We start from the raw sequence: 113,133 nt of genomic DNA, 5'->3' as shown, positions 1-113,133 counted from the left end.
AGCGGCTGGTCGGGCCGCGTCGATCCCAGCGGCAACATCCACCAGTACCTGAGCTGCAAGGGCAACCTGAACGACGGCAAGTTCTGCGACCCCGCCGTGGACAAGCTGCTCAACGACGCCCGCGCCGAATCGGATAACGCCAAGCGCCGCGTCATGTATGACCAGGTGTTGGCTGCGATGCAGGACCAGCGTCCCATCGTCTACCTGTTCTACCTGCCGTGGACCTTCGGCGTGCAGAAGAAGATCGAGGGCTTTGTGCCGTATCCCGACGGCTTGATTCGTCTGAAAAATGTGAGGTAGAACCATGGCTATGACATCAAGCGTGCCGAATGCGCAAGCGAGCGACAGTGCCAACGTAGCGCGGTACAGCGGGGACGCCACGGATCCGGCTTTGCCGGTCCGTAGGCGTCGCCCCCTTGAGGGGGCCCGCGCAGCGGGTAGGGGGTAAGCCATGTTTACGACTCGCCCGGAAATTCTTGGCACCTTCGGTGTCGTGACGTCCACACATTGGCTGGCCAGCGCCGCCGGCATGTCGCTGCTGGAGCGCGGCGGCAACGCCTTTGACGCCTGCGTGGCTTCGGCCTTCGTGCTGCAGGTGGTCGAACCCCATCTGGTCGGCCCGGCCGGCGAAGTGCCCGCGGTGTTCTACTCCGCGCGCACCGGCCGCGTCGAGGTGCTGTGCGGACAGGGCACCACGCCCGCGGCCGCCACGCTCGAACGCTATCGCGCCGAAGGCCTGAAGCTCATCCCCGGCAACGGCTTGCTGGCCACCGTCATCCCCGGCGCCTTCGACGCCTGGATGCTGCTGCTGCGCGACCACGGCAGCATGCGCGTGCGCGACGTGCTGGAGCCCGCCATCTATTACGCCGAGCACGGCCATGCGCTGATGCCGCGCATCTCTAATACCATCGCCGGCCTGAAGGATTTCTTCCAGACGCATTGGCCGACGACCGCCGAGGTCTATGTGCCCGGCGGCAAGGTGCCCGAGGCCCGCAAGCTGTTCCGCAATCCGGCGCTGGCCCGCACCTGGACCCGCGTGTTGCAGCAGGCCGAAAGCGCCGGCGCGGACCGTGAGCGCCAGATCGAGGCGGCGCGCGACGCCTTCTACCGCGGCTTCATCGCCGAGGAAATCGACAAATTTGCGCGCAACACCGATGTCATGGACGAGAGCGGTTCCACTCACCGCGGCGTCATCACCGCCGACGACCTGGCGGGCTGGTCGGCCAGCTACGACAAGCCGGTCACGTACGACTACCACGGCTATACGGTGGCCAAGGCCGGCTCCTGGAGCCAGGGCCCGGTGTTCCTGCAAACCCTGGCGCTGCTCAAGGACATGGACCTGGCGGGCGTGAGCCCGACCAGCGCCGAGTTCGTGCACCGCGTGACCGAAGCCATGAAGCTGGCCTTCGCCGACCGCGAAGCCTATTACGGCGATCCGGCTTTCGTCGACGTGCCGCTGGAGCACCTTCTGTCCGACGTCTATAACGCCGAGCGCCGCGCGTTGATCGGCGAATCGGCCTCGCAGGACCTGTTGCCCGGCCAGGTGCCCGGTTTCGAGGCGCAGGTGAAGCGCGTCATGGACACGCTGGAACGCCTGTCCAAGGTGTCCGCGCCTGGCAGCGCCACCAACGAGCCCACGCTGGCCGACATGCGCGCTTCCGCCAAGCGCGGCGACACCACCCACGTGGACGTCATCGACCGCTGGGGCAACATGATTTCGGCCACGCCCTCGGGCGGCTGGTTCCAGTCCTCGCCGGTGATCCCGGAGCTGGGCTTCGGGCTCAACACGCGCGCGCAGATGTTCTGGCTGGAAGAAGGGCTGCCCGGCACGCTGGCGCCCGGCAAGCGTCCGCGCACCACGCTGACGCCTTCGCTGGCGCTGCGCGACGGCAAGCCCTATCTGGCGTTCGGCACGCCGGGCGGCGACCAGCAGGAGCAATGGCAATTGCTGTTCTTCCTGCGCCACGTGCACCACGGCCTGAACCTGCAGGAAGCGATCGACCTGCCCATGTCCCACACCATGCATTTCCCCACGTCCTTCTATCCGCGGGACCGCAAGCCGGGACATCTGGCGCTGGAGGCGAGCTTCGGCCGCGAGGTCATCGAGGCGCTGCGCCAGCGCGGGCACCAGATCGAGGAAGTGCCTGAATGGTCGGTGGGCCGCCTGACCGCGGCGTCGCGCGACGCCGACGGCCTGCTGCACGCGGCGGCCACGCCGCGCCTGATGCAGGCCTACGCCATCGGCCGCTGAACGGTCGCGGCGGGCGCCTGCGCGCGCCCGCCGCCGGCCTTGTTGCGGCGCTTTGCCGCCATGGGGTATGTTTGTCCCATGACGCCACCCCAGCAGAACCCGGCAGCAACGGCCCACACCCTGACGGGCCAGGAACCCCTCTTCATCGTCCTCAACACCGGATCGGGGCGCGGCGACGCGCAGATCCTGCAGGACACCATCCGCCGCATACTTGACGAAGCCGGCCGGCGCCACGAATTGATGCCCGTGCAGGACCCGTTGCGCCTGGCCGAAACCGCCGAGGCCGCGGTCAGGCGCGCGCAGGAGCAGCAGGGCGTCGTCATCGCGGCTGGCGGCGACGGCACGCTCAGTGCGGTCGCCGGCGTCGTGCTGGGCAAGGGCGTGCCGTTCGGCATCCTGCCCCAGGGCACCTTCAATTACTTCGGCCGCAGCTACGGCATTTCGCAGGACACGGAAACGGCCTTGCGCGGCTTTCTGTCAGGCCAGGTCAGGCCGGCGCAGGTCGGCATGCTCAACGGCCGGCTGTTCCTCGTCAATGCCAGCCTGGGGCTGTATCCGCAATTGTTGGAAGACCGCGAAGCCTACAAGCAGAAGTACGGCCGCAGCCGGCTGGTGGCGCTGTGGTCGGGCCTGGTCACGCTGCTGCGCGCGCCGCGCCAGCTGAGCCTGGTGCTCGATCACACAGGCCAGTCCCGCACCCTGCGTTCGCCCACGCTGGTAGTGGGCAACAACAAGCTCCAGCTGGAGCACATCGGCATCGCTTCCGAAGGGCTGGAGCAGAACCAGCTGATCGCGATGGCGACGCGGCCGGTCGGCACCCTGGCGCTCTACGGCTTGCTGCTGCGCGGCCTGTTCAGCCGCCTGGGCGACGCCGATCATGTGCTCAGCTTCGCCTTCGACCGCCTGACGGTGGCCGTGCGCGGGCGCCGCCGGGTCAAGGTGGCGATGGACGGAGAGATATCCTGGATGGACACGCCGCTGGAATTCAAAGTGGCCGATGACAAGCTGCCGCTGGTGGTGCCGGCCGACCCGCAATACCTGGACCGTTCATGACCCGCATCCTGCATTTTTCCGATACCCACTTCGGCACGGAACGCAAACCCGTGGTCGAAGCCGCGCTGGACCTCGCCCGCACGCTCGAACCCGACCTGGTGGTGCTCAGCGGCGACATCACGCAACGCGCGCGCCGCGGCCAGTTCGCCGCCGCGCGCAAATTCATCGAACGCCTTTCGCTGCCGGTGCTGACCGTGCCGGGCAATCACGACATTCCGCTGTTCAACGTCTTCGCCCGCGCGCTCAATCCCTACGGCAACTACAAGCGGGCGCTGGGGCCGGTGCTGGAGCCGGTGTTCGAGAACGCCGGCCTGCTCGCCATCGGCGTCAACACGACGCGCCCCAAGCGGCGCAAGGACGGCGAGATCTCCGCGTCCCAGATCGCCCGGGTCGCGGAACGGCTGCGCCAGGCGCGGCCGGGACAGCTGCGCGTGGTGGTGGCGCACCATCCGGTGCGCGCCAAGGTGGAGTCGGATCGGCACAACCTGCTGATCGGACGCGAGCGAGCCTTGGAGGCCTGGGCGCAGGCGGGTGTTGATTTGGTCTTGGGCGGCCATATCCATCTGCCTTACGTGCTGCCCCTGGATCCGGCGGCAACCGCGGGCGGCTGGATAGTCCAGGCCGGAACCACGTGTTCGCGCCGGGTGCGCGGCAACGTGCCGAACTCCGTCAATGTCATTACCCGGGAGGGGCAGGGCGAGTGCCATGTCGAGCGTTGGGACTACGCCGTCGGGGCGCATGCCTTTGCACCGGTGGACAAGACCCTGGTCGCGCTGTATTGAGTCATCGAGGGAACCACTTCATGACGGGTGCCTATACATGATGGACGCTTATGCGGCGTGGGCCGCGGTCCATGCCTTGCAATTGTTCATAGGCTTGCCGCTGCTGGCAGGCGCGGCGGCGCTGGCCTTCGGGCGCTGCTGGCCGCGCCTGGGCGCGAGCGGGCGCGCCGCCCTGTTCGCCTCCGGCGCCACCGCCGCGCTCGCCTTGTTCCTCGTCCTGGCGTTCGCGATCGAACGGCAGGGCGCCGTGGTCAGGTTCGATCGCGCGCTGGCGGATTCCCTGAGCATGTCATTGTCGACCTCGTTGCTGTGGCTGCTGTCCTGGTTCACCTATCTGGGCGACCGGAATTTCCTGGCTGGGGTAAGCGTGCTGATGACGCTGTTCCTGTTGTGCCGCGCGCAGTGGGTACTGGCTATCGTCTGCGCCGTCGCCACGGGCGTGGGCGGCGCGCTCAACTGGCTGCTCAAGCACGCCTTCGAACGGGTGCGGCCGGAGCATGAGCATGGCTATGCCAGCGTGGCCGGCTGGAGCTTTCCCAGCGGCCACGCCTCGGCGGCGATGGCGGTCTACGGCATGGCCTGCTATCTGCTGTGGCGGCTGGCGCCGCCTGCCTGGCGCCAGCCCGGCCTCGCGGTCCTGGCGGCGCTCATCATGGCAATCGGCCTCAGCCGCATCCTGCTGCAGGTGCATTTCGCCAGCGACGTGCTGGCGGGGTTCGCGATCAGCCTGGCCTGGCTGGCGCTCTGCGTGGCGGGCGCGGAACGCTTGCGGGTCTCAGGCGGCGGGCGCCAGCGCGTTCAGTAGGCGCGCCTCGGCGTCGCCGGCTTCGTGCGACGCCCGCCAGGGGGCGCAGGTGTAGCGTCCGCCCGCCGCGACGATCGCCTGGTCCAGGCTGCGCGCGCGTTCCTCGCATGGCGGCTCCAGATCCACGATCAGCTTGCCCGCGACGGGAGCGGTGACGTGCCCGTCGCTGAAGCGTTCCAAGGTGCGGTCGATCTCGCGCTCGCGCGGCAGCGCCAGCACGATGGTGTCCGATTCTTCCAGGGCCTCGCGGGCCGAGGTGGCCAGCGTGGCGCTGCCGCGGAAGTCCTCGCAGCGCCCGGGTTCGATGTCGTAGAGGGTCAACGCGATGTCCGGCTCGGCAGCCAGGAGGCGCTGCGCGGCCCGGGTGCCGGTCCTGCCCATGCCGACGATGCTGACGCGCATGCTCATGGCTTGGGCACCGACCAGGTGCTCACGATGTGGGCCAGGGGCTCGTCCGAGCCTTCGCCGGTCAGGATGACTTCGCCAGCGGACAGGCGGCCCACTTTCAACAGCCGGGCGTCGGCGTAGATCGCGCCGGCGGGGCTCTTGCGCAGGAAATTGATCGTCAGGCTCGCCGTGACCGCGTGCGCCTGGCCGGTGGCGCCCACCACGGCGGCATACATCGTCAGGTCTGCCAGGCCCATCAACATCGGGCCGGCGACGATGCCGCCCAGCCGCTGGTGGGCATCGCGCGCGGGCAGCACCGCGCGCGCCGTGCCGCGGCCGATGCGCAGCACGTCTATGCCGAGCAGCAGCGAGAAGGGGTGCTGGTCGGCCAGCAGGATATGGAAATCGGCCAGGCTGATCAGCGGGGCGTCGGCCGAGGTGTCCAGGTCGGTGGCGGTCATCGTTGCTCCAGGGCGAGGCAGTAGTTGTCCAGCAGCGCATCTGCCTGCTGGCCCAGGGATTTCAGGCGGCGGGTATGCAGCAGCAGCAACAGCCCCATCAAATAGGTGAAGAGATTCATCTGCTCGACCGCGACCACGGCGGCATCCCAAGACTTGGTCCTGGCCAGCGCCAGGCCCAGCAGGTCGATGCACTTGCGCAGGCGGGCATTCAGGCGCTCATCCATTTCGCGGCCCAGCCCGCGCGGCCCCAATCCCTGGAACAGATACATCCCCAGGGAAAAGTCGGTGCGCCGTTCCGCGTAGTAGCCGAAGAAGGCGTGGATCGCATTGCGCGCGGCCGCTGAAGCGGCGCCGGAGGAGGCCGCCTCGGCCAGGTGCGAGTGCAGGCGCTCCAGCGATTCCTCCAGCAACGCGCCATAAATGGTCTCCTTGCCGGCAAACCAGGGATAGATGGCGCCCGTGGTGCAGCCGGCCTCCTTGGCGATCGCGCGGATCGTGGTCTTCTCCAGGCCGTCGCGTTCGAACACGCGCTGGGCGGCGTCCAGGACCAGCTGGCGGCGCAGGGCGTTCAGGCGTTCGGAGCGGTCGGCGCGGGAGGAGGGCGTAGGCATGTGCTTGGAGGCAGGGATCTTTGGCTCGATCATATCGGTGATTTTTATTAATAACAATGTTATCAAGACGTGGTCGATTGCCTCATTCCGGCTGTAAGGATTCTTACGCTGCGGAACGGCGGGGGAGGAGGCGTTTCAGGGCCAGGCCGGACTCGAGCCGCGTCCGAAACGGTGCGTTATCCGCCGACGGAGATGGTATCCAGATCGTCCGAATAATTAGGGGCAGGGCTGAAAGTCGCATGGATAGGTGCTCAGCCTGAAAACTAAGGGTAAGCCCTAGCGCGATCGGCCAGGGGTCGGCTAGTTGTTGCAATATCCCAACAAGGCTGTCGTAAACCAGCACTTTTCTGACGTCGACCATAGCCAGCCCCCCTGATTTTTGATGCAATAGCGTCAACTTCCCTTCGCGGAGTTAGGGGGGCGGCAGGCTGGTTTGCTGGATTGCTGCTCTTGTCACTCAAATCAACGGAGATTTCTTAAATGAAAAAGACTCTGCTCGCTGCCGCCCTGCTCGCCGGTTTTGCCGGTGTCGCCCAGGCAGAAACGTCTGTCACCCTGTACGGCATCATCGATACGGGTATCGGCTACAACAAGATCAGCGGTGGTCCCGATGCCGTCAACGGCAGCCGTTTCGGCATGATCAACGGCGTCCAGAACGGTTCGCGCTGGGGTCTGCGTGGTTCGGAAGACCTGGGTGACGGCCTGCGCGCTGTTTTCCAACTGGAATCGGGCTTCAACTCCGGTAACGGCACCTCCGCTCAAGGCGGCCGCCTGTTCGGTCGTCAAGCCACCATCGGTCTGGCCAGCGACAGCTGGGGTCAACTGGACTTCGGTCGCCAAACCAACATCGCGTCGAAGTACTTCGGCTCGATCGACCCGTTCGGCGCTGGCTTCGGTCAAGCTAACATCGGCGTTTCGATGAGCGCTGCCAACACGCAACGCTACGACAACATGGTCATGTATCAGACCCCGTCGTTCAGCGGCTTCCAGTTCGGCATCGGCTACTCGTTCAACGCGAACGACACCAACGCCGCTCAAACCGGCTTCCGCACCGCCGACAACACCCGCGCCATCACGACCGGCCTGCGCTACGTCAACGGCCCGCTGAACGTCGCTCTGTCGTACGACCAGCTGAACGCTTCGAACAAGCTGCCCTACGCTGCTACCGAAGCCACCCCGCGTATGTACGCCATCGGCGGTTCGTACGACTTCGAAGTCGTGAAGCTGGCTCTGGCCTACGCTCGCACGACCGACGGCTGGTTCGCTGGCCAAGGCGTTGACCTGGCTGTTGGCTCGGCCAACTTCGGCAACAACACGTTCGCTGATGGCTTCAAGGCCAACTCGTACATGGTTGGTCTGTCGGCTCCGATCGGCGGCGCAAGCAAGCTGTTCGGTTCGTGGCAAATGGTCGACCCCAGCAACGACAAGCTGACTGGCGGCGACAAGACCACCAACGTGTTCTCGCTGGGCTACACCTACGACCTGTCGAAGCGTACCAACCTGTACACGTACGGTTCGTATGCCAAGAACTACGCCTTCGTGGACGGCCTGAAGTCGACCGCTGTCGGCGTCGGCATCCGTCACCGCTTCTAATCCAAAGCAGGGCGCAAGCTCTGCCTGGATTTAAGGTGCACGAACGGGCTTCGGCCCGTTCGTATAAAACCACCCTGCGGGGTGGTTTTTTTTGCTTGTTCTATCTGTATTTTTCGAGTTCGGAAGCGCTTGTTGGCGGCTTGCGGTATGCTTGCGCTCCGGTGCCGAAAACAGCCATTGTTCCATTTGAGGAATGCTGTCTTTCGCCTGCTGTTCAAGCTACAGAGTTCAGCCAGAAGTAACCGCGCGAATGCTACAATCCTAAGGTTTGCGCATTTGACGGACGCCTGAATGAACCTGCAACAGTATTTTCCCGTCCTGCTGTTTATCGTAGTGGCCACCCTTATCGGGTTCGCGCTTCTAACGGCCGGCTCCCTCCTTGGTCCGCGGCGTCCCTACGCCGAGAAGCTCTCGCCGTACGAATGCGGTTTCGAGGCCTTCGAAGACGCCCGCATGAAGTTTGACGTGCGCTACTACCTGGTGGCGATTCTGTTCATTCTTTTCGACCTGGAAATCGCGTTTCTGTTCCCGTGGGCCATCGCCCAGGGCACGGTCGGTCTCGTCGGTTTCTGGACGGTCATGGTTTTCCTGGCCGTGCTGACGGTCGGCTTCATCTACGAATGGAAAAAGGGCGCGCTGGATTGGGAATAACCCGCCGGGTTTTTTCCACAGCACGCTATCAGAGACGAATATGGCTATAGACGGCATTCTCAAGCAAGGGTTCATCACAACCAGCGCGGACAAGTTCCTTAACTGGGCGAAGACCGGCTCCATGTGGCCCATGACCTTCGGTCTGGCCTGTTGCGCGGTTGAGATGATGCACGCGGGCGCGGCCCGCTATGACCTGGACCAATTCGGGATCATCTTCCGGCCCAGCCCCCGTCAGTCCGATCTGATGATCGTGGCCGGCACGCTGTGCAACAAGATGGCGCCGGCGCTGCGCAAGGTCTATGACCAGATGCCCGAGCCGCGCTGGGTGGTCTCCATGGGCTCCTGTGCCAACGGCGGCGGTTACTACCACTACTCGTATTCGGTGGTCCGTGGCTGCGATCGCATCGTACCGGTAGACGTCTACGTGCCGGGCTGCCCGCCCACGGCCGAGGCGCTGGTCTACGGCTTGCTGCAGATGCAGAACAAGATCCGTCTGACCAACACGATTGCGCGCTGATCCTTCGCCCCGCCAGGCAGCAGCCTCTGCAGCCGGCCCAGCGAAACCAGCGTATCGGTTCACCTAAGCGTACAAGATGATGACCAGGCTCGAAACCCTGAAAAACAATTTGCAGACCACCCTCGGCGCGGATATCGCGCTGACCGAGGCGTTGGGCGAGCTGACGCTCGAAGTGCCCGCGCAGCAGTGGTTCTCCGTCTGCAACAAGCTGCGCACCGAAGCCGGCCTGCGCTTTGAAACCTGTATCGACCTCTGCGGCGTCGACTACCTGACCTGGGGCAACGGCACGCGCGAGCTGCCCGAGGAAACCAGCGCCAAGATCCACCGCGCGCGTTTCGCCGTGGTCGTGCATCTGCTCTCGATCGAGAACAACTGGCGCTTGCGCGTGCGCACCTGGGCCGAGGACGACGAGTTCCCGATGGTCGCTTCGCTGATGGAATGCTGGCCGGCCGTGGGCTGGTTCGAGCGCGAAGCCTTCGACCTGTACGGCATCGTCTTCGAAGGCCACCCGGACCTGCGCCGTATCCTCACCGACTATGGCTTCATCGGCCATCCCTTCCGCAAGGACTTCCCGCTGTCCGGTACCGTCGAAATGCGCTACGACCCGGAACAACGGCGCGTCATTTACCAGCCGGTCACGATCGATCCGCGCGAGATCACCCCGCGCGTGGTCCGCGAAGACTCCTACGGCTTGGGGCGTTAAATCATGGCAGAAATCAAGAACTACACGCTCAACTTCGGCCCTCAGCACCCGGCCGCGCATGGCGTGCTGCGCCTGGTGCTCGAGCTCGACGGCGAAGTCATCCAGCGCGCCGATCCGCACATCGGCCTGCTGCATCGCGCCACCGAAAAGCTGGCCGAGCACAAGACCTACATCCAGGCGCTGCCCTACATGGACCGCCTGGACTACGTGTCCATGATGTGCAACGAGCACGCCTACGTCATGGCCATCGAAAAGCTGCTGGGCGTCGAAGCCCCGCTGCGCGCGCAATACATCCGCGTGATGTTCGACGAGATCACCCGTCTGCTGAACCACCTGATGTCGCTGGGTTCGCACGCGCTGGACGTGGGTGCCATGGCGGTGTTCCTGTACGCCTTCCGTGAACGCGAAGACCTGATGGACTGCTACGAAGCGGTCTCGGGCGCGCGCATGCATGCGGCCTACTACCGTCCGGGCGGCGTCTACCGCGACCTGCCGGATTCGATGCCGCAATACGGCGACACCAGCAAGTACCGCGGCGACAAGGAAATGCGCGTCATGAACGACGCGCGTTCGGGCTCGCTGCTGGATTTCATCGAAGACTTCACCAACCGCTTCCCGGGTTGCGTCGACGAGTACGAAACCCTGCTGACCGACAACCGGATCTGGAAACAGCGTCTGGTGGGCATCGGCGTGGTCGATCCGGAGCGCGCCAAGGCGCTGGGCTTCACCGGCCCGATGTTGCGCGGTTCCGGCGTGGCCTGGGACCTGCGCAAGATGCAGCCCTACGAAGTCTACGACCTGCTCGATTTCGACATCCCCGTGGGTGTCAACGGCGACTGCTACGACCGCTATCTGGTCCGTATCGCCGAAATGCGTGAGAGCAACCGCATCATTCGCCAGTGCGTGGAATGGCTGCGCAACAACCCGGGCCCGGTCATGATCGAGAACCACAAGATCGCCCCGCCCAAGCGCACCGCCATGAAGACCAACATGGAAGAGCTGATCCATCACTTCAAGCTCTTCACTGAAGGTTTCCACGTGCCTCCCGGTGAAGCGTACGCCTCGGTGGAACACCCCAAGGGCGAATTCGGCATCTACGCGGTGTCCGACGGCGCCAACAAGCCTTACCGCCTGAAGATTCGGGCCCCCGGCTTCGTCCACCTGCAATCGCTGGATGAAATGTCGCGCGGTCACATGATCGCCGACGCCGTCACCATCATTGGCACGCAGGACATCGTTTTCGGCGAGATCGATCGCTGATCCGCCCAGACAGTCACGAGCACGCCCGCATAACCCGGATTCAAACTATGCTGCTTTCCGAACAGGCCTACCAGAAAATCGACCGAGAACTCGCGAAGTTCCCGGGCGACCAGCGGCAGTCCGCCATCATGGCCTCGCTTGCCATCGCGCAAGAAGAGAAGGGCTGGTTGGCTACCGAAATCATCGAAGATGTGGCCAACTACATTGGCGTTCCGCCCATCGCGGTCCAGGAAGTCGCCACCTTCTACAACATGTTCGACGTCAAGCCCGTCGGCAAGAACAAGATCGCCGTCTGCACCAATTTGCCCTGTGCCTTGCGCGACGGCGAGCGTGCCGGCGATTACCTCAAGCGCAAGCTGGGTGTCGACTACCGCGGCACCACTCCCGACGGCCAGTTCACGCTGGTTGAGGGCGAGTGCATGGGCGCTTGCGGCGATTCGCCCGTGCTGATCGTGAACAACAAGCATATGTGCGTGCGCATGACCGAAGAAAAGCTGGACGCGCTGGTCGCGGCCCTCAAGGCGCAAGGAGAGTCGGCATGAACGCGCCCGACCTGTACAAGCAGTTCGCCCAGGGGCTGGATCCCAACCCCCTGAACGACCTGTCCAATTCGATGTGCCTGCACGGCCGGCACCTCCAGCCGCAGATCCTGGCTGACGTCGACGGCGCCAACTGGCGCCTGGCCGACTACGTCAAGCGCGGCGGCTACGAAGCCCTGAAGAAGATCCTGACCACCGGCATGAAGCCGGAAGACGTGATCGCCGAGGTCAAGGCCTCCGGCCTGCGCGGCCGCGGCGGCGCGGGCTTCCCGACCGGCCTGAAGTGGAGCTTCATGCCGCGCGCCTTCCCCGGCCAGAAGTACCTCGTCTGCAACTCAGACGAAGGCGAACCCGGCACGTTCAAGGACCGCGACATCCTGCGCTTCAATCCGCACATCGTGATTGAAGGCATGGCGATCGCGGCCTACGCCATGGGCATCAGCGTCGGCTACAACTACATCCACGGCGAAATCTTCGAAGTCTACGAGCGCTTCGAGGAAGCCCTGGAAGAGGCGCGCGCGGCGGGCTTCCTGGGCGACAAGCTGCTGGGTTCGGATTTCAGCTTCCAGCTGCACGCGTTCCACGGCTATGGCGCCTACATCTGCGGCGAGGAAACCGCGCTGCTGGAATCGCTAGAAGGCAAGAAGGGCCAGCCGCGCTTCAAGCCGCCGTTCCCGGCCAGCTTCGGCCTGTACGGCAAGCCCACCACCATCAACAACACCGAGACGTTCGCGGCGGTGCCCTGGATCATCCGCAACGGCGGCCAGGCCTACCTCGAAGTCGGCAAGCCGAACAACGGCGGCACCAAGCTGTTCTCGATCACCGGCGACGTCGAGCGTCCCGGCAACTACGAGATCCCGCTGGGAACCCCGTTCTCGAAGCTGCTGGAACTGGCGGGCGGCATGCGCGGCGGCAAGAAGCTCAAGGCCGTGATCCCCGGTGGTTCGAGCGCTCCGGTGCTGCCGGCCGACATCATCATGGAATGCACGATGGACTATGACTCCATCGCCAAGGCCGGCTCGATGCTGGGCTCGGGTGCCGTGATCGTCATGGACGAAACGCGCTGCATGGTGAAGTCGCTCTTGCGCCTGTCGTATTTCTATTTCGAGGAAAGCTGCGGCCAGTGCACGCCGTGCCGCGAAGGCACCGGCTGGCTCTACCGCATGGTGCATCGCATCGAAAACGGTCACGGCCGTCCGGAAGATCTGGACTTGCTGGACAACGTGGCGGGCAACATCATGGGTCGCACCATCTGCGCCCTGGGTGACGCCGCCGCCATGCCCGTCCGTGGCTTCCTCAAGCATTTTCGCGACGAATTCGCGCACCACATCGAGCACAAGTCTTGTGTGGTCCCGCAATATCTGTAGGTCTCAGGAACAGCAATGGTTGAACTAACCGTCGACGGCAACAAGGTCGAAGTGCCCGAAGGCAGCATGGTCATGCATGCCGCCCAGAAAGTCGGGCTTTACGTGCCGCATTTCTGCTACCACAAGAAACTGTCCATCGCGGCCAACTGCCGCATGTGCCTGGTTGAAGTGGAAAAAGCGCCCAAGGCGCTGCCCGCCTGCGCCACGCCCGTGACCAACGGCATGGTCGTCCACACCTGCTCCGAGAAGGCTCGCGCCGCTCAGAAGTCGGTGATGGAATTCTTGCTCATCAATCACCCGCTCGACTGCCCGATCTGCGATCAGGGCGGCGAATGCCAGCTGCAGGACCTGGCGGTGGGCTACGGCGGCTCTTCCTCGCGTTACCAGGAAGAAAAGCGCGTGGTCTTCCACAAGGACCTGGGTCCGCTGGTTTCCGCCGAGGAAATGAGCCGCTGCATCCACTGCACCCGTTGCGTGCGTTTCGGCCAGGAAATCGCCGGCGTCATGGAACTGGGCATGCTGGGCCGCGGTGAGCACTCCGAGATCACGACCTTCGTGGGCCGTTCGATCGAGTCTGAACTGTCGGGCAACATGATCGACATCTGTCCGGTGGGCGCGCTGACCTCCAAGCCTTTCCGCTACAGCGCACGCACCTGGGAACTGGCTCGCCGCCGTTCGGTCAGCCCGCACGACAGCCTGGGCGCCAACCTGGTGATCCAGGTCAAGGGCGACCGCGTCATGCGCGTGGTGCCGTTCGAGGACGAAGCCGTCAACGAATGCTGGATCAGCGACCGCGACCGCTTCTCGTACGAAGGCCTGAACAGCGAAGACCGCCTGTCGGCTCCGATGATCAAGGGCACCGACGGCAAGTGGCAGGAAGCCTCCTGGAGCGATGCGCTTGCAGCCGTCGCCCAGGGCCTGTCGCGCGTGCGTGACAGCTTCGGCGCCGGCCAGATCGGCGCCTTGGCGTCCGAATACGCCACCACCGAGGAATACGCGCTGCTGGGCCGCCTGGTCCGCGCGCTGGGTTCCGAGAACATCGATTTCCGTCTGCGCCAGACCGATCCGGCCTTCGACGCCGCCCTGACCGGCGCGCCGTGGCTGGGCATGCCCATCGCCGAACTCGACAACCTGGACCGCGTCCTGGTGGTGGGTTCGTTCCTGCGCAAGGATCACCCCTTGATGGCGCAGCGCCTGCGCCAGGCTGCCAAGCGCGGCACGCAGATCCTGATGATCGACAGCGCCGCCGACGATCCGCTGATGCCCGTGGCTGCCCGTATCACGGTGGCCCCGTCCGAGCTGGCGCGCGCACTGGCCGAAGTGGCCGTGGCCCTGGCTCAAGCCAAGGAACAGGCCGTGCCGGCCGAATTCGCCTCGGTCACCCCGGGCGAAAACGCCAAGCTCATCGCCGCCAGCCTGACTTCCGGCGCCAACACCGCCGTGCTGATGGGCAACCTGGCCGTGGCCAGCGCCCAGGCCTCGACCCTGGCCGCCAACGGCCGCGCCGTGGCTGAACTGGCTGGCGGCAAGTTCGGTTTCCTGACCTCCGGCGGCAACACCGTCGGCGGTTACCTCGCCGGCGCCGTTCCGGGCAAGGGCGGCAAGAACGCCACCGCCATGCTGGCCGAGCCGCTGAAGGCCTACGTGGTCCTGCACGCCGAACCGCTGCTGGATGCCGACAACGGCCAGCAGGCCATCGCCGCGCTGCGCGGCGCGCAGTTCGCCGTGGCCCTGACGCCTTACCGTTCGGCTGCCGCTGAATGGGCCGACGTCATGTTGCCGGTGTCGCCGTTCACGGAAACCTCGGGCACCTACGTCAACGCGCAAGGCCTGGCCCAGAGCTTCAAGGGCACGGTCTCGCCGTTTGGCCAGACCCGTCCGGGCTGGAAGGTTCTGCGCGTGTTGGGCAACGTCCTGCACCTGGCCGGCTTCGACGACGAGACCTCCGAGTCCGTGCGCGACGCCGTGCTGGCTGGTGGCGTCGAAGGCCGCCTGTCCAACGAGATCAAGGCTCCGCTGGGCCTGGGCCAGGTCGCCAGCGGCCTGGAGCGCGTCGCCGACGTGCCGATCTACCGCACCGACGCCATGGTCCGCCGTTCGGAACCGCTGCAAGCGGCTCCGGCCTCGAAGAAGCCGGCTGCCGCCATGAACGGCCGCACGCTCACCAGCCTGGGCCTGACGGCCGGCGTCAAGGTGCGCGTGACGGGCGGGCAGGGCTCCGTCGAGCTCGAAACCGTGCAGGACGATGCCGTGGCCGACCGCGCCGTGCGCATCTCGGCAGCCTTTGAAAACACCGCAGCCCTGGGTGGCGCATTCGGTCAAATCAGCGTGGAGCGTGCCTGATGGAATGGCTTAATGTTCTTGAGAGCCAGGGTACGGCACTGCTGGGCCCGACGGTCTGGATGGTCCTCTGGACCCTCATCAAGATTGTGATCATCGCCGTGCCCATCATCCTGTGCGTGGCTTACCTGACGTACTGGGAACGCAAGATGATCGGCGCCATGCACGTGCGCATGGGTCCGAACCGCGTCGGTTTCAAGGGGCTGCTGCAGCCGTTTGCCGACGTGTTCAAGCTGCTGACCAAGGAAGTGGTGGTTCCGTCGCAGGCCAACAAGGTCCTGTTCATCGTGGCCCCGGTGGTCACGCTGATGCCGGCCCTGGCCGCCTGGGCGGTGGTGCCTTTCGGTCCCGACGTGGTCCTGGCCAACGTCAACGCCGGCCTGCTGTACATCATGGCCATCACGTCCATCGGCGTGTACGGCGTGATCGTGGCGGGCTGGGCGTCCAACTCCAAGTACGCGTTCCTGGGCGCGCTGCGCGCCTCGGCGCAGATGCTGTCGTACGAACTGGCCATCGGCTTCGTGCTGGTGACGGTGCTGCTGGTGTCCGGCAGCCTGAACATGTCCGAGATCGTGCACGTGCAGAACCGCGGCTGGTTTGCAGAAAAGGGCCTGACGTTCCTGTCCTGGAACTGGCTGCCGCTGCTGCCGCTGTTCGTGATCTACGTGATTTCGGCCGTGGCTGAAACCAACCGCCACCCGTTCGACGTGGTTGAAGGCGAATCGGAAATCGTGGCCGGCCACATGGTCGAATACTCGGGCATGGCGTTCGCGCTGTTCTTCCTGGGCGAATACGCCAACATGATCCTGCTGTCCTGCATGGCCTCGATCATGTTCCTGGGCGGCTGGGCTTCCCCGATCGACATCGCGCCGCTGACCTGGATTCCGGGTTGGATCTGGCTGGGTCTCAAGACGTTCTTCGTGGTCTCGTTGTTCGTGTGGTTCCGCGCGTCGTTCCCGCGTTACCGCTATGACCAGATCATGCGTTTGGGTTGGAAAATCTTCATCCCGCTGACCGGCGTGTGGCTGGTCGTGGTGGCGATCTGGATGCAGACGCCCTGGAACATTTGGCGCTAAGCCGCCAGGCAGAGGCAGGATATGGAAGCGATCAAGGATTTCTTCGGCAGCCTGATGCTGACCGAGTTGCTCAAGGGCATGCGCCTGACGGGCAAGTATTTCTTCAAGCGCAAGGTCACCTTGCGCTACCCCCAGGAAAAGACGCCCGCGTCGGCGCGTTTCCGTGGCCTGCACGCGTTGCGCCGCTACCCCAACGGGGAAGAGCGCTGCATCGCGTGCAAGCTGTGCGAAGCCGTGTGTCCCGCGCTGGCGATCACGATCGAGTCGGACCAGCGCGACGACGGCACCCGCCGCACCACGCGCTACGACATCGACCTGACCAAGTGCATTTTCTGCGGCTTCTGTGAGGAAAGCTGCCCCGTGGACTCCATCGTGGAAACGCATATCCACGAGTACCACGGCGAAAAGCGCGGCGACCTGTATTTCACCAAAGACATGCTGCTCGCCGTGGGCGACCGCTACGAAGCCGAAATCGCCCGCCGCCGGGCCGAAGACGCTCCCTATCGTTGAGCCCAGGACCTGATCCATGACTTTTACCACTGTCCTGTTTTACATACTGGCCGCCGTGCTGGTGATCGCGGCGTTCCGCGTGATCACCGCGCGCAGCCCGGTCACCGCCGTCCTGCACCTGATCCTGGCGTTCTCCAACGCGGCCATGCTGTGGATGCTGCTGGGCGCCGAGTTCCTCGCGCTGCTGCTGGTGCTGGTGTACGTGGGCGCCGTGATGGTGCTTTTCCTCTTCGTCGTGATGATGCTGGACATCCGCATGGATGCCCTGCGCCAGGGCATGAAGACCTATCTGCCCCTGGGCCTGGTCATCGGCCTGGTGATGGTGCTGGAAATGGCCTTCGTGCTGGGTTCGACCTGGTACGGTTCGGGCCCGCAAGCCCCGGTCGCCGGCGACTACAACAACGCCCGCGCGCTGGGCGAGGCCATGTACACGCAGTACATCTACGCCATTGAAGTGGGCGCCGCGCTGCTGCTGGTGGGCATGGTTGCCGCCATCGCGCTGACCCTGCGCCGCCGTCGCGACGTGAAGTACAACGACCCGGTGGCCGCCGTCCGCGTGCGTGCGAAGGACCGTTTCCGTCTGGTGAGCATGCCCGCCCAGAGCGAGCGCGCCCAGGCGCACAACGGCACCCCGTCCGCCGCCGCGCCCCAAGGAGAACAAAAATGACGCTGACGCTGGCCCACTATCTGATCCTCGGGGCGATCCTGTTCGCCATCGGGATCTTCGGCATCTTCCTGAACCGCCGCAACCTGATCATTCTCCTGATGTCCATCGAGCTGGTGCTCCTGGCCGTCAACATGAACTTCGTGGCGTTCTCCAGCTGGTTCGGCGACACCGCCGGCCAGGTGTTCGTGTTCTTCATCCTGACCGTGGCCGCCGCCGAAGCGGCGATCGGCCTGGCCATCCTGGTGCTGCTGTTCCGCAACCTGAACACGATCAACGTTGACGAACTCGATCGCCTGAAGGGCTGACGGGGTATTGGAAGAAAATGTCTAGCTCACCCAATCTCTACTTGCTCATCGCGCTGGCTCCGCTGGCCGGAGCAATTCTCGCGGGCCTTTTTGGCACCGGGTTCCTGGGCCGTCCCATCGGCCGCCGTGCTTCGCACATGATCACGATCCTGGGCGTGCTCATCTCCACCATCGGTTCGGTGGTGGTGCTGAACGACGTGCTCAACGGCCTGCGCTTCGACGGCGCCGTCTACACCTGGAGCCTGATCGGTCAGACCAAGCTGGAAATCGGCTTCCTGATCGATCCCCTGTCGGCCATGATGATGGTCGTGGTGACCTCCGTGTCGCTGATGGTGCACATCTACACCATCGGCTACATGGCGGATGATCCCGGCTACCAGCGCTTCTTCTCGTACATCTCGCTGTTCACGTTCTCCATGCTGATGCTGGTGATGTCGAACAACATGGTGCAGCTGTTCTTCGGCTGGGAAGCGGTGGGCCTGGTGTCGTACCTGCTGATCGGCTTCTGGTACACCCGTCCCACGGCGATCTTCGCCAACATGAAGGCGTTCCTGATCAACCGCGTCGGCGACTTCGGCTTCGTGCTGGGCATTGGCCTGCTGTTCGCCTACGCCGGCACCATGCACTACGGCGAAGTCTTCGCCCAGGCCGACAAGCTGGCCACCCTGACGCTGCCCGGTTCCGACTGGATGCTGCTGACGGTCGCGTGCATCTGCCTGTTCATCGGCGCCATGGGCAAATCGGCCCAGGTTCCGCTGCACGCCTGGCTGCCCGACTCGATGGAAGGCCCGACCCCGATCTCCGCGCTGATCCACGCCGCCACCATGGTGACGGCCGGCATCTTCATGGTCGCGCGCTTCTCGCCGCTGTTCGAACTGTCGAACACCGCGCTGTCCTTCATCATCGTGATCGGCGCCATCGGCGCGCTGTTCCTGGGCATCCTGGGCATCATCCAGAACGACATCAAGCGCGTCGTCGCGTACTCCACGCTGTCGCAGCTGGGCTACATGACTGTCGCCCTCGGCGCGTCGGCCTACTCGGTGGCGATCTTCCACCTGATGACTCACGCGTTCTTCAAGGCGCTGCTGTTCCTGGGCGCGGGCTCCGTCATCATCGGCATGCACCATGACCAGGACATCCGCAACATGGGCGGGCTGCGCAAGTACATGCCCATCACCTGGATCACCTTCCTGCTGGGTACGCTGGCGCTCGTCGGCACGCCGTTCTTCTCGGGTTTCTACTCGAAGGAACACATCATCGAGGCCGCTGGCGCCGCGAACGTCTGGGGCGCGAGCTTCGCGTACTACTCGACCCTGATCGGCGTGTTCGTGACCTCGCTGTACTCGTTCCGCGTGTACTTCCTGGTCTTCCACGGCAAGGAGCGCTTCGATACCACCGGTCACGGCCACGGCCATGACGACCATCACCACGTCGCCGACGTCGACCATGAGCCGGACGGCCATGGCCATCATGGCACGCCGCATGAGTCGCCCTGGGTGGTCACGCTGCCGCTGGTGCTGCTGGCGATCCCGTCGGTCATCATTGGCGCCCTGGTGGTCGATCCGATGCTGTTCGGCAAGTTCTTCGACGGCGTGATCAAGGTCCTGCCGCAGCATCCCGCGATGCACGAGCTGCACGAAGAGTGGCACGGCTGGGTGGCCTTCGGCCTGCACGCCTTCCAGACGGTTCCGTTCTGGCTGGTCGTGGCTGGCGCCGTTACCGCCTGGTACTGCTATCTGATCAATCCCAAGGTTCCGGCCAAGATCAAGTCCAGCCTGTCCGGCATCAACAAGGTGCTCGAGAACAAGTACTACGTGGATTGGGTCAACGAGCAGATCATCGCCCGCGGCCTGCGCTGCCTGGGCCGTGGCCTGTGGCAGACCGGTGACCGCGGCATCATCGACGGCCTGCTGATCAACGGCAGCGCCCGTGTGGTGGGCTGGGTGGCGGCGGTCAGCCGTCACCTGCAGTCCGGCTTCATCTATCACTACGCGTTCGCGATGATCATCGGCATCATGGCGCTGGTGACTTTCTTTGTGCTGATTCCCCAATGATGGCAAGCGAGATGGCATCCAACACTTTCCCCTGGCTCACGCTTGCGATCTTTGTCCCGATCGTATTCGGCCTGCTGGTGCTGGCGGTGGGCCGTGACGACCGTCCCGGCCTGACGCGCGGCCTGTCGCTCGTCGGCGCAATCGCCGGTTTCCTCGTCACGATTCCGCTGTACACCGGTTTTGACTCCACCACCGCCAAGATGCAGTTCGTGGAGAAGACCTCCTGGATCGAGGCCTTCAACGTCAATTACCACCTGGGCATCGACGGCATCTCGATGTGGTTCGTGCTCCTGACGGCCTTCATCACCATCATCGTGGTGCTGGCCGGCTGGGAAGTCATCACCAGCCGCGTGGCCCAGTACATGGCCGCCTTCCTGATCCTGTCGGGTCTGATGGTGGGCGTGTTCTGCGCGCTGGACGGCATGCTGTTCTACGTGTTCTTCGAAGCCACGCTGATCCCGATGTACATCATCATCGGCGTCTGGGGCGGCCCGAACCGCGTCTACGCAGCGTTCAAGTTCTTCCTGTACACGCTGATGGGCTCGCTGTTGACGCTGGTCGCCTTCGTGTACCTGTGGAATGCCTCGGGCGGCTCGTTCGACATCCTGACCTGGCAGCAGACCAAGCTGGGCTACACCCCGCAGATCCTGATCTTCGTGGCGCTGCTGGCGGCCTTCGCCGTCAAGGTGCCGATGTGGCCGGTCCACACGTGGTTGCCCGACGCCCACGTCGAAGCGCCCACCGGCGGCTCCATCGTGCTGGCCGCGATCATGCTGAAGCTGGGCGCCTACGGTTTCCTGCGCTTCTCGCTGCCGATCGCTCCGGACGCCTCGCACAGCCTGGCCGGCATGATGATCACGCTGTCGCTGATCGCCGTGATCTACATCGGCCTGGTCGCGATCGTCCAGGACGACATGAAGAAGCTGGTGGCCTATTCGTCCGTCGCCCACATGGGTTTCGTGACGCTGGGTTTCTTCATCTTCAACACGGCCGGCGTCGAAGGCGCCATCGTGCAGATGATCTCGCACGGCTTCGTGTCGGGTGCCATGTTCATGTGTATCGGCGTGCTCTATGACCGCATGCACTCGCGCCGCATCGCCGACTACGGCGGCGTGGTCAACGTCATGCCGCGTTTCGCCACCTTCTTCATCCTGTTCTCGATGGCCAACAGCGGCCTGCCGGCCACCAGCGGTTTCGTCGGCGAGTTCATGGTGATCATGGGCGCGGTCGAGCACAATTTCTGGATCGGCCTGCTGGCGGCGACTGCCCTGATCCTGGGCGCTTCGTATTCGCTGTGGATGGTCAAGCGCGTGGTCCTGGGCGACGTCGCCAACGACCACGTGCGCGAGCTGACCGATATCAACCGCCGCGAGTTTGTGATTCTTGGCGTGATGGCGATCGCCGTGTTGTACATGGGGATCTATCCCAAGCCCTTTACCGACGTGATGCACGTTTCGGTGGAGGCCCTGCTGCAACACGTTGCCGTCTCGAAACTGTAAGACAAGACAATGATGCAATCCCAAATCGATTTCGCCCTGGCGACACCGGAAATCCTCCTGCTGGTTTTCGGCCTGGCTATCCTGCTCGTCGACGCGGTCAGCAATCACCCCGAGCGCAAGCCGACGTTTCTGCTGACCATGCTTGCATTGGGCGTGCTGACCGTCGTGTCGGCCCTGCAATGGAAGAATGGCGTCACCGGCTCGACCTTCAACGGCCTGTACGTCACCGACGAACTGTCGCACCTGCTCAAGATCGCGTCCTACATCGCCGTGGCCGCGACCCTGGTCTACGGCCGCGTCTATGCGCAAGTGCGCGACATGATGCGGGGCGGTGAACTCTACGTCCTGACGCTGTTCGCTCTGCTGGGCCAGATGGTCATGATCTCCTCCGGGAACCTGATCTCCATCTACCTGGGCCTGGAACTGATGTCGCTGGCCCTGTACGCCCTGATCGCGCTGCGCCGCGACAACGTCGTCGCCACCGAAGCCGCCATGAAGTACTTCGTGCTGGGCGCGCTGGCCTCGGGCTTCCTGCTGTACGGCATGTCCATGGTCTACGGCGCCACCGGCCACCTGGATCTGGCTGAAGTATCGAAGGTCATCGCCGCGGGCAAGGCCGAGAAGCTGGCCCTGGTGTTCGGCATCGTGTTCCTGGTGTCGGGTCTGGCCTTCAAGCTGGGCGCCGTGCCGTTCCACATGTGGGTGCCTGACGTCTACCAAGGTTCGCCCACCGCCGTGACGCTGATCCTGGGCGGCGCGCCCAAGCTGGCTGCCTTTGCCATCACGCTGCGCCTGCTGGTCGACGGCCTGCACGGCCTGGCCGCCGATTGGCAGCCGATGCTGATGATCCTGGCGGTGCTGTCGCTGGCCATCGGTAACCTGACCGCCATCGCGCAGACCAACTTCAAGCGCATGCTGGCCTACTCGACGATCTCGCACATGGGCTTCGTGCTGCTGGGCCTGATGTCGGGTTCGGTCGCGGGCAAGCCGGAACTGTCGTCGGCCGCCTACGGCGCCTCGCTGTTCTACATGCTGACCTACGTCCTGACCACGCTGGCCAGCTTCGGCATTGTGCTGCTGCTGTCGCGCCAAGGTTTTGAGTGCGAGCACATCGACGACCTGAAGGGCCTGAACCGCCGCAGCCCGTGGCATGCCGCCATCGTGCTGCTGCTGATGTTCTCGCTGGCCGGCATTCCGCCGCTGGTCGGCTTCTACGCCAAGCTGGCCGTGCTGCAGGCGCTGATCAGCGCCGGCCACGTGACCCTGGCCGTGATCGCGGTGGTGTTCTCGCTGATCGGCGCGTTCTACTACTTGCGCGTGGTCAAGGTCGTGTACTTCGACGAGCCGGCCGCCGATGCCGCCCCGATGGTCGCCACTTGCGGCCAGCGCGGTGTGCTGTCGGTCAACGGCGCGCTGATCCTGATCCTGGGCATCCTGCCTGGCGGTCTGATGGCCCTGTGCGTGCAGGCCATCCGCAGCTCGCTCAGCCTGTAAGCGGAAAACGGGGCCATGAACCAGACTCTGGCGGTATGGCTGCTGATCGCGCTGGCCCTGGTCAGCGCGAATCTCCCGTTCCTGACGGAGCGGGTGTTCGCCGTCATGCCCTGGAAGCAGGGCGGGGCGGCCGCGGTCAAGCCGTTCTGGATGCGCCTGATCGAAGTGTTGGTGTTCTACGTGATCGTCGGCGCATTGGGTTTCGCCTTCGAATCCACGCTGGGCAACCGCTTTTCCCAGACCTGGGAGTTCTACGCGATCACGCTGAGCCTGTACCTGGTGCTGGCCTATCCCGGCTTCGTGTACCGCTATCTGTTCAAGCGCCATCCCCGACTGCGCGCCTGACTTGGCCTCGCCAAACTGAAAAACGCCCCTCAGGGGCGTTTTTCTTATGCGCGCTCATCAATTCTCCCGGCTCCCTCCTCCTGGACCTCTACGCCGGCTCCATGGCCCTCCAGATGGCTTTCAAGCGCTTGGCCCTGCTGCGTGTATCAGGGACCGGGAGCAGGACGCCGGACCAGGGTGCTGGCGGAGCATAGGTCAGCAATGGTTCTCATTAGTGTTGTTTTTTGATCCTTTAACGGGATTAAAGCCTTTCATTCAGGTTTCATTCAGCATCGCAGTTCAGAATCGCAAACGTTAAAAAAACAAGAATCGTTGCTATTCACATTCGGAGAAGCTGGTTTGAAGCCCCAAGATACGTATTCGCTGAATACGCTCACTACCTCCCTGGCCGCCGCCATCGCGGCTCCCGCGCTGTTCATCAGCCCTTACGCCGCCGCTCAGTCCGCGGACGCCGGCGTGACGCAACTAGCGCCCGTGCGGGTCGAAGGTGAGGGCTCGGCCTACCAGACCTCGACGGCGCAATCGCCGAAGTTCACCGCTCCGCTGTTGGATACTCCGCGCACTGTGCAGGTGGTGCCCAAGCAAGTGATCCAGGATCAGGCTGCCTCTACGCTGCAGGACGTGTTGCGCAACTCGCCCGGCATTACCTTCGGCGCGGGCGAAGGCGGACGTCCGGGCGGCGACCTGCCGATCATCCGTGGCCAGAACTCGGCCGGCAGCATTTTCCTGGACGGCATCCGCGACTCCAGCACGCAAGTGCGCGATACGTTCAACCTGGAACAGGTCGAAGTCATCAAGGGGCCGGACTCGGTCTATTCGGGACGCGGCGGCGCGGGCGGCAGCATCAACATGGTCAGCAAGACGCCCAAGGTCACGGACTTTACCGAAGCCACGGCGCAGATCGGCACGGACAGCAACTACCGGGCCACGATCGATAGCAACTGGCGTCTGGCCGACAAGGCCGCGTTCCGCCTGAACGTCATGGGCAACAAGGGAGACGCTCCCGGACGCGACGACGCCGTCAACTTTGAACGCTGGGGCGTGGCACCCTCGCTGACGCTCGGCGTGGGCACGCCGACGCGCATCACGCTGAGCTACTACCACTACCAAGACGACAGCATGCCGGATTACTCCATGCCGTATGACCCGAAGACGGGTCAACCGGTGACGGAGACCATGGGCGTGAGCCGCAAGAACTTCTACGGGTTGAAGGGCCGCGATTTCATGAACACGCGCGACGACGTCGCGACCGTGGACTTCCAGCACGACTTCTCCGACAGGCTGCAGCTGCGCAACGTGACGCGCTATGGCCGTGGCACGAACGATTTCGCCGCCACCAACCCCGACGACAGCAAGGGCAACATTCCGAATGGACTGGTGTACCGGGCGCTCAAGTCGGGCTACTACGTCACCAAGAGCTTCGCAAACCAGACCAACCTGACTGGCGAGTTCGATACGGGTAGCCTGAAGCACTCGTTCGACCTGGGCTTCGAATACAGCAACATCAAGCAGGACAAGGACAGCTACACCGAGACCGGCGTTCCCGCCGGCACCAGCGGTTGCGTGACCGGCACCGCCAATGGCAAGAACACTTATGCCAACCCGGCGCTGTGCGCTTCGCTGTGGGATCCGGATCCGGGCACCTACTATCCAGGCCATCTGCAGCGCAATGGCAACCCGGCGCGCTACAACACGGATACGGTCGCGCTTTACGGCTTCGACACGATCAAGTTCAACGAGCAGTGGCAGGCCAGCCTGGGCCTGCGCTGGGACAACTACCGCACCAGTGGCAGCAATATCGCCAAGGGCCGCAACGATCCCGCCAGCACCCCGGCGTTCTACAGCACCAGCCGCGAAGACAATCTCTTCAACTACCAAGTCGGCGTGGCGTACAAGCCGGTGCCCAACGGCACCATCTACGCTACCTACGGAACCTCGTCGACGCCGTCGGCCATCGCTTCCAGCGCGATCAGCGATGCGGTCTCGGTCACGAACCAGTCGCTCGAGCCGGAAAAGAGCCGCACGGTGGAACTGGGCACGAAATGGCAGGTGTTCGATGACCGCCTGACGGTTTCTGCAGCGGCCTTCCAGGACATCCGCAAGAACACCAGCGTCGCCGTGTCGGCCACCGAAACCGCACAGGTCGGCGAGGCCAAGGTGCGCGGCATCGAACTCGGCTTCTCGGGCAGCATCACGCCCAAGTGGAACGTGTTCGGCGGCTACACCTTCATGAACAGCGAAATGACCAAGGGCGCTTACAACAGCGGCGCCGTGGGCCAGGACCTGCCCAACACGCCGCGCAACGCCTTCAGCCTGTGGACCACCTACAAGGTGCTGCCCAAGCTGACGGTCGGCGGCGGTGCTTATTACGTGGACAAGGTATACGGCAACTCGGATTCGACCAAGAACGCCGACGGCACGCCCAAGGCGCGCTGGGTGCCTTCCTACTGGCGCTTCGATGCCATGGCGGCATACGAGTTCAACGAGCATATGTCGGCTCAACTGAACGTGTTGAACATTTTCGACGAAACGTACTACACCAAGGCCTATGCGGCGCACTACGCGGCGCTGGGAACCGGGCGTGCTGCGCTGCTCTCGCTGCGCGTGCGGTACTGATCCGCTGCAAGCATGAAAAAAGCCACCGCGAGGTGGCTTTTTTCATGTCCGAGGAAGAGGCATGCGCTCAAGCGTCTGCCGTCACGAGATCAGCTCTCGAACCAGTTCAACACCCCGTCCAGACCCGACACGTTCAGCGCATAGCGCGTTTGCTGGCGCACCAGCGGCTTGGCGTGGTAAGCCACGGGGAAGCCGGCGATGCCCAGCATCTTCAGGTCGTTGGCGCCGTCGCCCATGGCGATGATCTGTTCCCGGGAAGCGCCATGCTGGCGGGCGAACTCACGCAGGTGGGCTTCCTTGGCGTCGGCGTCCAGGATGTCGCCCAAGACCTTGCCGGTCAGCACGCCGTTGGCGATTTCCAGGGTGTTGGCGTGCGCGCTGTCCAGGTTCAGGCGCTGGCGCAGGCGTTCCGTGAAGAAGGTGAAGCCGCCCGAGACCAGCAGTACCTTGATGCCGGCGGCCTGGGCCGTGGTGATCAGGCGTTCGGCGCCGGGGTTCAGGCGCAGCTTGTCCGCATAGACTTGTTCCAGCGCGTCGGCCGGCACGCCTTCGAGCAGGGCCACGCGGCGGCGCAGGCTTTCCGAGAAGTCCTTGATTTCGCCGCGCATGGCGGCCTCGGTGATCTCGGACACCTTGTCCTTCAGGCCGGCCACGCCGGCGATCTCGTCGATGCACTCGATGTTGATCAGCGTGGAGTCCATGTCCATGGCCAGCACCTTGCACTGCGACAGCTTCAGCCCAGCCGGCAGGAACGCGGTGTCGACGCCGTGGCGTTCGGCCCAGCCCACGACTTCGGCGCGGGTCGAGTCGTCGTGCTGCACGTCGAGCAGGCGGGCGGCGGTGGCGCTGATGCGGGCCACGCCCTGGGCCTGGGCCAGGGCCGCCAGCTGTTCCGCGTGTTCCACGGTCAGGCCGGGGGATTGGACGACAAGGTGATGGGTAGTCATAGAAATCAGTGTGGTTTGACGGTTACTTCAAGGCGCGCAGCACGGCGCGGACGGCGTCGGCGCGGGCCGGGATCTGCGCGGCCTTGATCTCGACCCGCAATTTATCCTGTCCCGCCAGCTTGATGTGGCGCTGGCGCTGCACCAGCTCGATGATCTTGCCGGGATCGACCGAGGTCTTGGGACCGAATTGCAGCAGCGCCTGGGTCTCGCTGGCGTCGATCTTGACGATGCCCAGCGGCTGGGCGGCCAGGCGCAGGCGGTGCGTGGCCAGCAGCGTCTGCGCGGCCTCGGGCAGCTTGCCGAAGCGGTCGATCAGTTCTTCCTGGATCTGGATCAGGTCGTCTTCGTCCGCGGCATGCGCCAGACGCTTGTAGATGCCCAGGCGGGCATGGACGTCGGCGCAATAGTCGGACGGCAGCAGCGCCGGCGCGTGCAGATTGACTTCGCAGGCCAGGTTGAAGGGCGCGTCCAGGTCGGGTTCCTCGCCGGCGCGCAAGGCGCGGACGGCCTCGTTGAGCATCTCGTTGTACATCGAGAAGCCCACTTCCTGGATATTGCCGGATTGCGAATCGCCCAGCACCTCGCCCGTGCCGCGGATCTCCAGGTCGTGCATGGCCAGGTAGAAGCCGGAGCCCAGCTCTTCCATGGCCTGGATGGCCTCCAGGCGCTTCTTGGCGTTGTTGGTGATGGCGTCCTCGCCCGGCGTCAGCAGGTAGGCGTAGGCCTGGTGGTGCGAGCGCCCGACGCGGCCGCGCAGCTGGTGCAGCTGGGCCAGCCCGAAGCGGTCGGCGCGGTGGATCACGATGGTGTTTGCGCTGGGTACGTCGATGCCGGTTTCGATGATGGTGGTGCACAACAGCACGTTGTAGCGCTGCTGGTAGAAGCCCTTCATCACCTGTTCCAGCTCGCGTTCGGGCATCTGGCCGTGGGCCACGGCGATGCGGGCCTCGGGCACGAGCTCTTCCAGGCGGGCGCGGCGGTTGTGGATGGTCTCGACTTCGTTGTGCAGGAAGTAGCACTGGCCGCCGCGCTTGAGTTCGCGCAGCAGCGCCTCGCGCAGGGTGCTGCCGTCCTCGCGCCGCACGAAGGTCTTGATGGCCAGGCGCTTCTGCGGCGCGGTGGCGATGACGGAGAAGTCGCGGATGCCTTCCAGCGACATGCCCAGCGTGCGCGGAATGGGCGTGGCGGTCAGCGTCAGCACGTCGACCTCGGCGCGCAGCGCCTTCAGCGCTTCCTTCTGGCGCACGCCGAAGCGGTGCTCTTCGTCGATGATGACCAGGCCCAGGCGCTTGAACTTCACGTCCTTGGACAGGATCTTGTGGGTGCCGATGACGATGTCGACGCGGCCGTCGTTGATGCCTTCGATGGCGGCGGAGACTTCCTTGGCCGAGCGGAAGCGGGACAGCTCCACCACCTTCACGGGCCAGTCGGCGAAGCGGTCGGCGAAGGTCTGCGCGTGCTGTTCGGCCAGCAGCGTGGTGGGGCAGAGCAGGGCGACCTGCTTGCCATTGGCCACGGCCAGGAAGGCGGCGCGCAGCGCGACCTCGGTCTTGCCGAAGCCCACGTCGCCGCAGACCAGGCGGTCCATGGGGCGTCCGGAGGTCATGTCGGCGATGACGGCTTCGATGGCGGCCGCCTGGTCGGCGGTCTCCTCGAAGCCGAAGCCTTCGGCGAAGGCCTGGTAATCGTTGAGCGGCAGATTGAAGGCATAGCCTTCGCGCGCGGCGCGCTGGGCATAGAGCGCGAGCAATTCCGCGGCGGTGTCGCGGACCTGGCGGGCAGCCTTGCGGCGCGCCTTGTCCCACTGGCCGGAGCCCAGCTGATGCAGGGGCGCGGCCTCCGGGTCGGCGCCGCTGTAGCGGGCGATCACGTGCAGCTGCGACACCGGCACGTACAGCGTGCTGCCGTTGGCGTATTCCAGATGGAGGAACTCCATCCCGCCTTCGCCCATGTCCATGTTGACCAGGCCGTGGTAGCGGCCGATGCCGTGCTGCGCATGGACCACCGGGTCGCCTGCCCGCAGTTCGGACAGGTCGCGCACCATGGCTTCGACGTTGCTGGCGCGCTCCTGGTCGCGCTTGCCGCGGCGGCCGGTGGTGGCCAAGCCGGGGTACAGGTCGTTTTCGGTCAGGAAGGCCAGATTGGCCTGGGGCAGGCCGAAGCCGGTGGACAGCGGCGCGGCGACGATGCCGAAATGGGCGTCCGAGGCCAGGAAGGCGCCGATGGTGTCGGGCTGCGCGTCCGGGGTGACACCGAACTCGTTCAGCATCTGCACCAGGGTCTCGCGCCGGCCGGCGGAGTCGGCGCACAGCAGCACGCGTGTCTGGCCGGCCTGCACCAGCGCGCGCAGTTTGGCGATGGGATCCTCGGAACGCCGGGCCACGCTCACGTCGGGCGCGGCGCGGAAATCCGGGTGCGGCTGGCCGGCGGCCAGCGACAGGCGGCGGAATTCCTTCAGACGGGCGTAGAGCGCCTCGTTGTCCAGGAACAGCTCGGACGGCGGCAGCACCGGCCGTTCGCGGTCGCTCTTGAGAAAGCCGTAGCGGCTGGAGGTGTCCTGGTTGAAGCGCTGGATGGCGTCGTCGATGTCGCCCACGGTGACGGTGACCGTGCCTTCCGTCAGGTAGTCGAACAGGGTCGCCGTTTCCTCGAAGAAGAGCGGCAGGTAGTACTCGACGCCGGCGAACGGTATGCCGTTGCCGATGTCCTTGTAGGGCAGCGCGCGCGAGGGATCGCCCTCGAAGACTTCGCGGAAGCGCGCGCGGAAGCGGTTGCGCGCGTCCTCGTCCATCGGGAACTCGCGGCCGGGCAGGAGCTGCACTTCGCGCACCGGGTACAGGCTGCGCTGCGTATCCACATCGAAGCTGCGGATGGTCTCGATCTCGTCGTCGAACAGGTCCAGGCGGTAGGGCACCACCGAGCCCATCGGGAACAGGTCGATCAGCCCGCCGCGCAAACAGAATTCGCCGGGCGCGGTCACCTGGGTGACGTGGTTGTAGTTGGCCAGCGTCAGCTGGGCGCGCAGCGCCGTCTCGTTGAGCTTGTCCTTCTGCTTGAAGGAGAAGGTGTAGGCCGCCAGGAAGGAGGGCGGCGCCAGCCGGTACAGCGCGGTCGTGACCGGCACCGTCAGCACGTCCACGGACTTCGTCATCAGCGAATGCAGCGTGTGCAGGCGCTCCGAAATCAGGTCCTGGTGCGGCGAGAAGGCGTCGTACGGCAGCGTTTCCCAGTCGGGCAACTGGCGCACGCGCAGGTCCGGCGCGAACAGCTGGATTTCCTCGGCCAGGCGCTGGGCCTCGACGGGCTCGGCGGTCAGGATGACCAGCGGCGCCGCGGCCTGGCGCGCCAGGTCGGCCAGCAGCCAGGCGTCGCCGGAACCCGGAGGACGCGGCTGGGCGTAGCGCGCGCCGGCCTTCAGCGCGGACAGGGTGGGAGCCGTGGAGGGGACGGGCGGCGCGGCGGGGGCGGGGGTAGCGGGGGCTGGCATCAGGCTGGGAGCAGGCATCAAGCGGAAGATTATAAAATCACCGCACCATGTCTGCCTCCCTCATTGCAATCGTGCCCGCTGCGGGCGTCGGGGCCCGTGCCAGCCGCCCCGGGCATGAAACCGTGCCCAAGCAATATCGTCCGCTGGCCGGACAGCCCATGCTGCGCCACGCGGTATGCGCGCTGCTGGCCGACGAACGGATCGCGCAGGTGCGCGTGGCCGTGACGCCCGGCGACGGCTGGGTGGACGCGGCGCTGGCCGGCCTGCCCCGTACGGTGTGGCGGGCCTGCGGCGGCGCGACGCGCGCCGACACCGTGGCCGGCGCGCTGGCCGACAGCGGCGTGGCCGACGATACCTGGGTGCTGGTGCACGATGCCGCGCGCCCCGGGCTGCCGGCGGCGGCCCTGGGCCGCCTGATCGATGCTTGCCTGGCGGATCCGGTGGGCGGGCTGCTGGCCTTGCCAGTGGCGGATACGGTCAAGGGCGGCCACGAGCGCGTCGAGCGCACGCTGGACCGCAATGGCCTGTGGCTGGCGCAGACGCCGCAGATGTTCCGGGCCGGCGTGCTGCGCGACGCGCTGACGGCGGCCTCGGTGAGCGGCGCGGTCGTTACTGACGAGGCTTCCGCCATCGAAGCGGCAGGCTACGCGCCGCTGCTGGTGCCCGGCGCCATGCGCAACTTCAAGGTGACATGGCCGGATGATTTCGAACTGATGGAAAAATGGCTATGAGTATTCCTTTCCGCGTCGGCCAGGGCTTCGACGTGCACGCGCTGGTCGAAGGCCGCCCGCTGATCATTGGCGGCGTCACTATCCCACACACGCATGGCCTGCTGGGACATTCGGACGCGGACGTGCTGCTGCACGCCATTACCGACGCGCTGCTGGGCGCGGCCGGCCTGGGCGACATCGGACGGCATTTCCCCGATACCGATCCAGCCTTCAAGGGCGCCGACAGCCGCGTCCTGCTGCGCGAAGCCATGTCACGGGTGCGCGCCGCCGGCTGGGCGCCGGTGAACATCGACGCCACGCTGCACGCGCAGGCGCCCAAGATCGGTCCGCATGCACCGGCCATGGTGAAGAACATCGCCGCGGATACCGGGCTGGCCGAGACCGAGGTCAACATCAAGGCCAAGACCAACGAAGGCCTGGGCTATCTGGGGCGCAAGGAAGGCATTGCTGCGACGGTGGTGACGCTGTTGGCGCGGATTTCGTAGCCCGCTGCGAGGGCTCTGGCAAGGGGCTTTCGCACATTCCCTGCAATTCATTTGGTTTTGATACATCTTTAACAAATGAATAAGCGGGTCGAATTGATCTGGCATATTCTGCGCTACTTCATTTCGACTACAGAGACATTCTGATGCATTTACGTGGCATCGCCTTGCTCGCCGTCTTCGGCGCCTTGAGTTCGCCCGCGCATGCGCAATACGAGCAGCAATTGGGACCGTTGGCTGGCGCGGTCAAGCAGCAAATGCTGGAGGGCTGGACCGCCGGCGTGCAGGACGGATGGTTCACCCTGCACAATCCGACGAAGCCCGATAGCGAACAGACTCTGTACATGAACGTTGGACCGGCGCCGGACTCGGGCCGCGTGACCGACGTCAATGTGGTCGTGAAATCGGCGAACCCGAAGGCGTCGATCGGCGTCGCGCTGAGCAATCGCGCCAACAAGGCCTTGTGCCTGCTGGAACTCACGGCGGACAAGAACACGCTGCTGTTCTGCCTGCAGGGGCAGAACCGCCGCGATATCGCCTCGGTTCCCAATGTGGCCAAGCTGGACGGTTCCGACCGCATCCGCGTGGTCGAGCTGCCGGGCGCGGCCCGCTTCATCGTGAACGGCAAGCAGATCGGCGACGTCAGCAACGAACCCGCGACGGGCGCCGAGCTTGGCATCATGGCCTATGACGTGGGCACCTTCGGCATCGCCGACTTCAAGATCACGATGACCGGCAACGAATCCGGCGCCGCGCCGGCGGCGGCCGGTCTGCCGGCGCGTGGCGGCGCGGGCGGTGGAGGCGGCGGCGCCACGCAGAAGCCTCAGGCCCCGGCGGCAGGGCAGTCTGGCGGCGACAGCAACCCGGGCTTGCCCGGCGAGGGCCCGTATCCGCGCTTTGGCGGCGACACGATGCGCATCGTCTCGGTGTACATCGGCATCATGCGCAGCATCTTCATGCACGAGTTCGGGCATGCCCTGATCGGCGAACTGGAGCTGCCTTCGACCGGCGCGGAAGAGGACGCGGTCGATATCTACTCTGCGCTGCAGATCGTCGAGCCGACCATGTATCCGTCGGACAACAAGGACGTGAACATCATGGCGCAGGATGCGGCGAAGTATGCCGCCCTGCAGTGGTATTACAGCGGCAAGCTGGCCGAGCGCAGGGGCGCCGACGCTTCGTCGGCCTGGCAGGACGAGCACACCGGCGACCTGAAGCGCTTCCGCAACATGCTCTGCATCATGTATGGCGGCAACCCCGCCGTGTTCGAGTCCATTGCCAAGCACGTCGGGCTCGAGGACCGGACCCGGGCGCGTTGTTCGGATGAATTCAACAAGCAGAACCGCGCCTGGAACAAGATCCTGGCGCCGCACACGCGCGTGGGCACCTGGACGCCCGAGGGCCAGCAGGCGGCGAATGCGCCCGGCGCTCCGGTGAATGTGGTCTTCCAGCCGTCCAAGCGCAAGATCGGCAACCTGTTCGCGAACAATCTGTCGGAAGCGATCTCGAACAACATCAAGCTGCTGGGCGAACGCTACGTGCTGCCGCGTCCGGTGAACGTGGTGTTCAAGGACTGTGGCCAGCTCAATGCCTGGTACAGCCCGCGCGAAGGCTCGATCACCATGTGCTACGAGCTGATCGAGAACATCGCGGTGATGATTTCCGACATCGAGATGGGAACCGTGGGCGGCGAGGTCGCTGCGCAGGGCGGCGGAGCAGCCCCGGGTTCGGCCGCGCCGCGGCAGCAGCCGGCGCAGCCGGGCCAGGGCATGCCTCCCAGCGCCATCGACGAGCTGAAGGACTTGGGCGTGCCGGCCACGACCATGCTGTTCACCGCGCCGTACAAGGGGCCGACGCCCAACAAGATCTACCGCGCCCAGGTGATCACGACCGGCGACCTGGTCGGGATGATCCAGAAAGACAAGAATCTCCTGATCGTCGACACCAGCGGGCTGCGCGACACGGTGCCCATCGGCTATCCGTTGCCGGATGCGGGTTCGGACGGCAGCGTCACGGATCGCCTGCAGCAAGACCTGGACGCCTGGCTGTTGAAGAACAACGGTGGCAATCGGAAGGCGCCCGTCGTGATCCTGGGCGCGGGCATGAACGACCGTTCGGCCTACAACGCGGCGCTGCGCGCCGGCACGCTGGGCTGGACCGTGTACTGGTACCGCGGCGGCGTCGAGGCATGGGCCGCCAACGGCCTGCCGACCACCTCGTCCATGCCGAAGAAGTAGGCGGCCAGACGCCGCAGGGCAATAAAAAACCCGCCTGCAATGCGCAGGCGGGTTTTTTTATTGCTGGACTGGCTGCTTACTTGCCTTGGGCGGCCAGCGCCAGGGCGGCGGCGTTGACCACGGCGGCGATGCGGCCGGCATCGCGCAGCTGCTCGGTCGATAAGCCGTCGTTCTTCAGGTTCTCGTAGTGCGAAGCCACGCAGAAATGGCACTTGCCGATAATCGAGGCCACCAGCGCGAACAGCTCGAAGCGCTTCTTTTCCACGCCGCCGTGGGTTGCGTAGGCGTTCATGCGCAACTGGGCCGGCAGGCTCTTCAGTTGGGCGTCGCCGGTCATTTCCACGTACGGATACCAGGTGTTGTTCATGCCCATGAGGGCCGAGGCCGTCAGCGCGGCGTTGGCGTCGCCTTCCGACAGGCCGCTCTTGAAGGCTTCGACCAGCACCGGGCTGCGCGCGGCGTAGGCGGCGGACAGGGCGGCGCCCACGGCATCTTCAGGAGCCAGCGTCGAGCGGGCGATCACGGCGTCCAGATTCAGGCGGATATCCTTGGCCCAATCCGGCAGTTGTTCCTTAATGGTCGTAAGAAATTCCATAGCTTTTACCTATAATCTAGAGCAGTTAAAGCCCAGCGCAGGACCCGCAAGCGGGTCCCGGGCCGGGCTGGAAATTACAGCGTGGCGCCGCCAACCGTACGGTTGCACGGGCACAGCTCGTCGGTTTGCAGGCCGTCGAGCAGACGCAGAACTTCTTCCGGGTTACGGCCGACGTTCAGGTTGTTCACCGAAACGTGCTGGATCGTGTTGTCCGGATCAACGATGAAGGTGGCGCGCAGGGCAACGCCAGCACCCTTTTCACGCACGCCCAGCTGGTCGATCAGGGCGCCGGTGGTGTCGCCGAATTGGTAGTGACCCAGCTTGTTCAGGTCCGGGTGCTCACGGCGCCAGGCCAGCTTGACGAATTCGTTGTCGCTCGAACCGCCCAGCAGGACGGCGTCGCGGTCTTCGAAATCCTTGGCCAGCTTGTTGAAGCCGACGATTTCGGTCGGGCAAACAAACGTGAAGTCTTTCGGGTAGAAGTAGATGACCTTCCACTTGCCGGGGAACGAGCTTTCGGTGATGTCTTCAAACGCCGACACGCCGTTTTCTTCGTGCTGGTTGAAGCCGGGCTTGACGCCGGTGACCTTGAAGGGCTCGAGTTTGTCGCCAACAGTTTTCATGTTTACTCCCAGTTGTTGGTGGAATTAAGGCTGTGCCTCAAACCATAAATTCTACGCTATGGATTTTCGTTGTCTAATTGATAATTCCTAAACTTCGCTTTGGGCAACTCTATCCTTGCGGTCAGGCCGCCACCCTCGCGGGGCAGCATGCGCAACGAGCCGCCCACGTGCTTGAGCAGGCGTTCGACGATGGCCAGGCCCAGCCCCGCGCCGCTGACGCCGGTGCGCGCCGCCTCGCCGCGCGAGAACGGCCGCAGCAGGCGGTCCACGTCTTCAGGCGCGATGCCGGGACCGCGGTCGGACACCTCGATCGCGATCATGGCGCCGTCAGCTTGCAGTGTCATGACGAGATGCGCCATGCCGTCGCTGGAGCGGCCATAGCGGCGGGCGTTCTCGATCAGGTTGCTGACGATGCGCTTGAGGTCCAGCGCCGTGATGCGGGCGCGCAGGCCCGGTTCCAGCGTGGCTTCCAGTTCGCCGCCCACCGAAGCCGTATGGCTGCGTTCGCGTTCGTAAAGTTCGGCCAGCACTGCGGAAATGTCGGTCGCCAGCTGCGGCAGCGTGCCGGCGGGGCGCGCGTACTCCATCAACTGCCCGATACTGTGGTCGATCTGGCCCAGGTCTTCGTCGATGGCCTGGCGGGCATCCTCGGACACCCCGCTCAATTCGATTTCCAGCCGCATGCGCGCAAGCGGCGTGCGCAGGTCGTGCGAAATCCCCGCCAGCATCAGTTCGCGGTCGGCCTCGGCCTGCCTCAGGTCCTTGGCCATGCGGTTGAACGAGGCGTTCAGGTCGCGGATTTCCAGCGGGCCTTGCTCGGGCAGGGCAGCGGGAGTTTCGCCGCGCGACAGCACCTGGGCCGCCCGGGCCAGCCGCGATAGCGGCCGGTTGACGAAGCCCACGCTGACCGCGGCCCCGACCAGGGACAGCAGCAACGCCGTGGCGCCCCACCCCAGCCATTCGATCCCGCCGGTCAGGCCGATCTGCTCTCGCTCGAACACCAGCCAGTAGAGGTCCTTTTCTATCTGGAAACTGACCCAGAAGCCGGGCACCTGGTTCACGCCCCAGGCAATCTGCGTTTCCGGGCCGAAGCGCGTGCGGATGTGCTGGGCAACGCGTTGCCAGTAGTCGTCGTCGGGGAGGGCTTCGGCGAAGTCGGTGACCTCGCGCGGATAGACCTGGATGCCTTCGTTGGTGGCCAGGTCCAGCAGGAGCTTGCTGCGTTCGTCGTTATGCGAATAGATCAGCGCGGTGCGCGTGATATTGACGGCCGTGATCACCCGCTGCGCCATCTGATTGGCGCGCGGTCCCAGCTCCATGCTGAAAAATACTTGTAGCCACGCGCCCAGGCTGACGAGCATCAGCGCGGCGAGCAACAGGAACGTGCGGCCGAACAAGCCGAGCCGCAAACGTGATGTCAAGTTCCTGAAGGTTCTGCGCAAGCGGGGCACGAGGCTGCGCTCCTGCCCGGGGCGGGCGAGTCGGTCAGCTACCACCGTCCGGCACAAACACGTATCCGAGACCCCAGACGGTCTGGATGAATACGGGTTTGGACGGATTGGGTTCGATCAGCTTGCGCAGGCGCGAGATCTGCACATCCAGGCTGCGATCGAAGGCTTCGTATTCGCGGCCGCGGGCCAGTTCCATGAGCTTGTCGCGAGACAGCGGGATCTTGGGGTGGCGGGCAAATACCTTCAGCACCGAGAATTCGCCCGTGGTGATGGGCACCTGTTCGCCGTTGCGCGTGAGCGTGCGGGTGGACAGGTTCAGCGTGTAGGGGCCGAAGGCGATGGATTCGTTTTCCTGGCTGGGCGCACCGGGATGTTCCTCGGTGCCGCGGCGGCGCAGGATCGCGTTGATCCGAGCCAGCAGCTCCCGGGGATTGAACGGCTTGGACAGGTAATCGTCCGCGCCCATCTCCAGGCCGACGATGCGGTCGATTTCTTCCGCCTTGGCCGTCAGCATGATGATGGGGGTGTTGTCGTGACCACCGCGCAGCCGGCGGCAGATGGACAGGCCATCTTCGCCAGGCAGCATCAGATCCAGCACGAGCAGGTCGAAATGCTCGCGTTGCCAGAGTTTGCCCATCTCTTTGGCGTCTTCGGCAACGAAAACGTTGAATCCCTGCTCGGATAAGTACCGACGCAGCAAATCGCGCAAGCGCGGATCATCGTCGACGACGAGGATTTTTCGGGTGGGGGTGGTGTTTTGCGTATTCATGGCCGGAAATGTAACAGTGGCGAGAACCAGCGGCTAGTGGGCGTTCACAAGATATTACACATTGCGAACCATGGTTGAAATCCCCCTAACATCCCCCTAACAACCGGGGGAGGAGTCGCGGTATTTCGTACAATCTGCACCTATGGAACTAAACCTGCTGGCTTTGGAAACTTCTTCGTCCCGTTGCGGCGTGGCCCTGTTGCGGGCGGTCGATGGTCGCCTGGAGGTCAGCGTCAGGGAACACGAGGGTTCCCAGGAGCACGCGGAACGGCTCTTGCCCATGGCCAACGAGCTGCTGGCGGAGTCCGGGCTGGCGCCTGGCGCCCTGCACGCAGTGGCTTTCGGCCAGGGGCCGGGCGGCTTCACCGGCTTGCGGGTGGCTTGCGGGGTGGCCCAAGGCATGGGCCTGGGCCTGGGCATCCCGGTGCTTCCCATTGTCTCTCATCAGGCGGTTGCCGCCCAGGTGCCGGCTACACCGGAGCAGGCGATCGTGGTGGCGCTGGACGCCCGTATGAACGAGGTCTATCTGGCGGTCTACCGCCAGGCGGCCGTTTCGGATGGTGAAATCTCCTGGGAGATCCTGCAGGCGCCACTGCTGATCGCGGCGGCCGAAGTCGTGCCCTGGACCGCCCATCATCTGCCGGGCTGGTCGGCCCGCGCCGGCCGGCCGTTGGAACTGGTATTGGCTGGCGACGCCTGGGACGCCTACGCGTCCGACATGCAGCATCCCGGCCAGTGGCAGCGCGCCCTGGACGCGCGGCGGCCGGAAGCCGCCAGCGTGGCCCGCCTGGGACGGCAGGGCTGGATGCGGGGCGAGGCCGTGGCGCCGGAACTGGCGGCACCGCTCTACGTGCGCGACAAGGTGGCTTTCACCACCGCCGAGCGCATGCGGGGCGAGGGCGGCAATCCCAAGGCTCAACCTTCGCTGGCGCCCTGGGTGCCCCAGCCGATGACCGACGCCGACCTGGAAGAAGTCGTGGCGCTGGAGGCGCACGTGCAGGCCTTCCCCTGGACGCGCGGCAATTTCGCGGACGCCCTGGCGGCGGGCTACGGCGCCTGGGTGTTGCGGCGCGAAGGCAAGCTGGCGGGGTTCTGCGTGCTGATGTTCGCGCCCGACGTGGCGCATCTGCTGGTGATCGCCGTGGCCAAGGCGCTGCACCGCCAGGGGCTGGGCGGCGCGCTGCTCAGCTGGTGCGAGCAGCAGGCGCGCGAACGTGGCCTGGAAGGCGTGCTGCTGGAAGTGCGGCCGTCGAACGCGTCGGCCATCAGTTTCTACAAGCGGCACGGCTACCTGCAGATCGGCGTGCGCCGCGGCTATTACCCTGCCGAGAAAGGCGGCCGCGAGGACGCCCTGGTCATGCAGAAGCGCTTCACGGCGGATGGAGCGGCGGCATGAGCCAGCCCACTGCCGCGCCGCCGTCGGCCGCGCCCCGCGTCAATCCGTTGCAGCGCATCTGGCTGCGCGAGATCGGCATGGAGCGGCTATGGCTGCGTCCTGCACCGGCGCCCAGCCAGCCTGCGGTTGATCCGCAAGTCATTGTTTCCAAGGAGGTTTTGTCGGCGTCGGTGCAAGTGTCCGCTGCCGAGGCGCGGCCTGTGCCGCAGTCTGCGGCACAGGCCGCCGCAGCGCCGGTTGCCGAGTCTCCGGCCGCCGCTGCGCCTGTCGCCGTCGCTCCCGCCGCTGCCGAGCCAACCCCTGGCCGTCCCGGCATACCGGCCTCGATCCTGACCCGCAGCGGTCCGCCGCCGCGTCCGGCGCCCAAGACGGAGGCCGAGGCGCCGCCACCGCCGCCGGTGCCAGTGGCCGAGGCGATCCGCAACGCCAGCCTGGACGAGATGCGCGAGCAGGTCGTGGCCTGTTCCGCCTGCGGCCTGTGCAAAGGGCGCCGCAACGCGGTGTTTGGCCATGGCGGCCAGCCCACGCGCTGGCTGGTGGTGGGCGAGGCGCCGGGCGAGCAAGAGGACCGCCAGGGGCAGCCCTTCGTGGGGCGCTCCGGGCAGTTGCTGGACGCCATGCTGTCGTCGGTGGACATGAGCCGCGAGCGTGACGTCTTCATCACCAACGTCATCAAATGCCGGCCGCCGGGCAACCGCAATCCCAAGCCGGAAGAGATTGCGGCCTGCAGTCCCTACCTGACGCGGCAGATCGCGCTGCTCAAGCCGGAGCGGATCCTGGTGCTGGGCCGCTTCGCGGCGCAGACGCTGCTGGGTACGGACGCCACCATCGGCAGCCTGCGCGGCCGCATCCATCAGCTGAAGACGGACGAAGGCCGGGAGATTCCGGTGGTCGTCAGCTACCACCCCGCCTATCTGCTGCGCAGCCCGAGCGAGAAGGCGCGCGCCTGGCAGGATCTGCGGCTGGCGGTGGCGCAGCTGAACTGAGATTGCGATTCCGAGGCTGCGCTTCCTAGATCGCGGTTCCCGCAGTCGAAAAAAAAACCGGGCCGAAGCCCGGTTTTTTCATTGCCGCAGTCAGCGCATCTAGTGCGACGAGTCCAGGGCGCGGCCATGGCCTTCCTGGCCGATCTGCTCGTGCAGCTCGGGGTTGGCCTGCAGGTTGCGCTTGCTCCAGCGCATGAAGACCACCATCAGTACGGCGACCACGGTGCCGAAGATCACGATGATGATGTTGATGGGCAACTGCAGCCACAGCAGCAGCGTGTACATGGCCACCATCAGCAGAATGTTGAGCTGCTCATTGAAGTTCTGCACGGCGATGGAGTGGCCGGCCGACAGCAGCACGTGGCCGCGGTGCTGCAGCAGCGCGTTCATCGGGACCACGAAGAAGCCGGCCAGGCCGCCTGTGATCAGCAGCAGCAGGTAGACGCTCCAGGGCGAGTAGACCAGCGGCATCAGCAGCACGACCAGGCCCATGGCCGCGCCCACCGGCAGCACGGCCAGCGCGCGGCGCAGGGGAATGCGGCCCGCCAGGATGGAGCCGACCACCGTGCCCAGGGCGGCGACGCCCATCAGCATGGAGGCCTTGTCCAGCTGGTAGCCCAGATGGCTGCGGCCCCATTCGATGACGATCAGCTGCAAGGTGGCGCCGGCGCCCCAGAACAGGGTGGTGACAGCCAGCGAGATCTGGCCCAGCTTGTCCTTCCAGAGCACACAGACATAGCCCCAGAACGTGCGGATGAGACGCACCGGGTTCTTCTGCTGCGGCGGATAGCGCACGTGGGTGTGCGGAATCATCAGGTTGCACAGCGCGGCCAGCAGGTAGACGAAGGCGATGACCAGGATCGCGGCCTCGGCCGGCGTATGGACCAGCTTGCCGATGAACGAGTGGCTGAGCAGGGCGGTGGAAACGGAGGACGAGATCAGCAGGCCGCCCAGCACCGTGCCGAGGATGATGGAGAACACCGTCAGGCCTTCGATCCAGCTGTTGCCCTTGACCAGCATGGACGGGGGCAGCATTTCGGTCACGATGCCGTACTTGGCGGGGGAATAGGCCGCGGCGCCGATGCCGACGATGGCGTAGGCGGCGCAAACCAGGTAGGTCTGGTACTGGGGGGCGACGCCGATGCTGGCATACGAGAACATCAGCATGCAGCCGGCCACTTTCAGGGCGTTGGTGGAGAACATCACGCGGCCCTTGGGGAAGGAGTCCGCCAGCGCCCCGACGAAGGCGGCCAGGACCACATAAGCCAGCGCGAACGACCACTTCATCATGGGTGCCAGCCAGTCCGGCCCATGCAGTTCCTGTATCAAGGCGATGGCTGCGATGAACAGCGCATTGTCCGCCAATGACGAGAAGGCCTGCGCGGCCATGACCAGATAGAAACCACGTTTCAAGAATGTCCCCGTTCTCAGGCCTGGCGCCCGCCAGTCCGCGTGAAAATTTATGTGTCGTGCCAAAAAAATGTCAGGGAGTATAGCCGGAGCCCAGATGGCGGCCATTGAGCGTTTGCCCGCAAGTTGACCGCCCGCAACGCTCAGGGACAACGCGCCTTGACCCTTGCTGACGTTTGGGGACAGACTGCCTGCGGTATCATACGACCCATGTGTATGCCGGCCCCCCAGGGGCCGGTTTGCAATCTGTGCGGCAGGTCCGTTAACGCCTTTCGTTCAACCCACCCCGTCGTCATCGTATTGTGCGTCTTACTCAGCTAAAACTCGCCGGTTTCAAGTCCTTCGTCGATCCCACCGTGATTCCCGTGCCCAGCCAACTGGTGGGCGTGGTGGGTCCCAATGGTTGCGGGAAATCGAACATCATCGACGCCGTGCGCTGGGTGCTGGGCGAGGCCAAGGCCTCGGAACTGCGCGGCGAGTCCATGCAGGACGTCATTTTCAACGGCTCCGGCAACCGCAAGCCCGCGGCGCGGGCTTCGGTGGAAATGGTGTTCGACAACAGCGAAGGGCGCGCGGCCGGCCAGTGGAGCACCTACGCCGAAATCGCCGTGCGCCGCGTGCTGACCCGCGACGGCACCAGCAGTTATTTCGTCAATAACCAGCAGGTCCGGCGCCGCGACATCCACGACATCTTCCTAGGCACCGGCCTGGGCGCCCGCGGCTACGCCATCATCGGCCAGGGCATGATCAACCGCTTGATTGAGGCGCGCCCCGAGGAACTGCGGGTGTTCCTGGAAGAGGCGGCGGGGGTGTCGCGCTACAAGGAACGGCGCCGCGAGACCGAGAACCGCCTGTCCGACACGCGCGAAAACCTGACCCGCGTCGAAGACATCCTGCGCGAACTCAACAATCAGCTGGAAAAGCTGGAAGCGCAGGCCGAAGTCGCCACGCGCTACCGCGAGCTCCAGGCTGACGGCGAAAAGAAGCAGCATGCGCTGTGGTTCCTGAAGGAAACCGGGGCGCGCGAGGAGCGCGCCAAGAAAGCCCAGGAAATGGCCCAGGCCCAGAACGAGCTGGAAGCCGCCATTGCCGGCCTGCGGGCGGGCGAGGCCGCGCTGGAATCCCGGCGCCAGGCCCATTACGCCGCCAGCGATGCCGTTCATACCGCCCAGGGCGCGCTGTACGAGGCCAATGCCCAGGTCAGCCGCCTGGAAGCCGAAATCCGCCACGTCGTGGACTCCCGCAACCGCCTGCAGGCGCGCCGCGACCAGCTGCAGCAGCAGATCGGCGAATGGACCGCGCAGCGCGAGCACTGCACTGAACAGATCGCCCAGGCCGAGGAAGACCTGGCCGCCGGCGCCGCCCGCACCGAAGAGGCGCGCGCCAAGGCCGAGGACGCCCAGGCCTCGCTGCCGGCCGTGGAGCAGCGCGTGCGCGAAGCCGCCTCGGGGCGCGACGAGATGCGCGCCGCGCTGGCCCGGGTCGAACAGAACCTGGCCCTGGTGGCGCAGTCGCAGCGCGACGCGGACCGCCAGATGCAGGCCCTGGAGCAGCGCCGCGAGCGCCTGCAGCAGGAACTGCGCGAACTGCACAGCCCCGATCCCGTGCGCCTGGAGCAACTGGCCGGCGACCGTGTCGCGGGCGAGGACCAGCTCGAGGAAGCCCAGGAAGAACTCGCCACCCTGGAAGGCCGCGTGCCGGAAGCGGATGCCGAGCGCAGCCGCGCCCAGGCCGCTGCCCAGACCGACGTCCAGAACCTGGCGCGCCTGGAGGCCCGCCTGTCGGCCCTGGTGAAGTTGCAGGAAGACGTGCAGAAGCAGGGCGCGCTGGAACCCTGGCTGGCCAAGCATGAACTCGCCGGGCTGTCGCGCCTGTGGCAGAAGCTGCATATCGAACCGGGTTGGGAAACCGCCCTGGAAGCCGCCCTGCGCGAGCGCATGGCCTCCATGGAGGTGCGCAGCCTGGACTGGGCCCGCGCCTTCGCCGAGGACGCGCCGCCGGCCCGCCTGGCGTTCTACCAGCTGCCGGCCGCCGCGCCCGCGCCGGCAGCGCCGGCCGGCCTGACGCCGCTGGCCAGCCTGCTGCGCATCACCGATCCCGACCTGCGCACGCTGCTCAACGAGTGGCTGGGCGGCATCTACACGGCCACCGACGTGACCCAGGCCCTGGCCATGCGCGCCACCCTGCCCGCGGGCGGCGCCTGCGTGGTCAAGGCCGGCCATCTGGTCGACGCGCACAGCGTGCGCTTCTATGCGCCGGATTCCGAACAGGCCGGCCTGCTAGCGCGCCAGCAGGAAATCGAAAACCTGCAGCGCGAGATCAAGGCGCAGCAGCTGATCGCCGACCAGGCGCGCGCCGCGGTCGCCCGCGCCGAAGTCGCCTGGCAGCAGGTGTCCCAGGCCATCGCTCCGGCGCGCCAGCGCGTGGCGGAGGTTACCCGCCGGGTGCACGACATCCAGCTGGAACACTCGCGTCTGCAACAGCAGGCCGAACAATCCGGCGAGCGCGCCTCGCGCCTGCGCCAGGACCTGGAAGAGATCAAGGTCCAGGAAGAAGACCTGCGCGCCGCCCGCGAAGAGGCCGAGGCCCGCTTCGAGGCGCTGGACGAAGAACTGGCCGAGCACCAGTCCCGTTTCGCCGACGCCGAGATCGACGGCGAGACCCTGGCGGCCCAGGCTGAAGCCGCGCGCGCCGGCCTGCGCGAACTGGAGCGCGCCGCCCAGGAAGCCGAGTTCGCCGAGCGCGGCATCCAGGTCCGCATCACCGACCTGCAACGCAATCAGCAATTGGCCGCGGACCAGAGCCAGCGCGGCAGCGTCGAGCTGGAGCAGCTGCTGGTGGATCTGGTCGAGCTGGACGCCTCGGCGTCCCAGGCCGGCCTGCAGGACGCCCTGGAAGTGCGCGCCGAGCGCGAGGAAGCGCTGTCGCGCGCGCGCCAGGAACTGGAAAACCTGGCGGCCCTGCTGCGCGGCGCGGACGAAGACCGCCTGCAGCAGGAGCAGACGCTGGAGCCGCGGCGCGCCCGCATCATGGAATTGCAGCTGCAGGAACAGGCCGCGCGCCTGGCCGAAGAGCAGTTCACCGAACAGCTGAACGCGCGCGAGGTCGATCGCGAGGCGCTGGCCCAGGATCTGGCCAACCAGCCCGACGAATGGCGCCGCGCCAGCTGGCTGCAGTCGGAAGTCAGCCGCATTTCGCGCCAGATCGAAGCCCTGGGCTCGGTCAACCTGGCGGCGCTGGACGAATTGAACACCTCGCGCGAGCGCAAGGGCTTCCTGGATTCGCAGCATCAGGACCTGATGACCGCCATCGAGACCCTCGAAGACGCCATCCGCAAGATCGACCGCGAAACCCGCGAGCTGCTGCAAGAGACCTTCAACGTCGTCAACGGTCACTTCGGCGAGTTGTTCCCCAAGCTGTTTGGCGGCGGCGAGGCCAAGCTGACCATGACGGGCGAGGAAATCCTCGACGCCGGCGTGCAGGTCATGGCCCAGCCCCCGGGCAAGCGCAACAGCACCATCCACCTGCTGTCCGGTGGCGAAAAGGCCCTGACCGCGACCGCGCTGGTGTTCGCGCTGTTCAAGCTCAATCCCGCCCCGTTCTGCCTGCTGGACGAGGTGGACGCGCCGCTGGACGACGCCAACACGGAACGCTACGCGAACCTGGTCGCCAACATGAGCGAGCAGACCCAGTTCCTGTTCATCTCGCACAACAAGATCGCGATGCAGATGGCAAAGCAACTGATCGGTGTAACCATGCAAGAGCAAGGGGTTTCGCGTATCGTTGCGGTAGACATAGATTCGGCCGTCCAGATGATGGCCTCCGAAGCGGCATAAACCCAATATTCAGAAGGGCGTCGGGGTCTCGGCGCGGGATTTATACATGAGTGATTTGCAGATCGGGCTGATAGCCCTGGGCGTATTGCTGATACTGCTGGTGCTGGGATTCAACTGGTGGCAGGACCGGCGCGTCCGGCGCAAGATGCAAACCCATTTCCCCTCCACCGAGCAGGATCCGCTGTTGGGGGCGGGGGCCGCCACAGGCGCAGCCGCGACCGCGGGCGCCGCGGCGGCGCGCCGCGAGCCCGGCATGGGCGGCGAGGCTCCTCGCGCCCAGCCCGGCCAGCCGGCCCCGGTCGATCCGGGCAGCGATGCCGACGACACGGAAGAGCCCGATCCCGCCTGCGAGGTGGTCATCGAGATCAACTTCGCCGAAGCCGTGCGCGGCGCCGATCTGCTGCCCTACATGCAAAGCCTGCGCCACGTGGGCCGTAAGCCCATGCGCGTGTTCGCCGAAACCGACCAGCGCCGCCACCGCGCGCGTATCCATGCAGGCGAGACCTACGCCTCGATGCAGCTGGCCGTGCTGCTGGCCAACCGCAGCGGCCCGCTGACCGCCATCGAATGGTCCCAGGCCTGGGCCCGCGCCCAGGACATGGCCGAGCGCTTCGATGCCACCATCGAAGGCCCGGACCAGCAGGCCGTGCTGGAACAGGGCGCCCGCTTGGACGACACCTGCGCCGCCCTGGATACCCAGGTCGGCCTGACCCTGCTGCTGGGCGCCGCCCAGCCCGCGGCCGAGGTGCTGTCGGTGGCGCGCGACCTCGGCTTCGTCGCCGACGGCAGCCGCCTGGCCTGGCCGGCGGAAAACGGCGTGGCCCGCTTCACGCTGGCGCGCGCCGACGGCGCCGCTTTCGATGCCGGCATGGGCGGCATCGAACGCCTGTACCTGCTGCTGGACGTGCCCTGCAGCCCGGCGGATGCCCGCGCCTTCGGCCGCATGGTCGACGTGGGTCGCGACCTGGCCGCCCGGCTGCGCGCGGATCTGGTCGACGATCAGGGCAAGCCCCTGGCCGACGGCTCGGAAACGGTGATCGACGAACGGCTCCAGGTGCTGTTCGGCCAACTTGAACAAGCGGGCCTGCCCGCCGGCAGCGAGCGCGCCCAAAGGGTGTTTGCTTAAATGAACAGCAAGTCTGGCGGTGAAGACGCGGCGCAGGCCGCGGCGCGCTTGCGCGCCGAAATCGAGCAGCACAACGTCCGCTACTACGTCTACGACGACCCCACCGTTTCGGACGCCGAGTACGACGGACTGATGCGTGAATTGCAGGCCCTGGAGGCCGAGCATCCGGAGCTGGTGACGCCGGAGTCGCCGACGCAGCGCGTGGGCGCGGCGCCTGTGTCCGCCTTCGGCAGCGTGCGCCATGCGGTGCCGATGCTGTCCCTGGGCAACGCCTTCGACGAAGAGGACGTGGTGGCCTTCGACCGCCGCGTGACCGACACGCTGCGCGGCGCGGGCCTGCTGGGTCCGGCGCAGGAAGCCGACTACTTCTGTGAACTCAAGCTGGACGGGCTGGCGATCAGCCTGCGCTACGAGGACGGCCGGCTGGTGCAGGCCGCCACCCGCGGCGACGGCCAGACGGGCGAGGACGTCACTTCCAACATCCGCACCATCAAGGCGATTCCGCTACAGCTCAAGGGCGCGGCGCCGAAGGTGCTGGAGGTCCGCGGCGAAGTGCTGATGAACCGCGCCGACTTCGAAAAACTGAACCAGGCCCAGGCCAAGCGCGACGAAAAGGTCTTCGTCAATCCGCGCAACGCCGCCGCCGGCAGCTTGCGCCAGCTGGATCCGCGCATCACGGCCAAGCGCCCGCTGCGCTTCTTCGCCTATGGCTGGGGCGAGATCCACGGCCTGCCGGGAGCGCAGGGCGGCTTGTTCGCCGAGGCGACGGCGGGCGCGGCCGAGGCCTCGCAACTGCCCGAGAAGTCCCATGGCGCCATGCTGGACTGGCTGGCCTCGCTGGGCCTGCCGGTCAACGTCAAGCACAACCACCGCGCCCGCGGCGCCGAGGGCCTGATGGCCTTCTACGCCAAGGTCGGCCAGCTGCGGCCGGAATTGCCCTACGACATCGACGGCGTAGTCTACAAGGTGGATTCGCTGCCGGCGCAGAAGGTGCTGGGCTTCGTGGCGCGCGCGCCGCGCTTCGCGCTGGCGCACAAGTTCGCCGCCGAGGAAGCCACCACCACCTTGCTCGACATCGAGGTGCAGGTGGGCCGCACCGGCGCCATCACGCCGGTGGCGCGCCTGAAGCCGGTATTCGTTGGCGGCGTCACCGTCACCAACGCCACACTGCACAACGAGGACGAGATCCGCCGCAAGGACGTGCGCATCGGCGACACGGTTATCGTGCGCCGCGCGGGCGACGTGATTCCCGAAGTGCTGGGCCCGGTGCTGGAAAAGCGGCCGGACGACGCGCGCGAGTTCGTCATGCCGATGGCCTGTCCGGTCTGCGGCTCGGCCATCGAACGCCTCGAAGACGAAACCATCGCGCGCTGCACAGGCGGCCTGTTCTGCGGCGCGCAGCGCAAGCAGACGCTGTGGCACGCCGCCAGCCGCAAGGCGCTGGACATCGAAGGCCTGGGCGAGAAACTGGTGGACCAGCTGGTCGACAGCGGCCGGGTCAAGACCCTGGCCGACCTGTACGGCCTGCGCCCGCTGGAGCTGGTGGGCCTGGACCGCATGGGCCAGAAATCCGCCGACAACCTGGTGGCCGCGATCGACAAGGCGCGCGCGCCGGGGTTGAACCGCCTGCTGTACGCGCTGGGCATCCGCCACGTGGGTGAAACCACGGCGCGCGACGTGGCGCGCCATTTCGGCAGCATCGACGCCATCATGGGCGCCGACGAGGACGCCTTGTCCTCCGTGCCCGACGTGGGGCCGGTGGTGGCCGCCTCGATCCGCCGCTTCTTTGCGGAACAGCACAACCGCGACGTGATCGAACAGCTGAAGTCGCAGGGCGTGAACCCCGTGGCCGATGCGGCGCCGCAAGCCACGACGCTGGCCGGCAAGACCTTCGTGCTGACCGGCACGCTGCCCAACTGGACGCGCGAGGAAGCTTCGATGCGCATCCAGGCGGCCGGCGGCAAGGTCAGCGGTTCGGTCTCCAAAAAGACCGCCTACCTGGTGGCGGGCGAAGATTCCGGCAGCAAGCTCACCAAGGCCCAGGAGCTGGGCGTCGCGGTGCTGGACGAGGATGGGCTGAAGGCCCTGCTGGGCGAGCAGGGCGGCTGAGGCCGCCCGGCCGCCAGTTCAGATGCTGCTGCGCGGCATCATGTCGCGGATGGCGGTAGCCGCGCGCTGCAAGGCAGGCAGGTGCTGCCGCTTCAATTCGTCGGGTTGGCGGGAGCCGAGCACCATGCTGACGCTCAGGCCCGCCACCGCGCGGCCTTCGTGGTTGTACAGGGGAACGGCCACCCCCGCGAAGCCGTCCACCAGTTCGCTGACCGAAATGCAGTAGCCGTCCTCGCGCACCTGCCGGATCAGCTTGCGCAGGGCGCTGCGCGACACCGTCGTGTAGGGCGTCAGGCGCTTCAGGTCGGCGCTTTCCAGATAGGCATCGAGCGCCTCGTCATCCAGCGTCGACAGCAGCGTGCGGCCCAGGGAATGGGCGTAGGCGGGCAGGCGGCTGCCCACCGAGAGGTCCAGCTTGAGCAGCTTGGGGCCTTCCTCGCGCGCCAGAAAGACGACGTGCTGCCGGTCCAGCACCCCCAGCGAGCAGGTTTCCCCCACGCTTTGGGCGACTTCGCGCATGGTCGCGCGGGTCAGCTTGGGCAGGCTCAGCGAAGCGAAATAGGCGTAGCCCAGGTCCATGACCTTGGGCGTGGGCGAGAAATCCCTGCCGTCCTGCCGCACATAACCCAGCTTTTCCAGCGTCAGCAGAATGCGCCGCGATGCCGCGCGCGTCACGTCGAGCTGTTCGGCGGCCTCCTGCACGGTCACGCTGGCCACGCCGGTGGCGTAGATTTGCAGCAATTGCAGCCCGTTGGCGAGGCTGTCCAGAAACTCCTCTTTCCTTTCTTTCGGTTCCGGCAATGTCGTGTCCATGTATCGGCGGTCTTGTCGTTGAAGGCTCGATTGTAGTTTGACATCCGCGGCAATCTCCATAAAATGCCAATTAGCGAACAATTGTTCGTTAATTAGATGGGTCGGCCAGGGCACCCGCCCGGTACGTCCCGCATAAACGGAGACATGCCATGTGCAGGAGACTATTGCGCGCCCTGGGCGCGTGCGCCCTGGCGGTAGGGGCGGCGGCCAGTTCCGCCGCCGGCGCGGCCGAAGCCTATCCCAGCAAACCCATCCGCTTCGTGGTGCCCGCCGCGGCCGGCGGCCCGACGGAAATCGTCACCCGGTTGCTGGCCGAGCGCATGACGCAGAGCATGGGCGTGACGGTGATCGTCGAGGCCAAGCCAGGCGCCGGCGGCAACATCGGCGCGGACGCCGTGGCCAAGGCTGCCCCGGACGGCTACACCATCCTGATGGGCACGATAGGCACCAACGCCATCAACCAGACCCTGTACAAGGCCATGCCGTTCCAGCCGCTGAAGGACTTCACGGCGGTGACGCAGGTCGTGTCGTATCCGCTGGTCGTGGTGGTCAATCCCAAGCTGCCCATCCATTCGGTGGCGGACCTGATCGCCTATGCCAAGGCGCATCCCGGCAAGCTCAACCGCGCTTCGGGCGGCAGCGGCACGTCCATGCACATGTCCGGCGAACTGTTCAACGAAATGGCCGGCGTGCAGATGCAGCACATCCCGTACAAGGGCAGCCTGCCGGCGCTCACGGACGTGATCGGCGGACAGGCCGATCTGGCCTTCGATAGCCTGGTCATCGCCCAGCCCCTGATCAAGGCGGGCAAGCTGCGCGCCATCGCAGTCACCGGGCCCGAGCGTTCGCCGGCCGCGCCCGACATCCCGGCCGTGGCCGAAACCCTTCCGGGCTACGCCATGACGTCCTGGATCGGCGTGTTCGCGCCCGCCGGCACGCCGCGCCCCATCGTCGACCGCCTGCAGCAGGAAATCGCCCGGGCGCTGGCCGATCCCCGCGTGCGGGAACAGTTGCAGTCCCAGGCCGCCGACCCGGTAGTCAGCACGCCCGACGACTTTGCCCGCTTCACCGCCGACGAAACCGAGAAATGGGCGCCCGTCGTCAAAGCCTCCGGCGCGTCCGTTTCCTGAAGTCCCCAACAAGGAGCCATCCATGCAGTCCATCGATTTTCAGGCGCGCCGCAAGCGCGTCGCGCAGCACGCGCGAGAACTCGGTTTTAATGCCTACCTGGGCACCCGCCAGGGCGCGCTGCACTACCTGAGCGGAGCCTTCATGCCCTGGCGCGGCGCGGTGCTGGTGACCGCCGACGGCCATTGCGAATTCATCTACTGGGCCATGGACGCTTCGCGCGTGCGAGCCGAGGGCCACCAGATGGAAATGTACGAATTCGAATTCTCGGACTTCCCGCAGCTGATACGCCAACGCCTGGAGCATCACGGGCTGACGCGCGGCAAGGTCGCGCTGGACCTGTCGCACCCGGGGGCCGCGCAGGTGGCGCCGGGCATGCTGACCGCGGCCGAGTACTTCGACCTGTCCAGCCACCTCCCCGACATCCGCTTCGCGAACGGCGTGGACGTGATCGACGACGTCATGCTGATCAAGGATGCCGCGGAGATCGAACGCCTGCGCCATGCGGCGGAGGTCTCGGACTACGGCTTCGAACAAGGCATGAACGCGGTGCGGGCGGGGGCGACCGAAAACGAGATCGCCGGCGAGATCGAGCGCGCGATCCGGCGGCGCGGCAGCACCTGGTCCTGGGCCGTGACGGGCGGCACCGAGGTCGGCGCGGGCGAGCGCACCGGCTTTTTGCGCGGCGTCACGCAGCAGGCGACCGACCGCGCCATCCGGCAGGACGAATTCGTGATCCTGGACCTGCACCCATTGCTGGATCTCTACATGGCGGATACCGCCTTGCCCGTGTTCCTGGGCAAGCCGGACCCGGTCCAGAGCAAGCTGATCGACTGCTGGGAAGAGACCGTGCAGACCATGCTCGCCTCCCTGACGCCCGGCCGGCCGATAGCGGAGTGCGCGAGCCGCGGCATCGCCGTGTTCGAGAAGCACGGCCTGAGCGAATTCGGCCTGCCGCTGTTCGGCCATGGCCTGGGCACCTGCGCGCGCACCCGGCCCTTCATCAACCTGCGCAGCCGCGACGTCGTGACGCCGGGCATGGTGGTGGCGTTGGGTACGCACTTGTACCGGCCCGGCGCGGGCGGCATGCGGCTGGAGTATCCGGTGCTGATCGGAGAGCACGGCGCGGAACCCCTGGTGCGCACCGAGGCCTGCGTGCACCGCCTTCCCTGAATCCCTGCAGGAGCCTGACGATGAAAGCAACACCCCTGAGCCCGCTGATCGGCGCCGCCGTGCGGGACGTGGATCTGGAAACGCTGGACGACTCGGCGTTCGAGGACGTGAACCAGCTGTTCCTGCGCCATCAGTTGCTGGTCTTCAAAAGCCAGCGCCTGTCGCCCGAAGGCCAGCTGCGTTTCAGCCGCCGCCTGGGCGAGCTGGATATCCATGTGCTGGCCCAGTACAACCACCCCGAGTATCCCGAGATATTCGTCTTGTCCAACGAGGTCAAGAACGGCGTGCCGGCGGGCATTGCCGACGGCGGTTCGTACTGGCATTCGGACTTCGCCTTCCGGGAGTGTCCCGCCAAGGCCACCATACTCAATGCCCAACTGATTCCGCCGGAAGGCGGCAACACGTTGTTCATCAACATGTACCACGCCTACGAGGAGCTGGACGAAGCCACCCGGTCCCAGTTGGCGGGGCTGCGGGCGGTGCACCGCTACCGGCGCAAGAACACCAAGGCCGAGGAGGGCACCCGGGTCACCATGGACGCGAGCCAACTGGCCGGCACCCCGGACGTGGAGCACCCCATCGTGCGTATGCATCCCGAGACTGGCCGCAAGGCGCTCTATGTGCACCCGGGCATGACGGCGGAGGTGGCCGGCTGGGGCGAGGCGGACAGCCAGGACCTGCTGGACCGATTGTTCGCGCATTGCACGCAGCAGAAGTACCAGTATGCGTTGCAGTGGGAGCCGGGCGACGTGGTCATGTGGGACAACCGCTGCGTGATGCACAAGGCGACTACCCGCGAACTGCCTGCCAGCATGCGGCGCACGATCTACCGCACGACGGTCATGGGCGAACGTCCGGTCTAGGAGCTTGCCGTGGCGGCATACTTGTCCGCGGATCACGCCGCCGGCGTGACGCAATTCGGCGGCCTGCGCCTGGACGGCGGCGGCACGCTGGCCCCGGCCGCGCTGGCCTGGGCCCGCTACGGCCCGGCGCCCGGGCGTGCACGCGCCGTGGTGCTGTTGTTGCACGGCATCTCGGGCAGCCACCAGGCCTTGCGTCCGGATCAGGGCGACGCCCATCCCGATGCTGGCTGGGCCAGTCCATGGCTGGGGCCGGGGGCCGCGCTGGACACGCGCGATACCTGCGTGCTGTCGCCCAATGCGCTGGGTTCCTGCTTCGGCAGCAGCGGCCCGGACGGCGCCCTGGCTGGTGAATTTCCCGACGTGTCGATTGCCGATGGCGTGCGCCTGCAGGGGGAATGGTTGCGCGCCCTGGGTGTCGAGCGGCTGGATGCCGTGGTCGGCTATTCCTATGGCGGCTACCAGGCGTTCCAGTGGGCGGTGGCTGCGCCGCTGCCGGTGGGGCGGGTCGTGGTGCTGGCCTCGGCGCCGCTTGGTGGCGGCAGCATGGCAGACGCGCAGCGCCTGCGCCGGATCGCCGCCGCGCTTGACGCGGGCGATGAAGCGGCCTGGAACGAATGGGTCGAATTGCGCTGCTCCACCTTGCGCCGCTATGGCTATGCGCAGTGGCTGGCCGACAAGGGTGAGCACAAGAGCGAGTCCGACCTGGAGCAGCGCCTGCGGGCCGATGCCCAGGCCTGGGCGGCGCGGTTTTCGCCCTGGGCCATGGCGGCGCTACGGTCGGCCGCCTGCCGCTACGACGCGCGCGCGGCCTTGTCGGGCAGTTCGACACCGGTGCGATGGCTGCGCTGCGCGTCCGACGAGCTGTTCGCGCCGGACGATCCGGGCGCCCGGGCGCGCGAGCCATACCCGGCCAACATCGTCCAGATTGGCGTGGACGGGCGCTATGGCCATCTGTCGCCGCTGCTGGAAGGCCGCCTCTGGAACGATCATTTGCAGCGGGCGCTGGCCTGAGAGGCCGGTACGCCGCCAGGCTGCGCCAGATTCCGGCGCAAGATCCAGGCATAAAAAATGCCCGCTTGCGCGGGCATTTTTCATCTGTGCGGCAAGGCTTACTGAATCTTGGCCTTTTCGCGCAGTTCCTTCTGGTAGTCGGCCAGGGTTTGCTGGCGCAGCATTTCTTCCAGTTGCGGGCGCACCTGGTCGAGCGGCGGGAATTCCACCGGACGGGTGTCGTCGACCATGATGATGTGCCAGCCATACTGGGTCTGCACCGGCTTGTCGACCAGTTCGCCCTTCTTCAGCTGCGTCACGGCCTGCGCGAACGGCTGGACGTAGTTGGTCGGGGGAGCCCAACCCAGGTCGCCACCCTTTTCGGCGCTGCCGGGGTCCTTGGAGTTCTTCTTGGCCAGGTCGCCGAACTTGCTCTTGTTGCTCTTGATCTGGGCCAGCAGGTCGTTCGCCGTCTTCTCGTCTTCGACGAGGATATGGCGGACCTTGTATTCCATCTTGCCGGCTTGTTCCTTCTTGATCTTCTCGTATTCGGCCGTGACCTTGGCGTCCGACACCGGGTGCTTGGCCAGGTAGTCGGCCATCAGGGCGCGCACCAGGATGCCTTGGCGGGCCAGTTCGATTTCGGTCTGGACGTCGGCTTGCTTGGCGATGCCGCCGGCTTCGGCGGCCTGCACGAAGATCTGGCGGTTGATCATTTCCTGCTTGACCTGTTCGCGCAGTTGCGGCGAATCGGTGGCGCCCTGGCTGACCAGCAGCTTGACGAATTGATCCAGGCTCTTTTGCGGAATGGCCTTGCCGTTGACGGTAGCCACGTTCTGAGCAAAAGCCGGCACGGCGATGACGCAGGCCGCAGCCAGCATGACGATGCGTTTCATGAATATCCTTTTACTTACTATTTGGGAGCCTGGGCATCTAGCGCAAGCGCATGAATCGGATAGGGGATCAAATCTTGCAAATGATGATACACCAGCCTATGCCGCGCAACGGCGGAGAGCCCCGCAAAGCAAGGCGCTACGATGATCACGCGATAGTGGCCGGCGCCGTTTTTACTGCCTTCGTGGCCGGCATGCAAATGCGAGTCGTCCAGGATGTCGAGGCTGACGGGTTCCAGGGCGGCTAGCCGCTCCCGGATAAGGGAAATGCGGTCGGTGGTGTCTGACATGGGGACGGGTATCAAGTTCCGGCGCGCGGGCTGGGGGGCGGGCGCGCCGGCAGGGGAATCGGAGCGCTTCAGGGCTGGCGGGGCGGGGTATCGGAGGAGGGGGCCTGTTCCTCGGTCTGGATGTGCTTGCCCAGCCAGATCGACTGGCCGATCACGAAGACCACCATCAGACCCATCAAGCCGAAGGCCTTGAAGCTGACCCATTGCGACTCGGTGAAGTGGCCGGAAAACGCCACATACAGATTGAGCGCGCCGGCCACCAGGAAGAAGCCGGCCCAGACCAAGTTCAGGCGTTCCCAGGCGGCGTCCGGCAGCTGGATCTGCTTTTCCATCAGGCGGCGGATCAGGTTGCGGCCGAACAGGAGGCGAGCGAACACCAGCGCGCCGCCGAACAGCCAGTACAGCACCGTGGGCTTCCACTTGATGAAGACGTCGCTGTGCAGCCAGATCGTGGCGCCGCCGAACACCAGGATGACCGTGAGGTTGATCCAGTGCATGGCCTCGGTGGCGCGGCCGGTCGCCTTCAGCCAGACGATCTGCAGCACGGCCGCCGCCATGGCGACGCCCGTGGCGATGAAGATGTCCGTGTACCGGTAGGCGATGAAGAAAAGGAACAGCGGAAACAGGTCGAACAGGAACTTCTTCATTCAGTCTTCTATGGGTTCAAACGTCATCGACAGGGAATTGATGCAGTAGCGCAGCCCGGTGGGCTCGGGGCCGTCGGGGAAGACGTGCCCCAGGTGCGAGTCGCAGACATTGCACAGCACTTCGGTGCGGACCATGCCGTGGCTGACGTCGCGTTCCTCGCGCACCAGCTCAGGATCCAGCGGCTGGAAGTAGCTGGGCCAGCCGCAGCCGGCATCGAATTTGGTGTCGGAAGCGAACAGCGCCGTGCCACAGCCCACGCAGCGGTAGATGCCGTGCGAGAACGTATTCCAGTAGCGCCCGGTGAACGCGCGTTCCGTACCCTTTTCACGGGTGACGACGTATTCTTCGGGGGAAAGCTGGGCACGCCATTCGGCGTCGGATTTGCGTACTTTGTCCATATGAGCTCTTGGAGTCCCGATGCCCGAAATGGTTCGGGCATAATCCCGCCCCATGTTAATCGAGTTTGACCAGGCGGTTGTTTCCACGCCCCAGGCGCAGGTGCTGACCGGGGTGAGCCTGACGCTGGCCGAACGCCGCATCGGCATCGTCGGCCCCAACGGCGCCGGCAAGAGCACGCTGGCGCGCCTGATCAACGGTCTGGTGCTGCCCTCCGCGGGCAGCGTGCGGGTCGGCGGACTGGATACCCGGCGCGACCTCAAGGCGGTGCGTCGCCAGGTCGGATTCGTGTTCCAGAATCCCGAAAACCAGATTGTCTTTCCCATCGTGCGCGAAGACCTGGCATTCGGCCTGAAGCAGCTGGCGCCGGACCGCCAGCAGCGCGAAGCCCGCATCGAGGCTCAGTTGGGGCATCTGGGCGTGGGCCACCTGGCGGACCGGACCAGCCACACGCTGTCGGGCGGCGAACGCCAACTGGTCGCGCTGGCCGCGGTGCTGGTCATGGAGCCGGCGCTGATCGTATTCGACGAACCCACCACCCAGCTGGACCTGCGCAACCGCAACCGGGTGCGCGACGCCATCGCGGGCCTGCCCCATGACGCCATCGTGGTCAGCCACGACCTGGAGCTGCTGGAGGATTTCGACCGGGTCGTGGTGGTGCGCGACGGCAATATCGCGGCCGACGACAGTCCGGCCGCCGCGCTGCGCTGGTACCGGGAGCACTGCGCATGATGGAACCGCTATATGTTGCGGGCGATTCGGTTCTGCACCGCCTGCCCGCCTGGTTGAAGCTGCTGGCGCTGATGGCGGCGGGCGCGGGCCTGTTCGTGCTGCGCGACCCGCGCTGGCTGGCGTTGGCCTTCCTGGCCGCCGCTGTGCTGGTCTGGTCCACGGGCGTCGCGGCGGCCTCGGTCTGGCGGCAGGTCCGGGGATTGGCCTGGGTGCTGCTGGCCGTGGGCGCGTTCACCGCCTGGTTCCAGGGCTGGCTGGAGGCGCTGGCCGTACTGCTGCGCGTGGCGGCGATGGTCGGCCTGGCCCTGGCCGTGACGCTGTCCACTCGCACGTCCGACCTGATCGCCGTCTGCGAAAAGGCGCTGATGCCGCTGGAGCGCATGCGTCTGGTCGACGCCGGCAAGGTTGCGTTGGCCCTGGCGCTGACGCTGCGCTTCGTTCCCGAGATCTGGCGTAATTTCCAGGAAATCCGCGAAGCGCAGGCCGCCCGCGGCCTGGGCGCCAATCCGGTGGCGCTGATCGTGCCCTTGATCGTGCTGACCTTGAAGCGGGCCCAGGAAGTATCCGAAGCGATCGACGCGCGCAGCCACTGAGCGCTGCGCGTCCTGTTTCATCTCCCAAAGGGGAATACCGTGAAATCCAGTAATACCGTGCTGATTGCGCTGTTCGCGGCGCTGATCGTCGTCCTGAGCCTGATCCCGCCGATTCCGCTGCCCGCCATACCGGTGCCGGTCACCTTGCAGACCCTGGGCGCCATGCTGGCGGGCGCGATGCTGGGTCCGGTCCGCGGCGCGCTGGCCTGCCTGCTGTACCTGGTGCTGGCGGCGGTCGGCCTGCCCGTTCTACCGGGCGGCCGGGGAGGGCTGGGCGCCTTTTTCGGGCCCACCGGCGGTTTCCTGGTGGGCCTGGTGGTAGGCGCCTTTGTCACCGGTTGGCTGGCGCGGCGTCTTGCCGGCCGCGCCACGGGCGGCTGGGCGCAATTCGCGGGCTACGTGCTGGCCTGCGTGGTCGGCGGCATCGTCGTGGTCTACGCCTGCGGCGTGCCCTGGCTGGCCGCCGTGACGAAGATGGGCCTGGCGAAGGCGGCGATGGCGGTGGCGGTATTCCTGCCGGGCGATCTGGCCAAGGCGGTGGTCGCGGCCTGGGTGGCGTCGCGCGTCGAGCGCGTGTGGCCGATGCTGGGGCGTTGAGGCGCGCGGCGGCGTCCAAGGGAATCCCCCAACTGACGCCCGCCGGGCTTTTCTAGTACAAGTTCGCCATTAACGAATGCATTTGCTGAAACGCGTTTTTCGTAGCACATCAGGGAATTACCGGAGTTGCGCATCGTCATCTGATACTGTTTTAACCCTATAATATTTTTTTCTGTATAACTTTAACTAGGCTCGCCCTGCCTCGCCCGAGGCGCTCCAGAGCCACCACAGGAGACAAAAATATGCGCAAGCACTTCGGCTTGTCCGCGGCGGCTGCCGCCATTGCCCTGGCCCTGCCGCTACTGGCGAACGCCCAGGTCAAGGTCGGCGTGACCGTGTCCAGCACTGGCCCCGCCGCGTCGCTGGGTATCCCCGAGCGCAACACCGTGGCCCTGCTTCCCAAGGAAGTGGCCGGCCAGAAGATCGAATGGATCGTCCTGGACGACGCCACCGATACGACGCAAGCCGTCAAGAACTCGCGCAAACTGGCCTCGGACGACAAGGTCGACGTGCTGATCGGCACCTCCGTCACGCCGGGCTCGCTGGCCATGGTCGACGTGGCCGCCGAAGCCAAGGTCCCGATGATCAGCGTGGCCGCCAGCGCCAAGATCGTCGAACCCGTGGACGACAAGCGCCGCTGGGTCTTCAAGACCCCGCAGAACGATGCCCTGATGGCCGGCGCCCTGGCTGACGCCATGGCCAAGTCCAAGGTCAAGACCCTGGGCTTCATCGGCTTTGCCGACGCCTACGGCGACGGCTGGCTGGACGTGATGCAGAAGGCCGCCAAGGCCAAGGGCATCGAGATCGTCGCCATCGAGAAATACAGCCGCACCGACACCAGCGTGACGGGCCAGGTGCTCAAGCTGGTCGGCGCCAAGCCCGACGCCATCCTGATCGCCGGCGCCGGCACGCCGTCGGCCCTGCCGCAGAAGGAGCTGAAGGCCCGCAACTACGGCGGCACCATCTACCAGACGCACGGCGCCGCCAACAACGACGTGCTGCGCGTTTGCGGCAAGGACTGCGACGGCATGCTGCTGCCGGCCGGCCCGCTGCTGGTCGCGGCCCAGCTGCCGGACAGCAACCCGGTCAAGAAGTCGGCCCTGGCCTACGTCGATGCCTACGAAAAGGCCAACGGCGCCGGTTCCACCAACACGTTCGGCGGCCACATGTGGGATGCCGGCCAGCTGGTCGTGGCCGCGCTGCCCGTCGCGCTGAAGTCGGGCGCCAAGCCCGGCACGCCGGAATTCCGCGCCGCCATGCGCGATGCCCTGGAAGGCGTGAAGGACCTGGCCGCTTCGCAAGGCGTGTTCAACATGTCGCCCACGGACCACGCCGGCTTTGACGAGCGCTCGCGCGTCATGGTCAAGGTGGAAGGCGGCAAGTGGGTCTACCAGCCCGGCCTGTAATCCTCCAGGATCGCCTGATCCACGGGTGCGCAACGCGCGGCGGCGCCCGCCGCGCGGCACCCCAGCAATGCTTCGCACCGGCCTTTCCGGCCGGTGTGTCGTATCAGTGTCCCGGGTGCGGCCGGAACACCAGAATAAATAAGGTTGTTAGATGGATTCCTCAATTGCGCTGATCCTGCTGCAAGACGGTGTCGTCAACGGCGCCATCTATGCCCTCCTGGGCATGGCTCTGGTGCTGGTATTCGCCGTTACGCGCGTCATTTTCATTCCCCAGGGCGAGTTCGTGGCGTTCGGCGCCCTGACCCTGGCCATGCTGGTGGACGGCAAAGTGCCGGGCACCGCCTATCTCCTGCCGCTGCTGGGCGTGGTCTGTCTGGTGCTCGAGCTGCTGCGCGCCGTGCGCACCCGCAGCGCCGCCGCCTTGCCCAAGGCCGTCGCCACCTGCGTGGTCCTGCCGCTGGCGCTGCTCTGGCTCACCGTGACCTACACCGCGCCCGGCAATTCGCTGTGGCTGAACATGCTGCTGACGCTGCTGCTGGTGATTCCGATGGGTCCGATGGTCTACCGCATCGTCTACCAGCCCTTGGCCGAGGCCACCGTGCTGGTGCTGCTGATCGTGTCCGTGGCCGTGCACTTCGCGCTTACCGGCCTGGCGCTGGTGTTCTTCGGCGCCGAAGGCTGGCGCACGCCCGCCTTCGTCAGCGGGCAAGTGGACCTGGGCTTCATGACGTGGTCGGCGCAAAGCCTGTTCGTGGTGGCGACCTGCGCCATCCTGATCATCGGCCTGTGGCTGTTCTTCGGCAAGACGCTGTACGGCCGCGCGCTGCGCGCCACCGCCGTCAACCGCCGCGGCGCGCGCCTGGTCGGCATCAGCACCACCATGTCCGGCAGCCTGACGTTCACGCTGGCCGTCGCCATCGGCGCCATGTCCGGCATGCTGATCGCGCCCATCACCACCGTGTACTACGACACCGGCTTCCTGATCGGCCTGAAGGGCTTCGTGGGCGCCATCATCGGCGGCCTGGCCAGCTACCCCGTGGCGGCCGCCGGCTCGCTGCTGGTGGGCGTGCTGGAATCCTTCTCGTCCTTCTGGGCCAGCGCCTACAAGGAAGTGATCGTCTTCACCCTGATTATCCCGGTTCTGGTCTGGCGTTCGTTCAGCACCCATCACGTGGACGAAGAGGAATAAACGTCATGAACCGCATTCTGCTTGCCGTCTTCATCGTCGTCCTGGCGGGCCTGCCCCTGCTGCCGGTCACGCCCGAATTCTGGGTGACGCAACTCAATTACATCGGGCTGGCCAGCCTGGTCGTGCTGGGCCTGGTGCTGCTGACCGGCGTGGGCGGCCTGACCTCGTTCGGCCAGGCGGCGTTCGTGGGCCTGGGCGCCTACACCACCGCCTACCTGACCACGCAATACGATGTCTCGCCCTGGCTGGCGCTGCCGGCCGGGCTGATCCTGACGGCCGTCGTAGCCTACCTGCTGGGCGCCATCACGCTGCGCCTGTCGGGCCACTACCTGCCGCTGGGCACCATCGCCTGGGGCCTGTCGCTGTATTTCCTGTTCGGCAACATCGACTGGCTGGGCAAGCATGACGGCATCGCCGGCATCGAGCCCATCAGCATCTTCGGCGTGTCGCTGGCCAGCGGCCGCCACATTTATTACCTGATCTGGGTATTCGTGCTGCTGGCGCTGTGGGCGACCCGCAACCTGCTGAACTCGCGTCCGGGCCGCGCCATTCGCGCGCTCAAGAGCGGCGCCGGCATGGCCGAGTCCATGGGCGTGAACACGGCTGCCTACAAGGTCGTGATCTTCGTTTGGGCGGCCTTGCTGGCCTGCGTGTCCGGCTGGCTGTATGCGCACATGCAGCGCGCCGTCAGCCCCAGCCCCTTCGGCATCAACTACGGCATCGAATACCTGTTCATGGCGGTGGTCGGCGGCGCCGGCTACGTCTGGGGCGCCTTGCTGGGCTCCGGCGTGATCCTGGTGCTGAAGGACCAGCTGCAGAACCTGCTGCCCAAGCTGCTGGATACCAACGCCAACTTCGAGATGATCGTCTTCGGCGTGCTGCTGATCCTGATGCTGCAATACGCCCGCAACGGCCTGTGGCCGATCCTGGCGGGCTGGTGGGACAGCATCACCGGCGCGGACAGTTCGCGCCGCAACCTGGCGCCGCCGGCGCCGGCCCCGGCCCTGCCGACGCGCGAGCGTCCGCAAGCCGGCCAGGTGGTGCTCGAAGTCGATGCCATCCGCAAGGAGTTCGGCGGCCTGGTCGCCGTCAACGACATCTCCTTCAAGGTCGCCTCCGGCGAGATCATGGGCCTGATCGGCCCGAACGGCGCGGGCAAGAGCACGACCTTCAACCTGATCAGCGGCGTGCTGCCGGTGACGCGCGGCAAGGTCACCTTCATGGGCCAGCGCATCGACAGCCGTTCGGCGCGCGACATCGCCAAGCTGGGCGTGGGCCGCACCTTCCAGCACGTGCAACTGCTGCCCGGCATGACCGTGCTGGAAAACGTGGCGCTGGGCGCGCACCTGCGCTCGGACGTCGGCGTGCTGGCGGGCGCGCTGCATTCGGACCGCGCCCGCGAGGCGCAGTTGCTGCACGAAGCCGCCGAGCAGATCAAGCGCGTCGGCCTGGGCGAATACCTGTACGAGCAGGCGGGCAACCTGGCGCTGGGCCAGCAACGCATCCTGGAAATCGCGCGCGCCCTGGCCGCCGACCCGGTGCTGCTGCTGCTGGACGAACCCGCCGCCGGCCTGCGCTACAAGGAAAAGCAGGACCTGGCGCGCGTGCTGGAACAGTTGCGCGCAGAGGGCATGAGCATTCTGCTCGTCGAACACGATATGGATTTTGTGATGCGTCTGACCAACCACCTTGTGGTGATGGATTTCGGCACCAAGTTGGCTGAAGGCGTGCCGGCCGACGTGCAAAAGAACCCGGCGGTGCTGGAAGCCTATCTGGGCGGCATCGATGACGACCTGCCCGAAGCGGACCAGGCCAAGCCCGTGTCGGCAGGAGGCGTGTGATGAGCGCGACGCAAACTCCCGTTCTCGAAGTCAGCAACCTGTCGGCCCGCTACGGCAAGGTCGGCGCGCTGGTGGGCGCGTCGCTCACAGTGCCCGCCGGCAGCATCGTCACGGTGATCGGCGCCAACGGCGCCGGCAAGTCCACCATGCTGAACGCCATGATGGGCTCCTTGCCCCAGACCGGCCACGCGGCCGGCACCGTGCAATACGCCGGCGCCGACGTGTCGGGCTGGCAGGTCGAGCGCCGCGTCGCGGCCGGCATGTCGCTGGTGCCCGAGCGCCGCGAACTGTTCGGCACCATGTCGGTGGAAGACAACCTGCTGCTGGGCGGCTTCCGCCGCTACCGCGCCCGTGAAAGCGGCTGGCGCGACACGTTGAACGAAGTGTTCGACCTGTTTCCGCGGCTGCGCGAGCGGCGCGGCCAGCAGGCCGGCACCCTGTCGGGCGGCGAACGGCAGATGCTGGCGGTGGGCCGCGCGCTGATGGCCAAGCCCAACCTGCTGATGCTCGACGAGCCCAGCCTGGGCCTGGCGCCGCGCATCGTGCGCGAGATCTTCCACATCATCGCGCGCCTGCGCGAGACCGGCGTGGCGATCCTGCTGGTCGAACAGAATGCGCGCGCCGCGCTGCAGGTGGCCGATTACGGCTACGTGCTGGAAACCGGCGAAGTCATCCTGCACGGCCCGGCGCGCGAGCTGGCCGGCGATCCCAAGGTCATCGAAAGCTATCTGGGCCTGGGCAAGAGCGGCGAGCAAGGCTGAATCCTGCCCGCTTTCATGCAAAAGCCGGACGCTGAAAGGCGGCCGGCTTTTTTCTTTTGGGGATGATGGGCTGCGCGAGTTGGGGGCTCGCTCACGATCTCGCGCTTTACCCAACCCCCGCGCCGGCAACCTCCCTACCTTTCAAACACATCAACCAGCCGGAACCTTTCGCACACCAGCACCATGTCCGGCTGATAGCCGCCATTGCGGCCGAAGTAGGCGATATGCGCATCGCGCCAGGCCTCGTAAGGCCCTTCGCCTTCCGCCAGCGCGAACGCCTCGTCGACCTGATCAAAGCGCTGGATCAGCACGCTGGTGGTCTCGATCACGCAGGCTGGACGGCCGGAGCCGTCCAGCACCACATCGCGCCGGCCGGCCTCAGGCACTGGCTCCTTGTCGTTGAAGTCGCGCAATGCGCCGCAGGTGGCGGTCTTTTCGCCCGCGAGCACCAGGGCGAGCAGTTCGTCGGCCAGCTCGGGCGTATCGCCGAACTGGAAGGTCACGGCGTTTTCATAGGGGGCGGGCGGCTTCATGTCACGGGAGTCCATTGCAGTATCAGCTCCTGTCCCATGGCGGGATCGGAAGTGGAGGGGGCGCCGGTCTCGATGCGTCCGGCCAGGCGGCGCGTATAGGCAGGATCGCCGATGTCGCGCACGGTGAGGTCGTACCAGCCAGCGCTGCGGTGCATGTCCCAGGTCAGGGTGACGCTTTCGCCGGGAGCGAGCGGTGTGTCGGCCTGCCGGGGGTGGTCATAGGCATTGGCCTCCACCCGGAATGAACGGGCCTGTCCGGCGGGATTGCGCAGCGTCAGCCGCAGCGCCGCGCCGGGGCCCGGACAGGCCGCCGTGACTTCCAACGGCGGCTGGCCGCCGCGTCCTGTGCAATGCCGGTGGAAGCCGTTGGGACCCAGCACCCAGATATCGTAGCGGCCGTCGTCGGCGGAGGCGGTCCAGGCATCTTCCAGCTGCTTGCCGGCTTCCACGGTGTAGCGGCGCGGACCGCGCTCCAGGTTCAGCCGGTCGTACACGTGCAGCACGGCGGCTGCCGTGCCGCTGTTTTCGAATCGCAGTGCGACGCGCTTGCCGTCCGTGCGCGCCTGAACCTGGAGTGCATAGGGCAGCGGACGCGAAGGGCGCGTGCCGGCCTGCTGCCGCGCCAGCCCGGGCTGCAACGGCGCCGGCGGCGTGACCGTGCCCGGCAGGGCGGAGGCAAGGCTGGCGCGTTCCGCCGTTGCCGGCAGGCCGCGGGTCAGGCCGGCATCGTCCGGCGCCGCGAAGTCGAAGATCGAAGTCAGGTCGCCGCAGACGGCGCGGCGCCAGGGCGAGATATTGGGTTCCGCCACGCCAAAGCGCTGCTCGATGAAGCGCAGCACCGAGGTGTGGTCGAACACCTGCGAATTGACCCAGCCGCCCTTGGTCCAGGGCGACAGCACGTACATGGGCACGCGCGGCCCCAGGCCGTACACGCCGTGCAGGTGGGCCGGGGTGTCGTCTTTTTCCGCGCCGGCCACGATCTCATGATATTCGCCGGTGGTATCCACCGTGGAGGCGCCCGCCAGTGCCCCGGCGGCATCGCGAGAGGGCGGGGCGGGTGGCGGCATGTGGTCGAAAAAGCCGTCGTTCTCGTCGAACATCAACAACAGGACGGTCTTGCTCCAGACCTCGGGGTTGGCCGTCAGCGCATCCAGCACCCGGGCCGTGTAGTCCGCGCCCTGGGCCGGGCTGGACGGGCTGGGATGCTCGGAGCCCGCCTTGGTCGCGCAGATCCACGACACTTGCGGCAGCTTGCCGTCCAGCACGTCCTGGCGCAGCAGGTCCAGGTCGCGGGTGCTCAGCGCCTTGTCCTTCAGCGCGGCCAGCGAACCCGGCACGCCATGGTAGGCGTCGCGATAGGCCTTGAAGCCGGCGGTGGGATTCAGCGAATAGTTGTCCGCCATGTTCTGGTAGATGCGCCAGCTGACGCCGGCCTGCTCCAGGCGCTCCGGGTAGGTGGTCCAGGTATAGGCGCGCGCGGGATCTCCGCCCGTGAGCTTGTTGTAGGTGTTGCCCAGCGCCGGGCCGTTGCCGCGGCCCAGGCCGTCGTTGGTGCCGGTCCACACGAATAGCCGGTTGGTGTTGGTACCGCCCGTGAACGAACAGTGATAGGCGTCGCAGACCGTGAAGGCGCGCGCCATGGCGTACTGGAAGGGCATGTCCTCGCCGGTGTAGTACGCCATCGAGTGGTTCTTCTTGGCCGCCGGCCACTTGCCCATGCGGCCTGTGTCCCAGGCGTCCTGGGCGTTGGACCAGGTATGCGGCGTGCTGGCCACGCGCATGGTCTCGAAGGCCTCGCGCGTGTCCAGGCGGTAGGGCAGCACCGTGCGCGGCGCGCCGTCATCGGGCTTGTCGTTGTACTGCGCCCAGACGCTGCGGTGGCGCGCGTCGGGACTGTCCGGCACCGGGATGGGGAAGCGGTCGCCGAAGCCGCGCACGCCGGCCAGCGCGCCGAAGTAGTGGTCGAAGGAACGGTTCTCCTGCATGAAGATCACGATGTGCTCGACATCGCGGATCGTGCCCGTGCGGCGGGCGGCGGGAATCGCAAGCGCGCGCCGGATGGAGGCGGGCAAGAGGGCCAGGGCGCTGCCGGCGCCGGCCAGCGAGGCGCCGCTGCGGAGGAAATCGCGTCGTGTCTGCATGAGGCATTCCCGAGAACGACGCTGCCCGCGCGTAGGCGGGCAGCAGATGGGTAGGAACTGGGCGCGGGCCGCTTACTTCCGGCCGGTGCTTTCGGCGTAATCCATGTACAGCTTGTGTGCGCGGCGCGCCATCGGGCCGTATTCCAGCTTGCGGTCTTCGACGCGGTTCACGTGCACCACCTTGCCGTAGTTGCCGGACGAGAACACTTCATCGGCTTCCTCGATGTCGGCGCGGGTCAAGCTGCGTTCCTGCACGTCGACGCCGTCGGCCTTCAGCAGGGCCAGCACGCGGCGGCGCGTGATGCCGTTGAGGAAGGTGCCGTTGTCGGCCGGCGTGGACACCACGCCGTTCTTGGCGATCCACAGATTGCTGGTGGCGAATTCGGCGATGTTGCCGGCGCCGTCCAGCATGATGGCGTTGTCGAAGCCCTTTTCGGCGGCTTCGCGGATGGCGCGCTGGCCGTTCGGGTACAGGCAGGAGGCCTTGGCGTCGGTGGGCGCCATGTTGGGCCAGGAACGCGCAAAGCTGGAGAAGCAGGCGGAGAAACCCTGGTCGCCCGGCATCGGCACCTTGAACACGTGCAGCACGAACTGGGTCTTGTCGGCGTCCGGCAGCAGGAAGCCGTCGGCGCAATAGAACATGGGCTTGATGTAGAGCTCGGTGCCTTCCGGGAACTTCGCCACCGCCTGCAGGCACAGCTTCTGGATTTCTTCCCAGCCGAGCTGCGGTTTCATCAGCATCTTTTCGGCCGAGCGCACCACGCGCTGGCAGTGCAGGTCCAGGTCCGGCGTCAGGCCGCGGAATGCGCGCGCGCCGTCGAACACCATGCTGGCCATCCAGAAGGCGTGGTCGGCGGGGCCGAGCAATTTGGGGTTTTCAGTGGTCCAGTGACCGTTGTGCCAGAACAGGGCGTCCATGCTTGTCTTCCTTCGCTTGAATTGGGTTGGCGCGGGCGGCGCGCCGAGACGTCAGGATACATGAGCCGGCGACGGCGCTCCGGCGGTCACTCGCGCGCCAGCGCCGCCTGCACGCGCTCGGCGGCTTGCGGCGGTATCCATTGCCGCCATACCGGTCCGTACTGCTTGAGGAAATAGCGCGCGGCGTCCTCGGGTTCCTTGCCTTCGTTTTCCAGCCAGCCCAGGGTGGCGTCGATGGCGTCGCTGGGCACCGTCAGCTTGCCCAGGAATTCGGCGATCTGCGGCGCCTGCTTCGCGAACGCGGCGTTGACGCCGGTGACGACGGGGTTAGGCTTGAATTCGGTGGGCACGGGATCCAGGCACTTGGGATCGGTCATGCAGGTGTACGCGGCCTGATCGAAGGCCGGCAGCTCCAGCTTCACCAGGTCGAGCGCCCCGACCAGCGAGGTGGGCGTCCAGTAGTAGAAGACGATGTCGCGCTTGCGCTTGTACGCGGAGACGATCGCCGCCTTCTGGGCGGCGCCGGAACCGGGGGCGAACATCGCGTAGTCGCGGTCCAGCTTGAGCGCGCGCAGCAGGTTTTCGTTCAGCGTGCCGCAGGCCCAACCCGCCGGGCAGCCATAGATGCGGCCGCGGCCGGGCTCCTCGGGATCGGCGAAGACGTTCTTGAAGCGTGCCAGGTCGGCCGCGGATTTCAGGCCGGGGTGGCGTTCGACGGTGTAGCGCGGCACATACCAGCCTTCGCCCGCGTCATACACGTGGCCCACGCCCAGCACCTTGCCGCTGGCCAGGGCCTTCTTCCAGGCGCCTTCGATCTGGCCGGGCCAGACCTCGGGGGTGACGTCCACGTCGCCGCGTTGCAGCGCCGCCAGCATGGGCAGCGTTTCGCCGATTTCGACCGTGGTCTTGCAGCCGTAGCCATGTTCCAGCACATAGCGTTCGATGCCGGCCAGCACCAGGTTGGATTCCCAGTTCAGGCCGCTGAAGCGGATGGGGCGGTTGACTTCGCAGACGGGATCGGCGGCTTGCGCGGCCGATGGAAGCAGGGCGGCGGCCAGCGCCATGGCGCCAAGGACGGGGGCGAGCGGATGCGGTTTGCGCATGGTCAGCACCTGTTTGGTTGGGTACCGTCCATTTTACGGGTGTGCGCCGGCTCGCCAAATGAAAACGGGGCCGCATATTGCGGCCCCGTGTTTGCAGTGCAGGTATCAGGCGTGGCTATCAGGCGCGGGCAGTGCGCCGGCGATTGATGAAGGCGCCGATCTCGCCCACGATGCCGCGGCGGAACGCCAGCACGCAGATCACGAAGATCAGGCCGATGACGATGGTGACGGATTCGCCCAGTCGCAGGAACCAGTCCACGCCGGTGACGTTGGCCAGCATCTGGCCGAAGTCGCCCACCTTGTTTTCCAGCAACACCACGATGAAGGCGCCCAGTATGGGGCCGGTCATCGTGCCCAGGCCGCCGATCAGGGTCATCAGGATGACCAGCCCGGACATCTGCCAGGTAGCGTCGGACAGGGTGGCCGACACGAACACCAGGGTCTTGGTGGCGCCCGCCAGGCCGGCCAGCGCGGCCGACAGGACGAAGGCCAGCAGCTTGAAGCGGTCGACGTCGTAGCCCAGCGAAATCGCGCGCGGCTCGTTTTCGCGCAGCGCCTGCAGCACCTGGCCGAAGGGCGAGTTCACCGCGCGCCAGATGATGAAGTAGCCGATGATGAAGATGGCCATCACCAGGTAGTACAGGTTCAGGTCCTTGGACAGGTCGACGAATCCCAGCAGCGTGCCGCGCGGCACGCTTTGCAGGCCGTCCTCGCCGCCGGTGAACTTCGCCTGGAGGAAGAAGAAGAACACCATCTGCGCCAGCGCCAGGGTGATCATGGCGAAGTAGATGCCGCTGCGCCGGATGGCGATCGCGCCCATGGCCAAGCCCAGCAGCGCCGCCACGGCCACGCCGAACAGCAGGCCGATCTCGGTGGGAAAGCCCCAGACCTTGAGCGCATGTCCGGTCGCGTAGGCCGCGCTGCCCAGGAAGGCGGCGTGGCCGAACGACAGCAGGCCGGTGAAGCCCAGCAGCAGGTTGAATGCGCAGGCGAAAAGCGCGTAGCACATGATCTTCATGGCGAAGATCGGATACACCCCGACGAAGGGAAGAATGGCCACCACGATGGCCAGTACCGCATAGCCCAGGAATTGACGATTCATTTTTCTTTTCCGAACAGCCCGGCCGGGCGGATCAACAGAACGATGGCCATGATGATGAACACGACCGTGCTGGAGGCCTCGGGCCAGAACACCTTGGTCAGTCCTTCGATCACGCCCAGGCCCAGACCGGTCACGATGGCGCCCATGATGGACCCCATGCCTCCGATCACGACCACGGCGAACACGACGATGATGAGGTTGGAGCCCATCAGCGGGGAAATCTGCAGCACGGGCGCGGCCAGCACGCCGGCAAAGCCCGCCAGCGCCACGCCGAAGCCGTAGGTCAGGGTGATCATGCGGGGCACGTTCACGCCGAAGGCCTCGACCAGTCGCGGGTTTTCGGTGCCGGCGCGCAGCAGGGCGCCCAGGCGGGTGCGCTCGATGACGAACCAGGTCGCCAGGCAGACCACCAGGGACGCTCCCACGACCCAGCCGCGGTAGTTCGGCAAGATCATGAAGCCCAGGTTGGTGGCGCCGCGCAAGGCGTCGGGCGTGGGATAGGGCTGGCCCGACACGCCGTAGAAGCTGCGGAACAGGCCTTCGATCAGCAAGGTCAGGCCGAAGGTCAGCAGCAGCCCGTAGAGGTGATCGAGCTTGTACAGGTGCCGCAGCAATAGCTTTTCTATGATGATGCCGAACAGCCCGACGACCAGCGGCGCCAGGATCAGCATGACCCAGTAGTTCAACCCCAGGTACGACAGGCCCATCCAGGCCACGAAGGCGCCCAGCATGTAGAGCGCGCCGTGCGCGAAGTTGATGACGTTCAGCAGCCCGAAGATGACGGCCAGCCCGAGCGACAGCATGGCGTAGAAGGAGCCGTTGACCAGGCCTAGCAATAGCTGGCCGAACAAGGCCTGTATGGGGATGCCGAAAATGTCAGTCATCTTGTGAAAATCCTGCGCGTACGGAGGGAAGCGAACTAATCAAAACGCGGCCCGAGGCCTGGGGCCGCGGGTCGCGTCTGGGATCACATGGGCTGGATTACTTCTTGACCAGCTTGCAGGTGGACTCGGACAACTTGGTGTAGACCTCGTCGCCGGGCAGCGTCGCCACGACCTTGTAGTAGTCCCACGGAGCCTTGGATTCGGCCGGGGTCTTGACCTGCATCAGGTACATGTCGTGAATCATGCGGCCGTCTTCGCGCACGTAACCGCCTTGCGCGAAGAAGTCGTTGATCTTGTTCGACTTCATCCACTTCATCACGGCATCGCCGTCGTCGGTGCCGGTGGCCTTGATGGCGTTCAGGTAGAAGGCCGTGGCGGAGTAGTCGCCCGCCTGCAGCATGGACGGCTTGCGGCCGACCTTGGCTTCGAACTTCTTGGACCAGGCGCGCGAGGCGTCGGATTGGTCCCAGTACCAGCCGTCGGTCAGGTACATGCCTTGCGTGGCCTGCAGGCCCAGCGCGTGCACGTCGTTGATGAAGACCAGCAGGCCGGCCATCTTCATGGTCTTGGTCACGCCGAATTCGTTGGCGGCCTTGATCGAGTTGATGGTATCGCCGCCGGCATTGGCCAGGCCCAGGATCTGCGCCTTGGAGGCTTGCGCCTGCAGCAGGAAGGACGAGAAGTCCGAGGCGCCCAGCGGCGCGCGCACCTGGCCCTTGACCTCGCCGCCGGCGGCCTTGACCACGGCCGCGGTGTCGCGTTCCAGCGCATGGCCGAAGGCATAGTCAGCGGTCAGGAAGAACCAGCTCTTGCCGCCGTCCTTCACCACGGCGGAGCCGGTGCCGCGCGCCAGGGCCACGGTGTCGTAGGCATAGTGCACGGTGTACGGCGAGCACTGGGCGTTGGTCAGGTCCGAGGCGCCCGCGCCGATCGCCATGAAGGGCTTTTTCTTCTCGGCGGCCACCCCGGCCATGGCCAGGCTGGTCGACGAGTTGGTGCCGGCGATGATGACGTCCACCTTCTGCTCGTCGAACCATTCGCGCACGCGCGCCGAGGCCACGTCCGCCTTGTTCTGGTGGTCGGCCGACACGACTTCGATCTTCTTGCCGTTGATCGAACCGCCGGCATCCTCGATCGCCATGCGCACGGCTTCCAGACCGGCCTTGCCGTCGATGTCGGAATACACGCCCGACATGTCGGTGATGAAGCCGATGCGGATGACATCGTCGGAGATACCTTGCGCGTGGGCGGTTGCCCCAGCAAATCCCAGGCCCGCCATGGCCAGTGCAGCAGTGATGGTGTGCAGCTTCATGGGATGACTCCTCTCTTCCCTACGGTGTAGTGTTGCCGGATGTCCGGCGGATGACACAGGTTCTAGACGCCCAGCAATTCGTTGAGCGTGTCCTGTTTTTCTGAAAGTTCTGCGGCTTCGAAGTGCTCGACGATCTGGCCGTGCTCCATGACGTAGAAGCGGTCGGCCAGGGGCGCTGCGAAGCGGAAGTTCTGCTCCACCATGACGATGGTGTAGCCGCGCTGCTTCAGCGCCGTGATCATGCGAGCCAGCGCCTGCACGATGACGGGGGCGAGGCCCTCCGAAATTTCGTCCAGCAGCAGCAGGTTTGCGCCGGTGCGCAGGATGCGCGCCACGGCCAGCATCTGTTGTTCGCCGCCCGACAGGCGCGTGCCGGGAGAATTCCGGCGCTCCTGCAGGTTGGGGAACATGTCGTAGATCTCGGCCAGCGACATGCCGCCGCCCAGCGAGCCCACGACGGGGGGCAGCAGCAGGTTCTCTTCGCAAGACAGGCTGGCGAAGATGCCGCGTTCCTCGGGGCAATAGCCCACGCCCAGGTGGGCGATCTTGTAGGTGGGTAGATCGATGGCCTCGGTGCCATGGATGCGTACCGAACCCTTGCGCGATCCCGTCAGGCCGAGGATGGCCCGCAGGGTGGTGGTGCGCCCGGCGCCATTGCGTCCGAGCAGGGTGACCACTTCGCCTTGTCCAACGCGCATATCCACGCCGTGCAGGATATGCGATTCCCCGTACCAGGCCTGCAGGCCCGAAATTTCCAGTGCCGGGGTGCTCATGCGTGCGCTCCTTGAAGTTCGCCGTCGGTGGTGCCCATGTAAGCCTGCATCACGGCCGGATGGCGGGAGACTTCGGCGTACGATCCTTCGGCCAGCACGGCGCCGCGCGCCAGCACGGTGATGGTGTTGGCGATGGAGGACACGACATTCATGTTGTGTTCCACCATCAGGATGGTCCGCCCGGCGCTGACGCGCTTGATCAGTTGCGTGACGCGGTCCACGTCTTCGTGGCCCATGCCTTGCGTGGGTTCATCCAGCAGCATCAGCTCCGGCTCCATCGCCAGCGTGGTGGCGATTTCCAGCGCGCGCTTGCGGCCATAGGGCAGGTTTACGGTGGTCTCGTCGGCGAACGCGCCCAGGTCCACCTGTTCGAGCAGGGCGCGCGCGGGTTCGTTCAGCGAGGCCAGCCGCTTGTCGCTCTTCCAGAAATGGAAGGACAGGCCGGTCTTGCGCTGCAGGCCGATGCGCACGTTCTCCAGCACGGTCAGGTGCGGGAACACCGCCGAGATCTGGAACGAGCGGATGACGCCGCGCCGCGCGATCTGCGCGGGCCGTTCGCCGGTGATGTCGATACCGTTGAACTTGATGGTTCCCGACGTGGGAGATAGGAACTTGGTAAGCAGGTTGAAGCAAGTGGTCTTGCCGGCGCCGTTAGGCCCGATCAAGGCATGAATCTCGCCTCGCTTGATACGCAAATCGACCCCATTGACCGCGACGAATCCGCGGAATTCCTTGGTGAGGCCTTTTGTCTCCAGGATCGTGTCGTCCATGTTTGCTGCACCGGCGTTGTATTTATTCGGTCTCGACCTGACGTCGTGCGACAGGCCCCCGCAGGGTCAGGAAAACTGGCGAAGATTCGCAGTTTTCTCATGAGTTGCCGGCGAGTATGCGCACCTCTCTATCAAAATTCCATGAGGGTTTGTCATAGGTTTTGCAGTGCGGAAAGGGCAATTGTCGGCAGGCCGACAATGCTTGCGCCACAAGGGACGAAAGCCGGTACTTAATGGCAATGCATTGCAGCAAATGCGCGTTGATCGTCATCAACGCGTCATGGATTTCGTAGCGAGGGAAAACCCGGTTTGCTGCGCGCCGATGCGATATCGGCGCATGAGCTTATGCGTCTCAGGCGGGTGTTTTCTGCTTGAATTCGCAGAGGTCGGAAATGCCGCATTGGGGGCATTTTGGCTTGCGTGCCACACAGACGTAGCGGCCCAGCAGAATCAGCCAGTGATGCGCATCCTGCATGTATTCGCGCGGCACGAACTTTTCGAGTTTCTGTTCGACTTCCAGCACGTTCTTGCCGGGCGCGATGCCAGTGCGGTTCGACACGCGGAAGATGTGCGTGTCCACCGCCATGGTGGGCTGGCCGAAGGCGGTGTTCAGCACCACGTTGGCGGTCTTGCGGCCCACGCCGGGCAGGGCTTCGAGCGCTTCCCGGGTTTGCGGCACTTCGCCGCCATGCTGTTCGATCAGGATCCTGCAGGTGGCGATGGTGTTCTTCGCCTTGGTGCGGTACAGGCCGATGGTCTTGATGTAATCCGCCAGGCCTTCCTCGCCCAGCGCCAGCAGCGCTTGCGGCGTGCCGTAGGCGGGGAAGAACTTGCGCGTGGCGATGTTGACCGATTTGTCGGTCGCCTGCGCCGACAGCAGCACCGCGATCAGCAGTTGAAACGGCGTTTCGTATTCGAGTTCGGTGGTCGGATGCGGGTTGGCGGCCTGCAGGCGGGCGAAGATCTCTCGGCGTTTGGCGGCGTTCATGTCTGCGAGGGGTTGCGGCGGGCCCGGGCGCGGGCCAGCGCGGATTCAATGGCGGAGCGCTTGCGGTCTTCGTTGCGCGCCTCGTCGGCGGGCGCGGGAGCGATGGCTGCGGCTGGTTCAGGCGCCATCAGGCGCGCGTTGTCGGCTGCCAGGCGTTCAACCCGCGCCTGGTGGTTGCGGTGGCGCAGGCGGCTGACGGCGGCGTCTTGCGCGCTCCAGGCGCGGCCCGCCGGCACCATCTGGATGCAGTCGACCGGACAGGGCGCCACGCACAGGTCGCAGCCGGTGCACCAATCGGGCAGCACCGTGTGCATGTGCTTGTTGGCGCCGACGATGGCGTCCACCGGACAGGCCTGGATGCACAGCGTACAGCCGATGCAGTGGGCTTCGTCGATGCGCGCGACCAGCAGCGGTCCGGGTTCGCCGCGGCTGGCGTCCAGGGGCAGGGCGGGCACGCCGAGCAGATGCGACAAGGCGGCGATGCCTTCATCGCCTCCGGGAGGGCAGCGATTGATCGGGGCGGCGCCGTCGGCGATGGCGTCGGCATAGGGCCGGCAGCCGTCGTATCCGCACTTGGTGCATTGCGTCTGAGGCAGCAAGGCATCAATGCGGTCGGCTAATGAGCGACAGGACATGAGTATGAAAGAGAAGCCGCAGGGCGGGTGTGGCGCGAGAATCCTCGCGCAAGCGCGGACGCCAAGCGCGCGACCCATGCCGCCGCGGGCAGACAGGGCCCGCTTGTTGCAGGAAGACAGTCTATTGCGGCCGCACGGGTTACGCGCGCTGGGCGCGAGGGTTCTGGCTGGAGAACCCTCGCGCTGCACCCATCCTACGCAGATTGCCGGATGAATTCGGCAATTTTAGGACAGATCATTTCGCGCCAGCGGCGGCCCGAGAAAATGCCGTAGTGGCCGCAGTTGGGCGCCGTGTAGTGCGTCTTGCGCTCGGCCGGGATGTTCTTGCACAGCTTGATCGCGGCGCGCGTCTGGCCCTGGCCCGAGATGTCGTCCAGTTCGCCTTCGATGGTGAGCAGGGCGACCTTCTTGATGTCGGCCGGGCGCACCAGCTTGCCATCCACTTCCCAGGTGCCGTTGGGCAGCTGGAACTCCTGGAACACCATGCGGATCGTGTCCAGGTAGAACTCGGCCGGCATGTCCAGCACGGCGTTGTACTCGTCGTAGAAGCGGCGGTGCGCTTCGGCGTCGCTGTCGTCGCCGCGCAGCAGGTCCAGGTAGAAGTCGTAGTGCGACTTCATGTGGCGGTCGGGATTCATGGCCATGAAGCCCGCGTGCTGCAGGAAGCCCGGATAGACCTTGCGGCCGGCGCCCGGATAACGCGGCGGCACCGGGTGGATGACCTGGTTCTCGAACCAGGAATAGGGCTTGGTCGTGGCCAGGCGGTTCACCTGCGTGGGCGACTGGCGCGGATCGATGGGGCCGCCCATCATCACCATGCTGCGCGGCTGGCAGGGATCGTTGGCGGAGGCCATCAGCGAAACGGCCGCCAGCACTGGCACCGTGGGCTGGCAGACGGAAATGACGTGCACGTCCGGCCCCAGGTGGCGGATGAAGTCCTGCACGTAGCGCACGTAGTCGTTCAAATGGAACGGACCGGCCGACAGCGGCACCATGCGGGCGTCGACCCAGTCCGTGACATAGACGTCGTGGGCGGGCAGCAGGGCGCGCACGGTGTCGCGCAGCAGGGTGGCGTGGTGGCCGGACAGGGGCGCGACCAGCAGGACCTTGGGATCGTCGCGGCCAGCGTGGCGGACGTCGCGCTGGAAGTGCAGCAGGCGGCAGAACGGCTTGTCGATGGCCACGCCTTCGATGACGCGGACGGACTTGCCCTTGATTTCCGTGGTGGGCAGGTTCCAGGCGGGTTTCTGGTATTCCTTGCCGATGCGGGTCATCAGCTCATACCCGGCCGCCATCTGGCGGGAAATGGGGGTATAGGCGAGGGGGCTGTAGGGACTGGAAAACAGCTGGGAACCGGCGTCCGTGAATGCTGCAAACGGAGTCAGGAAGGCGCGCTGCATTTCGTGCAATTGATACAGCATTTGGGAAAAGTCCTTCTGGGTCGTGCATGTGCCCCGATTATTGCCCCGGGGACTAACGTTATTTCTATACAGCCTAAAGAAACGCCGACAAAAAACGTAAATCTGTTGCTAAAAAGCGACCCGATACCCATTGAGCACCAGTTTAGGGCGCTTTTTATAACGCGCAGCAGCACCAAAGGGTGGATTTATGCACTAAGTCGGACGGAGCGAACTACCAGTAGTTTTCCACCGCCAGATTGCCGGGAATGCCGCGGCGTCCGGGCTTGAAGCCCCGTTCTCCCAGCAGCTTGCGGGCATCCGCCAGCATGTCGGGATTGCCGCAAAGCATGATCTTGGCCTGCTCGGGATCCAGCGGTTGTCCCGCCAGCTGTTCCAGGCCGCCGTCGGCGATCAGCGTGGTCAGGCGCGCCTGCGGCATGCCGGGCAGGGCCTCGCGGGTGGCGATGGGCAGGTAGACGAGCTTCTGCGGATCCGCGGCGAAGAATTCGGCCAGTTCGGGCTGGTTGCGCCAGGATTCGATCTCTTCGCGATAAGCCAGCTCCGCGGCGGTGCGCACGCCATGCACCAGGATGATGCGGCGGTAGGCGCGCCAGGCGGCGGGGTCGCGCAGGATGGACATATAGGCCGACAGGCCCGTGCCCGAGGCCAGCAGCCAGAGATCGCCGCCGGGGGCGAAGCGCTCCAGGGTCAGGAAGCCGTAGGGGTTCTTTTCCACATAGAGGGCGTCGCCGGGTTGCAGCCGCGCCATGCGCGGGCTGAACAGCCCTTCGGGGACCACGATGGAATAGAACTCCAGCCAGGGCTGATGCGGCGCCGAAACCATGGAATAGGCGCGCCACAGCGTGGGCTCGGCATCGGACGTGCCGGCCTCCGGCAAACCGACCCGGGCAAACTGGCCCGGCAGGAACGCATACGCGTCGTCGCGCGTCACGCGCACGGAGAACAGCTTGTCGGGCACCCACGTGTGGACATGGGTTACGGTCTGGCGCGTGTATTTGGAGTCGTCGGTCATCGGCACATCGCGCGTGGCCGGCCGCCAGGCGGTGGCCGGCGTTCGCGGATTATTTTTCCAGGTATTGCAGCTTGTCCTGCTTGCCGTTCCATTCGTCGGCGTCGGGCAGGGGCTTCTTGGCGCGGCTGATGCTGGCGAACTCGGGCGAGAGTTCGGCGTTCAGCGCGATGAAATTCAGTTGGTCTTGCGGCACGTCTTCTTCGGCGTAGATCGCATTGGCCGGGCATTCCGGGATGCAGACGGCGCAGTCGATGCATTCGTCGGGATCGATCACGAGAAAGTTCGGACCCTCACGAAAACAGTCCACCGGGCACACGTCTACGCAATCGGTGTACTTGCACTTGATACAGTTTTCGGTGACAACGTGGGTCATTCAGGAACTCCGGGAGCGGCGGCTTTTGTGTCTTGTTGGGCGGATTTTACCCAATGACGCGCCAACGTGCCGGCAATACCCGTATTGACACAGGGGCCCTTCGCCCTGAACGGCGCGGGCTCTATGCTATGGTGTCGCGAAACGAAACGCGCCATCATGATAATCACTTCGCTGCTCGACACCGATCTGTATAAATTCAGCATGATGCAGGTGGTTCTGCATCAGTTTCCCGCTGCCCAGGTCGAGTACCGTTACAAATGCCGCACGCCCGGGGTCGACCTGCGTCCCTATCTGGACGAAATCCGCGAGGAAGTGCATCAGCTGTGCCAGCTGCGCTTCACCGAGGAAGAACTTAAATATCTGGGCGGCTTGCGCTTTATCAAAAGCGACTTCGTCGATTTCCTGGAACTGTTCCACCTGCCGGAGCGCTGCATCCATATAGAGGAAGGCGAGGGCCCGGGCGAAATCAGCATCGAGGTCCGCGGCCCCTGGCTGCACACGATCCTGTTCGAGATCCCGGTGCTGGCCATCGTCAACGAGGTCTATTTCCGCAACACGCGCAAGAATCCCGACTGGGAAGAGGGCCGCAAGCGCCTGCAGTCCAAGATGCACCTGGTGCTGGACGATCCCGCGCTGGCCGATTTCCGCGTGGCCGAATACGGCACGCGCCGCCGCTTCTCCAAGGTCTGGCACGAGGAAATCGTGTCCACCATGAAGGCGCAGATGGGCGTGCATTTCGCCGGCACCAGCAACGTGCTGCTGGCCAAGCAGCACGAGGTGCTGCCGCTGGGCACGATGGGCCACGAATACCTGCAGGCCTGCCAGGCGCTGGGCCCGCGCCTGCGCGATTCGCAGGTGTTCGCGCTGGAAGTCTGGGCCAAGGAATACCGCGGCGACCTGGGCATCGCGCTGTCCGATGTCTACGGCATGGATGCCTTCCTGCGCGACTTCGACATGTACTTCTGCAAGCTGTTCGACGGCGCGCGCCATGACTCGGGCGATCCGTTCGTCTGGGGCGAGCGCCTGCTCGAGCACTACCGCAAGAACCGCGTGGATCCGCGCGCCAAGACGCTGGTGTTTTCCGATTCGCTGACCTTCCCTCGCGCCATCGAACTGGCTCGCCAGTTCTCCGGCCGCTGCAAGGTGTCTTTCGGCATCGGCACCAACCTGACCAACGACCTGGGCCACGAACCCTTGCAGATCGTCATGAAAATGGTCCGCTGCAATGGCCAGCCGGTGGCCAAGGTGTCCGACGCGCCGGAAAAGACCATGTGCGACGATCCGGCCTACCTGGCCTATCTGCGCCAGGTCTTCCAATTGCCTCCCGCCTGATGGCGGCTCGGGGTAAATTGCGGGTTCTTCAGCATTGTTCCACCCAACCCACTCGAATCTAGGGGACTATTCATGAGCAGCATCAAGCGCTTCCACGTGGCCAAGCGCCTGTCCGACATGGCCGTCTACAACGGCGTCGCGTACCTGGCAGGCCAGGTGCCGGACGATTCCACGCTGGACATCACCGGCCAGACCGAACAGGTGCTCGCCACGATCGACCGCCTGCTGGCCGAAGCCGGCACCGACAAGACCAAGATCCTGATGGCCCAGATCTACGTGGCCAACATGAAGGAATTCGACGGCATGAACAAGGCGTGGGACGCCTGGGTCGCCGACGGCAACTCGCCTCCGCGCGCCACCGTCGAAGCCCGCCTGGCCAATCCGGATTTCAAGGTCGAGATCGTCGTGACGGCTGCCGTCTGAAGACGTTTTCCGGAATCGGGCGCCTTGGCCGCCTGATTCCGATCCGGGCATTCCCCGGGGCGCCGGACCGCGTTCGGCGCCTGCCAGATTTCCCCCCGCGTTCTGCCGGCTATTGCCCGAGCAGCAGCGTCGCGGCCAGCAGGCCGCCCAGTTCCTCGCATTTTGCAAGGTCCGCGCCGGCCACTGTCTTGGGCGCCAGGATCTGCTGCGCGCTTTGTGCGCCCATGTTGACGATGAGCGGCGGCGCCAGGGGCGCGAGCCGCCAGCCGGTGCAAATGCGCTCCACCTGCCGCGCCGCGCCCGCGCCGTCGCTGCCCGCGCTGATGGCGCAGGCATAGGGCAGCCCCTGTATCCGGTCGAGCACGGCGTAATAGTTGCGGTCGAAGAATTCCTTCATCTCGCCGCTCAGCGAGGCCAGGTTTTCGGGGGCGCAGAACAGGTAGGCCTGGCTGGCGAGCAGGGCTTCGGCCTGGGTGTCGCAGGCCCGCCGCAGCAGCACGCGCAGGTCGGCCGCCTGTTCCAGCTGCGCCGCGGCCGCGCGCGCCCCGCGCTCCGCGGCTTCGGCCATCTGCCGTGCGGCGCCGGTACGAGAATGCCACACGATCAGCAGCTGTTTCATGCCTAGCGTTCCAGGGGATCCTGCCGGTAGTAGGCCCGCAGCAGTCCATACCATTGCGGCAGCGCTTCGTGCATGGGGTAGGGATCGACGAAGAAGTGCTCCGAGCTGACCGCAAAGAATTCCGCTTCGTCGGTGGCGGCATACGGGTCCATGGGCAACTGGCCGTACCAGGCATCCGCGGCCTCGCTCTCCGGATCCACGTCGTGCGGGATGGAAGCCTCGACCGTGTCCACTGCGGCAATGAAGCGGTCCAGGCTGTCGTCCAGGATGCGGCGCCAGGCCTGCGGCTTGAGTTCGGGGTGCGCGGCCAGCGAGGGCATGCCGTCGGCGTAGCCGGAGCGCAGGTCCAGCTTGTGGGCGAATTCATGGATGACCACGTTGAAGCCGCCGTCGGAGAGCTGGGTGTCTTCCCAGGACAGGACCAGCGGCCCGCCTTCCCAGGCTTCGCCGGCCGCATCCTCGACGTATTCATGCACCACGCCGTCGTCGTCCTGGCGTGAGCGCGGAATGCGGAAGCCGGCCGGGTACACGATGATCTCGTCCCAGCCTTCATACAGTTCCGGCGTCAGGTTGAGGATGGGCAGGCTGGCCTGGGCGGCGATGCTCAGGCGCATGAAGTCCGAGACCTCCAGCCCTTGCGCGCCATTGATGTTCTTGCTGGCCAGCAGCCAGGCCGAGCGCGCCTGCAACTGGGCGGTTTCGGCGGCGTTCAGGGCCGCCAGGAACGGGTGGGTGTCCAGCACCAGCCGCCATAGTTCCGGCGAGATGCGGGCCTGCATTTCGGCCACCGCGGAGGGGCGGGCGCCGCGGCCCTTGAGCCAGCGCAACATAAGCTTCGGTTCCTTCCATATGCCGGGGCTAGCGGCGTCTTTTGGTGTCTACAAACCCTAGTGTAGAGTGTCGGAATATCAAACTACATCCGCTCGACGCCCGTCATGTCCGCCCCGCCAGTTCCCGACGCGCCTACGCCATTCGATGCTTCCTGGCGCCAGGAGGTAGGCGCCGGCCTGGATGCCGACGGCATGGCATTGATCGACCAGGCCGTGGCCTGGGCCGAGCCGCGTTTCGAAGGGCAGCACGCACTGACCGGCGAGCCTCTGGCGGGTCATGGGGCCGGCGTGGTCCGCATCCTGGCCGCCCTGCATACCGATGCCGCCACGCGTGCCGCGGCGCTGCTGGCCGCCTTGCCGACCGACCTGATGGCTCCGGCGCCTTCGCTGCGCAACGATCCGGTCGCGACCGCGTTCGGCGCCGAGATCGCCCGGCTGGTGCAGGGCACGCGGGCGCTGTTGCGGCTGGGCGTGGTGGCCCGGCAAGCGAGCGACGCGGCGGCCGAAAGCGGCTCGCAGAAGGAAATGCAGCGCAAGATGCTGCTGGCCATGGCGGCCGACCTGCGCATCGTGCTGATGCGGCTGGCCTCCAGGCTGCGCACCTTGCGCTGGCATGCGGAAAGCAAGGCGCCGTGCTCCACCGATTTCGCGCGCGAGACCCTGGACCTGTACGCGCCCCTGGCGAACCGCCTGGGGATCTGGCAGATCAAGTGGGAAATGGAAGACCTGGCCTTCCGCTTCCTGGAGCCCGAAAAGTACAAGCAGATCGCCCGCCTGCTGGAAGAAAAGCGGGTGGAGCGCGAAGCCTTCATCGCCGGCGCCATCGAGCGCCTGCAGGCCGGATTGGCCCGTGCTGGCGTCGAGGCCGAAGTCAGCGGCCGGCCCAAGCACATCTACAGCATCTGGAACAAGATGCGGGTCAAGCGCCTGGATTTCTCGCAGATGTATGACCTGCGCGCGCTGCGCATCATCGTCGACGACGTGCGCGCCTGCTACACGGCGCTGGGCATGGTGCATGAAATGTGGACGCCGATCTCCGAGGAGTTCGACGACTATATTTCGCGGCCCAAGCCCAACGGCTACCGCTCGCTGCACACGGTGGTCGCCGACGATGACGGCCGGCCGTTTGAAGTGCAGATCCGCACGCGCGAGATGCACCAGTTCGCCGAGTACGGCATGGCCGCGCACTGGCGCTACAAGGAAGCGGGCGCCAAGGGCGGCCAGGTGGCGGCGTCCAGCGAATACGACCGGCAACTGGCGTGGATGCGCCAGCTGCTGGCCTGGAATTCCGATGTCGAGGGCGGCGGCGACGAGCCCGCCAAGCCCGCGCCCGGCAAGGCCGCCGCGGGCAAGAATCGCGGCGCCGCGACGGCGCCGCCGCATACCGATGAGCGCATCTATGTGCTGACGCCGCAGGCGCGCGTGATCGAATTGCCAGCCGGCGCGACGCCGGTGGATTTCGCCTATCACCTGCACACCGACCTGGGCCACCGCTGCCGCGGCGCGCGCGTCGACGGGCAGATGGTGCCGCTGCAGACCCGGCTGTCCACCGGTCAGACCGTGGAGATCATTTCGGCCAAGTCGGGCGGGCCGTCGCGCGATTGGCTCAATCCCCAGCTGGGTTTTTTGGCCAGCCCGCGGGCCCGCGCCAAGGTGCGCATGTGGTTCAACGCGATCGAGCTGCAGCAGCGCATCACCCAGGGCCAGGCCCTGGTCGAAAAGGAATTGCAGCGACTGGGCAAGACGGCCGTCAACTTGGAACAGCTGGCGCAGAACCTGGGCTTTGCCCGCGCCGACGATCTGTACGTGGCGGCGGCCAAGGAAGAATTCAGCCTGCGGCAGATCGATACGCTGTTCCAGCAGCCAGGGCCTGCGGTCGAGCCGCAGCCGGCCGCGTTGCGCCACGCCAGCGCGGGCAGCGCCGAGAAAAGCGGCAAGAGCGGTGTTTTGGTGGTGGGAGTGGGGTCGCTGCTGACGCAGCTGGCGCGCTGCTGCCGTCCGGCGCCGCCGGACCTCATTGCGGGCTTCGTCACCCGCGGCCGCGGCGTGTCCATCCACCGCAGCGACTGCCACAGCTATCTGGCGCTGGCGGCGCGCGAACCCGAGCGCGTCATCGAAGTGGCCTGGGGCGAGACCGCCGATACCTTCTATCCGGTGGACATCAGCGTGCGCGCGCATGACCGTTCCGGCCTTCTGCGGGATCTGTCCGAAGTCTTCGCGAGGCTGCGCCTGAACGTGGTAGGCGTGAACACCCAGAGCAAGCAGTCGCTGGCCCACATGGTGTTCACGGTGGAAGTGCGCGGCGGGGAATCGCTGTCCCGCGCCCTGGACGCCCTGGCGGAAGTGCAGGGCGTGTCCTCGGCCACGCGCCGCTAGGCGCGAAACCCGGGCCGGGCGGCCCGGGTGGAAGCGGGACTCAGTTGTCCAGCTGTTCGTGCGCGCGCTCGCGCATGAAGAACGCGGCGATCAGGCCCAGCGCCACGCCGAACATCACGTAGTAGGCGGGCGCCATCGGCGAGCCGGTGGTCTTGATCAGCCAGGTCACGATGAACTGCGCGAAGCCGCCGAAGATCATCACGGCCACGTTATAGGCCAGGGACAGGCCCACCGAGCGCACGCGCGCGGGGAACAGTTCCGCCATCACCGTGCTGAACACGCCGAAGAACGCTGACACGAACAGGCAAACCACGACCTGCACGGCCAGCAGACGGCCGATGGACGGCGCGTCCGACAGCCAGTGGTACAGCGGGTACAGCACGATCAGGTAGCCGATGAGCGAGCCGATCACGATGGGGCGGCGGCCGACGCGGTCCGACCAGGCGCCCATGAAGGGCGTCAGCAGCACCATCAGCGCCGCGCCCGCCATCTGCACCAGGAAGGTCTGGTTCAGCGGCAGCTTCAGGATCTGGGTGGAGTAGGTCACCAGATACGTGAAGGTGATGTAGATGGACACGGTCGCGGTCACGACCAGGCCCACGCCGATCAGCGTTTCGCGCGTATGCGTCCTGATCATCTGGCCCAGGCTCAGGCGTTGCACCTCGCCGCGCGCGCTGGCTTGGCGCTCATCTTCCTTCATCTGCTTGAAGGCGTCGGTTTCGTCGACGTTGCGGCGGATATAGATGGCGATGGGCACGATCACCAGGCCGAAGGCGAACGGCAGGCGCCACGCCCAGTCGGCGATCTGTTGCGGCGTGAAGAATTCGGTGATGAGCGTGCCGCAGGCGGCGCCGATCAGCAGGGCCAGCATCTGCCCGGCCATCTGCCAGGAGCCGTAGAAGCCGCGCTTGCCGTTGGGCGCCATTTCGATCAGCAGCGCGGTCGAGGTGCCGAATTCGCCGCCGGCCGAGAAGCCCTGCAGGAGGCGCGCGATCAGGATGAAGATCGGGGCCAGGATGCCGGCCGCGTGGTAGGTGGGGGCGACCGTGATCAGCGCGATCGACACGGCCATCAGCGATGTCACCATGACCATGGCCGCCTTGCGGCCCTTCTTGTCGCCATACAGGCCCAGGATGATGCCGCCGACCGGACGCATGAAGAAGCCGACGCCGAAGATCGCGGTGGTCATCAGGATGGCGTTCAGCTCGCTGCCGGGGACGCTGGGATCCGTGGGGAAGAACAGCTTCGAGATGATCGGCGTCATGAACGCGAACACCAGGAAGTCATACCATTCGAGGGCGTTGCCTATGACTGCTGCCACGATGTTGCGTGTGGGAACTGCTTTGTGCTGCACGGTTTCTCCTTGGGGTTTGCCTAACCGGGCGACATTCTAGGCGCTCGCGCGCCCGGCCCCGTCCGAGACGCGGATGCGCGCTGGCCTTACACTCCTGTTTTTCCCCAAGAGAGTAGTGACATGAACGCGCGCACCTGGCTGGAAACGCTGGTTGGCTTTGACACCACCAGCCGCAATTCCAATCTTGCCCTGATCGAAACCGTCCGGGATTGGCTCAAGGGCCAGGGCGTCGACGCATGGCTGGCGCACAATCCGGAGCGCACCAAGGCCAACCTGTTCGCGACCCTGCCCGCCCAGGACGGCGGCATGCAGGGCGGCATCGTGCTGTCGGGCCACACCGACGTGGTGCCGGTGGACGGCCAGGAGTGGAGCACGGATCCGTTCAAGCTGGTCGAGAAGGACGGGTTGCTCTACGGCCGCGGCAGCTGCGACATGAAGGGCTTCATCGCCAGTTCGCTGGCGCTGGTGCCGGAGTTCCTGGCCATGCCGCGCAAGAAGCCGATGCACCTGGCGTTCTCCTACGACGAGGAAGTCGGCTGCGCCGGGGCGCCCTACATGCTGGCCGACCTGCACGAGCGCGGCATCCGCCCCGAAGGCTGCGTGGTGGGCGAGCCCACCGGCATGCAGGTGGTGGTGGCGCACAAGGGCATCAATCTGTTCCGCTGCAAGGTGCACGGCAAGGCCGCGCACTCGTCACTGACCCCGCGCGGCTGCAACGCCATCGAATACGCGGCCCGGCTGATCTGCCGCATCCGCGACCTGGCGGACAGCTTCAAGGCCAACGGACCCTACGACCAGTTCTACGACGTGCCGTTTTCCACCATGACCACCAACCAGATCCGGGGCGGCATCGCGGTCAACACCATTCCCGAGCTGTGCGAATTTACCTACGAATTCCGCAACCTGCCCGGCATGCAGCCGGATGAGATCCAGGCGGAAGTCGAAAAATACGTGCGCGAAGAACTCCTGCCGCGCATGAAGGCCGAATTCGACGGCGCCAGCATCGAGATCGAAACCGGCGCGGCGGCGCCCGCCCTGGAAGCTTCCGAAGAGGCCGCCATCACCCAGCTGGTGCGCGCCCTGACCGAAGACCGCGCGACCCGCAAGGTCGCCTACGGCACCGAGGCCGGCCTGTTCCAGGGCATCGGCATCCCCACCGTGGTCTGCGGCCCCGGCCATATCGAGCAGGCTCACAAGCCCGACGAGTACGTGGCCCTGGACCAGCTGGCCGCCTGCGATACCTTCCTGCGCCGCCTGGGGCAGTCGCTCTGAGCGCAGGCTGACGGTTCCCGGGGTGGCTGCGGCGTTGCGCCCGGCCATTGCCGGCGTCAGGTAAAATGACGGGTTGCAAACCGGATTTGCGGCGGCAGTGGCCTGCCGCGATACCCGGGGGAGAAGCTTGGTGAAACCTTACGACTTTCCGGATGCCCAGGGCCATTTCGGCCCTTATGGCGGTGTTTTCGTGGCGGAAACGCTGATGCACGCGCTCGACGAGCTGCGCGCCGCCTATGACCATTACCGTGTCGACCCTGCCTTCCAGGAAGAGTTCAACTACGAGCTCAAGCATTTCGTGGGCCGGCCCAGCCCGGTCTACCACGCCCGCCGCTGGTCGGAAATGGTGGGCGGCGCCCAGATCTGGTTCAAGCGCGAAGACCTGAACCACACCGGCGCTCACAAGGTCAACAACTGCATCGGCCAGGCTTTGCTGGCCAAGCGCATGGGCAAGCCGCGCGTCATCGCCGAAACCGGCGCCGGCCAGCACGGCGTGGCCACCGCCACCGTGGCGGCGCGCTATGGCATGGAATGCGTGGTCTACATGGGCAGCGAAGACGTCCGCCGCCAGGCCTCGAACGTCTACCGCATGAAGCTGCTGGGCGCGACGGTCGTGCCGGTCACGTCCGGTTCGCGCACCCTGAAGGACGCGCTGAACGAAGCCATGCGCGACTGGGTCACCAACATCGAGAACACCTTCTACATCATCGGCACGGTGGCGGGTCCCGACCCCTATCCCCGCATGGTGCGCGATTTCCAGACCGTCATCGGCAACGAATGCCTGACGCAGATGCCCGAGGCCGCCGGCCGCCAGCCCGACTACGTCGTGGCAGCGGTGGGCGGGGGTTCCAACGCCATGGGCATCTTCCATCCCTACATCCCGTACGAGAACGTGCGCCTGATCGGCGTCGAGGCGGCGGGCGAGGGCATGGACAGCGGCCGCCACGCTGCCTCCCTGGCCGCGGGCCAGGTGGGCGTGCTGCATGGCAACCGCACCTACGTCATGCAGGACGCCGACGGCCAGGTCCAGGAAACGCATTCGGTCTCGGCCGGGCTGGACTATCCCGGCGTTGGCCCGGAACACGCCTGGCTGAAGGATTCCGGCCGCGCCGAATACGTCGGCATCACCGACGAGGAAGCCCTCAAGGCCTTCCACGACTGCTGCCGCATCGAAGGCATCATGCCGGCTCTGGAGTCCTCGCACGCCATCGCCCAGGCCGTGAAGATGGCCGCCACCTTGCCGCGCGACGCCGTCATCCTGGTCAATTTGTCGGGCCGCGGCGACAAAGACATGCATACCGTGGCCGAACAGGCCGGCATCGAGCTCTGAGGCCCCGTCCATGACCACCCGCACCGACCGCATCGCCGCCGCATTCGCGCGCACCGCCGAGTCCGGCCGCGCCTCGGCCCTGATTCCCTACATTGCCGCGGGCGATCCCTCGCCCGCCACGACCGTCCCCCTGATGCACGCGCTGGTCGAGGCCGGCGCCGACGTCATCGAACTGGGCGTGCCGTTCTCCGATCCCATGGCCGACGGCCCGGTGATCCAGCGCGCCGCCGATCGCGCCATCGCGCAGGGCGTGGGCCTGGCCCGCGTGCTGGAGCTCGTGGCCGAGTTCCGCCAGCGCGACGCCTCCACTCCGGTGGTGCTGATGGGCTACGCCAACCCGATCGAACGCATGGGCCAGGCCGAGTTCGCGCGCCGTGCGGGCGAAGCCGGCGTGGACGGCGTGCTGGTGGTGGACTATCCGCCCGAAGAGGTCGTCGAGTTCGCCGCCACGCTGGGCGAGCACGGCATCGCTCCCATCTTCCTGCTGGCGCCGACTTCCACCGAAGCGCGCATCAAGGCGGTTGCCGCGGTCGCCCGCGGTTACGTGTACTACGTGTCGCTCAAGGGCGTCACGGGTTCGGGCTCGCTCAATACCGATGACGTCGCCGAACGCCTGGCCGTGATCCGCCGCCACGTGCGCGATATCCCGGTGGGCGTGGGCTTCGGCATCCGCGACGCCGAAAGCGCCCAGCGCGTGGCGCGCGTCGCCGACGCCGTCGTGATCGGCAGCAAACTGATTGAAACCATGGAGCAGGCGGTGGCAAACGCCCCCGCGGCCCAGAAAACCGATGCCGCAGTCACCGCCGCCAGCGGCTGGCTGCGCACCATCCGGCAGGCGCTGGATCAAGTAAAACGAGAAAACGCGTCGGCCTGAGTGGCGGGCGCGACCTCATACGGGATGAAAAATCAATGAGCTGGATCGAAAAACTCCTGCCTCCTCGCATCAATAAAACCAGCGACAGCGGCGCCCGCCGCGTTCCCGAAGGCCTTTGGGTGAAATGCCCGTCGTGCGAATCGGTGCTGTACAGCGAAGACTTGGCGGCCAACCTGCACGTTTGCCCCAAGTGCGACCACCACATGCGCATCGGGGCCCGCGCCCGCATCGATTCGCTGCTGGACGTGGAAGGCCGGGTCGAAATCGGCCAGACCACGCGTTCGGTTGACACGCTGAAGTTCAAGGACACGCGCAAGTACCCCGAGCGCCTGCAGGAAGCGGTCAAGCAAACCGGTGAAACCGACGCCCTGGTGGTCATGAGCGGCTCGATCCGGGGCGTGTCGGCGACCCTGGCCTGCTTCGAGTTCGAATTCATGGGCGGTTCCATGGGCTCGGTGGTGGGCGAGCGCTTTGCGCGCGGCGCCCAGGCGGCCCTGGACAACAAGACCCCGTTCATCTGCGTGGCTGCCTCCGGCGGCGCGCGCATGCAGGAAAGCCTGCTGTCGCTGATGCAGATGGCCAAGACCAACGCCATGCTGACCCGCCTGTCGGCGGCCGGCCTGCCGTTCATCAGCGTGTTGACCGATCCCACCATGGGCGGCGTGTCGGCCAGCTTCGCCTTCATGGGCGACGTGGTCATCGCCGAACCCAAGGCGCTGATCGGCTTCGCCGGCCCGCGCGTGATCGAACAGACCGTGCGCGAGAAGCTGCCGGAAGGCTTCCAGCGCGCCGAATTCCTGCTGCAGAAGGGCGCCATCGACATGGTGGTGGACCGCCGCAACCTGCGCGAGGAAATCGCCCGCCTGCTGGCCCTGCTGACCAATCAGCCCGCGGACGTGGTCACGGCCTGATCGTCCCGCCGGACCGATTGCGGCCAGATGCCGCCGGCAGCTTGAGGCTCCCGGCGGCATCGTCGTTTAGGGAGTCTGTCAGCTGATGTGTGACGTCTGTTTTGCGGAACAGTGTTTTCCACCCGCAATGTTGCCTGTGTGCGACAGAAATCAAGTCGGTTGGTCCGGATTTTGCTATGTTGCGTACTAGGATTGAAATCTAGGAGTTTTCCAATGCAGTCGATCAAAAAGAAGATGCTCGCCGGCGCAGTCGGCTTGGCGCTCGCCGCAGTCGCATCGCTGGCAAGCGCGCAATCGTCCACCGGCACCCAGGGTGGCGTCAGCATGCATTACGGCATTGGAGACCACTATCAGCGCCTGACCCTGAACTACGAAACGCCTTCGGTCTGGACCTATCAGTTCGGCGGCAACTGGGGCCGCCTGGACCTGACGCCTGAACTCGGCGCCTCGTACTGGTGGGCCAACGGTTCGCGCTCGCCGGGCCATGTGTGGCAGCTCAACGCCATCCCGATGTTCCGCTGGTGGACCGGCGAACGCTTCTACCTCGAAGCAGGTATCGGCGCCACGCTGTTCTCCAGCACGCGCTTCGCGGACGAGAACATCAGCACCGCCTTCCAGTTCGGCGACCACATCGGCATGGGCTTCCTGGTCACGCCGAACAACCGCATCGGCCTGCGCTATTCCCACTTCTCGAACGCCAGCATCAAGCGTCCGAACCCGGGCCTGGACACGCTGCAACTGACCTACACCTACCAGTTCTGATTCCCCCGCGCGGCGCTCCCGCCAGGGCGCGCCAGCCAGGAAAATCCACTCTTCGGGGTGGATTTTTTTTGGCCGTCCGACGGTCATTTCCAGACCGCAAAAAATTTTATGTTCTGACGACGTATTCACGTACTTGTTGGTGAGGAGTGCAATGGCCAGAATGCCCAGGCACCGCACGACACACAACAAGCCGCCGCAGAACCTCTTCCCGCGCGGGACGGGGGCGACGACGGCAATCGGAGACCGTCATGAACTACCCCTGTAAGCGCGCGCGCCTCATGGCGCGCATGACCGGAGTCATCGGCCTGGCCGTCGCGTTCGCCTGCGCCTCGTCCGCTGCCCGCGCCGAGGAATTTCCGACCAAGCCGCTGCGCATGGTCGTGGGCTTTGCCCCCGGGGGCGGCGCGGACATCGTGGCGCGTCTGGTCGGCGCCAAGATGGCCGAAAACCTGGGGCAGCAGGTGGTTGTCGAGAACCGCGCCGGGGCCACCGGGACGATCGCCGCCGACAACGTGGCCCGTTCACCCGCAGACGGCTATTCGCTGTTCCTGGGCTCGCAATCCACCATGGTGGTGGCGCCGTCCTTGTTCCCGTCCTTGCCGTTCAAGCCTGAAAAGGATTTCGCGCCGGTGTCGCAGATCGTGACCATGCCGCTGATCCTGGTGGTCAATCCGGCCCTGGTCGACGCGAAAACCGTGCAGGAGCTGACCGACCATATCCGCAAGGCGGGCGATGGCGCCGTGAGCTACGCCTCGTCCGGCCAGGGCGGTCCGCAGCACATCGCCGGCGAACTGTACGCGCACATGGTAGGCACCAAGGTGACGCACGTGCCCTACAAGGGTGAGGCCGCGGCCATGGCCGATGTGTTGGGCGGCCATGTGCCGTTCATGTTCGCCAATCTGCCGGTGGCGCTGCCGCACATCAACTCCGGCAAGGTCCGGCCGCTGGCCATCACCAGCCTGAAGCGCGACCCCAAGGCGCCGCAGATCCCGACGCTGGCCGAATCCGGCTTCAAGGATTTCGAGGTGTCGACCTGGTATGGCGTGTTCGCGCCGGCCAATACGCCCAAGCCCGTGGTTGGCAAGCTTTCCGATTCCATCCGCGCCGCCCTGCAACAGGGCGACATGCAGGCCAAGCTCAGCGAACAGGGGTTCACCGTGGTGGGCAGCGATTCCGAGGCCTTCACGAGCTTCGTGGGCGCGGAGCTGCCGCGCTGGTCCGTGCTGATCCGCGACATCGGCATCAAGCCCGAGTAACCGGCGGGCCCGCTGCCGGGCCCAGCCTTCTTCATCCGAGACAACGACATGATCGATTTCACCGAAAAACGCGCCGCGGGACCCGTCATCCGGCTGCATTTCGCCGACAACGTGGTGGTGGCGCGCGTGCCCATCAGCATAGGCATGGAGGTGCCTTCCGAGGGCATCGTCAGCCGCAGTCAGATTCCTGCCGGACACAAGATCGCGGCGCGCGACCTGCGCGCCGGCGAGCCCATCCTGAAATACAACGTCTGTATCGGCTTCGCGGCGGCCGACATCCAGGCCGGCACCTACGTCCATTCGCACAACATGGACTTCCAGGAGTTCGACCGCGACTATGCGCATGCCCGCGACTACGTGCCCACGCCTGTGCTGCCCGAATCCGAGCAGGCGCGGTTCATGGGCATCGTGCGCGCCAATGGCCAGGTCGCCACCCGCAACTACATCGGCGTCATGGCGACGGTCAACTGTTCGGCGACGGTGGTGCACCGAATTGCCGAGGCCTTCACGCCGGAACTGATGGCGGCCTATCCCAACGTGGACGGGGTGGTGGCGCTGAGCCATGGCATGGGCTGCGGCATGGAAATGTCCGGCGAACCCATGGACCTGTTGCGCAGGACCATGGGCGGCTACGCCTGTCACGCCAACTTTGCGGCCGTGCTGATCGTCGGCCTGGGCTGCGAGCGTAACCAGCTGGACGCCTTGCTCAAGGACCAGGGCCTGGAGGCCGGCGCGCGGCTGAAGACCTTCATCATGCAGGAGACCGGCGGCACGCGCAAAACCATCGAGGCCGGCGTCGCCGCGGTAAAGGCCATGCTGCCGCAGGCCAATGAGGTTAAGCGGGTGCCGGTGTCCGCGCGGCACCTGACGGTCGGCCTGCAATGCGGCGGTTCGGATGGCTTCTCGTCCATCACCGCCAATCCGGCGCTGGGGGCGGCCATGGACATCCTGGTGCGCCACGGCGGCACCGCCATCCTGTCCGAAACGCCGGAGATCTACGGCGTGGAGCACACGCTGACGTCACGGGCCCGCAATCGCGAGGTCGGCGAGAAGCTGGTGCGGCGCATCCGCTGGTGGAAGGAAGAGTATTCGCCGGGGCGCGATGTCCAGATCAACGGCAAGGTCAGCCCCGGTAACCAGATGGGCGGGCTGGCCAACATCTTCGAGAAGTCGCTGGGGTCTTCGATGAAGGGCGGCACCACGGGGTTGATGGAGGTCTACCGCTATGCCGAGCCGGTGCGGCAGCCCGGCATGGTGTTCATGGACACGCCCGGATTCGACCCCGTGTCGGCGACCGGGCAGATCGCCGGGGGCGCCAACATGATCTGCTTCACCACCGGGCGAGGCTCGATGTTCGGCGCCAAGCCGGTGCCTTCCATCAAGCTGGCGACCAACACGCCGATGTATCAACGACTGACGGAAGACATGGACGTCAATTGCGGAGACATCCTGGACGGCACGGCCACCCTGCAGGAAGTGGCGCAGCGCATCTTCGAGGAAATCCTGCAGGTGGCTTCAGGCACGCGCAGCAAGAGCGAGCTGCTGGGGCTGGGAGATCACGAGTTCGTGCCCTGGAACATCGGCGTCGTGAGCTGAGGTCCGACCCCGCAGATGCCTGGGGTATCTGCGGGGCGCGTTGCGCTAGTTGCCGGCCAGCGCCTTGGCGCCGGGCATGTCGAAACCGTTCTCGTCCAGAGCGGCCTGCAAGGCGGTGCGTTGCTCGGTGTTCAGTTCCACCAGGGGCGGGCGCACCGTGGCCCAGGCGGGGTCACCGGATTTCCAGGCGATGGCCGCCTTCATGGCGGGAATCATGGGGAATTTGCCGAACACGTTGCGGGTCGCGTTCAGTCCGGCCTGGCGCGCGTCGGCGTCCGCTTCCTGCCAGCGCTGCTGCAGCGCGACGATCGGGCCCGGGTTGACGTTGCCGGTGGCGGTGATGCAGCCCACGCCGCCCGCACGCAGGGTTTGCAGCAGGAAGGCCTCGCTGCCGGCATAGACCTGGAAGCCGCGCGGCGCGAAGCGCTCGATCATGGCCGCGGTGTTGTTCCAGTCGCCGCCGCTGTCCTTGACGCCCGCGACCTGGCCGGGATAGCGGTCCAGCAGGCGGTCGATCAGGTCCAGGCTCAGCGGCACCTGGCTCACGGGCGGGATGTGATACAGGTACATGCGCAGCCTGTCGTCGGCCACGCCTTCGATCAGTCCGGCGTAGTAGCGGAACAAGCCCTCGTCGCTCACGCCCTTGTAGTAGAAGGGCGGCAGGACCAGCACGCCCATGCTGCCGCTCTGCACGGCATGCCGGGTCAGCTCGATCGCGTCGGGCAGGGCGCAGGCGCCGGTGCCGGGCATGAGCGCGGACGGCTCCACGCCGGCCTCCAGCAGCGCGTCCAGCAGGCTGCGCTTTTCCGCCAGGGACAGCGAGTTCGCTTCCGAATTGGTGCCGAAGATCGCCAGGCCGACCGATTGCTCGCGCAGCCAGCGGCAGTGCTTCACATAGCGGCCCAGGGCCGGCCGATAGGTCTCATCGAACGGCGTCAGGACCGGAGAAAAAACGCCGGGGATGCTGGCTTGGGAAGTCATTGTCTCTACTCGTCTTCTGGTGGATGGAAAGGACGCGCCGCGACACGGCGGCAGACTTTGATTCTGGCACCGAAGCAGCCGCTGAACATCTGCTGTTTAATTGCTTCAATCCATAAAATTGTTGTGGTTTGCCCATGCTCAAACCGCGCATCGAAAAAAAGGGGAGACAGTGGATACTCGATATGTGCAGAGCTTCGTGTCGGTGGTGGAGTGCGGGTCGCTGGCGGAAGCCGCGCGGCGGCTAGACCTGACTCCGGCCGCCATCGCGGCGCGGGTGCGTACTCTGGAAGAGGAACTGGGCGCCATCCTGATCAAGCGGGTCGGACGCAGCGTCAAGGCGACCGAGGCGGGCTTGAAGGTGCTGGAGCGCGCCCGCGGCGTGCTGCGCGAAGTGCGCGACCTGCGCGCCAGCGCCAGCGACGACGCTCCGCTGGGCGAGCTGCGCCTGGGCGTGTCGGTGTCGGCGTTGACCGGCATCATGCCCGCCGTGCTGGGACGCCTGTACCGGCGCTTGCCGAAACTGGCGGTATTCATGGAACCCGGCACCTCCAATCACCTGTATCACCGGGTGATCAACGGCGATCTGGACGCCGCCTTCATCGTCAAGCCCCAATTCAACCTGTCCAAGGGCTATGCCTGGAAGCTGGTGGCCGAGGAGCCGTTGGTGGTGCTGGCGCCGCCCGGCACCAAGAGCGACGACGCGCATGAGCTGATTAGCACTCAACCCTTCATCCGCTACGACCGCAATGTCTGGGGAGGGCGGCTGGCGGACCAGTACTTGCGGCAGCACGGCATCGTGCCGCGCGAGCGTCTGGAGGTCGATGGCCTGATGGGCATCGCCTGCATGGTGTCGGAAGGGCTGGGGGTGTCGCTGGTGCCCGACTGGGCGCCGGACTGGCTGGACAGCCGCCGCGTCAAGCGGGTGCCCCTGCCGGGTCGCGCGCCGCTGCGCCGCATGGGGATCATCTGGGCGCGGCATATGCCGCATTCGGCCCTGGCGGAGGCCTTCGTGGAGGAGGCCGGATTGGCCTTGAACCTGCCCGAAGGGCGGATCGAGGGCGACTGAGCGCCGGGTCGCCGGGGAGTCGCGGCCAGGCGCCGATCACGCTGCCCGTACCGCAAGCACAATGAAAAACACCCCGGAAGCTGGATTCAGCTTCCGGGGTGTCATGCCTGCTGTCAGCCTATTCAGGCTGGCGGCTTAGTGGCGCGTTTCGACCTGAACCAGCGGCTCGTTGGAAACGGGCGCGACCGGCTTGCGCTCGCGGCCCAGGCGGACCGGCGTGTGCGCCGCGGCGATACGCAGTTGCGTCTGCGCGTGGCGGTCCGGGTCGGTTTCCACCCACTGCAGGCCGGCGGCGTTCACCACGTCGTGCAGGGCTTGGGCCTTGGCCGACGGAGCGGCTGCCGGCACTACGATGGGCTGGCTGGCTGCGGCCGGGGCAGCTTGCGGGGCGACGGGCGCCGGGGCTGCGACGGGCGCGGGGGCTGCGACGGGCGCGGCCACGGGCGCCGCAGCAACCGGCGCAACCACGGGCTCGGCTGCGGCGACCGGGGCTGTCACGGGCTCGACGGCGGCGGCTTCCACAGGCGCCTGCTCAGCCGCCACGGGAGCGAAGGCTTCGCTTGCGGCCTGCACGGAGACCGGCTGCGTCACTGCGGGGGCGGCCGTTTGCACGGGCTGGGCTGCGGCGGGCTCGGCGGCTTCGGTGGCCTGCACCGGTTCAGCCAGCGGAGCTGCAACCGGGGCGGCGGCAACTTGGGCGGGCTCGGACGGCACGGCTGCGGCTTGCTGGACTTGCGTCGGGGCCTGGACCGCCGGGGCTTGGGCCGCTGGGGCCTGGACCGGTTCGGCGGCTTGCGCTGCCGTCACGGCGGGCTGGGCGGCAGCGTCGTCGGCGTTGTCGTCCTCGGCGCCGTCTTCAAGCTGCTCGTCGCTACCGGCCAGACCGGCTTCGTCCGGGCTGCGGCGGCCACGGCGGCTGCGGCGGCGGCGGCGCTTGCGCTCGGGATCGGCGGCGCCTTCGGCGCCTTCCACGGCGGGCACGCCATCGGCAGTCTGTTCGACGGCGTCGGCTGCCGCATCGGCATCCTGGGCGGCTTCAGGGACAGGCTTGGCTTCCGGCAGGGCGGTGGCGACCGTCTGGGCCAGCGCGGCGACCATGCTTTCCTGTTCGCTCATCGGAGCGTCGGACTGGCCTTCCTCGCGGCGGTTGCGGCCACGGCCGCGACGGCGGTTGCGGCCGGCGCCGGTGTCGTCGCCGCCGGCTTCCACGGCCTGCTCGGGACGGTTGGACGCCAGGGCCGCTTGCGTGACCTGGACGTCGCGTTCGCCGCGGGCTTCGTTGCGGCCCTGGCGTTCGCCGCGTTCCTGGCGTTCGCCCTCGGCGCGGCGGTTGCCGCGCACGTGGTGGCGGCCGCCTTCGCTGCCTTCGGCGCCTTCGCCGCGCGATTCGCCGCGGCGGTTGCGGTTGCGGTCCGAACCATGGCGTTCGCCACGGCGTTCCTGGCCGTCATGGCCGCTGCGGCCCTTGCCGCGGCTGGAGCCGGCGCGCTTGGCGCTGTCTTCCTGGGCGGCGGGAGCGGGCTTGGCCGCCTCGGAGCTGCCGCCAAGCCAGCCGAACAGGCGCTTGAACAGGCCACCCAGGCCGCCGGCGGCTGCCGGCGCGGGAGCCGGAGCGACGGGGGCAGGGGTCGAAACCGGAGCGGGTTGCGAGGGAGTAATGCCCTTGACCAGCGCTTCAGGACGCGACTTGATTTCGTGTTCGCGCGGCTGCCAGGGGGCGTCCGTGGCCGGCGCCTCGACCAGCTCGAAGCTGGTCTTGGTTTCTTCCAGGCGCGGATCGTCGTGGCGCAGGCGCTCGATGTGGTGGTGCGGCGTTTCCAGATGCTTGTTGGGGATCAGCATCAGGTTGACCTTGAGGCGGGCTTCCATCTTGGTGATGTCGGCGCGCTTTTCGTTCAGCAGGTAGGTGGCCACGTCCACCGGCACTTGGGCGTGCACGGCGGCGGTGTTTTCCTTCATCGCCTCTTCCTGGAGCAGGCGCAGCACGTGCAGCGCGCTGGACTCGGCATCGCGGATCACGCCGGTGCCGTTGCAGCGCGGGCAGGTGATGTGCGAGCCTTCGTTCAGGGCGGGGCGCAGGCGCTGGCGCGACAGTTCCATCAGGCCGAAGCGCGAAATCTTGCCCATCTGGACACGGGCGCGGTCGAAATGGAGGGCGTCACGCAGGCGCTGTTCGACGGCGCGCTGGTTCTTGCTGTCCTCCATGTCGATGAAGTCGATGACGATCAGGCCACCCAGGTCGCGCAGGCGCAGCTGGCGGGCCACTTCGTCAGCGGCTTCCGAGTTGGTGCGCAGCGCGGTTTCCTCGATGTCGGCGCCGCGGGTGGAGCGGGCCGAGTTGACGTCCACGGAAACCAGGGCTTCGGTGTGGTCGATGACGATGGCGCCGCCCGAGGGCAGCGTCACCGTGCGCGAGTACGCCGTTTCGATCTGGTGTTCGATCTGGAAGCGGGAGAAGAGGGGGATGTCGTCGCGGTAGCGTTTGACGCGCTGGACGTTGTCCGGCATCACCACGCTCATGAAGGCCGTGGCCTGGTCGGCGATCTCGTCGGTATCGATGAGGATCTCGCCGATTTCCGGGGAGAAGTAGTCGCGGATGGCCCGGATGACCAGGCTGGATTCCAGGTAGATCAGGATCGGCGCGGAGTTGTCGCGCGCAGCGCCGTCGATGGCCGTCCAGAGCTGCAACAGGTAGGACAGGTCCCACTGGAGTTCTTCGACGTTGCGGCCGATGCCGGCGGTGCGAGCGATGATGCTCATGCCCTGGGGCAGCTCGAGCTGCTCCATCGTGTCGCGCAGTTCCTGGCGGTCCTCGCCCTCGACGCGGCGCGAAACGCCGCCGCCGCGGGGGTTGTTGGGCATCAGGACCAGGTAGCGGCCGGCCAGCGAGATGAACGTGGTCAGGGCGGCGCCCTTGTTGCCGCGCTCTTCCTTTTCAACCTGGACGATCAGTTCCTGGCCTTCGCGCAGGGCGTCCTGGATGCGGGCGCTGCGGACGTCCACGCCTTCCTTGAAGAAGCTGCGGGCCACTTCCTTGAAGGGCAGGAAGCCGTGGCGGTCTTCGCCGTAGTTGACGAAGCAAGCTTCGAGGCCGGGTTCGATCCGGGTGATGACACCTTTGTAGATGTTGCCTTTGCGTTGTTCGCGGCCGGCAGTCTCGATGTCGAGGTCGATGAGTTTTTGCCCATCGACGATAGCGACGCGTAATTCTTCCTGGTGCGTCGCATTGAACAGCATGCGCTTCATGAGTGGGGTTCTCCGTTGTCATGACGCGCCGATATCGGCGCGTGACCTCGGGTCACTCGGGCTGCGGGCTGAAGCGGGCAAGAGGTTGCGGACCGTACCTGGGCGGCGCCCAGGCGTATCCGCCGCGGGTCAGGCGGGCACGTCGAGCCGTGGGGCTCGGGGTTCTGTCAGCAGGAGGGTCAGCTTCACTGAATGTGGTTTGACGGAAAAGTGCTGTGAACGGCAGTTGCGGTCGGATTGGTTGCCCACACGCAGCTGGTGCTTTAAATATGCGACGATTCTTGCGGTGCTTCAGAGCCGCTTGCGGCATGCAACGGACCTGCTGGGACAGCGGGCAAAGTGAATGCCACACCACTATCCGGCAGGGCGCGGTTGCGCCGGCGACCAAGTAACCCCAGGGGTTGAATGAGCAGGCAGTACAATGGCGGCCCGCGCGCTCGACGGAGTTGCGTACAGTTGCATCTCTACGTCAGGCGGCTAGTTCAGCCCCTTTAGGCTGTCCCGATTATATGTCGCTTTCCGCAATGCGCAAAGAAACTTCCTCCTCCCTTTCCCCCTCTAAAGCTCCCCCCGCCGTCCGGATGGTGGAAGTCGACGCCGAGCATGCCGGCCAGCGTCTCGACAACTATCTTGCGCGGCTGTGCAAGGGCGTCCCCAAAACCCATATCTATAAGGCCATACGCGGCGGCGAGGTGCGGGTAAACAAGGGACGCACTTCGGCCGATTACCGCGTCGCCGCCGGCGACGTGGTGCGCGTTCCGCCCCTGCGCTTGCCCGATCCGGGCAAGCCCCGGCCGGTGCCTGGCGCCGAATTCCCGGTGGTGTTCGAGGACGAGGCCCTGCTAGTGGTGGACAAGCCTGCCGGCGTGGCGGTCCACGGCGGCAGCGGCGTGTCCTTCGGCGTGATCGAGCAGTTGCGGGCCGCGCGGCCCGGCGCCAAGTTCCTGGAACTGGTACACCGGCTGGACCGCGAGACCTCGGGCCTGCTGATGGTGGCCAAGAAGCGCAGCGCGCTGCTGGCGCTGCACGCCATGCTGCGCGAAGGAAAAGGGGACAAGCACTATCTGGCCCTGGTCGAGGGCGATTGGGTCAATGACCGCCAGCACATCAAGCTCGGCCTGTCCAAGTGGACCACCCAGTCCGGCGAGCGCCGGGTCAAGGTCGATCCGGACGGCCAGTCGGCGCACACCATCGTCACGCTCAAGCAGCGTTTCGGTGGCTATAGTCTGGTCGACGCCGAATTGCGCACCGGGCGCACCCACCAGATCCGGGTGCACCTGGCCGCCAGCGGCTTTCCCATCGTGGGCGACGACAAGTACGGCCACGATGAGGTGCGCGCGCATTTTGCGCGCATGGGTTTCGGCAGGATGTTCCTGCACGCCCACCAATTGACCCTGGCTCATCCGGTGACGGGCGAGCCCCTGACGCTTACCGCCGAGCTGCCCCCCGCTTGCCGGAAAATACTGAAACAACTGGAGTCGGTCTGATTATGTCGTATTCGCTGGTCGTGTTTGACTGGGATGGCACCCTGATGGATTCCACGCACAGCATCGTGGCCGCCATTCAGGGCGCCTGCCGTGACCTGGACCTGGCGGTGCCTTCGGCCTCCGATGCCAGCTGGGTCATTGGTCTGTCCCTGGAAAGCGCCTTGCGCCGTGCGGTGCCGGAATTGACCCAGGCGATGCTGCCGCGTTTCCTGGAGCGCTATCGCACGCACTACCTGCTGCGCGATCCCGAATTGCGCCTGTTCGAAGGCGTGCAGGAGCTTCTGACCGAATTGGCCGGGCAGAACGTGCGTCTGGCGGTCGCCACTGGCAAGAGCCGCGTGGGCTTGACCCGCGCGCTGGCCGCGACCGGCCTGGGCCCCGTCTTCAATGCCACCCGCACCGCCGATGAGACCTTCAGCAAGCCGCATCCCGCGATGCTGCACGAACTGATGCAGGAACTGGATGTGGAGCCGGATCGCGTGGTGATGGTGGGCGACACCTCGCATGATTTGCAGATGGCCATCAACGCCGGCGTGCATGGCCTGGGCGTGACCTACGGCGCTCATACCCTGAAGGAACTTGAGGGTTGTTCGCCCCAGGCGGTGCTGGACAGCGTGCCCCGCCTGCGCGAGTGGCTCTTGCCGCGCGTCGCATAGCGGAGCTGGCTTGCGTAGTCCGCGCGGCGGGCGTCAAGGCGCCGGGCGCGGAACGCCGTGCCTGCGGGCGGGTCTATAGGAAATACCCGCAAGCGTCCGCCGCCGCGGAATATCATGGGGCGGCGCGGCGTCCATGGCTTGCGCAGGGCGCGCCCATGACCCCGCGGGCGCTACACCGGAGACCATGATGTTGATACGCAAGCCCGACGATATTCTTCCGTCCGAGATCACCGCCGAGGCGGTCTGGCGTTCGCGCCGCGACTTGATGCTGCGCGCCGGAGCAATCGCGGCCGCGGCGGGCTTGCCGGCCTGGGCAGCGAGCAGCGCCCATGCCCAGGAAGCCGGCGCCTTGCCCGGCAAGCTCAATGCCGCCTTGAGCGTCATGGACAAGCAGACCTCGCTTGCGGACGTCACCTCGTACAACAATTACTACGAGTTCGGCGTCGATAAGGGCGATCCCGCCGCCAATGCCGGCAAGTTGCAGACCCGTCCCTGGAGCGTGAGCGTCGAGGGCGAGGTCGGCAAGCCGCGCACTTTCTCCATCGAAGAGTTGCTCAAGCTGGCGCCCATGGAAGAGCGTGTCTACCGGCTGCGCTGCGTCGAGGGCTGGTCCATGGTGATTCCCTGGGTAGGCTATTCGCTGTCGGCGCTGCTCAAGCAGGTGGAACCCACGGGCAACGCCAAATACGTCGAATTCGTGACCGCCGTGCAGCGCGAGAACATGCCGGGCGTGCGCGCCGCGATCCTGGAGTGGCCCTACGTGGAGGGCCTGCGCATGGATGAGGCAATGAATCCTCTGGCCATGCTCGTGTTCGGCGTCTACGGTAAGGTGTTGCCGAACCAGAACGGTGCGCCGCTCAGGCTGGCGGTGCCCTGGAAATATGGCTTTAAGTCGGCCAAATCCCTGGTGAAAATCCGCCTGGTGGAAAAGCCGCCCGTGTCGTCGTGGATCAAGGCCGCGCCGCAGGAATACGGCTTCTACGCCAATGTGAACCCCGACGTGCCGCATCCGCGCTGGAGTCAGGCCACGGAGCGGCGCATCGGCGAGGATGGCCTGTTCTCGCCCAAGCGCAAGACCCTGATGTTCAACGGTTATGGCGAGCAGGTGGCATCGCTTTACCAGGGCATGGACCTGAAGGCGAACTACTAAGGCGAATCTTGGGGCACGACATGCCTGACGGCACTCCGCAGGCGGCTTCGGCCGCGCCGCCGCGCAAGATGCAACTTTCCGCCAGGGCGGTGGGGCGCTTCAAGCCGTTCCTGTTCTTGCTGGGGGTGGCGCCGTTCGCGCGCTGGATCTGGCTGGGTCTGAATAACGGACTGACGGCGAATCCGGTCGAATTCCTGACCCGTTCATCGGGCACCTGGACCCTGGTCTGCCTGCTGGTGACCTTGGCCATCACGCCGCTGCGGCGGCTGGCCGGGCAGCCGGCCCTGGTGCGGCTGCGCCGCATGTGCGGGCTGTTCGCGTTTTTCTATGGCTTCATGCATTTCATGGCCTGGGTCTGGTGGGATCGGGGCTTCGATCCCGCCGGAATGTTGCGTGATATCGGCGAACGTCCCTTCATCATGGCGGGATTTGCCGCCTTCGTGCTGATGGCGGCGCTGGCCGCCACCTCCACGCAATGGGCGATGCGCAAGCTGGGCAAGCGCTGGCAAAGCCTGCATCGCGCCATCTATGCCATTGGCCTCCTGGCGGTGCTGCACTACTGGTGGCACAAGGCCGGCAAGAACGACCTGACGCAGCCCATGCTCTATGCGGCCGTGCTGGCGCTGCTGCTAGGGTGGCGCCTGGTGGCTTGGCTGCGGCGCCGGCGATAGCGCCGGCGGTTCCTACAGTATCGCCAGCATGATGGCGGCGGTTTCCGCGTCGGGCTGGCCGTCGTAGCGGGTCGGGCGGTAGTGCATCTGGAATGCCGCCAGGGCGCTGATCGTGGCCTGGTCCAGCACACCGTCCTGGGGGACGGCATAGCCCAGCCGCGCCAATTGCTTCTGGAACCACGCCACGTCGGGAATGCCCTGCGCCTGCAGGCGCGCCAGGTGCTCGGCAGCGCCTGCTTCGTCATACCAGCGGCCGATGCCGGCTGCCGCCAAGGCCTTCCATGGGAACAGGGGACCGGGATCCACCTTGCGCTGGGGCGCGATGTCGCTGTGGCCCACCACGTTTTCGGGCGCGATGTCGTGGCGCTGGATGATGTCGCGCAGCAGGATGGTCAGCGCGCGCAACTGCCGCTCGTTGTAGGGATGCCAGACCGGCTTGCCGTCGGGGCCTTCCGTCCAGCCCGGGTTCACGATCTCGATGCCGATGGACGTTCTGTTCATGGCAATGTTGCCGTACCAGGAGCTGATCCCGGCGTGCCACGCGGCGCGGTTCTCGTCGACCAGCCGGTAGACGCGCCCGGCATCGTTCACGAGGTAGTGGGCGCTGACCTTGCCCTTGGAGAGCAATTCCATCGAGTGGGCGTCGTCGACGCTAGTGTAATGCAGCACCACCGAGCGCACCCGGCTGGCTTGGCTTACCGCGGTGACGGAGGTGTCCAGGTCCAATCCGGCGGGGCCGCGCGCCGCGCATCCCGCCAGGGCGGCCGCGACGAGCGGCGCAAGAATCAGGTGGCGCATGGTCTACCGCGCCAGGAAGAGAAACAGCGTGGGCAGCTTGTCGAGCTCGGGCGCGGGCTGCTTTTTCCAATCGGCCACGCTGCGAGTGACGATCCATTCGTCGGCCGTCGTGACCGAGCGCGCCACGCACAGTTTGGTGTCGCCCTTCAGGCTGGACAGCAGGGTGGCGAACATGGCGGCGTTGCGGTAGGGCGTTTCGATGAGCAGCTGGGTCTGGTTGTGCTTGGCCGAATGCTGTTCCCAGGCGCGCAGCTGCTTGGCGCGTTCCGTCGGATCCACCGGTGCATAGCCGTGGAAGGCAAAGCGCTGGCCGTCCAGGCCGCTGGCCATCAGGCCCAGCAGGATGGAAGAGGGGCCGACCCAGGGTTTGACGGCGATGCCGAGCCGGTGGGCGGCGTCCGCCACCTTGGCGCCCGGATCCGCGACGGCTGGGCAACCGGCTTCGGAGACCAAGCCGATTTCCGCGCCCTTGAGCGCGGGTTCCAGCCAGGACTTGATCTGGGCGGCGTCGACCTTGTCGCTGAGGGTGTGGATGGTGATTTCCTGCAACGGCCGGGTGGTGCCGATCAGCTTGAGGAAGGCTCGGGCGGTCTTGGCGTTTTCGGCGATGTAGGTGTCCAGCCGGCCGGCCAGGACGCGGACCTCGGCGGGGAGCCAGCGCTCGGGTGGGGCCTCGCCCAGGCCGACCGGGATCAGGTGCAGGGCGCCGCTCATTCGGGCGCTCCGGGGGCGTCCAGCGGATCCAGGCCGAAACCGGCCAGCATGCCAGTCAGCGCGATCAGCGGCAGGCCGATGATGGCGGTGGGGTCGTCGCTCTGGATGCTTTCCATCAGGGCGATGCCCAGGCTTTCCGCCTTGGCGCTGCCTGCGGTATCGTAGGGTTCCTCGGCGCGCAGATAGGCCTCGATGGCGCGGTCCGACAATTGGCGGAACCGGCAGCGCGTAACGATGTCGGCTTTTTCCACCCGCTGGCCGTCCGTGACCGCCAGGGCGCTGTGGAATTCCACGATCTGACCCGACAGGGCCCGCAATTGCGCCAGGGCGCGCGGAAAATCCCCCGGTTTGCCGATGGGCTGTCCGTCCACGGTGGCCACCTGGTCCGAGCCGATCACGATGCTGCCGGGGTGGCTGACCGCGACCGCCATGGCCTTGGCCACTGACAGGCGCAAGGCCAGCGCTTCGGGCGTTTCGCCGGGGTGTGGCGTTTCGTCTACATCGGGGGAAATTGCCGTGAAGGGCAGGCGCAGGCGGGACAGCAGTTCTTTGCGGTAACGCGAGCTGGACGCGAGGATCAGGTTGGGCTTGGAAGGCATGCGTTATTTGACGTTAATGCTTAAGTCACAGTATTATCTAACGTTTTGCGGGATTTTTGCATGACTGGCCGCGCAAGCAAGCTCGACGGTCCAGGCAAAATCATGGGTGGCGCAAGCCCGTGAACAGTTCCGCGAATGCAAAGGACTGAACATCAAGCGCATCGATGCATACGCATTTGCCCATATGGGCAAGGAAGCGCAAGGAACCATACCTCTTGTGCGGCTTACGCGCGTGGTTGACGGGCTACCCGAACAACCGCAGGGCGATGCCGGACTCGTGACCTGGTCCGTGCGCGGCGAAATGGGTAAATCCGGCCTCTTGATGGGCCGGCCGCTCTTGCACATCCATGTGCAGGCGAATCCGGTGCTGATATGCCAGCGGTGCAATGAACCGTTCGTGTATCCGATAGACAGCGAAGTCCTTTTGCAGCTGGTCAAGTCCGAAGCCGATCTCGACGACGACGTTTCCTATGGGGATCCGTCCAGCGAGGACGACGAGGGCGAGGAAGGAAATGGTTTTGTGTCCAACCTGCCTGAAAAGGTGGTGGGTTCGCATCATTTTGATCTGCTGGCCCAGATCGAAGATGAGCTCATTCTGAGCGTTCCGTATGTGCCCAAGCATGATGTATGCCCGGGCGCGCTGGCCAAGGTCAGCGAAGCTCCTCCCGAGGAGCCCGCTGTCAAGCGTCCGTCGCCGTTTGCGGTGCTGGAACAACTGAAGCACAAAGATTGAGATCAACATCGGGCCGCATCGCGTACAATGCGCCCCGTTTCTAGGAGTCATCATGGCCGTTCAACAAAACAAGAAGTCCCCGTCCAAGCGCGGTATGCACCGCTCGCACGATTTTCTGGTGAACCCGCCGACCGCGATCGAACCCAACACGGGCGAAGCGCATCTGCGTCACCACATCAGCCCCAACGGCTTTTACCGCGGCCGCAAGGTCCTGAAGACCAAGGCCGACGAATAAGGCCCCCGGGCCGAACTCGTACTCGGACCATTTCGGCTGAGCGCTGATACCTGGCACCCGTGATACGCATCGCCATAGACTGTATGGGCGGAGACTTCGGTCTGCCCGTCACGATTCCGGCTGCGATCGAGTTCGCCCGGCAATTTCCGGATACCCGGCTATTGCTGGTCGGGCTTCCCGACGCTATCGAAGCGGCGCTCTCCGAGCACCGCGGCGTGGCGCGCGATCGCATTGAGATCGTGGCGGCCTCCGAGGTCGTCACCATGGACGACCCGGTCGAGGTCGCCCTGCGCCGCAAAAAAGACTCCTCCATGCGCCTGGCCGCCCAGTCCGTCAAGGACGGGCGCGCCGACGCCTGCGTTTCCGCGGGCAACACCGGCGCGTGGATGGCCATTTCACGCTATGTGCTCAAGACGCTGGACGGCATAGACCGCCCCGCGATCGCCACGTCCATTCCGAACCAGACGGGCCGCGCCACCACGGTGCTGGACCTGGGCGCGAACGTGGACTGCACGGCCGAGCACCTGCTTCAATTCGCCATCATGGGCGCCGCGCTGTCGCAGGCGGTCGACCATCGCGAGCGTCCCTCCGTGGGCCTGCTCAACATCGGCGAAGAAGTCATCAAGGGCAACGAAGTCGTCAAGGAAGCCGCCGAGCTTCTGCGCGCCAGCCCGCTGAACTTCTACGGCAACGTGGAAGGCAATGACATATTCAAGGGCACGGTCGACGTCGTCGTCTGCGACGGCTTCGTCGGCAACGTCGTGCTCAAGTCCGTCGAAGGGCTGGCGAAGATGCTGTCCAGCGTCATTCGCGAAGAGTTCAAACGCAATCTGATCACGCTGCTGGCCGGCGCCGTGGCCAAGCCGGTGCTCAACCGCTTGCGCACGCGCGTCGACAACCGGCGCTATAACGGCGCCGCGTTGCTGGGGCTGCGCGGCGTGGTCATCAAGAGCCATGGTTCCGCGGACGTATACGCCTATGGTTTTGCCTTGCAGCGTGCCCGTGAAGCCGTAGTGAGTAAACTGCTGGAGCGTACCGCTCAGACGGTCGCTCAGATTACCAAGCGCGTTCAATCCGGCGAGGGCCCTTTGGCGCCTTCGCCCGACGCGGCTGGGGACACCGCTTGATGGATACCGCAATGAAATATTCCGTGATCGCGGGCACCGGCAGCTTCCTGCCGGAACGCGTGGTTTCGAATGACGAACTGGCTGCGGAGCTGGCGACCCGCGACATCGCCACTTCCGACGAATGGATCGTCGAGCGCACCGGCATCCGCCAGCGCCATCTGGCCGAGCGCGGCGTCACGACCAGCCAGCTGGCCACCGAGGCCGCGCGCCGCGCGCTGGCCGACGCCGGCGTGGATGCCGCCGAAGTCGACCTGATCGTCCTGGCCACGTCCACCCCTGATTTCGTTTTCCCGAGCACCGCCTGCATCGTGCAGGCCAACCTCGGCGCCAAGGGCTCGGCGGCATTCGACGTGCAGGCCGTGTGCAGCGGCTTCGTCTACGCGATGACCACCGCCGACAGCTTCATCCGTGCCGGCCGCGCGCGTTGCGCGCTGGTCATCGGCGCCGAAGTCTTCTCGCGCATCCTGGACTGGAACGACCGCTCCACCTGCGTGCTGTTCGGCGACGGCGCCGGCGCCGTGGTGCTCAAGGCTTCCGACAAGCCGGGCATCCTGGCGGCGCAACTGCATGCCGACGGCAGTCAGGCCAAGATCCTCAATGCGGCCGGCAACGTTGCCTATGGCGACGTGACCGGCGATCCGTTCCTGCGCATGGACGGACAGGCGGTGTTCAAGCAGGCCGTCACCGTGCTGGACCGTTCCGCGCGCGATACCTGCGCCGAAGCGGGCGTGGAGATTGCCGACGTCGATTGGCTGATCCCGCACCAGGCCAACGTGCGCATCCTGAATTTCCTGGCCCGCAAGCTTGCGGTGCCGGTCGAGAAGGTCGTCGTTACCGTCGACAGCCACGCCAATACCTCCGCGGCCAGCGTGCCGCTGGCCCTGGATGCCGCGCGCCGCGATGGCCGCGTCAAGCCGGGCCAGCTGATCCTGATGCAAGGCGTGGGCGGCGGATTCACCTGGGGCTCGGTACTGGCCCGCGTGTAAAGGCGCGCTCCGGCGCGGCGTGGCTCGTGCCGCGCCCACCGGAGGATGCGCCTGGCATTCCCCACAGACACTGAATCAATCCATACGGTCAACCATGAAAATCGCATTTGTCTTTCCTGGCCAAGGTTCTCAAGCTGTCGGCATGCTGGACGCCTGGTCGGGCGTCGCGGCCGTCACGGACACCGTGGCGCGGGCTTCGCAGGCCCTGGGGCAGGACCTGGGCGCGCTGATCGCGCAGGGCCCCGCAGAGCAGCTCAATCTGACCACCAACACCCAGCCCGCCATGCTGACCGCCGGTGCCGCGTTCTACGCCGCCTGGTGCGCCGCGGGCGGGCGCAAGCCGGACGTGGTCGCAGGCCATAGCCTGGGCGAATACGCCGCGCTGACCGCCGCTGGTTCGCTCGCGCTTGAGGATGCCGTGCGCCTGGTGCGCGTGCGCGCCGATGCGATGCAGGCCGCCGTGCCGGTGGGCACCGGCGCCATGGCCGCCATCCTGGGCCTGGACGACGACGCGGTGCGCGCAGCCTGCGAGGCCGCCGCCCAGGGTGAAGTCGTCGAAGCCGTGAACTTCAACGCGCCCGCCCAGGTCGTGATCGCCGGCCACAAGGCCGCGGTCGAGCGCGCCTGCGAACTGGCCAAGGCCGCGGGCGCCAAGCGCGCGCTGCTGCTGCCGGTGTCCGCGCCGTTCCACTCCAGCCTGCTCAAGCCCGCAGCCGAGGTGCTGGCCGGCGCGCTGGCTGGCGTGACGGTGTCCGCGCCGCAGATACAAGTGATCAACAACGTCGACGTGGCATCGCCCGCCGACCCCGGGGCAATCCGGGATGCGCTGGTGCGCCAGGCATGGCATCCTGTGCGCTGGGTCGAAACCCTGCGCGCGATGAAGGCGCAAGGCGTCACGCACGTCATCGAATGCGGTCCCGGCAAGGTGCTCGCCGGCCTGACCAAGCGCATCGACCCCGAACTCACGGGCATGGCCATCACCGATCCTGCTTCGCTTGAAGCAGCGTTGGCCGCCGTCAACGGAAATTAAGAACATGGACAACACCTCGATCGAACTGCAGGGCAAGGTCGCGCTGGTGACCGGCGCCACGCGCGGCATCGGCCGCGCCATCGCCCAGGAACTGGCCGCGCGCGGCGCCACGGTCGTCGGCACTGCCACGTCGGAATCGGGCGCGGCAGCCATCACCGAAGCGCTGGCCCCGTTCGGCGGCCGCGGCGTGGTGCTGGACGTGACCGACGCCGCTGCCTGCGATGCGCTGATCGACGCGCTGGGCAAGGAAGGCGGCGGTCCCCACATCCTCGTCAATAATGCCGGCATCACGCGTGATACGCTGGCGATGCGCATGAAGGACGAGGACTGGCTCGCGGTCATCGACACCAACCTGGCCTCGGTTTTCCGCCTGTCGCGCGCGGTCCTGCGCAACATGATGAAGGCCCGCTGGGGACGCATCATCAACGTCACGTCGGTGGTGGGCTCCAGCGGCAACCCCGGCCAGGCCAATTACGCGGCCGCCAAGGCCGGCGTGGCCGGCATGTCGCGCGCCCTGGCGCGCGAGCTGGGCAGCCGCAACATCACAGTGAACTGCGTCGCGCCCGGTTTCATCGACACCGACATGACTCGCGCGCTGGGCGAGAACCAGACCGCGGCCCTGCTGCAGCAGATTCCGCTCGGCCGGCTGGGTTCGCCGGCTGACATCGCCCACGCGGTGGCGTTTTTGTCTGGCCCGCAAGCGGGTTACATTACCGGCACCACCCTGCACGTCAACGGCGGGATGTACATGCAATAAATCACGAATCGCGCGCAGGCGGCCCAGGCCGCCAGGCCATAGCCGGAATCGCCGGCGCGGCTGCGCGAGGTTCAACCGGAAACGCCGCACACCGTTTCCTGCGCCATTTCCGGCGACAGAACAAGTGCGCGGTGTTATTTTTGTCACGGCCAGGCGTCGCAAAACTCCGCGCTTGGCTATAATTCGCGGGATTTTTCCCATTTGGAGATCTGCATGGAAAGCATCGAACAGCGCGTCAAGAAGATCGTCGCTGAACAACTTGGCGTCAACGAAGCCGAGATCAAGAACGAATCCTCCTTCCTTGACGACCTCGGTGCCGATTCGCTCGACATGGTCGAACTGGTCATGGCGCTCGAAGACGAATTCGAGACCGAGATCCCCGACGAAGAGGCCGAAAAGATCACGACCGTGCAACAAGCGATTGACTACATCAATTCGCACGGCAAGCAGTAAGCTAGGCCTATACCCTTCTGGTTGCCCCAACACGATCGTCGGGGTTCACCGGGAAATCGGGGCGGTTTCAGGAATTTGCCGTGTGGTCCGCGTGCGGGAAGGGCGTAGTAAAGCCCGACCCGCTTTCGCGTGGGCCGCACGTGCAGCGCATCCCGAAAACCGCCTTTCTTTTGTCTGTTTGAGGAGTCATCCGTGAAGCGACGTGTCGTCATCACTGGCCTGGGTATCGTTTCTCCCGTTGGGAACGACCTGACCACCGCTTGGGACAATATCGTCAACGGACGTTCTGGCATCAGCCGCATCACCCGTTTCGATCCCACGGCCATCACCACGCACATTGCTGGCGAAGTCAAAGACTTCGACATCAGCACCTATATCTCGGCCAAGGAAGCCCGCCAGATGGATACCTTCATCCATTACGGCCTGGCCGCCGGGATGCAGGCCTGGCGCGATAGCGGCCTGGAAGTCACCGAAGCCAACGCCGAGCGCATTGGCGTGATCGTGGGTTCCGGCATCGGCGGCCTGCCGCGCATCGAGGAAACGCAGGTCGAGTATCTGGCCAAGGGTCCGCGCCGCATTTCGCCGTTCTTCGTGCCCGGTTCGCTGATCAACCTGATCTCCGGCCATCTGTCCATCGCCTACGGCATGAAGGGTCCGAGCTACGCAGTCGTGTCGGCTTGCACCACCGGCCTGCATTGCATCGGCGATGCCGCGCGCCTGATCGAGTACGGCGATGCCGACGTCATGGTGGCCGGCGGCGCCGAGTCGACCGTGTCGCCGCTGGGCATCGGCGGTTTTGCCGCCATGCGCGCCTTGTCGACGCGCAATGACGATCCTCAGACGGCCTCGCGTCCCTGGGACCGCGACCGCGACGGCTTCGTGCTGGGCGAGGGCGCGGGCGTGCTGGTGCTGGAAGAGTACGAACATGCCAAGAAGCGCGGCGCGCGCATCTACGGCGAGTTCGCGGGCTACGGCATGAGCTCGGACGCGCACCACATCACCGCTCCGGACAAGGACGGCCCGCGCCGCGGCGTGCTGAATGCGCTGCGCAACGGCGGCCTGAACCTGGAAGACGTGCAGTACGTCAACGCTCACGGCACCTCGACGCCCCTGGGCGACAAGAACGAAACCGATGCGCTGAAGCTGGCTTTCGGCGACCACGCCAAGAAGCTGGTGGTCAATTCGACCAAGTCCATGACCGGGCACCTGCTCGGCGCGGCAGGCGGCATCGAGGCGGTGTTCACCACCTTGGCGGTCTACAACCAGGTATCGCCGCCGACGATCAACATCTTCAATCAAGATCCGGAATGCGATCTGGATTACTGCGCCAACGAGGCGCGGCAGATGAAGATCGACGTGGGCCTGTCCAACTCGTTCGGCTTTGGCGGCACCAACGGCTCGATGGCCGTTCGCCGGGTCTGATTTGGACGAGCCGCTCGGGGGACGCTGGTCGTTCCGCGTGCCTGTCCTGCAACCGAAGGGCGCCTCGGCGCTTTTCGGCCTGGCGCTGGCCTCGGCCGGCGCCAGCGCGTTGACCGCGGCATCCTGGCACGGCATGGCATGGGCTGCGGGCGCGGCGATCGCGCTCCTGCTGGCGCTGGCCGGGCTGTTACACTCGGCACGGAGCAGCCTGTCCCCCGTATCCGCATTGCGTACGGCCGCGGGAGCCGGGCGCTGGCAGGTGCGCCTGCCGCAAGGCTGGCAGGACGCGAGGCTGTTGCAAGGACAGCGCGGTCCCCGCTGGCTGACGCTCACTTTCCTGCCCTTGTCCACCGGGAGTACGGCCTTTACCAATAGCACAATCACCCTCACCGTCTGGCAGCGGACGTTGCGACCCGAATCCTGGCGGCGCCTGTGCCTGCTGGCCGGCGCAACGCGGCCCGCGCGCCCGGCGGCCAGCCTGCGGGAGGCCTCATGAGCGAGCGCGAAGTCGACGCTGAGCTTGTCGCGCGCGTCCAGCGAGGCGACAAAAAGGCCTTCGACCTGCTGGTGCTCAAGTACCAGCGCAAGATTCTCCGCCTGCTGGCCCGCATGATCCGCGACCCCGCGGAAATCGAGGACGTGGCGCAGGAAGCCTTCATCAAGGCCTACCGGGCCTTGCCGCAGTTCCGGGGGGAGAGCGCCTTCTACACCTGGCTGTATCGGATCGCCATTAACACGGCGCGCAACTGGCTGGCCTCGCAGGGCCGGCGTCCCAGCGCGCCCAATGCGATAGAAACGGAAGACGGTGAAACTTTTAACGAAACCGACAACCTAACCGATATAAGCACGCCGGAATCCATGGTCGCCAGCCGCGAAATCGCCGAGACGGTGAACGCGGCTATTGAGGAACTGCCGGAAGAATTGCGCACCGCAATTGTCCTGCGTGAAATCGAAGGTATGAGTTACGAAGACATCGCCCAGAGCATGGATTGCCCTATCGGTACGGTGCGCTCCCGCATTTTTCGTGCGCGCGAAGCCATTGCCGTCAAGTTGCGTCCGTTGCTAGGCACCGATGCCGAGCGTCGCTGGTAAGGAGTGGCAGTCATGCAAACAGCAGCCAAATCCGTTGTGATCGCCGAGTCCTCCTGGGAGGAATCGGTTTCCGCCTGGATGGACGGAGAAGAATCCGACGACATATTTCCAGGTTTATTGTCCCGCGAAGGACGCGAAACCTGGGACACCTATCATCTGATCGGTGATTCCCTGCGCAACGCCGATCTGGCGCTGACCCCGAGCGCGGGCTTCCAGGCCCGCCTGGCGCGGGCGCTGGACGCGGAATTGCCCATTGTTGCGGCGCCACGGCGCCGCTCGCCATTGCGGCTCGGCCTGTCCGGTCTGGCTGTCGCCGCCGCCGTGGCGACGGTTGCCTGGGTGGCGCAACCCTACCTGACCGGCGAGCCGGCCACGGAAGTTCGCGTGCTGGCCGATGCCAGCTCGCCGGCCTCGGCCGCCGAAGACGCGGGCCTGCGCGACTACCTGGAGGCCCATCGCCAGATGGCGGGCCCCAGCGCGGTCCGTCAGGTCTCCTTTGACGTCGGGGCGGGGCGCTGATGGCCCTGGTGCTTCCATCGCGCTGGCCGGTGCTGGGCCGGGCCGCAACGCTGCAGGCCCACCGCGCCGGCTGGTTCGCCGCAACGCTCCTGACCGCTTTCCTGGCCGCGCATGAACCGGCGCGCGCCGCCGACGCCGCGCCAGCCGCCACCGATGATGTGGTCCAGCTGCTGACCCGCATCCAGCAGGCCGCCCGCAAGCAAGACTATGCGGGCGTTTTCATGTATCAGCAGGGCGAGACCATCCAGTCCTCGCGGCTGGTGCATGTGGTGGACGGCACCGGCGAGCGCGAGCGCCTGGAGATCCTGGATGGCCAGCCGCGCGAATACCTGCGCCACAACGAAGACGTGCAGTGCCTGATCCCCGAGCGCAAGACCGTGCTGCTCGAGCGCCGCCGTGGCGACCGCTTTCCCGGCCTGTTGCTGGGGGACGCGGCGAATCTGTCCGATTACTACAAGATCCGCGCCGAGTCCGCGCTGCACCGCGTGGCCGGGCGGGAATGCCGCCTGATCACGATCGAGCCGCTGGACAAGCTGCGCTACGGCTACCGGCTGTGCGCCGACGTCGAAACCAATCTGCTGCTGAAGGCCCAGACGCTGAACGCCGCCCGCGGCGTGGTCGAGCAGGTGTCCTTCACCTCGTTGCGCCTGGGGTCGGAAGTCGATCCCCAATTGCTGACGTCGCGCTGGAGCACGCGCGACTGGAAGGTGCTCGAGCCCACGATGAAGCCGGTGGACCTGGCTGCCCAGGGGTGGCGCATCCCGGCGCCCCAGGGGTTCAAGGCCGTCATGCAGGTGGCGCGGTCCATGGGCAAGGGCGTCACGGTCAATCAGATGGTATTGTCCGACGGGTTGGCGGCGATTTCCGTGTTCATCGAGCCCTACGACAGCCAGCGCGGCCACCGTTCCCCCCACGGCGCCGCGCAACGTGGGGCGATCACTGTCTACGGCACTCGCATTGCCGACTTCTGGCTGACCGCCGTGGGTGAAGTACCCGTGGCGACGCTGGAGCAGCTGGCGCAATCCACTGAGTATGTGCCCGCCGCGCCCGCGGCAGAGCCGCCCGCCACAGGATCGCCCGCCGCGGGATCGCCCGCCGCCGAGTCCAAGTGATCGGCCGGCGGCGGCAAGCAGCAATTTCGGAGTAACACTTATGAAAGCATTGACGGTGTCGAACGCTTTTTTCCGGCGTGTTCTGGTGGCGGTGGCGGCTGGCGTCATGATGTCCACTGCCTACGTGCCGGCGGCGGTCGCCCAGGCGCCGACGGTGGCGTTGCCTGATTTCACCAGCATTGTCGAAAAGACCGACCCGGCGGTCGTGAACATCCGCACCACGGCCACCGTGCCGGTGCGCGGCATGGGCCCCGGCGGCGGCAACGATCCCTACGAACTGTTCCGCTGGTTCTTCGGCCCCGATTTCCAGCCGCCCGGTGGCGGCCAGCCCGGACCCGGCTCGCGCCAGCGTCCGCAGCCGCCCCAGCAGCCTGAAGAGCGTACCGTGCCACGCGGCGTGGGCTCGGGCTTCTTCATTTCCAATGACGGCTACATCCTGACCAACAACCACGTGGTGGCGGATGCGACGGATATCTACGTTACCCTGACCGACGGCCGTGAATTCAAGGCCAAGGTCATCGGCATGGACGAGCGCACCGACGTCGCGCTGATCAAGATCGAAGCCAAGGACATGACGCCGTTGGTCATCGGCGATCCGAAGAAGCTCAAGAAGGGGCAGTGGGTGCTGGCCATCGGTTCGCCGTTCGGCCTGGACTCCACCGTCACCGCGGGCATCGTCAGCGCCATCGGCCGCGATACTGGCGAATACCTGCCCTTCATCCAGACCGATGTGGCGGTCAACCCGGGTAACTCGGGCGGTCCGCTGATCAACCTGGAAGGCGAGGTCGTGGGCATCAATTCCCAGATCATCTCGCGCAGCGGCGGCTTCATGGGCATTTCGCTGGCCATTCCCATCGACGAAGCCATGCGCGTCGTCGACCAGTTGCGCGCCACCGGCAAGGTCACGCGCGGCCGCGTCGGCGTGCAGATCGGCGAAGTCGGCAAGGACGTGGCCGAAGCCATCGGCCTGCCGAAGGCCGAGGGTGCGCTGGTCAGCAGCGTGGAAGCGGACGGT

General features: G+C 66.0%; 106 protein-coding genes (2 of these 106 cut by a window edge). 69 read left to right on the top strand and 37 right to left on the bottom strand.

Annotated elements, in window-relative coordinates; all coding sequences use genetic code 11:
* The 5 genes from HWY37_RS10830 to HWY37_RS10810 all read left to right on the top strand — a co-directional run.
* Positions 1–300: the 3' end of an ABC transporter substrate-binding protein gene (locus tag HWY37_RS10830; RefSeq protein ID WP_176088609.1), read on the top strand. The gene continues 1,191 nt to the left of window position 1, outside the view; 300 of the gene's 1,491 nt are visible here — the last part of the coding sequence; the start codon falls outside the window, past its left edge; the stop codon is at positions 298–300.
* A 151-nt stretch (positions 301–451) separates the two neighbouring features.
* Complete coding sequence (locus HWY37_RS10825; RefSeq protein WP_176088608.1) at positions 452–2,251, top strand: gamma-glutamyltransferase family protein; 1,800 nt, start codon at positions 452–454, stop codon at positions 2,249–2,251.
* Between the two features lie 78 nt (positions 2,252–2,329).
* The gene (locus HWY37_RS10820; protein WP_175207956.1) at positions 2,330–3,304 is read left to right on the top strand and encodes a diacylglycerol/lipid kinase family protein; all 975 of its coding nucleotides are present in this window, start codon (positions 2,330–2,332) and stop codon (positions 3,302–3,304) included.
* A complete protein-coding gene (locus HWY37_RS10815) occupies positions 3,301–4,086 on the top strand; it encodes a metallophosphoesterase family protein (protein ID WP_176088607.1) in 786 nt (261 codons plus the stop codon). The genes HWY37_RS10820 and HWY37_RS10815 overlap by 4 nt, the downstream gene beginning before the upstream one ends.
* A 37-nt stretch (positions 4,087–4,123) precedes the next feature.
* Positions 4,124–4,891 carry a phosphatase PAP2 family protein gene (locus tag HWY37_RS10810; protein WP_175207958.1) on the top strand — a complete coding sequence of 256 codons (768 nt, stop codon included), beginning with the start codon at positions 4,124–4,126 and terminating at the stop codon, positions 4,889–4,891.
* Here the strand turns inward: HWY37_RS10810 and HWY37_RS10805 are convergent.
* From HWY37_RS10805 to HWY37_RS10795, 3 genes are read right to left on the bottom strand one after another with little or no spacing between them, the layout of a single operon-like run.
* Positions 4,862–5,299 carry an NAD(P)-binding domain-containing protein gene (locus tag HWY37_RS10805; RefSeq protein WP_175207959.1) on the bottom strand — a complete coding sequence of 146 codons (438 nt, stop codon included), beginning with the start codon at positions 5,297–5,299 and terminating at the stop codon, positions 4,862–4,864. The two genes, HWY37_RS10810 and HWY37_RS10805, sit on opposite strands and share 30 nt — an antisense overlap.
* On the bottom strand, positions 5,296–5,739 hold the full coding sequence (locus tag HWY37_RS10800) for a PaaI family thioesterase (protein WP_175207960.1): 444 nt from the start codon (positions 5,737–5,739) through the stop codon (positions 5,296–5,298). Before HWY37_RS10800 ends, HWY37_RS10805 begins: the two co-directional genes overlap by 4 nt.
* On the bottom strand, positions 5,736–6,350 hold the full coding sequence (locus HWY37_RS10795; RefSeq protein WP_176088606.1) for a TetR/AcrR family transcriptional regulator: 615 nt from the start codon (positions 6,348–6,350) through the stop codon (positions 5,736–5,738). Before HWY37_RS10795 ends, HWY37_RS10800 begins: the two co-directional genes overlap by 4 nt.
* Before the next feature lie 480 nt (positions 6,351–6,830).
* On the opposite strand from HWY37_RS10795, the gene HWY37_RS10790 reads away from it, so the two are divergent.
* The 17 genes from HWY37_RS10790 to HWY37_RS10710 all read left to right on the top strand — a co-directional run bounded on the left by HWY37_RS10790 (position 6,831) and on the right by HWY37_RS10710 (position 25,886).
* Positions 6,831–7,943, top strand: a complete 1,113-nt coding sequence (locus tag HWY37_RS10790; protein ID WP_175207962.1) for a porin — start codon at positions 6,831–6,833, stop codon at positions 7,941–7,943.
* A gap of 291 nt (positions 7,944–8,234) precedes the next feature.
* Positions 8,235–8,594, top strand: a complete 360-nt coding sequence (locus HWY37_RS10785) for an NADH-quinone oxidoreductase subunit A (RefSeq protein ID WP_006217959.1) — start codon at positions 8,235–8,237, stop codon at positions 8,592–8,594.
* 40 nt (positions 8,595–8,634) lie between these two features.
* Positions 8,635–9,111: a NuoB/complex I 20 kDa subunit family protein gene (locus HWY37_RS10780; RefSeq protein WP_006217960.1), complete on the top strand. Its 477-nt coding sequence runs from the start codon at positions 8,635–8,637 to the stop codon at positions 9,109–9,111.
* 76 nt (positions 9,112–9,187) lie between these two features.
* A complete protein-coding gene (locus HWY37_RS10775) occupies positions 9,188–9,814 on the top strand; it encodes an NADH-quinone oxidoreductase subunit C (protein ID WP_175207963.1) in 627 nt (208 codons plus the stop codon).
* A gap of 3 nt (positions 9,815–9,817) precedes the next feature.
* Positions 9,818–11,074 (top strand): NADH-quinone oxidoreductase subunit D, encoded by a 1,257-nt coding sequence (locus tag HWY37_RS10770; RefSeq protein WP_175207964.1) that lies wholly within the window; start codon positions 9,818–9,820, stop codon positions 11,072–11,074.
* A gap of 47 nt (positions 11,075–11,121) precedes the next feature.
* Entirely contained in the window at positions 11,122–11,616 is a 495-nt protein-coding gene (gene nuoE / locus HWY37_RS10765; protein WP_059374951.1) for an NADH-quinone oxidoreductase subunit NuoE, read from the top strand.
* Entirely contained in the window at positions 11,613–12,980 is a 1,368-nt protein-coding gene (gene nuoF, locus HWY37_RS10760; RefSeq protein WP_175207965.1) for an NADH-quinone oxidoreductase subunit NuoF, read from the top strand. Before nuoE ends, nuoF begins: the two co-directional genes overlap by 4 nt.
* A gap of 15 nt (positions 12,981–12,995) precedes the next feature.
* Positions 12,996–15,323 carry an NADH-quinone oxidoreductase subunit NuoG gene (gene nuoG / locus HWY37_RS10755; protein WP_176088605.1) on the top strand — a complete coding sequence of 776 codons (2,328 nt, stop codon included), beginning with the start codon at positions 12,996–12,998 and terminating at the stop codon, positions 15,321–15,323.
* On the top strand, positions 15,323–16,396 hold the full coding sequence (gene nuoH / locus HWY37_RS10750) for an NADH-quinone oxidoreductase subunit NuoH (protein WP_062679542.1): 1,074 nt from the start codon (positions 15,323–15,325) through the stop codon (positions 16,394–16,396). Before nuoG ends, nuoH begins: the two co-directional genes overlap by 1 nt.
* Positions 16,397–16,417: 21 nt before the next feature.
* Positions 16,418–16,906, top strand: coding sequence for an NADH-quinone oxidoreductase subunit NuoI (gene nuoI / locus HWY37_RS10745; protein WP_063642043.1), 489 nt, complete (start codon positions 16,418–16,420; stop codon positions 16,904–16,906).
* A gap of 16 nt (positions 16,907–16,922) precedes the next feature.
* Complete coding sequence (locus HWY37_RS10740; protein WP_175207967.1) at positions 16,923–17,573, top strand: NADH-quinone oxidoreductase subunit J; 651 nt, start codon at positions 16,923–16,925, stop codon at positions 17,571–17,573.
* The gene (gene nuoK / locus HWY37_RS10735) at positions 17,570–17,878 is read left to right on the top strand and encodes an NADH-quinone oxidoreductase subunit NuoK (protein ID WP_006217969.1); all 309 of its coding nucleotides are present in this window, start codon (positions 17,570–17,572) and stop codon (positions 17,876–17,878) included. Before HWY37_RS10740 ends, nuoK begins: the two co-directional genes overlap by 4 nt.
* A gap of 17 nt (positions 17,879–17,895) precedes the next feature.
* Positions 17,896–19,932: an NADH-quinone oxidoreductase subunit L gene (gene nuoL, locus HWY37_RS10730; protein WP_176088604.1), complete on the top strand. Its 2,037-nt coding sequence runs from the start codon at positions 17,896–17,898 to the stop codon at positions 19,930–19,932.
* Positions 19,929–21,431 carry an NADH-quinone oxidoreductase subunit M gene (locus HWY37_RS10725; protein ID WP_175207969.1) on the top strand — a complete coding sequence of 501 codons (1,503 nt, stop codon included), beginning with the start codon at positions 19,929–19,931 and terminating at the stop codon, positions 21,429–21,431. Before nuoL ends, HWY37_RS10725 begins: the two co-directional genes overlap by 4 nt.
* Positions 21,432–21,440: 9 nt before the next feature.
* The gene (gene nuoN, locus HWY37_RS10720; RefSeq protein ID WP_175207970.1) at positions 21,441–22,925 is read left to right on the top strand and encodes an NADH-quinone oxidoreductase subunit NuoN; all 1,485 of its coding nucleotides are present in this window, start codon (positions 21,441–21,443) and stop codon (positions 22,923–22,925) included.
* Between the two features lie 15 nt (positions 22,926–22,940).
* Entirely contained in the window at positions 22,941–23,270 is a 330-nt protein-coding gene (locus HWY37_RS10715) for a DUF2818 family protein (RefSeq protein ID WP_175207971.1), read from the top strand.
* A 339-nt stretch (positions 23,271–23,609) separates the two neighbouring features.
* Positions 23,610–25,886: a TonB-dependent receptor gene (locus HWY37_RS10710; RefSeq protein ID WP_176088603.1), complete on the top strand. Its 2,277-nt coding sequence runs from the start codon at positions 23,610–23,612 to the stop codon at positions 25,884–25,886.
* Between the two features lie 89 nt (positions 25,887–25,975).
* Here HWY37_RS10710 and serB read toward each other — a convergent pair whose 3' ends face one another.
* Positions 25,976–26,833, bottom strand: coding sequence for a phosphoserine phosphatase SerB (gene serB / locus HWY37_RS10705; protein ID WP_175207973.1), 858 nt, complete (start codon positions 26,831–26,833; stop codon positions 25,976–25,978).
* Between the two features lie 22 nt (positions 26,834–26,855).
* Positions 26,856–30,338, bottom strand: a complete 3,483-nt coding sequence (mfd, locus tag HWY37_RS10700) for a transcription-repair coupling factor (protein ID WP_176088602.1) — start codon at positions 30,336–30,338, stop codon at positions 26,856–26,858.
* Positions 30,339–30,367: 29 nt separating this feature from the next.
* On the opposite strand from mfd, the gene ispD reads away from it, so the two are divergent.
* The 3 genes from ispD to HWY37_RS10685 all read left to right on the top strand — a co-directional run bounded on the left by ispD (position 30,368) and on the right by HWY37_RS10685 (position 33,770).
* Positions 30,368–31,051, top strand: coding sequence for a 2-C-methyl-D-erythritol 4-phosphate cytidylyltransferase (gene ispD, locus HWY37_RS10695; RefSeq protein ID WP_176088601.1), 684 nt, complete (start codon positions 30,368–30,370; stop codon positions 31,049–31,051).
* Entirely contained in the window at positions 31,048–31,536 is a 489-nt protein-coding gene (gene ispF / locus HWY37_RS10690; protein ID WP_175209214.1) for a 2-C-methyl-D-erythritol 2,4-cyclodiphosphate synthase, read from the top strand. Before ispD ends, ispF begins: the two co-directional genes overlap by 4 nt.
* Positions 31,537–31,679: 143 nt before the next feature.
* Positions 31,680–33,770, top strand: coding sequence for a DUF4344 domain-containing metallopeptidase (locus HWY37_RS10685; RefSeq protein ID WP_175209215.1), 2,091 nt, complete (start codon positions 31,680–31,682; stop codon positions 33,768–33,770).
* 76 nt (positions 33,771–33,846) lie between these two features.
* On the opposite strand, the gene HWY37_RS10680 is transcribed toward HWY37_RS10685, so the two are convergent.
* The 4 genes from HWY37_RS10680 to risA form a co-directional block, all read right to left on the bottom strand.
* Complete coding sequence (locus HWY37_RS10680; RefSeq protein ID WP_042796792.1) at positions 33,847–34,365, bottom strand: carboxymuconolactone decarboxylase family protein; 519 nt, start codon at positions 34,363–34,365, stop codon at positions 33,847–33,849.
* Between the two features lie 74 nt (positions 34,366–34,439).
* Complete coding sequence (locus tag HWY37_RS10675; protein WP_006389231.1) at positions 34,440–34,988, bottom strand: peroxiredoxin; 549 nt, start codon at positions 34,986–34,988, stop codon at positions 34,440–34,442.
* Positions 34,989–35,044: 56 nt separating this feature from the next.
* Positions 35,045–36,439: a sensor histidine kinase RisS gene (gene risS / locus HWY37_RS10670; RefSeq protein WP_175209216.1), complete on the bottom strand. Its 1,395-nt coding sequence runs from the start codon at positions 36,437–36,439 to the stop codon at positions 35,045–35,047.
* Between the two features lie 34 nt (positions 36,440–36,473).
* A complete protein-coding gene (risA, locus tag HWY37_RS10665; RefSeq protein WP_013392162.1) occupies positions 36,474–37,208 on the bottom strand; it encodes a response regulator transcription factor RisA in 735 nt (244 codons plus the stop codon).
* Between the two features lie 142 nt (positions 37,209–37,350).
* Between risA and tsaB the strand changes: the two genes are divergently transcribed.
* Together tsaB and HWY37_RS10655 are read left to right on the top strand one after the other, a co-directional pair.
* Entirely contained in the window at positions 37,351–38,604 is a 1,254-nt protein-coding gene (gene tsaB, locus HWY37_RS10660; protein ID WP_176088600.1) for a tRNA (adenosine(37)-N6)-threonylcarbamoyltransferase complex dimerization subunit type 1 TsaB, read from the top strand.
* Positions 38,601–39,590: a uracil-DNA glycosylase gene (locus HWY37_RS10655; RefSeq protein ID WP_176088599.1), complete on the top strand. Its 990-nt coding sequence runs from the start codon at positions 38,601–38,603 to the stop codon at positions 39,588–39,590. Before tsaB ends, HWY37_RS10655 begins: the two co-directional genes overlap by 4 nt.
* Positions 39,591–39,689: 99 nt before the next feature.
* Here the strand turns inward: HWY37_RS10655 and lplT are convergent, their stop codons facing one another.
* Positions 39,690–41,003 (bottom strand): lysophospholipid transporter LplT, encoded by a 1,314-nt coding sequence (lplT, locus tag HWY37_RS10650; RefSeq protein ID WP_175209219.1) that lies wholly within the window; start codon positions 41,001–41,003, stop codon positions 39,690–39,692.
* 299 nt (positions 41,004–41,302) lie between these two features.
* Between lplT and smc the strand changes: the two genes are divergently transcribed.
* Genes smc through ligA form a run of 3 tightly spaced genes read left to right on the top strand, consistent with a single transcriptional unit; the run spans position 41,303 to position 48,071 of the window.
* Positions 41,303–44,836, top strand: coding sequence for a chromosome segregation protein SMC (gene smc / locus HWY37_RS10645; protein ID WP_175209220.1), 3,534 nt, complete (start codon positions 41,303–41,305; stop codon positions 44,834–44,836).
* Between the two features lie 46 nt (positions 44,837–44,882).
* Positions 44,883–45,962, top strand: coding sequence for a cell division protein ZipA C-terminal FtsZ-binding domain-containing protein (locus tag HWY37_RS10640; RefSeq protein ID WP_176088598.1), 1,080 nt, complete (start codon positions 44,883–44,885; stop codon positions 45,960–45,962).
* Complete coding sequence (gene ligA / locus HWY37_RS10635) at positions 45,963–48,071, top strand: NAD-dependent DNA ligase LigA (RefSeq protein ID WP_176088597.1); 2,109 nt, start codon at positions 45,963–45,965, stop codon at positions 48,069–48,071.
* 18 nt (positions 48,072–48,089) lie between these two features.
* On the opposite strand, the gene HWY37_RS10630 is transcribed toward ligA, so the two are convergent.
* The gene (locus HWY37_RS10630) at positions 48,090–48,884 is read right to left on the bottom strand and encodes an IclR family transcriptional regulator domain-containing protein (RefSeq protein WP_176088596.1); all 795 of its coding nucleotides are present in this window, start codon (positions 48,882–48,884) and stop codon (positions 48,090–48,092) included.
* Positions 48,885–49,033: 149 nt separating this feature from the next.
* On the opposite strand from HWY37_RS10630, the gene HWY37_RS10625 reads away from it, so the two are divergent.
* From HWY37_RS10625 to HWY37_RS10610, 4 genes are read left to right on the top strand one after another with little or no spacing between them, the layout of a single operon-like run.
* Positions 49,034–50,014 (top strand): Bug family tripartite tricarboxylate transporter substrate binding protein, encoded by a 981-nt coding sequence (locus tag HWY37_RS10625; protein WP_176088595.1) that lies wholly within the window; start codon positions 49,034–49,036, stop codon positions 50,012–50,014.
* A gap of 22 nt (positions 50,015–50,036) precedes the next feature.
* A complete protein-coding gene (locus tag HWY37_RS10620; protein ID WP_176088594.1) occupies positions 50,037–51,185 on the top strand; it encodes a M24 family metallopeptidase in 1,149 nt (382 codons plus the stop codon).
* A 20-nt stretch (positions 51,186–51,205) separates the two neighbouring features.
* Positions 51,206–52,048, top strand: coding sequence for a TauD/TfdA dioxygenase family protein (locus HWY37_RS10615; protein ID WP_175209226.1), 843 nt, complete (start codon positions 51,206–51,208; stop codon positions 52,046–52,048).
* 9 nt (positions 52,049–52,057) lie between these two features.
* The gene (locus HWY37_RS10610; protein ID WP_175209227.1) at positions 52,058–53,059 is read left to right on the top strand and encodes an alpha/beta fold hydrolase; all 1,002 of its coding nucleotides are present in this window, start codon (positions 52,058–52,060) and stop codon (positions 53,057–53,059) included.
* Positions 53,060–53,157: 98 nt separating this feature from the next.
* Here HWY37_RS10610 and HWY37_RS10605 read toward each other — a convergent pair whose 3' ends face one another.
* The 4 genes from HWY37_RS10605 to msrB all read right to left on the bottom strand — a co-directional run bounded on the left by HWY37_RS10605 (position 53,158) and on the right by msrB (position 55,267).
* Complete coding sequence (locus HWY37_RS10605; protein WP_175209228.1) at positions 53,158–53,934, bottom strand: peptidylprolyl isomerase; 777 nt, start codon at positions 53,932–53,934, stop codon at positions 53,158–53,160.
* 17 nt (positions 53,935–53,951) lie between these two features.
* Complete coding sequence (locus HWY37_RS10600; RefSeq protein ID WP_175209229.1) at positions 53,952–54,221, bottom strand: BolA family protein; 270 nt, start codon at positions 54,219–54,221, stop codon at positions 53,952–53,954.
* Between the two features lie 68 nt (positions 54,222–54,289).
* Positions 54,290–54,868 carry a septation protein A gene (locus tag HWY37_RS10595; RefSeq protein ID WP_118931866.1) on the bottom strand — a complete coding sequence of 193 codons (579 nt, stop codon included), beginning with the start codon at positions 54,866–54,868 and terminating at the stop codon, positions 54,290–54,292.
* The gene (msrB, locus tag HWY37_RS10590) at positions 54,869–55,267 is read right to left on the bottom strand and encodes a peptide-methionine (R)-S-oxide reductase MsrB (RefSeq protein ID WP_175209230.1); all 399 of its coding nucleotides are present in this window, start codon (positions 55,265–55,267) and stop codon (positions 54,869–54,871) included.
* A gap of 52 nt (positions 55,268–55,319) precedes the next feature.
* Between msrB and HWY37_RS10585 the strand changes: the two genes are divergently transcribed.
* The 7 genes from HWY37_RS10585 (at position 55,320) to HWY37_RS10555 (ending at position 62,384) form a co-directional block, all read left to right on the top strand.
* Positions 55,320–55,997, top strand: coding sequence for an energy-coupling factor ABC transporter ATP-binding protein (locus HWY37_RS10585; RefSeq protein ID WP_175209231.1), 678 nt, complete (start codon positions 55,320–55,322; stop codon positions 55,995–55,997).
* Entirely contained in the window at positions 55,994–56,590 is a 597-nt protein-coding gene (locus HWY37_RS10580) for an energy-coupling factor transporter transmembrane component T family protein (protein ID WP_176088593.1), read from the top strand. The genes HWY37_RS10585 and HWY37_RS10580 overlap by 4 nt, the downstream gene beginning before the upstream one ends.
* Before the next feature lie 39 nt (positions 56,591–56,629).
* On the top strand, positions 56,630–57,187 hold the full coding sequence (locus HWY37_RS10575) for a biotin transporter BioY (protein WP_176088592.1): 558 nt from the start codon (positions 56,630–56,632) through the stop codon (positions 57,185–57,187).
* A 242-nt stretch (positions 57,188–57,429) separates the two neighbouring features.
* A complete protein-coding gene (locus tag HWY37_RS10570) occupies positions 57,430–58,593 on the top strand; it encodes an ABC transporter substrate-binding protein (RefSeq protein ID WP_175209234.1) in 1,164 nt (387 codons plus the stop codon).
* Positions 58,594–58,744: 151 nt separating this feature from the next.
* A complete protein-coding gene (locus HWY37_RS10565; RefSeq protein ID WP_175209235.1) occupies positions 58,745–59,782 on the top strand; it encodes a branched-chain amino acid ABC transporter permease in 1,038 nt (345 codons plus the stop codon).
* A gap of 5 nt (positions 59,783–59,787) precedes the next feature.
* Positions 59,788–61,623: a branched-chain amino acid ABC transporter ATP-binding protein/permease gene (locus tag HWY37_RS10560; RefSeq protein ID WP_176088591.1), complete on the top strand. Its 1,836-nt coding sequence runs from the start codon at positions 59,788–59,790 to the stop codon at positions 61,621–61,623.
* Entirely contained in the window at positions 61,623–62,384 is a 762-nt protein-coding gene (locus HWY37_RS10555) for an ABC transporter ATP-binding protein (RefSeq protein WP_175209237.1), read from the top strand. Before HWY37_RS10560 ends, HWY37_RS10555 begins: the two co-directional genes overlap by 1 nt.
* 134 nt (positions 62,385–62,518) lie before the next feature.
* Here HWY37_RS10555 and HWY37_RS10550 read toward each other — a convergent pair whose 3' ends face one another.
* The 14 genes from HWY37_RS10550 to fdxA form a co-directional block, all read right to left on the bottom strand.
* Positions 62,519–62,917 (bottom strand): ASCH domain-containing protein, encoded by a 399-nt coding sequence (locus HWY37_RS10550; RefSeq protein ID WP_246302253.1) that lies wholly within the window; start codon positions 62,915–62,917, stop codon positions 62,519–62,521.
* Positions 62,914–65,058 carry a phosphocholine-specific phospholipase C gene (locus tag HWY37_RS10545; RefSeq protein ID WP_176088590.1) on the bottom strand — a complete coding sequence of 715 codons (2,145 nt, stop codon included), beginning with the start codon at positions 65,056–65,058 and terminating at the stop codon, positions 62,914–62,916. The genes HWY37_RS10550 and HWY37_RS10545 overlap by 4 nt, the downstream gene beginning before the upstream one ends.
* A 72-nt stretch (positions 65,059–65,130) precedes the next feature.
* Complete coding sequence (locus HWY37_RS10540) at positions 65,131–65,976, bottom strand: branched-chain amino acid aminotransferase (protein ID WP_175209240.1); 846 nt, start codon at positions 65,974–65,976, stop codon at positions 65,131–65,133.
* Positions 65,977–66,062: 86 nt separating this feature from the next.
* Positions 66,063–67,079, bottom strand: coding sequence for an ABC transporter substrate-binding protein (locus HWY37_RS10535; protein WP_175209241.1), 1,017 nt, complete (start codon positions 67,077–67,079; stop codon positions 66,063–66,065).
* Positions 67,080–67,197: 118 nt separating this feature from the next.
* A complete protein-coding gene (locus tag HWY37_RS10530) occupies positions 67,198–68,181 on the bottom strand; it encodes a branched-chain amino acid ABC transporter permease (protein ID WP_175209242.1) in 984 nt (327 codons plus the stop codon).
* Positions 68,178–69,065, bottom strand: coding sequence for a branched-chain amino acid ABC transporter permease (locus tag HWY37_RS10525; protein WP_175209243.1), 888 nt, complete (start codon positions 69,063–69,065; stop codon positions 68,178–68,180). Before HWY37_RS10525 ends, HWY37_RS10530 begins: the two co-directional genes overlap by 4 nt.
* Positions 69,066–69,162: 97 nt before the next feature.
* A complete protein-coding gene (locus tag HWY37_RS10520) occupies positions 69,163–70,377 on the bottom strand; it encodes an ABC transporter substrate-binding protein (RefSeq protein WP_176088589.1) in 1,215 nt (404 codons plus the stop codon).
* Positions 70,378–70,439: 62 nt separating this feature from the next.
* Positions 70,440–71,150, bottom strand: a complete 711-nt coding sequence (locus HWY37_RS10515) for an ABC transporter ATP-binding protein (RefSeq protein WP_013392192.1) — start codon at positions 71,148–71,150, stop codon at positions 70,440–70,442.
* A complete protein-coding gene (locus HWY37_RS10510; RefSeq protein WP_175209245.1) occupies positions 71,147–71,920 on the bottom strand; it encodes an ABC transporter ATP-binding protein in 774 nt (257 codons plus the stop codon). The genes HWY37_RS10515 and HWY37_RS10510 overlap by 4 nt, the downstream gene beginning before the upstream one ends.
* Positions 71,921–72,272: 352 nt before the next feature.
* Positions 72,273–72,908 (bottom strand): endonuclease III, encoded by a 636-nt coding sequence (gene nth / locus HWY37_RS10505; RefSeq protein ID WP_175209246.1) that lies wholly within the window; start codon positions 72,906–72,908, stop codon positions 72,273–72,275.
* The gene (gene rsxB / locus HWY37_RS10500; RefSeq protein WP_176088588.1) at positions 72,905–73,543 is read right to left on the bottom strand and encodes an electron transport complex subunit RsxB; all 639 of its coding nucleotides are present in this window, start codon (positions 73,541–73,543) and stop codon (positions 72,905–72,907) included. Before rsxB ends, nth begins: the two co-directional genes overlap by 4 nt.
* 194 nt (positions 73,544–73,737) lie before the next feature.
* Complete coding sequence (locus HWY37_RS10495; protein ID WP_175209248.1) at positions 73,738–74,964, bottom strand: polyhydroxyalkanoate depolymerase; 1,227 nt, start codon at positions 74,962–74,964, stop codon at positions 73,738–73,740.
* A 211-nt stretch (positions 74,965–75,175) separates the two neighbouring features.
* Positions 75,176–75,976, bottom strand: coding sequence for a ferredoxin--NADP reductase (locus HWY37_RS10490; RefSeq protein ID WP_176088587.1), 801 nt, complete (start codon positions 75,974–75,976; stop codon positions 75,176–75,178).
* Between the two features lie 49 nt (positions 75,977–76,025).
* Positions 76,026–76,349, bottom strand: a complete 324-nt coding sequence (gene fdxA, locus HWY37_RS10485; RefSeq protein ID WP_006389264.1) for a ferredoxin FdxA — start codon at positions 76,347–76,349, stop codon at positions 76,026–76,028.
* A gap of 156 nt (positions 76,350–76,505) precedes the next feature.
* On the opposite strand from fdxA, the gene pncB reads away from it, so the two are divergent.
* Together pncB and HWY37_RS10475 are read left to right on the top strand one after the other, a co-directional pair.
* Positions 76,506–77,681, top strand: coding sequence for a nicotinate phosphoribosyltransferase (gene pncB / locus HWY37_RS10480; protein WP_176088586.1), 1,176 nt, complete (start codon positions 76,506–76,508; stop codon positions 77,679–77,681).
* Positions 77,682–77,753: 72 nt separating this feature from the next.
* Positions 77,754–78,104 carry a RidA family protein gene (locus HWY37_RS10475; protein WP_013392200.1) on the top strand — a complete coding sequence of 117 codons (351 nt, stop codon included), beginning with the start codon at positions 77,754–77,756 and terminating at the stop codon, positions 78,102–78,104.
* A gap of 109 nt (positions 78,105–78,213) precedes the next feature.
* On the opposite strand, the gene HWY37_RS10470 is transcribed toward HWY37_RS10475, so the two are convergent.
* Complete coding sequence (locus HWY37_RS10470) at positions 78,214–78,723, bottom strand: NAD(P)H-dependent oxidoreductase (RefSeq protein WP_176088585.1); 510 nt, start codon at positions 78,721–78,723, stop codon at positions 78,214–78,216.
* Positions 78,724–78,725: 2 nt separating this feature from the next.
* On the bottom strand, positions 78,726–79,553 hold the full coding sequence (locus tag HWY37_RS10465) for a M90 family metallopeptidase (protein WP_176088584.1): 828 nt from the start codon (positions 79,551–79,553) through the stop codon (positions 78,726–78,728).
* Positions 79,554–79,658: 105 nt separating this feature from the next.
* Between HWY37_RS10465 and HWY37_RS10460 the strand changes: the two genes are divergently transcribed.
* On the top strand, positions 79,659–81,929 hold the full coding sequence (locus HWY37_RS10460; protein ID WP_175209253.1) for a RelA/SpoT family protein: 2,271 nt from the start codon (positions 79,659–79,661) through the stop codon (positions 81,927–81,929).
* A 40-nt stretch (positions 81,930–81,969) separates the two neighbouring features.
* On the opposite strand, the gene HWY37_RS10455 is transcribed toward HWY37_RS10460, so the two are convergent.
* Positions 81,970–83,283, bottom strand: coding sequence for an MFS transporter (locus HWY37_RS10455; RefSeq protein WP_175209254.1), 1,314 nt, complete (start codon positions 83,281–83,283; stop codon positions 81,970–81,972).
* 120 nt (positions 83,284–83,403) lie between these two features.
* On the opposite strand from HWY37_RS10455, the gene argE reads away from it, so the two are divergent.
* From argE to HWY37_RS10420, 7 genes are all read left to right on the top strand, one after another.
* Positions 83,404–84,555 (top strand): acetylornithine deacetylase, encoded by a 1,152-nt coding sequence (gene argE / locus HWY37_RS10450; protein ID WP_175209255.1) that lies wholly within the window; start codon positions 83,404–83,406, stop codon positions 84,553–84,555.
* 130 nt (positions 84,556–84,685) lie between these two features.
* On the top strand, positions 84,686–85,885 hold the full coding sequence (gene trpB, locus HWY37_RS10445) for a tryptophan synthase subunit beta (protein WP_175209256.1): 1,200 nt from the start codon (positions 84,686–84,688) through the stop codon (positions 85,883–85,885).
* A gap of 10 nt (positions 85,886–85,895) precedes the next feature.
* Positions 85,896–86,759, top strand: a complete 864-nt coding sequence (gene trpA / locus HWY37_RS10440) for a tryptophan synthase subunit alpha (RefSeq protein ID WP_175209257.1) — start codon at positions 85,896–85,898, stop codon at positions 86,757–86,759.
* Between the two features lie 35 nt (positions 86,760–86,794).
* Positions 86,795–87,670 carry an acetyl-CoA carboxylase, carboxyltransferase subunit beta gene (gene accD / locus HWY37_RS10435; RefSeq protein ID WP_175209258.1) on the top strand — a complete coding sequence of 292 codons (876 nt, stop codon included), beginning with the start codon at positions 86,795–86,797 and terminating at the stop codon, positions 87,668–87,670.
* A gap of 213 nt (positions 87,671–87,883) precedes the next feature.
* Complete coding sequence (locus HWY37_RS10430) at positions 87,884–88,432, top strand: acyloxyacyl hydrolase (RefSeq protein WP_175209259.1); 549 nt, start codon at positions 87,884–87,886, stop codon at positions 88,430–88,432.
* A gap of 248 nt (positions 88,433–88,680) precedes the next feature.
* A complete protein-coding gene (locus HWY37_RS10425) occupies positions 88,681–89,688 on the top strand; it encodes a Bug family tripartite tricarboxylate transporter substrate binding protein (RefSeq protein ID WP_175209260.1) in 1,008 nt (335 codons plus the stop codon).
* A 48-nt stretch (positions 89,689–89,736) separates the two neighbouring features.
* Positions 89,737–91,284: a UxaA family hydrolase gene (locus HWY37_RS10420; RefSeq protein ID WP_176088583.1), complete on the top strand. Its 1,548-nt coding sequence runs from the start codon at positions 89,737–89,739 to the stop codon at positions 91,282–91,284.
* Between the two features lie 45 nt (positions 91,285–91,329).
* On the opposite strand, the gene HWY37_RS10415 is transcribed toward HWY37_RS10420, so the two are convergent.
* A complete protein-coding gene (locus HWY37_RS10415; protein WP_175209262.1) occupies positions 91,330–92,265 on the bottom strand; it encodes a dihydrodipicolinate synthase family protein in 936 nt (311 codons plus the stop codon).
* Between the two features lie 169 nt (positions 92,266–92,434).
* Here HWY37_RS10415 and HWY37_RS10410 point away from each other — a divergent pair, with 169 nt between their 5' ends.
* Entirely contained in the window at positions 92,435–93,331 is an 897-nt protein-coding gene (locus HWY37_RS10410) for a LysR family transcriptional regulator (RefSeq protein ID WP_175209263.1), read from the top strand.
* Between the two features lie 135 nt (positions 93,332–93,466).
* Here the strand turns inward: HWY37_RS10410 and HWY37_RS10405 are convergent, their stop codons facing one another.
* Positions 93,467–96,577 (bottom strand): Rne/Rng family ribonuclease, encoded by a 3,111-nt coding sequence (locus HWY37_RS10405; protein WP_176088582.1) that lies wholly within the window; start codon positions 96,575–96,577, stop codon positions 93,467–93,469.
* A 524-nt stretch (positions 96,578–97,101) separates the two neighbouring features.
* Here HWY37_RS10405 and HWY37_RS10400 point away from each other — a divergent pair.
* The 4 genes from HWY37_RS10400 (at position 97,102) to msrQ (ending at position 100,541) form a co-directional block, all read left to right on the top strand.
* Entirely contained in the window at positions 97,102–98,064 is a 963-nt protein-coding gene (locus HWY37_RS10400; protein ID WP_175209266.1) for an RluA family pseudouridine synthase, read from the top strand.
* 2 nt (positions 98,065–98,066) lie between these two features.
* Positions 98,067–98,720 (top strand): HAD family hydrolase, encoded by a 654-nt coding sequence (locus tag HWY37_RS10395; protein WP_175209267.1) that lies wholly within the window; start codon positions 98,067–98,069, stop codon positions 98,718–98,720.
* Between the two features lie 187 nt (positions 98,721–98,907).
* On the top strand, positions 98,908–99,870 hold the full coding sequence (msrP, locus tag HWY37_RS10390; protein ID WP_175209314.1) for a protein-methionine-sulfoxide reductase catalytic subunit MsrP: 963 nt from the start codon (positions 98,908–98,910) through the stop codon (positions 99,868–99,870).
* 20 nt (positions 99,871–99,890) lie between these two features.
* Positions 99,891–100,541, top strand: coding sequence for a protein-methionine-sulfoxide reductase heme-binding subunit MsrQ (gene msrQ, locus HWY37_RS10385; RefSeq protein WP_175209268.1), 651 nt, complete (start codon positions 99,891–99,893; stop codon positions 100,539–100,541).
* 12 nt (positions 100,542–100,553) lie between these two features.
* Here the strand turns inward: msrQ and HWY37_RS10380 are convergent, their stop codons facing one another.
* The 3 genes from HWY37_RS10380 to HWY37_RS10370 are packed head-to-tail and all read right to left on the bottom strand — an operon-like array spanning position 100,554 to position 102,652.
* On the bottom strand, positions 100,554–101,339 hold the full coding sequence (locus tag HWY37_RS10380) for an N-acetylmuramoyl-L-alanine amidase (RefSeq protein ID WP_176088581.1): 786 nt from the start codon (positions 101,337–101,339) through the stop codon (positions 100,554–100,556).
* A 3-nt stretch (positions 101,340–101,342) separates the two neighbouring features.
* Positions 101,343–102,053: an SAM-dependent methyltransferase gene (locus HWY37_RS10375; RefSeq protein ID WP_175209270.1), complete on the bottom strand. Its 711-nt coding sequence runs from the start codon at positions 102,051–102,053 to the stop codon at positions 101,343–101,345.
* Positions 102,050–102,652 (bottom strand): Maf-like protein, encoded by a 603-nt coding sequence (locus HWY37_RS10370; RefSeq protein ID WP_175209271.1) that lies wholly within the window; start codon positions 102,650–102,652, stop codon positions 102,050–102,052. Before HWY37_RS10370 ends, HWY37_RS10375 begins: the two co-directional genes overlap by 4 nt.
* A gap of 184 nt (positions 102,653–102,836) precedes the next feature.
* On the opposite strand from HWY37_RS10370, the gene HWY37_RS10365 reads away from it, so the two are divergent.
* The 13 genes from HWY37_RS10365 to HWY37_RS10305 form a co-directional block, all read left to right on the top strand.
* Positions 102,837–103,385, top strand: coding sequence for a YceD family protein (locus HWY37_RS10365; protein WP_217481321.1), 549 nt, complete (start codon positions 102,837–102,839; stop codon positions 103,383–103,385).
* Positions 103,386–103,437: 52 nt separating this feature from the next.
* Complete coding sequence (gene rpmF / locus HWY37_RS10360; protein WP_013392223.1) at positions 103,438–103,620, top strand: 50S ribosomal protein L32; 183 nt, start codon at positions 103,438–103,440, stop codon at positions 103,618–103,620.
* 59 nt (positions 103,621–103,679) lie between these two features.
* Entirely contained in the window at positions 103,680–104,747 is a 1,068-nt protein-coding gene (gene plsX / locus HWY37_RS10355; protein ID WP_175209272.1) for a phosphate acyltransferase PlsX, read from the top strand.
* Positions 104,747–105,733, top strand: a complete 987-nt coding sequence (locus HWY37_RS10350; protein ID WP_175209273.1) for a beta-ketoacyl-ACP synthase III — start codon at positions 104,747–104,749, stop codon at positions 105,731–105,733. Before plsX ends, HWY37_RS10350 begins: the two co-directional genes overlap by 1 nt.
* A 94-nt stretch (positions 105,734–105,827) precedes the next feature.
* Positions 105,828–106,763, top strand: coding sequence for an ACP S-malonyltransferase (gene fabD / locus HWY37_RS10345; protein ID WP_176088580.1), 936 nt, complete (start codon positions 105,828–105,830; stop codon positions 106,761–106,763).
* Between the two features lie 4 nt (positions 106,764–106,767).
* Positions 106,768–107,520 (top strand): 3-oxoacyl-ACP reductase FabG, encoded by a 753-nt coding sequence (gene fabG / locus HWY37_RS10340; RefSeq protein ID WP_175209275.1) that lies wholly within the window; start codon positions 106,768–106,770, stop codon positions 107,518–107,520.
* Positions 107,521–107,733: 213 nt separating this feature from the next.
* A complete protein-coding gene (gene acpP / locus HWY37_RS10335) occupies positions 107,734–107,973 on the top strand; it encodes an acyl carrier protein (protein ID WP_003813816.1) in 240 nt (79 codons plus the stop codon).
* Positions 107,974–108,165: 192 nt separating this feature from the next.
* Positions 108,166–109,395, top strand: coding sequence for a beta-ketoacyl-ACP synthase II (gene fabF, locus HWY37_RS10330; protein ID WP_175209276.1), 1,230 nt, complete (start codon positions 108,166–108,168; stop codon positions 109,393–109,395).
* A 1-nt stretch (position 109,396) separates the two neighbouring features.
* Positions 109,397–109,891: a hypothetical protein gene (locus tag HWY37_RS10325; RefSeq protein WP_246302252.1), complete on the top strand. Its 495-nt coding sequence runs from the start codon at positions 109,397–109,399 to the stop codon at positions 109,889–109,891.
* The gene (rpoE, locus tag HWY37_RS10320; RefSeq protein WP_175209277.1) at positions 109,888–110,487 is read left to right on the top strand and encodes an RNA polymerase sigma factor RpoE; all 600 of its coding nucleotides are present in this window, start codon (positions 109,888–109,890) and stop codon (positions 110,485–110,487) included. Before HWY37_RS10325 ends, rpoE begins: the two co-directional genes overlap by 4 nt.
* Positions 110,488–110,499: 12 nt before the next feature.
* The gene (locus HWY37_RS10315; RefSeq protein ID WP_175209278.1) at positions 110,500–111,006 is read left to right on the top strand and encodes a sigma-E factor negative regulatory protein; all 507 of its coding nucleotides are present in this window, start codon (positions 110,500–110,502) and stop codon (positions 111,004–111,006) included.
* Complete coding sequence (locus HWY37_RS10310; RefSeq protein WP_176088579.1) at positions 111,006–112,118, top strand: MucB/RseB C-terminal domain-containing protein; 1,113 nt, start codon at positions 111,006–111,008, stop codon at positions 112,116–112,118. The genes HWY37_RS10315 and HWY37_RS10310 overlap by 1 nt, the downstream gene beginning before the upstream one ends.
* 40 nt (positions 112,119–112,158) lie before the next feature.
* Positions 112,159–113,133 carry the 5' portion of a DegQ family serine endoprotease gene (locus tag HWY37_RS10305; RefSeq protein WP_176088578.1) on the top strand. The gene runs 513 nt beyond the window's last position, so the window shows 975 of its 1,488 coding nt (coding positions 1–975); its start codon is at positions 112,159–112,161; the stop codon falls past the right edge of the window.

Origin of the sequence: Achromobacter anxifer (assembly GCF_903652925.1) — a bacterium.
GTDB lineage: Bacteria > Pseudomonadota > Gammaproteobacteria > Burkholderiales > Burkholderiaceae_B > Achromobacter > Achromobacter anxifer.
Note: the sequence above shows the minus strand (reverse complement) of the source record. Positions and strands in the feature narration are given on the sequence as shown.

Bases quoted from the DNA above. Each gene is read 5' to 3' on its own strand.
- HWY37_RS10825 (WP_176088608.1), top strand. From the start codon at position 452: ATGTTTACGACTCGCCCGGAAATTCTTGGCACCTTCGGTGTCGTGACG.
- HWY37_RS10820 (WP_175207956.1), top strand. From the start codon at position 2,330: ATGACGCCACCCCAGCAGAACCCGGCAGCAACGGCCCACACCCTGACG.
- HWY37_RS10815 (WP_176088607.1), top strand. From the start codon at position 3,301: ATGACCCGCATCCTGCATTTTTCCGATACCCACTTCGGCACGGAACGC.
- HWY37_RS10810 (WP_175207958.1), top strand. From the start codon at position 4,124: ATGATGGACGCTTATGCGGCGTGGGCCGCGGTCCATGCCTTGCAATTG.
- HWY37_RS10805 (WP_175207959.1), bottom strand. From the start codon at position 5,299: ATGAGCATGCGCGTCAGCATCGTCGGCATGGGCAGGACCGGCACCCGG.
- HWY37_RS10800 (WP_175207960.1), bottom strand. From the start codon at position 5,739: ATGACCGCCACCGACCTGGACACCTCGGCCGACGCCCCGCTGATCAGC.
- HWY37_RS10795 (WP_176088606.1), bottom strand. From the start codon at position 6,350: ATGCCTACGCCCTCCTCCCGCGCCGACCGCTCCGAACGCCTGAACGCC.
- HWY37_RS10790 (WP_175207962.1), top strand. From the start codon at position 6,831: ATGAAAAAGACTCTGCTCGCTGCCGCCCTGCTCGCCGGTTTTGCCGGT.
- HWY37_RS10785 (WP_006217959.1), top strand. From the start codon at position 8,235: ATGAACCTGCAACAGTATTTTCCCGTCCTGCTGTTTATCGTAGTGGCC.
- HWY37_RS10780 (WP_006217960.1), top strand. From the start codon at position 8,635: ATGGCTATAGACGGCATTCTCAAGCAAGGGTTCATCACAACCAGCGCG.
- HWY37_RS10775 (WP_175207963.1), top strand. From the start codon at position 9,188: ATGATGACCAGGCTCGAAACCCTGAAAAACAATTTGCAGACCACCCTC.
- HWY37_RS10770 (WP_175207964.1), top strand. From the start codon at position 9,818: ATGGCAGAAATCAAGAACTACACGCTCAACTTCGGCCCTCAGCACCCG.
- nuoE (WP_059374951.1), top strand. From the start codon at position 11,122: ATGCTGCTTTCCGAACAGGCCTACCAGAAAATCGACCGAGAACTCGCG.
- nuoF (WP_175207965.1), top strand. From the start codon at position 11,613: ATGAACGCGCCCGACCTGTACAAGCAGTTCGCCCAGGGGCTGGATCCC.
- nuoG (WP_176088605.1), top strand. From the start codon at position 12,996: ATGGTTGAACTAACCGTCGACGGCAACAAGGTCGAAGTGCCCGAAGGC.
- nuoH (WP_062679542.1), top strand. From the start codon at position 15,323: ATGGAATGGCTTAATGTTCTTGAGAGCCAGGGTACGGCACTGCTGGGC.
- nuoI (WP_063642043.1), top strand. From the start codon at position 16,418: ATGGAAGCGATCAAGGATTTCTTCGGCAGCCTGATGCTGACCGAGTTG.
- HWY37_RS10740 (WP_175207967.1), top strand. From the start codon at position 16,923: ATGACTTTTACCACTGTCCTGTTTTACATACTGGCCGCCGTGCTGGTG.
- nuoK (WP_006217969.1), top strand. From the start codon at position 17,570: ATGACGCTGACGCTGGCCCACTATCTGATCCTCGGGGCGATCCTGTTC.
- nuoL (WP_176088604.1), top strand. From the start codon at position 17,896: ATGTCTAGCTCACCCAATCTCTACTTGCTCATCGCGCTGGCTCCGCTG.
- HWY37_RS10725 (WP_175207969.1), top strand. From the start codon at position 19,929: ATGATGGCAAGCGAGATGGCATCCAACACTTTCCCCTGGCTCACGCTT.
- nuoN (WP_175207970.1), top strand. From the start codon at position 21,441: ATGATGCAATCCCAAATCGATTTCGCCCTGGCGACACCGGAAATCCTC.
- HWY37_RS10715 (WP_175207971.1), top strand. From the start codon at position 22,941: ATGAACCAGACTCTGGCGGTATGGCTGCTGATCGCGCTGGCCCTGGTC.
- serB (WP_175207973.1), bottom strand. From the start codon at position 26,833: ATGACTACCCATCACCTTGTCGTCCAATCCCCCGGCCTGACCGTGGAA.
- mfd (WP_176088602.1), bottom strand. From the start codon at position 30,338: ATGCCTGCTCCCAGCCTGATGCCAGCCCCCGCTACCCCCGCCCCCGCC.
- ispD (WP_176088601.1), top strand. From the start codon at position 30,368: ATGTCTGCCTCCCTCATTGCAATCGTGCCCGCTGCGGGCGTCGGGGCC.
- ispF (WP_175209214.1), top strand. From the start codon at position 31,048: ATGAGTATTCCTTTCCGCGTCGGCCAGGGCTTCGACGTGCACGCGCTG.
- HWY37_RS10685 (WP_175209215.1), top strand. From the start codon at position 31,680: ATGCATTTACGTGGCATCGCCTTGCTCGCCGTCTTCGGCGCCTTGAGT.
- HWY37_RS10680 (WP_042796792.1), bottom strand. From the start codon at position 34,365: ATGGAATTTCTTACGACCATTAAGGAACAACTGCCGGATTGGGCCAAG.
- HWY37_RS10675 (WP_006389231.1), bottom strand. From the start codon at position 34,988: ATGAAAACTGTTGGCGACAAACTCGAGCCCTTCAAGGTCACCGGCGTC.
- risA (WP_013392162.1), bottom strand. From the start codon at position 37,208: ATGAATACGCAAAACACCACCCCCACCCGAAAAATCCTCGTCGTCGAC.
- tsaB (WP_176088600.1), top strand. From the start codon at position 37,351: ATGGAACTAAACCTGCTGGCTTTGGAAACTTCTTCGTCCCGTTGCGGC.
- HWY37_RS10655 (WP_176088599.1), top strand. From the start codon at position 38,601: ATGAGCCAGCCCACTGCCGCGCCGCCGTCGGCCGCGCCCCGCGTCAAT.
- HWY37_RS10640 (WP_176088598.1), top strand. From the start codon at position 44,883: ATGAGTGATTTGCAGATCGGGCTGATAGCCCTGGGCGTATTGCTGATA.
- ligA (WP_176088597.1), top strand. From the start codon at position 45,963: ATGAACAGCAAGTCTGGCGGTGAAGACGCGGCGCAGGCCGCGGCGCGC.
- HWY37_RS10630 (WP_176088596.1), bottom strand. From the start codon at position 48,884: ATGGACACGACATTGCCGGAACCGAAAGAAAGGAAAGAGGAGTTTCTG.
- HWY37_RS10625 (WP_176088595.1), top strand. From the start codon at position 49,034: ATGTGCAGGAGACTATTGCGCGCCCTGGGCGCGTGCGCCCTGGCGGTA.
- HWY37_RS10620 (WP_176088594.1), top strand. From the start codon at position 50,037: ATGCAGTCCATCGATTTTCAGGCGCGCCGCAAGCGCGTCGCGCAGCAC.
- HWY37_RS10615 (WP_175209226.1), top strand. From the start codon at position 51,206: ATGAAAGCAACACCCCTGAGCCCGCTGATCGGCGCCGCCGTGCGGGAC.
- HWY37_RS10605 (WP_175209228.1), bottom strand. From the start codon at position 53,934: ATGAAACGCATCGTCATGCTGGCTGCGGCCTGCGTCATCGCCGTGCCG.
- HWY37_RS10600 (WP_175209229.1), bottom strand. From the start codon at position 54,221: ATGTCAGACACCACCGACCGCATTTCCCTTATCCGGGAGCGGCTAGCC.
- HWY37_RS10595 (WP_118931866.1), bottom strand. From the start codon at position 54,868: ATGAAGAAGTTCCTGTTCGACCTGTTTCCGCTGTTCCTTTTCTTCATC.
- msrB (WP_175209230.1), bottom strand. From the start codon at position 55,267: ATGGACAAAGTACGCAAATCCGACGCCGAATGGCGTGCCCAGCTTTCC.
- HWY37_RS10585 (WP_175209231.1), top strand. From the start codon at position 55,320: ATGTTAATCGAGTTTGACCAGGCGGTTGTTTCCACGCCCCAGGCGCAG.
- HWY37_RS10580 (WP_176088593.1), top strand. From the start codon at position 55,994: ATGATGGAACCGCTATATGTTGCGGGCGATTCGGTTCTGCACCGCCTG.
- HWY37_RS10570 (WP_175209234.1), top strand. From the start codon at position 57,430: ATGCGCAAGCACTTCGGCTTGTCCGCGGCGGCTGCCGCCATTGCCCTG.
- HWY37_RS10565 (WP_175209235.1), top strand. From the start codon at position 58,745: ATGGATTCCTCAATTGCGCTGATCCTGCTGCAAGACGGTGTCGTCAAC.
- HWY37_RS10560 (WP_176088591.1), top strand. From the start codon at position 59,788: ATGAACCGCATTCTGCTTGCCGTCTTCATCGTCGTCCTGGCGGGCCTG.
- HWY37_RS10555 (WP_175209237.1), top strand. From the start codon at position 61,623: ATGAGCGCGACGCAAACTCCCGTTCTCGAAGTCAGCAACCTGTCGGCC.
- HWY37_RS10550 (WP_246302253.1), bottom strand. From the start codon at position 62,917: ATGAAGCCGCCCGCCCCCTATGAAAACGCCGTGACCTTCCAGTTCGGC.
- HWY37_RS10545 (WP_176088590.1), bottom strand. From the start codon at position 65,058: ATGCAGACACGACGCGATTTCCTCCGCAGCGGCGCCTCGCTGGCCGGC.
- HWY37_RS10540 (WP_175209240.1), bottom strand. From the start codon at position 65,976: ATGGACGCCCTGTTCTGGCACAACGGTCACTGGACCACTGAAAACCCC.
- HWY37_RS10535 (WP_175209241.1), bottom strand. From the start codon at position 67,079: ATGCGCAAACCGCATCCGCTCGCCCCCGTCCTTGGCGCCATGGCGCTG.
- HWY37_RS10530 (WP_175209242.1), bottom strand. From the start codon at position 68,181: ATGAATCGTCAATTCCTGGGCTATGCGGTACTGGCCATCGTGGTGGCC.
- HWY37_RS10525 (WP_175209243.1), bottom strand. From the start codon at position 69,065: ATGACTGACATTTTCGGCATCCCCATACAGGCCTTGTTCGGCCAGCTA.
- HWY37_RS10520 (WP_176088589.1), bottom strand. From the start codon at position 70,377: ATGAAGCTGCACACCATCACTGCTGCACTGGCCATGGCGGGCCTGGGA.
- HWY37_RS10515 (WP_013392192.1), bottom strand. From the start codon at position 71,150: ATGAGCACCCCGGCACTGGAAATTTCGGGCCTGCAGGCCTGGTACGGG.
- HWY37_RS10510 (WP_175209245.1), bottom strand. From the start codon at position 71,920: ATGGACGACACGATCCTGGAGACAAAAGGCCTCACCAAGGAATTCCGC.
- nth (WP_175209246.1), bottom strand. From the start codon at position 72,908: ATGAACGCCGCCAAACGCCGAGAGATCTTCGCCCGCCTGCAGGCCGCC.
- rsxB (WP_176088588.1), bottom strand. From the start codon at position 73,543: ATGTCCTGTCGCTCATTAGCCGACCGCATTGATGCCTTGCTGCCTCAG.
- HWY37_RS10495 (WP_175209248.1), bottom strand. From the start codon at position 74,964: ATGCTGTATCAATTGCACGAAATGCAGCGCGCCTTCCTGACTCCGTTT.
- HWY37_RS10490 (WP_176088587.1), bottom strand. From the start codon at position 75,976: ATGACCGACGACTCCAAATACACGCGCCAGACCGTAACCCATGTCCAC.
- fdxA (WP_006389264.1), bottom strand. From the start codon at position 76,349: ATGACCCACGTTGTCACCGAAAACTGTATCAAGTGCAAGTACACCGAT.
- pncB (WP_176088586.1), top strand. From the start codon at position 76,506: ATGATAATCACTTCGCTGCTCGACACCGATCTGTATAAATTCAGCATG.
- HWY37_RS10475 (WP_013392200.1), top strand. From the start codon at position 77,754: ATGAGCAGCATCAAGCGCTTCCACGTGGCCAAGCGCCTGTCCGACATG.
- HWY37_RS10470 (WP_176088585.1), bottom strand. From the start codon at position 78,723: ATGAAACAGCTGCTGATCGTGTGGCATTCTCGTACCGGCGCCGCACGG.
- HWY37_RS10465 (WP_176088584.1), bottom strand. From the start codon at position 79,553: ATGTTGCGCTGGCTCAAGGGCCGCGGCGCCCGCCCCTCCGCGGTGGCC.
- HWY37_RS10460 (WP_175209253.1), top strand. From the start codon at position 79,659: ATGTCCGCCCCGCCAGTTCCCGACGCGCCTACGCCATTCGATGCTTCC.
- argE (WP_175209255.1), top strand. From the start codon at position 83,404: ATGAACGCGCGCACCTGGCTGGAAACGCTGGTTGGCTTTGACACCACC.
- trpA (WP_175209257.1), top strand. From the start codon at position 85,896: ATGACCACCCGCACCGACCGCATCGCCGCCGCATTCGCGCGCACCGCC.
- accD (WP_175209258.1), top strand. From the start codon at position 86,795: ATGAGCTGGATCGAAAAACTCCTGCCTCCTCGCATCAATAAAACCAGC.
- HWY37_RS10430 (WP_175209259.1), top strand. From the start codon at position 87,884: ATGCAGTCGATCAAAAAGAAGATGCTCGCCGGCGCAGTCGGCTTGGCG.
- HWY37_RS10425 (WP_175209260.1), top strand. From the start codon at position 88,681: ATGAACTACCCCTGTAAGCGCGCGCGCCTCATGGCGCGCATGACCGGA.
- HWY37_RS10420 (WP_176088583.1), top strand. From the start codon at position 89,737: ATGATCGATTTCACCGAAAAACGCGCCGCGGGACCCGTCATCCGGCTG.
- HWY37_RS10415 (WP_175209262.1), bottom strand. From the start codon at position 92,265: ATGACTTCCCAAGCCAGCATCCCCGGCGTTTTTTCTCCGGTCCTGACG.
- HWY37_RS10405 (WP_176088582.1), bottom strand. From the start codon at position 96,577: ATGAAGCGCATGCTGTTCAATGCGACGCACCAGGAAGAATTACGCGTC.
- HWY37_RS10400 (WP_175209266.1), top strand. From the start codon at position 97,102: ATGCGCAAAGAAACTTCCTCCTCCCTTTCCCCCTCTAAAGCTCCCCCC.
- HWY37_RS10395 (WP_175209267.1), top strand. From the start codon at position 98,067: ATGTCGTATTCGCTGGTCGTGTTTGACTGGGATGGCACCCTGATGGAT.
- msrP (WP_175209314.1), top strand. From the start codon at position 98,908: ATGTTGATACGCAAGCCCGACGATATTCTTCCGTCCGAGATCACCGCC.
- msrQ (WP_175209268.1), top strand. From the start codon at position 99,891: ATGCCTGACGGCACTCCGCAGGCGGCTTCGGCCGCGCCGCCGCGCAAG.
- HWY37_RS10380 (WP_176088581.1), bottom strand. From the start codon at position 101,339: ATGCGCCACCTGATTCTTGCGCCGCTCGTCGCGGCCGCCCTGGCGGGA.
- HWY37_RS10375 (WP_175209270.1), bottom strand. From the start codon at position 102,053: ATGAGCGGCGCCCTGCACCTGATCCCGGTCGGCCTGGGCGAGGCCCCA.
- HWY37_RS10370 (WP_175209271.1), bottom strand. From the start codon at position 102,652: ATGCCTTCCAAGCCCAACCTGATCCTCGCGTCCAGCTCGCGTTACCGC.
- HWY37_RS10365 (WP_217481321.1), top strand. From the start codon at position 102,837: ATGGGCAAGGAAGCGCAAGGAACCATACCTCTTGTGCGGCTTACGCGC.
- rpmF (WP_013392223.1), top strand. From the start codon at position 103,438: ATGGCCGTTCAACAAAACAAGAAGTCCCCGTCCAAGCGCGGTATGCAC.
- HWY37_RS10350 (WP_175209273.1), top strand. From the start codon at position 104,747: ATGGATACCGCAATGAAATATTCCGTGATCGCGGGCACCGGCAGCTTC.
- fabD (WP_176088580.1), top strand. From the start codon at position 105,828: ATGAAAATCGCATTTGTCTTTCCTGGCCAAGGTTCTCAAGCTGTCGGC.
- fabG (WP_175209275.1), top strand. From the start codon at position 106,768: ATGGACAACACCTCGATCGAACTGCAGGGCAAGGTCGCGCTGGTGACC.
- acpP (WP_003813816.1), top strand. From the start codon at position 107,734: ATGGAAAGCATCGAACAGCGCGTCAAGAAGATCGTCGCTGAACAACTT.
- rpoE (WP_175209277.1), top strand. From the start codon at position 109,888: ATGAGCGAGCGCGAAGTCGACGCTGAGCTTGTCGCGCGCGTCCAGCGA.
- HWY37_RS10315 (WP_175209278.1), top strand. From the start codon at position 110,500: ATGCAAACAGCAGCCAAATCCGTTGTGATCGCCGAGTCCTCCTGGGAG.
- HWY37_RS10310 (WP_176088579.1), top strand. From the start codon at position 111,006: ATGGCCCTGGTGCTTCCATCGCGCTGGCCGGTGCTGGGCCGGGCCGCA.